Annotated in this window: 101 protein-coding genes, 5 tRNA genes, 3 rRNA genes and 2 pseudogenes (2 of these 111 running past the window's edge); 64 read left to right on the top strand and 47 right to left on the bottom strand. The window is 44.4% G+C overall.

The features are described 5' to 3' along the window. The 5 genes in view from K5L93_RS05355 to K5L93_RS05335 are tightly spaced (at most 57 nt apart) and all read left to right on the top strand, a layout consistent with a single transcriptional unit that may run on beyond the window. Positions 1–382, top strand: partial view of a PilW family protein gene (locus K5L93_RS05355; protein WP_220718794.1) — the final stretch only. It extends 641 nt beyond the left edge of the window; the window shows 382 of its 1,023 coding nt (coding positions 642–1,023); its start codon lies beyond the left edge, outside the window; it ends in the stop codon at positions 380–382. Next, positions 382–843: a hypothetical protein gene (locus tag K5L93_RS05350; RefSeq protein ID WP_220718793.1), complete on the top strand. Its 462-nt coding sequence runs from the start codon at positions 382–384 to the stop codon at positions 841–843. Before K5L93_RS05355 ends, K5L93_RS05350 begins: the two co-directional genes overlap by 1 nt. Before the next feature lie 57 nt (positions 844–900). Continuing rightward, positions 901–4,635 (top strand): pilus assembly protein, encoded by a 3,735-nt coding sequence (locus tag K5L93_RS05345; protein ID WP_220718792.1) that lies wholly within the window; start codon positions 901–903, stop codon positions 4,633–4,635. Further along, on the top strand, positions 4,636–5,067 hold the full coding sequence (locus K5L93_RS05340; RefSeq protein ID WP_220718791.1) for a type IV pilin protein: 432 nt from the start codon (positions 4,636–4,638) through the stop codon (positions 5,065–5,067). Beyond that, the gene (locus K5L93_RS05335; RefSeq protein ID WP_220718790.1) at positions 5,051–5,362 is read left to right on the top strand and encodes a hypothetical protein; all 312 of its coding nucleotides are present in this window, start codon (positions 5,051–5,053) and stop codon (positions 5,360–5,362) included. The genes K5L93_RS05340 and K5L93_RS05335 overlap by 17 nt, the downstream gene beginning before the upstream one ends. A 13-nt stretch (positions 5,363–5,375) precedes the next feature. On the opposite strand, the gene K5L93_RS05330 is transcribed toward K5L93_RS05335, so the two are convergent. Continuing rightward, positions 5,376–5,897: a GspH/FimT family pseudopilin gene (locus K5L93_RS05330; protein ID WP_220718789.1), complete on the bottom strand. Its 522-nt coding sequence runs from the start codon at positions 5,895–5,897 to the stop codon at positions 5,376–5,378. A 335-nt stretch (positions 5,898–6,232) separates the two neighbouring features. Here K5L93_RS05330 and K5L93_RS05325 point away from each other — a divergent pair, with 335 nt between their 5' ends. Then, positions 6,233–6,571 (top strand): P-II family nitrogen regulator, encoded by a 339-nt coding sequence (locus K5L93_RS05325; protein WP_220718788.1) that lies wholly within the window; start codon positions 6,233–6,235, stop codon positions 6,569–6,571. A 61-nt stretch (positions 6,572–6,632) separates the two neighbouring features. Here K5L93_RS05325 and K5L93_RS05320 read toward each other — a convergent pair whose 3' ends face one another. After that, complete coding sequence (locus K5L93_RS05320; protein WP_220718787.1) at positions 6,633–7,370, bottom strand: outer membrane protein assembly factor BamD; 738 nt, start codon at positions 7,368–7,370, stop codon at positions 6,633–6,635. 246 nt (positions 7,371–7,616) lie between these two features. On the opposite strand from K5L93_RS05320, the gene rluD reads away from it, so the two are divergent. The 3 genes from rluD (at position 7,617) to clpB (ending at position 12,004) form a co-directional block, all read left to right on the top strand. After that, positions 7,617–8,585, top strand: coding sequence for a 23S rRNA pseudouridine(1911/1915/1917) synthase RluD (gene rluD / locus K5L93_RS05315; RefSeq protein ID WP_220718786.1), 969 nt, complete (start codon positions 7,617–7,619; stop codon positions 8,583–8,585). Positions 8,586–8,587: 2 nt separating this feature from the next. Beyond that, positions 8,588–9,316, top strand: a complete 729-nt coding sequence (gene pgeF, locus K5L93_RS05310; RefSeq protein WP_220718785.1) for a peptidoglycan editing factor PgeF — start codon at positions 8,588–8,590, stop codon at positions 9,314–9,316. 117 nt (positions 9,317–9,433) lie between these two features. Then, entirely contained in the window at positions 9,434–12,004 is a 2,571-nt protein-coding gene (clpB, locus tag K5L93_RS05305; RefSeq protein ID WP_016401295.1) for an ATP-dependent chaperone ClpB, read from the top strand. An 18-nt stretch (positions 12,005–12,022) separates the two neighbouring features. Here clpB and K5L93_RS05300 read toward each other — a convergent pair whose 3' ends face one another. Then, complete coding sequence (locus tag K5L93_RS05300) at positions 12,023–12,283, bottom strand: hypothetical protein (RefSeq protein ID WP_220718784.1); 261 nt, start codon at positions 12,281–12,283, stop codon at positions 12,023–12,025. A 177-nt stretch (positions 12,284–12,460) separates the two neighbouring features. Here K5L93_RS05300 and pssA point away from each other — a divergent pair, with 177 nt between their 5' ends. The 5 genes from pssA to rrf all read left to right on the top strand — a co-directional run bounded on the left by pssA (position 12,461) and on the right by rrf (position 18,837). Beyond that, positions 12,461–13,303 carry a CDP-diacylglycerol--serine O-phosphatidyltransferase gene (gene pssA, locus K5L93_RS05295; RefSeq protein WP_220718783.1) on the top strand — a complete coding sequence of 281 codons (843 nt, stop codon included), beginning with the start codon at positions 12,461–12,463 and terminating at the stop codon, positions 13,301–13,303. 451 nt (positions 13,304–13,754) lie between these two features. Continuing rightward, positions 13,755–15,299: ribosomal RNA gene (locus tag K5L93_RS05290) — 16S ribosomal RNA — on the top strand. A 105-nt stretch (positions 15,300–15,404) separates the two neighbouring features. After that, positions 15,405–15,480: transfer RNA gene (locus K5L93_RS05285), tRNA-Glu, on the top strand. A gap of 242 nt (positions 15,481–15,722) precedes the next feature. Further along, positions 15,723–18,610, top strand: a 23S ribosomal RNA gene (locus K5L93_RS05280). 111 nt (positions 18,611–18,721) lie between these two features. Then, positions 18,722–18,837 (top strand): 5S ribosomal RNA (gene rrf, locus K5L93_RS05275). The 16S, 23S and 5S rRNA genes sit together here with 1 tRNA gene alongside, the layout of an rRNA operon. Before the next feature lie 232 nt (positions 18,838–19,069). Here rrf and K5L93_RS05270 read toward each other — a convergent pair. After that, positions 19,070–20,041 (bottom strand): aldo/keto reductase, encoded by a 972-nt coding sequence (locus K5L93_RS05270; RefSeq protein WP_220718782.1) that lies wholly within the window; start codon positions 20,039–20,041, stop codon positions 19,070–19,072. 29 nt (positions 20,042–20,070) lie between these two features. Then, positions 20,071–21,048 (bottom strand): aldo/keto reductase, encoded by a 978-nt coding sequence (locus K5L93_RS05265; RefSeq protein WP_220718781.1) that lies wholly within the window; start codon positions 21,046–21,048, stop codon positions 20,071–20,073. A 100-nt stretch (positions 21,049–21,148) separates the two neighbouring features. Between K5L93_RS05265 and K5L93_RS05260 the strand changes: the two genes are divergently transcribed. From K5L93_RS05260 to K5L93_RS05250, 3 genes are all read left to right on the top strand, one after another. Then, on the top strand, positions 21,149–22,027 hold the full coding sequence (locus tag K5L93_RS05260; protein WP_220718780.1) for a LysR family transcriptional regulator: 879 nt from the start codon (positions 21,149–21,151) through the stop codon (positions 22,025–22,027). A gap of 59 nt (positions 22,028–22,086) precedes the next feature. Beyond that, positions 22,087–22,653 carry a DUF1415 domain-containing protein gene (locus K5L93_RS05255; RefSeq protein ID WP_220718779.1) on the top strand — a complete coding sequence of 189 codons (567 nt, stop codon included), beginning with the start codon at positions 22,087–22,089 and terminating at the stop codon, positions 22,651–22,653. 84 nt (positions 22,654–22,737) lie between these two features. Further along, positions 22,738–23,580: an HDOD domain-containing protein gene (locus tag K5L93_RS05250; RefSeq protein WP_220718778.1), complete on the top strand. Its 843-nt coding sequence runs from the start codon at positions 22,738–22,740 to the stop codon at positions 23,578–23,580. A 67-nt stretch (positions 23,581–23,647) separates the two neighbouring features. Here the strand turns inward: K5L93_RS05250 and K5L93_RS05245 are convergent, their stop codons facing one another. Continuing rightward, on the bottom strand, positions 23,648–25,801 hold the full coding sequence (locus tag K5L93_RS05245) for a TonB-dependent hemoglobin/transferrin/lactoferrin family receptor (RefSeq protein ID WP_220718777.1): 2,154 nt from the start codon (positions 25,799–25,801) through the stop codon (positions 23,648–23,650). Between the two features lie 335 nt (positions 25,802–26,136). Here K5L93_RS05245 and K5L93_RS05240 point away from each other — a divergent pair, with 335 nt between their 5' ends. Beyond that, a complete protein-coding gene (locus tag K5L93_RS05240; RefSeq protein WP_220718776.1) occupies positions 26,137–26,595 on the top strand; it encodes a hypothetical protein in 459 nt (152 codons plus the stop codon). 54 nt (positions 26,596–26,649) lie between these two features. On the opposite strand, the gene K5L93_RS05235 is transcribed toward K5L93_RS05240, so the two are convergent. The 7 genes from K5L93_RS05235 to K5L93_RS05210 all read right to left on the bottom strand — a co-directional run bounded on the left by K5L93_RS05235 (position 26,650) and on the right by K5L93_RS05210 (position 30,733). After that, a complete protein-coding gene (locus tag K5L93_RS05235; protein WP_220718775.1) occupies positions 26,650–27,672 on the bottom strand; it encodes an SMP-30/gluconolactonase/LRE family protein in 1,023 nt (340 codons plus the stop codon). 223 nt (positions 27,673–27,895) lie between these two features. Further along, entirely contained in the window at positions 27,896–28,609 is a 714-nt protein-coding gene (locus tag K5L93_RS05230; protein WP_220718774.1) for an Npun_F0296 family exosortase-dependent surface protein, read from the bottom strand. A 196-nt stretch (positions 28,610–28,805) separates the two neighbouring features. Then, on the bottom strand, positions 28,806–29,282 hold the full coding sequence (locus tag K5L93_RS05225) for a DUF4442 domain-containing protein (RefSeq protein WP_040307680.1): 477 nt from the start codon (positions 29,280–29,282) through the stop codon (positions 28,806–28,808). Positions 29,283–29,357: 75 nt separating this feature from the next. Next, the gene (locus K5L93_RS05220) at positions 29,358–29,609 is read right to left on the bottom strand and encodes a hypothetical protein (protein ID WP_220718773.1); all 252 of its coding nucleotides are present in this window, start codon (positions 29,607–29,609) and stop codon (positions 29,358–29,360) included. Then, complete coding sequence (locus tag K5L93_RS05215) at positions 29,507–30,409, bottom strand: BamA/TamA family outer membrane protein (RefSeq protein ID WP_220718772.1); 903 nt, start codon at positions 30,407–30,409, stop codon at positions 29,507–29,509. The genes K5L93_RS05220 and K5L93_RS05215 overlap by 103 nt, the downstream gene beginning before the upstream one ends. After that, positions 30,388–30,510, bottom strand: a complete 123-nt coding sequence (locus K5L93_RS20160; protein ID WP_281422541.1) for a hypothetical protein — start codon at positions 30,508–30,510, stop codon at positions 30,388–30,390. Before K5L93_RS20160 ends, K5L93_RS05215 begins: the two co-directional genes overlap by 22 nt. A 147-nt stretch (positions 30,511–30,657) precedes the next feature. After that, a tRNA-Phe gene (locus K5L93_RS05210) sits at positions 30,658–30,733 on the bottom strand. 430 nt (positions 30,734–31,163) lie between these two features. Here K5L93_RS05210 and K5L93_RS05205 point away from each other — a divergent pair. Next, positions 31,164–31,637: an Lrp/AsnC family transcriptional regulator gene (locus tag K5L93_RS05205; RefSeq protein ID WP_016403897.1), complete on the top strand. Its 474-nt coding sequence runs from the start codon at positions 31,164–31,166 to the stop codon at positions 31,635–31,637. Positions 31,638–31,662: 25 nt separating this feature from the next. Here the strand turns inward: K5L93_RS05205 and K5L93_RS05200 are convergent, their stop codons facing one another. Further along, positions 31,663–32,379 (bottom strand): DUF3581 family protein, encoded by a 717-nt coding sequence (locus K5L93_RS05200; protein ID WP_220718771.1) that lies wholly within the window; start codon positions 32,377–32,379, stop codon positions 31,663–31,665. 334 nt (positions 32,380–32,713) lie between these two features. On the opposite strand from K5L93_RS05200, the gene K5L93_RS05195 reads away from it, so the two are divergent. After that, positions 32,714–33,208, top strand: coding sequence for a hypothetical protein (locus tag K5L93_RS05195; RefSeq protein ID WP_220718770.1), 495 nt, complete (start codon positions 32,714–32,716; stop codon positions 33,206–33,208). Here K5L93_RS05195 and K5L93_RS05190 read toward each other — a convergent pair. Next, entirely contained in the window at positions 33,189–34,226 is a 1,038-nt protein-coding gene (locus K5L93_RS05190) for a gluconeogenesis factor YvcK family protein (protein WP_220718769.1), read from the bottom strand. The genes K5L93_RS05195 and K5L93_RS05190 overlap by 20 nt on opposite strands. A 288-nt stretch (positions 34,227–34,514) precedes the next feature. Here K5L93_RS05190 and K5L93_RS05185 point away from each other — a divergent pair, with 288 nt between their 5' ends. The 9 genes and pseudogenes from K5L93_RS05185 (at position 34,515) to K5L93_RS05140 (ending at position 41,891) form a co-directional block, all read left to right on the top strand. Continuing rightward, positions 34,515–35,330 (top strand): UDP-2,3-diacylglucosamine diphosphatase, encoded by an 816-nt coding sequence (locus K5L93_RS05185; protein ID WP_220718768.1) that lies wholly within the window; start codon positions 34,515–34,517, stop codon positions 35,328–35,330. Between the two features lie 124 nt (positions 35,331–35,454). Continuing rightward, positions 35,455–35,530, top strand: a tRNA-Thr gene (locus tag K5L93_RS05180). Between the two features lie 122 nt (positions 35,531–35,652). Beyond that, positions 35,653–36,096, top strand: coding sequence for a tellurite resistance TerB family protein (locus K5L93_RS05175; RefSeq protein ID WP_220718767.1), 444 nt, complete (start codon positions 35,653–35,655; stop codon positions 36,094–36,096). 213 nt (positions 36,097–36,309) lie between these two features. Further along, positions 36,310–36,385 (top strand) — tRNA-Trp (locus K5L93_RS05170). Positions 36,386–36,546: 161 nt separating this feature from the next. Beyond that, a pseudogene (locus K5L93_RS05165) lies at positions 36,547–36,830 on the top strand (Arm DNA-binding domain-containing protein). A gap of 435 nt (positions 36,831–37,265) precedes the next feature. Next, the gene (locus K5L93_RS05155; protein ID WP_220718764.1) at positions 37,266–37,412 is read left to right on the top strand and encodes a hypothetical protein; all 147 of its coding nucleotides are present in this window, start codon (positions 37,266–37,268) and stop codon (positions 37,410–37,412) included. Between the two features lie 402 nt (positions 37,413–37,814). Beyond that, positions 37,815–39,188, top strand: coding sequence for a glutamate decarboxylase (gene gad, locus K5L93_RS05150; protein WP_220718763.1), 1,374 nt, complete (start codon positions 37,815–37,817; stop codon positions 39,186–39,188). A 73-nt stretch (positions 39,189–39,261) separates the two neighbouring features. Further along, complete coding sequence (locus tag K5L93_RS05145) at positions 39,262–41,130, top strand: aspartate:alanine exchanger family transporter (RefSeq protein ID WP_220718762.1); 1,869 nt, start codon at positions 39,262–39,264, stop codon at positions 41,128–41,130. Positions 41,131–41,240: 110 nt separating this feature from the next. Then, a complete protein-coding gene (locus K5L93_RS05140; RefSeq protein WP_220718761.1) occupies positions 41,241–41,891 on the top strand; it encodes a hypothetical protein in 651 nt (216 codons plus the stop codon). Positions 41,892–42,189: 298 nt separating this feature from the next. On the opposite strand, the gene K5L93_RS05135 is transcribed toward K5L93_RS05140, so the two are convergent. From K5L93_RS05135 to K5L93_RS05125, 3 genes are read right to left on the bottom strand one after another with little or no spacing between them, the layout of a single operon-like run. Next, on the bottom strand, positions 42,190–43,215 hold the full coding sequence (locus K5L93_RS05135) for an FUSC family protein (RefSeq protein ID WP_220718760.1): 1,026 nt from the start codon (positions 43,213–43,215) through the stop codon (positions 42,190–42,192). Beyond that, entirely contained in the window at positions 43,215–44,090 is an 876-nt protein-coding gene (locus K5L93_RS05130) for an HlyD family secretion protein (protein WP_220718759.1), read from the bottom strand. The genes K5L93_RS05135 and K5L93_RS05130 overlap by 1 nt, the downstream gene beginning before the upstream one ends. Before the next feature lie 17 nt (positions 44,091–44,107). Next, complete coding sequence (locus K5L93_RS05125) at positions 44,108–44,326, bottom strand: DUF1656 domain-containing protein (protein ID WP_220718758.1); 219 nt, start codon at positions 44,324–44,326, stop codon at positions 44,108–44,110. Between the two features lie 1,049 nt (positions 44,327–45,375). Here K5L93_RS05125 and K5L93_RS05120 point away from each other — a divergent pair. Then, positions 45,376–46,827 (top strand): FAD-dependent oxidoreductase, encoded by a 1,452-nt coding sequence (locus tag K5L93_RS05120; RefSeq protein WP_220718757.1) that lies wholly within the window; start codon positions 45,376–45,378, stop codon positions 46,825–46,827. Positions 46,828–46,886: 59 nt separating this feature from the next. Next, positions 46,887–47,234, top strand: a complete 348-nt coding sequence (locus K5L93_RS05115) for a RidA family protein (protein WP_220718756.1) — start codon at positions 46,887–46,889, stop codon at positions 47,232–47,234. 124 nt (positions 47,235–47,358) lie between these two features. On the opposite strand, the gene K5L93_RS05110 is transcribed toward K5L93_RS05115, so the two are convergent. After that, complete coding sequence (locus tag K5L93_RS05110) at positions 47,359–47,526, bottom strand: hypothetical protein (protein WP_016403909.1); 168 nt, start codon at positions 47,524–47,526, stop codon at positions 47,359–47,361. Between the two features lie 456 nt (positions 47,527–47,982). Between K5L93_RS05110 and K5L93_RS05105 the strand changes: the two genes are divergently transcribed. From K5L93_RS05105 to K5L93_RS05090, 4 genes are all read left to right on the top strand, one after another. Beyond that, a complete protein-coding gene (locus K5L93_RS05105) occupies positions 47,983–49,224 on the top strand; it encodes an imelysin family protein (protein ID WP_220718755.1) in 1,242 nt (413 codons plus the stop codon). A 76-nt stretch (positions 49,225–49,300) separates the two neighbouring features. Further along, positions 49,301–50,704, top strand: coding sequence for a di-heme oxidoreductase family protein (locus tag K5L93_RS05100; RefSeq protein ID WP_220718754.1), 1,404 nt, complete (start codon positions 49,301–49,303; stop codon positions 50,702–50,704). Between the two features lie 9 nt (positions 50,705–50,713). Further along, entirely contained in the window at positions 50,714–51,691 is a 978-nt protein-coding gene (locus tag K5L93_RS05095) for an imelysin family protein (protein WP_220718753.1), read from the top strand. Further along, positions 51,681–52,787 (top strand): DUF1513 domain-containing protein, encoded by a 1,107-nt coding sequence (locus tag K5L93_RS05090; RefSeq protein ID WP_220718752.1) that lies wholly within the window; start codon positions 51,681–51,683, stop codon positions 52,785–52,787. Before K5L93_RS05095 ends, K5L93_RS05090 begins: the two co-directional genes overlap by 11 nt. A gap of 88 nt (positions 52,788–52,875) precedes the next feature. Here the strand turns inward: K5L93_RS05090 and K5L93_RS05085 are convergent, their stop codons facing one another. The 7 genes from K5L93_RS05085 to K5L93_RS05055 form a co-directional block, all read right to left on the bottom strand. Next, positions 52,876–54,921, bottom strand: a complete 2,046-nt coding sequence (locus tag K5L93_RS05085; protein WP_220718751.1) for a methyl-accepting chemotaxis protein — start codon at positions 54,919–54,921, stop codon at positions 52,876–52,878. 140 nt (positions 54,922–55,061) lie between these two features. Then, entirely contained in the window at positions 55,062–55,970 is a 909-nt protein-coding gene (locus tag K5L93_RS05080; RefSeq protein WP_220718750.1) for a DMT family transporter, read from the bottom strand. A 107-nt stretch (positions 55,971–56,077) separates the two neighbouring features. After that, complete coding sequence (locus K5L93_RS05075; protein WP_220718749.1) at positions 56,078–56,713, bottom strand: GTP cyclohydrolase II; 636 nt, start codon at positions 56,711–56,713, stop codon at positions 56,078–56,080. Between the two features lie 110 nt (positions 56,714–56,823). Next, positions 56,824–57,975 carry a BamA/TamA family outer membrane protein gene (locus K5L93_RS05070; RefSeq protein ID WP_220718748.1) on the bottom strand — a complete coding sequence of 384 codons (1,152 nt, stop codon included), beginning with the start codon at positions 57,973–57,975 and terminating at the stop codon, positions 56,824–56,826. Beyond that, the gene (locus K5L93_RS05065) at positions 57,968–59,269 is read right to left on the bottom strand and encodes a DUF4056 domain-containing protein (RefSeq protein ID WP_220718747.1); all 1,302 of its coding nucleotides are present in this window, start codon (positions 59,267–59,269) and stop codon (positions 57,968–57,970) included. The genes K5L93_RS05070 and K5L93_RS05065 overlap by 8 nt, the downstream gene beginning before the upstream one ends. A 5-nt stretch (positions 59,270–59,274) precedes the next feature. Further along, on the bottom strand, positions 59,275–60,165 hold the full coding sequence (locus K5L93_RS05060; RefSeq protein ID WP_246614992.1) for an alpha/beta fold hydrolase: 891 nt from the start codon (positions 60,163–60,165) through the stop codon (positions 59,275–59,277). 38 nt (positions 60,166–60,203) lie between these two features. Next, entirely contained in the window at positions 60,204–61,133 is a 930-nt protein-coding gene (locus K5L93_RS05055) for a virulence protein (protein WP_246614991.1), read from the bottom strand. A 240-nt stretch (positions 61,134–61,373) separates the two neighbouring features. Between K5L93_RS05055 and K5L93_RS05050 the strand changes: the two genes are divergently transcribed. After that, positions 61,374–62,273 (top strand): helix-turn-helix domain-containing protein, encoded by a 900-nt coding sequence (locus K5L93_RS05050; RefSeq protein ID WP_220718745.1) that lies wholly within the window; start codon positions 61,374–61,376, stop codon positions 62,271–62,273. Positions 62,274–62,281: 8 nt separating this feature from the next. Here the strand turns inward: K5L93_RS05050 and K5L93_RS05045 are convergent, their stop codons facing one another. The 6 genes from K5L93_RS05045 to K5L93_RS05020 all read right to left on the bottom strand — a co-directional run bounded on the left by K5L93_RS05045 (position 62,282) and on the right by K5L93_RS05020 (position 67,031). Next, positions 62,282–63,064 (bottom strand): heme ABC transporter ATP-binding protein, encoded by a 783-nt coding sequence (locus K5L93_RS05045; RefSeq protein WP_220718744.1) that lies wholly within the window; start codon positions 63,062–63,064, stop codon positions 62,282–62,284. Positions 63,065–63,071: 7 nt separating this feature from the next. Next, positions 63,072–64,139 carry a FecCD family ABC transporter permease gene (locus K5L93_RS05040; RefSeq protein WP_220718743.1) on the bottom strand — a complete coding sequence of 356 codons (1,068 nt, stop codon included), beginning with the start codon at positions 64,137–64,139 and terminating at the stop codon, positions 63,072–63,074. A 62-nt stretch (positions 64,140–64,201) separates the two neighbouring features. Continuing rightward, the gene (locus K5L93_RS05035) at positions 64,202–65,056 is read right to left on the bottom strand and encodes a heme/hemin ABC transporter substrate-binding protein (protein WP_220718742.1); all 855 of its coding nucleotides are present in this window, start codon (positions 65,054–65,056) and stop codon (positions 64,202–64,204) included. Continuing rightward, entirely contained in the window at positions 65,049–65,471 is a 423-nt protein-coding gene (locus K5L93_RS05030) for an ExbD/TolR family protein (RefSeq protein WP_220718741.1), read from the bottom strand. The genes K5L93_RS05035 and K5L93_RS05030 overlap by 8 nt, the downstream gene beginning before the upstream one ends. Further along, positions 65,468–66,205 (bottom strand): MotA/TolQ/ExbB proton channel family protein, encoded by a 738-nt coding sequence (locus tag K5L93_RS05025; RefSeq protein ID WP_016402993.1) that lies wholly within the window; start codon positions 66,203–66,205, stop codon positions 65,468–65,470. Before K5L93_RS05025 ends, K5L93_RS05030 begins: the two co-directional genes overlap by 4 nt. Before the next feature lie 4 nt (positions 66,206–66,209). Continuing rightward, entirely contained in the window at positions 66,210–67,031 is an 822-nt protein-coding gene (locus K5L93_RS05020) for an energy transducer TonB (RefSeq protein ID WP_220718740.1), read from the bottom strand. 180 nt (positions 67,032–67,211) lie between these two features. Here K5L93_RS05020 and hutX point away from each other — a divergent pair, with 180 nt between their 5' ends. Together hutX and K5L93_RS05010 are read left to right on the top strand one after the other, a co-directional pair. Next, entirely contained in the window at positions 67,212–67,727 is a 516-nt protein-coding gene (gene hutX, locus K5L93_RS05015) for a heme utilization cystosolic carrier protein HutX (protein ID WP_220718739.1), read from the top strand. Further along, positions 67,727–68,239, top strand: coding sequence for a pyridoxamine 5'-phosphate oxidase family protein (locus K5L93_RS05010; RefSeq protein ID WP_220718738.1), 513 nt, complete (start codon positions 67,727–67,729; stop codon positions 68,237–68,239). Before hutX ends, K5L93_RS05010 begins: the two co-directional genes overlap by 1 nt. A 270-nt stretch (positions 68,240–68,509) precedes the next feature. On the opposite strand, the gene K5L93_RS05005 is transcribed toward K5L93_RS05010, so the two are convergent. Then, positions 68,510–69,547: a DUF5677 domain-containing protein gene (locus tag K5L93_RS05005; protein ID WP_220718737.1), complete on the bottom strand. Its 1,038-nt coding sequence runs from the start codon at positions 69,545–69,547 to the stop codon at positions 68,510–68,512. A gap of 973 nt (positions 69,548–70,520) precedes the next feature. Between K5L93_RS05005 and K5L93_RS05000 the strand changes: the two genes are divergently transcribed. The 3 genes from K5L93_RS05000 (at position 70,521) to K5L93_RS20050 (ending at position 72,111) form a co-directional block, all read left to right on the top strand. After that, complete coding sequence (locus K5L93_RS05000) at positions 70,521–70,838, top strand: heavy metal-binding domain-containing protein (RefSeq protein ID WP_220718736.1); 318 nt, start codon at positions 70,521–70,523, stop codon at positions 70,836–70,838. A gap of 323 nt (positions 70,839–71,161) precedes the next feature. Beyond that, positions 71,162–71,509, top strand: coding sequence for a LysR family transcriptional regulator (locus K5L93_RS20055; RefSeq protein WP_246614990.1), 348 nt, complete (start codon positions 71,162–71,164; stop codon positions 71,507–71,509). Next, positions 71,506–72,111, top strand: a complete 606-nt coding sequence (locus tag K5L93_RS20050) for a substrate binding domain-containing protein (protein ID WP_246614989.1) — start codon at positions 71,506–71,508, stop codon at positions 72,109–72,111. The genes K5L93_RS20055 and K5L93_RS20050 overlap by 4 nt, the downstream gene beginning before the upstream one ends. Before the next feature lie 152 nt (positions 72,112–72,263). Here K5L93_RS20050 and K5L93_RS04990 read toward each other — a convergent pair whose 3' ends face one another. Next, on the bottom strand, positions 72,264–73,895 hold the full coding sequence (locus K5L93_RS04990; RefSeq protein ID WP_220718735.1) for a methyl-accepting chemotaxis protein: 1,632 nt from the start codon (positions 73,893–73,895) through the stop codon (positions 72,264–72,266). Between the two features lie 472 nt (positions 73,896–74,367). After that, a complete protein-coding gene (locus K5L93_RS04985; protein ID WP_220718734.1) occupies positions 74,368–75,402 on the bottom strand; it encodes a DUF2157 domain-containing protein in 1,035 nt (344 codons plus the stop codon). A 155-nt stretch (positions 75,403–75,557) separates the two neighbouring features. Here K5L93_RS04985 and K5L93_RS04980 point away from each other — a divergent pair, with 155 nt between their 5' ends. Both K5L93_RS04980 and K5L93_RS04975 read left to right on the top strand, forming a co-directional pair. Continuing rightward, positions 75,558–76,325: a transporter substrate-binding domain-containing protein gene (locus K5L93_RS04980; RefSeq protein WP_220718733.1), complete on the top strand. Its 768-nt coding sequence runs from the start codon at positions 75,558–75,560 to the stop codon at positions 76,323–76,325. Between the two features lie 118 nt (positions 76,326–76,443). Further along, entirely contained in the window at positions 76,444–77,199 is a 756-nt protein-coding gene (locus tag K5L93_RS04975) for a hypothetical protein (RefSeq protein ID WP_220718732.1), read from the top strand. Here K5L93_RS04975 and K5L93_RS04970 read toward each other — a convergent pair. Continuing rightward, on the bottom strand, positions 77,196–78,125 hold the full coding sequence (locus K5L93_RS04970; RefSeq protein ID WP_220718731.1) for a pyridoxal-phosphate dependent enzyme: 930 nt from the start codon (positions 78,123–78,125) through the stop codon (positions 77,196–77,198). The genes K5L93_RS04975 and K5L93_RS04970 overlap by 4 nt on opposite strands. Positions 78,126–79,180: 1,055 nt before the next feature. Between K5L93_RS04970 and K5L93_RS04965 the strand changes: the two genes are divergently transcribed. The 3 genes from K5L93_RS04965 (at position 79,181) to K5L93_RS04955 (ending at position 83,067) form a co-directional block, all read left to right on the top strand. After that, positions 79,181–79,723, top strand: a complete 543-nt coding sequence (locus K5L93_RS04965) for a hypothetical protein (RefSeq protein ID WP_220718730.1) — start codon at positions 79,181–79,183, stop codon at positions 79,721–79,723. 13 nt (positions 79,724–79,736) lie between these two features. Further along, the gene (locus tag K5L93_RS04960) at positions 79,737–80,207 is read left to right on the top strand and encodes a methyltransferase family protein (RefSeq protein WP_246614988.1); all 471 of its coding nucleotides are present in this window, start codon (positions 79,737–79,739) and stop codon (positions 80,205–80,207) included. 196 nt (positions 80,208–80,403) lie between these two features. Next, on the top strand, positions 80,404–83,067 hold the full coding sequence (locus tag K5L93_RS04955) for a family 14 glycosylhydrolase (RefSeq protein ID WP_220718729.1): 2,664 nt from the start codon (positions 80,404–80,406) through the stop codon (positions 83,065–83,067). A gap of 273 nt (positions 83,068–83,340) precedes the next feature. On the opposite strand, the gene K5L93_RS04950 is transcribed toward K5L93_RS04955, so the two are convergent. Then, a complete protein-coding gene (locus K5L93_RS04950) occupies positions 83,341–83,835 on the bottom strand; it encodes a GNAT family N-acetyltransferase (protein WP_220718728.1) in 495 nt (164 codons plus the stop codon). A gap of 238 nt (positions 83,836–84,073) precedes the next feature. Between K5L93_RS04950 and K5L93_RS04945 the strand changes: the two genes are divergently transcribed. The 3 genes from K5L93_RS04945 to K5L93_RS04935 all read left to right on the top strand — a co-directional run bounded on the left by K5L93_RS04945 (position 84,074) and on the right by K5L93_RS04935 (position 88,403). Continuing rightward, on the top strand, positions 84,074–85,375 hold the full coding sequence (locus K5L93_RS04945) for an anaerobic C4-dicarboxylate transporter (RefSeq protein ID WP_220718727.1): 1,302 nt from the start codon (positions 84,074–84,076) through the stop codon (positions 85,373–85,375). Between the two features lie 425 nt (positions 85,376–85,800). Next, positions 85,801–87,687: a DUF294 nucleotidyltransferase-like domain-containing protein gene (locus tag K5L93_RS04940; RefSeq protein WP_220718726.1), complete on the top strand. Its 1,887-nt coding sequence runs from the start codon at positions 85,801–85,803 to the stop codon at positions 87,685–87,687. Beyond that, a complete protein-coding gene (locus K5L93_RS04935) occupies positions 87,687–88,403 on the top strand; it encodes a 3'-5' exonuclease (protein WP_220718725.1) in 717 nt (238 codons plus the stop codon). The genes K5L93_RS04940 and K5L93_RS04935 overlap by 1 nt, the downstream gene beginning before the upstream one ends. A 55-nt stretch (positions 88,404–88,458) precedes the next feature. On the opposite strand, the gene K5L93_RS04930 is transcribed toward K5L93_RS04935, so the two are convergent. Beyond that, positions 88,459–90,033 carry a BCCT family transporter gene (locus K5L93_RS04930; protein ID WP_220718724.1) on the bottom strand — a complete coding sequence of 525 codons (1,575 nt, stop codon included), beginning with the start codon at positions 90,031–90,033 and terminating at the stop codon, positions 88,459–88,461. A 318-nt stretch (positions 90,034–90,351) separates the two neighbouring features. Between K5L93_RS04930 and K5L93_RS04925 the strand changes: the two genes are divergently transcribed. Further along, positions 90,352–91,116 carry an exodeoxyribonuclease III gene (locus K5L93_RS04925; protein WP_220718723.1) on the top strand — a complete coding sequence of 255 codons (765 nt, stop codon included), beginning with the start codon at positions 90,352–90,354 and terminating at the stop codon, positions 91,114–91,116. A gap of 67 nt (positions 91,117–91,183) precedes the next feature. On the opposite strand, the gene K5L93_RS04920 is transcribed toward K5L93_RS04925, so the two are convergent. Continuing rightward, positions 91,184–91,900, bottom strand: a complete 717-nt coding sequence (locus K5L93_RS04920) for a hypothetical protein (RefSeq protein WP_220718722.1) — start codon at positions 91,898–91,900, stop codon at positions 91,184–91,186. 291 nt (positions 91,901–92,191) lie between these two features. On the opposite strand from K5L93_RS04920, the gene K5L93_RS04915 reads away from it, so the two are divergent. The 3 genes from K5L93_RS04915 (at position 92,192) to K5L93_RS04905 (ending at position 94,449) form a co-directional block, all read left to right on the top strand. Further along, the gene (locus tag K5L93_RS04915; RefSeq protein ID WP_220718721.1) at positions 92,192–93,175 is read left to right on the top strand and encodes a lipase family protein; all 984 of its coding nucleotides are present in this window, start codon (positions 92,192–92,194) and stop codon (positions 93,173–93,175) included. 232 nt (positions 93,176–93,407) lie between these two features. Beyond that, complete coding sequence (locus K5L93_RS04910; protein WP_220718720.1) at positions 93,408–93,797, top strand: CBS domain-containing protein; 390 nt, start codon at positions 93,408–93,410, stop codon at positions 93,795–93,797. Between the two features lie 223 nt (positions 93,798–94,020). Next, the gene (locus tag K5L93_RS04905) at positions 94,021–94,449 is read left to right on the top strand and encodes a hypothetical protein (protein ID WP_220718719.1); all 429 of its coding nucleotides are present in this window, start codon (positions 94,021–94,023) and stop codon (positions 94,447–94,449) included. Here K5L93_RS04905 and K5L93_RS04900 read toward each other — a convergent pair. Further along, positions 94,446–95,452: pseudogene (locus K5L93_RS04900) on the bottom strand (IS1595 family transposase). The gene K5L93_RS04905 and the pseudogene K5L93_RS04900 overlap by 4 nt on opposite strands. 175 nt (positions 95,453–95,627) lie before the next feature. Between K5L93_RS04900 and K5L93_RS04895 the strand changes: the two are divergent. From K5L93_RS04895 to K5L93_RS04885, 3 genes are all read left to right on the top strand, one after another. Beyond that, a complete protein-coding gene (locus K5L93_RS04895) occupies positions 95,628–95,918 on the top strand; it encodes an XRE family transcriptional regulator (protein ID WP_220718718.1) in 291 nt (96 codons plus the stop codon). Next, positions 95,899–99,048, top strand: a complete 3,150-nt coding sequence (locus K5L93_RS04890) for an N-6 DNA methylase (protein ID WP_220718717.1) — start codon at positions 95,899–95,901, stop codon at positions 99,046–99,048. The genes K5L93_RS04895 and K5L93_RS04890 overlap by 20 nt, the downstream gene beginning before the upstream one ends. 166 nt (positions 99,049–99,214) lie before the next feature. Beyond that, positions 99,215–99,463 (top strand): hypothetical protein, encoded by a 249-nt coding sequence (locus K5L93_RS04885; RefSeq protein ID WP_220718716.1) that lies wholly within the window; start codon positions 99,215–99,217, stop codon positions 99,461–99,463. A 57-nt stretch (positions 99,464–99,520) separates the two neighbouring features. Here the strand turns inward: K5L93_RS04885 and K5L93_RS04880 are convergent, their stop codons facing one another. The 3 genes from K5L93_RS04880 to K5L93_RS04870 form a co-directional block, all read right to left on the bottom strand. After that, complete coding sequence (locus K5L93_RS04880) at positions 99,521–100,570, bottom strand: alpha/beta hydrolase family protein (protein ID WP_220718715.1); 1,050 nt, start codon at positions 100,568–100,570, stop codon at positions 99,521–99,523. 232 nt (positions 100,571–100,802) lie between these two features. Further along, the gene (locus K5L93_RS04875) at positions 100,803–101,993 is read right to left on the bottom strand and encodes a class I SAM-dependent methyltransferase (RefSeq protein ID WP_220718714.1); all 1,191 of its coding nucleotides are present in this window, start codon (positions 101,991–101,993) and stop codon (positions 100,803–100,805) included. Positions 101,994–102,068: 75 nt separating this feature from the next. Next, entirely contained in the window at positions 102,069–102,710 is a 642-nt protein-coding gene (locus tag K5L93_RS04870) for a glutathione S-transferase family protein (RefSeq protein WP_220718713.1), read from the bottom strand. 405 nt (positions 102,711–103,115) lie between these two features. Here K5L93_RS04870 and K5L93_RS04865 point away from each other — a divergent pair, with 405 nt between their 5' ends. From K5L93_RS04865 to edd, 4 genes are read left to right on the top strand one after another with little or no spacing between them, the layout of a single operon-like run. Continuing rightward, complete coding sequence (locus K5L93_RS04865) at positions 103,116–104,141, top strand: LacI family DNA-binding transcriptional regulator (protein WP_220718712.1); 1,026 nt, start codon at positions 103,116–103,118, stop codon at positions 104,139–104,141. Positions 104,142–104,145: 4 nt separating this feature from the next. Then, entirely contained in the window at positions 104,146–106,587 is a 2,442-nt protein-coding gene (locus K5L93_RS04860; protein WP_220718711.1) for a GH36-type glycosyl hydrolase domain-containing protein, read from the top strand. Continuing rightward, the gene (locus tag K5L93_RS04855; protein ID WP_220718710.1) at positions 106,584–107,114 is read left to right on the top strand and encodes a gluconokinase; all 531 of its coding nucleotides are present in this window, start codon (positions 106,584–106,586) and stop codon (positions 107,112–107,114) included. The genes K5L93_RS04860 and K5L93_RS04855 overlap by 4 nt, the downstream gene beginning before the upstream one ends. Positions 107,115–107,121: 7 nt before the next feature. Next, complete coding sequence (edd, locus tag K5L93_RS04850) at positions 107,122–108,930, top strand: phosphogluconate dehydratase (RefSeq protein ID WP_220718709.1); 1,809 nt, start codon at positions 107,122–107,124, stop codon at positions 108,928–108,930. Positions 108,931–109,084: 154 nt separating this feature from the next. Here the strand turns inward: edd and K5L93_RS04845 are convergent, their stop codons facing one another. The 3 genes from K5L93_RS04845 to K5L93_RS04835 all read right to left on the bottom strand — a co-directional run bounded on the left by K5L93_RS04845 (position 109,085) and on the right by K5L93_RS04835 (position 111,374). Further along, positions 109,085–109,261, bottom strand: coding sequence for a hypothetical protein (locus K5L93_RS04845; protein WP_220718708.1), 177 nt, complete (start codon positions 109,259–109,261; stop codon positions 109,085–109,087). Between the two features lie 136 nt (positions 109,262–109,397). Then, positions 109,398–110,837: a peptidoglycan DD-metalloendopeptidase family protein gene (locus tag K5L93_RS04840; protein WP_220718707.1), complete on the bottom strand. Its 1,440-nt coding sequence runs from the start codon at positions 110,835–110,837 to the stop codon at positions 109,398–109,400. 87 nt (positions 110,838–110,924) lie between these two features. Then, positions 110,925–111,374: a Fur family transcriptional regulator gene (locus K5L93_RS04835; protein WP_220718706.1), complete on the bottom strand. Its 450-nt coding sequence runs from the start codon at positions 111,372–111,374 to the stop codon at positions 110,925–110,927. A gap of 423 nt (positions 111,375–111,797) precedes the next feature. Between K5L93_RS04835 and K5L93_RS04830 the strand changes: the two genes are divergently transcribed. Continuing rightward, positions 111,798–111,873, top strand: a tRNA-Phe gene (locus K5L93_RS04830). Positions 111,874–111,926: 53 nt separating this feature from the next. On the opposite strand, the gene K5L93_RS04825 is transcribed toward K5L93_RS04830, so the two are convergent. Continuing rightward, entirely contained in the window at positions 111,927–112,505 is a 579-nt protein-coding gene (locus K5L93_RS04825) for a helix-turn-helix domain-containing protein (RefSeq protein ID WP_220718705.1), read from the bottom strand. A 122-nt stretch (positions 112,506–112,627) separates the two neighbouring features. Between K5L93_RS04825 and K5L93_RS04820 the strand changes: the two genes are divergently transcribed. The 3 genes from K5L93_RS04820 to bfr form a co-directional block, all read left to right on the top strand. Then, positions 112,628–113,830 carry a benzoate/H(+) symporter BenE family transporter gene (locus tag K5L93_RS04820; protein ID WP_220718704.1) on the top strand — a complete coding sequence of 401 codons (1,203 nt, stop codon included), beginning with the start codon at positions 112,628–112,630 and terminating at the stop codon, positions 113,828–113,830. Between the two features lie 35 nt (positions 113,831–113,865). Continuing rightward, a complete protein-coding gene (gene mtgA / locus K5L93_RS04815) occupies positions 113,866–114,561 on the top strand; it encodes a monofunctional biosynthetic peptidoglycan transglycosylase (RefSeq protein ID WP_281422540.1) in 696 nt (231 codons plus the stop codon). 452 nt (positions 114,562–115,013) lie between these two features. After that, a protein-coding gene (gene bfr / locus K5L93_RS04810) for a bacterioferritin (protein WP_220718702.1) crosses the window boundary here: on the top strand, positions 115,014–115,343 show its 5' portion. The gene runs 150 nt beyond the window's last position; 330 of the gene's 480 nt are visible here — the first part of the coding sequence; it begins with the start codon at positions 115,014–115,016; its stop codon lies beyond the right edge, outside the window.

Genomic DNA, 115,343 nt, shown 5'->3' with positions numbered 1-115,343 from the left:
GCAGTCTGGCTTGCCAGTGTTGCGTCAGCTATACCTCGATAACGACAACGGTAGTGCGAGCGGTATGCAAATATTAGGTTCAGGCCCTTTGGTGGAGGGTATAGAGCGGATGCGAGTATTGCTGGGAGTGGATACCGATACTACTCAAGATGGCGTGGTGAATGACTTTGTCTCCTCAGACAACGTGACACCTCAACAATGGAGTGAAGGCAGAGTGATTGGCGCTAAAGTATTTTTGTTGGTTCGCTCCTTAACCGAGGATAAAAACTATACTAATAGTAATAGCTATGAATTGGGTGATTTGAGTGTCGCTGCAGCTAACGATCATTATCGACGGGCACTATTTGAGTCCGTCGTGTCACTACGAAACATGGTGTATTGATGCAAAAAACATTTTCGACGATCAGTTCATTGGTTAGCAAACAGCAAGGCGCAGCGTTATTTGTTGCGATGTTGTTTTTGTTGATTTTAAGCTTTTTGGGTGGGGTGTTGTTAAGTAGTGCGAATCAAGGCTTAAAAGTGGTGTCGGCGATGGGAGACCGGGTGGGCGCAGAGCACTTACTTGAAGGTGAAATGAATGAGCTGATTCTTGCGCCTAGTCTGCAGAGTGTTATTGGTGCCATGACTCCAGCGGCATCTATGGCTGTATCAACCATGGTAACCGGGGCTGATGGTACCATGCTTCATACAGTTGATAGTGTCTGCGCGCGCAGTTTTACCGCCAGTAGTAATAACGCTATTACCCAGTGCCGCTATGTAAGGGTAGACGCAACAAAAAATTATGGGAAGGCAAATCGAGCTTCAACGTCAATAGCTGCCGGTATAGAGCAGCCGATGCTATAGCTAAAACGGTAAAGTTGTTTGCAATGTATTGCAGGCAAGACAACAAGGAGAAAGCAGATGAACGGTCGGTTAAAGTCGGGGCTGCTTGCATGGGTGTGTTCAGTAGCTGTAACTCTTCCAGTTTGGGCAGATGATACCGAGCTATTTTTATTTGATTTTAATAGCTTAAGCTCTGCCGACCCTAAGGTTCTGATAATTTTTGATACCTCTGGAAGTATGGCTTGGAATATTACGACTCGCGAAGGCTATAACCGCGATAGTAATGGAGAAGTAAGCTATCAAGATTATCCTATAGCGGTGAGTTCTCAAAATAGCCTCGATAATGACTTTATATACTTTACTGTTAATGGCATCGATGGCTCCTATATTCCTACAGGTGCCAATGATGACCGTCGATTTATTTGGGACATTAATAACTGCGCAGCTTCTTATGAAGCCTTAGCTAAAAACGGCATTTTTACTGGTTACTTTCGCGAGCACAGGGTACAAGGCGGTACTGGCTCTTGGGACGATGTTCGCTTAAATAACGGTGCAAACTACACTGTTTTGGATTGTATGGATGATTTTGAGCTAAACAGTGATGCAAGTGATGGCCGTTTATTAGATGACGAAGGGGAACCACGCTCTTTTACGGTCAAACTGCAGGCTTCAGACGGTAGTTTTGTAGATAAAGAAATTTCCACCATTAATCCTGGTCAATATCGCGAAAGTAATAACTCCTATGTGGATGCTCCGCAGGGCTACCCAATTAATGGCGCGGCAAATAACACTGATGATTTTTATACCTTAAATAAAACCGATGCAGAACAGACTACCAAGGACTCATTTGATGATGGTTATTTAATTACGCTTTATTCTGCAAATTACCTTCGCTGGTACCATCATTCAGATGCAACCACCACTAGACCTCGTATCGAAATTGCTCAGGAGGCGATGGAAAATGCACTTAGTACTATTAATGGAGTTAAGTTTGGATTAATGGTGTTTAATCGCTCTAATGATGGCGGCAGAGTGATTCGTGGTATTCAAGCGTCTGATGATAATCAGGATCTTATTTCAGACATTATTGAGCTCACCGCGGATGGCGGGACACCGCTTGTTGAGACCTTAATGGAGGCAAAACACTATTTAGCCGGTGAAGCGGTTGATTACGGTGAGAAAGGAAACAACAACGAGAAAAACGATAGGGATAAAACAATCGAAACATCTTCTGGCGGCACTAATACCTACCTTTCTCCCTATGAGGTGGGCTGTGATAGTTCGATTAATATTATTTATGTCACCGACGGTACGCCAAGTGTAGATGCCGATGAAAATGAAAACGTTAAAAATTTGCCAATTAATACCGATAATGTTTTTGGCTGTGACAACGCAACTACGGTGAGCGGTTGTACTTGGAAAGATCCAGTTGGGTTTGGAACCGGCAGCGAAACAAGTTACCTGCCAGTGTTATCCAAATGGATGAATACCAATGATATTAATCCGAATATGAGTGGTAGGCAGTACGCAAAGATTACTACCATTGGTTTTGGTGAAGATGTTATTGAAGGTGGTACTGCGATGTTAACCGCCACCGCCGAAAATGCTCAAGGGCGCTTTTATCCTGCCGAAGATGGTGTTTCTTTAGAAGCTGCGTTTCGTCAAGCCTTAATCGGCATCTATGAAGAAAGCTCATCCTTGGTGTCACCTGCTGTAACCAGTAACAATTTTGACCGCACTCGTACTCTAGATAGAGTTTATTATGCCATGTTCAAGCCTTCACTTAATCCACGTTGGCGTGGCAACTTGAAAAAGCTGGAACTGTCTTCTGAAGGCTTTATGGCGGACCAAAATGGTAATCCTGCTATTGGTGCAGATGGCTCTATTATCGATGAAGCCAAGACATTTTGGTCCTCAGTCAAAGATGGTAACAATGTAGAGCTAGGAGGGGTCTCGGAAACTTTACTCAGCAATGATGCTCGAATGGTGTATTTCAATCAAACTGATAGCGGTAGTTTCACCACTTTGACAAACAACAACCTAGTCACAAAGGCTGGTAGCAATGCTAATTTGGCCAATCATCTTGGTGTTGTTGAAGACGATATTGCTGACCATGTAAGTTGGATCCGTGGCACTGATGTAGATAATGATGACGGAGATACTAGTACTACTATTCGCAGTGACTTAATGGGCGATCCACTGCATTCTCGCCCCTTAGTGATTAATTATGGTTTACGCAGTGGCGCAGCGGCTGATAGCACTGACCCCGATGATATGGATATCAGAATTATTGTAGGTACCAATGGTGGTGCTATGCATATGTTTAAAGATACCGGATCAAGTGTTGCTGAAAGCTGGGCATTTTTCCCCTATGAGCTATTAGGTAGGCAGCTTACATTACGCAATAATATAGCAAGTTCGCAACATGTATATGGGGTAGACGGTACCCCTACTGTATTCCTCAAAGACACCGACAATGATGGTAAGTACAGCAGTAGTGGTGACAAAGTATTAGTGTTTACTGGGCTACGCCGTGGTGGTGATGCTTATTATGCGATGGACTTGACCAAGCCTGACTTGCCCAAAATGTTGTGGCGGATTGATAGCTCAAGCACCGGCATGTCTGAGCTTGGTCAAAGCTGGTCGCAGCCGACAGTAGGTTATGTACCAGGCCACAGTAATCCGGTGGTTATATTTGGTGCCGGTTATGATACCAACCAAGATTTAGATATCCCCGGAGACGATGATAGAGGTCGAGGGGTGTTTATTGTTGATGCCATAGATGGCAGCCTAGTATGGAGTATCACCGCTGGAGATGATGACCGCTTAACTCACAGCATTCCTGGTAGAGTCGCCACTTTAGATAGTGATGGCGATGGCAATATTGATCGCCTGTATTTTGGCGATACCGGAGGCCAAGTATGGCGAATTGACTTGTTTTCAGCCACCCAATCGAAGTGGAAAATGACCGCTTTAGCGAGCATTAGTGATAGCTCGGTAGTTACCGATAAGCGTAAGTTCTTTACGGAGCCAGTTATTGTAAGAACCTACCTGAAGAAGCTAACTCGAATAACTACCGGACAAGGGGAGGACCAAATCACCATTACTGACTCTCAGCAGATTCCTTATGATGCCGTGTTAATTGGAACGGGGGATAGAACTAAACCGGTGAGTGACAAAGACCCTAATGGCGTTGATAACCGCTTTTATATGTTCCGCGATTACAATGTCCAGGTTACCGATTTTGGCGCGCTTGGTGAAGATGAGCAACCGGTAGCGATAGCTTCCACTGAGCTTTACAACATTACCAGTGACCCAATTGGTTCTCTAAGTGATGAAACCGCCATTGAAACACAGCTCATTGCGCTGGGAGCTTCCAAAGGTTGGGTATATAACTTGGTTGAGGACGGCGAAAAGTCATTGGGAGCAGCCTTGGTACTAGGTGGTGAGTTGTATTTCACCTCGTTCATTCCAGAAACGACTAACTCGGCAACCTGTACTATCCCTACCATTGGTAAAGGTCGCACTTATGCTGTAGATATGCACATTGGTACCAGTATCAATAACAGTCGCTACTATGACGTAGATAACAAAGTACCCGACGATTTAATTGTCCACTCTGGTGAAAACGAGCAAGGCGAGTCTGTAGTAAGAGTTTTTGGTGGAGATCCTGGAGAAGACCTAGAGTTTGATGATCAAGATGAAAACAATGAGCATACTTGTGAAAATGCTGGCGAGTGTAAGGAAGGCTCAAGAGAAGCCAATATGGATATGAGTCCAAAACAAATTTACTTCTATTTTGATGAGGGCTAAATGAAAGACTCGATGCGCGGTGTCACCTTAATGGAATTAATGATTGCGGTAGCCATTGTTGCCATATTAGCGGCAGTTGCTTACCCTGCTTATACTTCTTTTGTTGCTGAGTCTCGGCGTAGTGAAGCCAAAAAAGAGTTGGCAACACTGGCTGTGCTGCAAGAGCAATACTACGCTGATAATGCCAGTTATGCTGCAAACCTAGCCAGCTTGAGTTTGGCGGCATCTGGTGCCAATAGTTATAACACCGAAAATGGCTATTATGCCATTACGCTGAGTAGCTCTGCTGCGGCCAGTACCTTTACAGCCAAGGCCACTGCGATAGGGACGCAGCTAAGTGCTGATAAAGATTGTAAAGTTTTCTCTATTGATGATGAGGGCAGTAAGTCTGCTGAGGATTCGTCAGGAAATTCAAATGCTGATTGTTGGTGATCTTATGAAACGTTTAGCTATTTTGTTATGTATTGTTTTACCTATGTCTTCAAGTTGGGCGATTACGGTTAAGTGCTACATGGCTGGCTCCACAGGTTATGATCAAGTGGTTATAGCTTCGCCTAAAGATCTAGACTCAATGGCAGAGATCTCAGCGGAAATTAAACAGCGGTATACCAATCACTCCGCTAGTGCACAAAAGTTTGGCAGTATTTCTCTGATTGAATGTGTTGAGTTTAACAGTGAGTTTAGTAGTGATATTGCCAATGTACGATTTGCAGAACTTGAATATTAATTAAGGTGGGTGTTTAGATAGGGCAGCTGCTTTTTTCACTGTCGGTGATGAACCGAATATTGCCGCCCTTTGAGATTACTACACCATCGATGTAGCTATTGTCATTTGAACAAAAATAAATGCTGCCTGAGGCACCAGCAATTAAACCATCACTCTGAAACGAAAAGGAATTTATCGAACCTTTAAAATCTGTGGTGCCTGCTTTGGTAAAGGGCTCTGCCGCCAGCAGAACTTTCTCATCACCATCTAGTTTTCCATTATTATTGTCGTCGGCAAATACTGTTAAACCAGAGTTCACCTCACCGCCACAGTCACTGCCATTTGCTTGTAGAGCGCATACCACCACTCTTTGATTTAGATTGATTGCTTGGCTGCGTGCAAAGCGTATTTCTCGCATCATTCTATTTGTTGAGGCATCAGCAGCCATTGTTTGGAACAAGCTATTCATACTAGGTACGCCTATGCCAAGCAATACAACTGCAATGGCTATGGTGATCATAAGTTCAAGTAACGTGAAACCAGTATGCTTGTTCAATGTGGTCGCTCTTAATCATTAGGTTCTTATTTAAGTGTATACCTTAATTATTCGTCTGCAGCAGGACTGAAGCTTTTTGCTGTAAAGTGTGTGGTAGGTTTAGCAGATAAGCCGAATAAGTTATTTAAATGCGGATTCATTGGTTTTATTAGCAATTTTGTAGTTGATGTTTATGTCGCTACAGCTCAGCTAAGATATTGATTTTGCGTGAGCCAAGTGGTGTTTTTTAGCCAATTCTCGGATTAAGCTAAGTGTATAACGTTGTCACATGCCCGCGCTTGGCTTAAAGTAAGGGCATAAAGACTCAACAAAATGATAAATAAAAGGAAGTACACATGAAGCAAGTTACGGCAATTATCAAGCCATTCAAAATGGATGATGTTCGCGAAGCTTTAGCTGAAATTGGTATTACAGGTATGACAGTGACCGAAGTAAAGGGGTTTGGTCGACAAAAAGGCCACACTGAACTTTACCGTGGCGCTGAGTACAAAGTAGACTTTTTACCCAAAATGAAGCTAGAGCTAGTCGTTCAAAAAGATGACCTAGAGCGTTGTATTGAAGCGATTGTGCAAACTGCGCAAACTGGTAAAATTGGCGACGGCAAAATTTTTGTACGCGACGTTGACCGCGTTATCCGTATTCGTACTGGTGAAGAAAACGAAGATGCGATTTAATTTGTATCCCAATGATCAAAAAAGGCGAGCTTTGCTCGCCTTTTTTGATGCTTAGCGGATATTAATTCACACTAAGTATTAATGCTGCTTGTTCTGCTTTATCGGTAATACCTAAAGCTTTATAGCCGTCTTCCATTACTTTAAGTGCATCGCGTGCAGACGGTGTATCTGAGAAGTTTTCAATCACATAGCGAGCGCGATTTACTGCACCAATATAAGCTTCACGTTTAATGTAGTAACGAGCCACCGATACTTCGTAGCGGGCTAGCAGATCTTTTAAGTGAACCATACGTTGCTTGGCATCGGCTGCATAATCACTGTGCGGATAACGATTAATCAAGGTTTTAAAATCGTTAAAGGCTTGGCGAGAAAAGCTTGGGTCTCGGTCAAAACGATCAATGCCAACAAGGCTTTGGAATAAGTTGTAGTCTGCCGCCATATTGGTAAGCCCGCGCATGTAATAGACGTAATCTAACTCACTGTGGGTTGGGTTATTGCGAATAAAACGATCGGTGCTAGCTAAAGCCATCGCTGTATCACTACGTTTGTAATATACGTAGATAAGGTCAAGCTGTACTTGATTCGAATAGGGACCAAATGGGTAGCGCGTATCTAAGGCTTCTAAGTTCTCTACAGCATCAGTAAAAGCACCATTGTTGATTGCTGTTTGAGCTTCAGCGTAAAGCTCAGACGCTGGCTTATCAGGGATCTTCGGTTTATCTTTTGAATTCGAAGAACAAGCTCCAAGCATTAAGCCGAGCAGTATTACGGATATTGTTTGCTTATAAACGCGCATCATGGACTAAAAATCGTCTTTGTTGTTTCTGTGATAACCAAATAACAATACTCGTCTCAACGTCGAAAAGTATTAGGTTAAACACCTCAAATAATGGGCAAACAGTATCCTCTATGCCACTTAAACCGTCAATCACCGAGTGACATATATAGTGGGAGGTGCATCTAACAAACCATTTTCTTCTATGCTTTAAGCTAGGAATGATTACAATAGCCCGTTTTGGCCTTCCTGTTAGAGGTAAAACCTAAGATGAGTCAACCTTTAGAGTTGCGAGCAATCGTTGATGATGAGCTAGCTGGAGCTCGCCTCGATCAGGCGTTAGCAGCGTTGTTTCCAGATTATTCCCGTTCACGGATCAAAGAATGGATCCTTGGAGAATGTGTTCGTTTAGATGGCGAACTGAAAGTTAAGCCTAGGGAAAAGGTAGTTGGCGGGGAAGAAATTGTATTAAATACCGTGTTGGAAGACGTGGTTGAAGCACAGGCAGAGGATATCGAGCTCGATATCGTTTATGAAGATGACGATATTCTGGTGATTAATAAGCCTATTAACATGGTGGTGCACCCTGGCGCTGGTAATAATAGTGGCACAGTGCTCAATGCTTTATTACATCGCTACCCATCCATTGCTGAAGTGGCTCGCGCCGGTATTGTGCACCGTTTAGATAAAGATACCTCGGGCCTTATGGTAGTAGCTAAAACTGTGCCAGCACAAACTCACCTAGTTGAAGCACTGCAAGCTCGCCATGTAACCCGTGAGTACGAAGCCATTGCCACAGGAGTGATGACCGCGGGTGGGTTGGTTGACGAGCCAATTGGCCGTCATCCTACTAAACGCACTCACATGGCAGTAGTTGCTAGTGGCAAACCTGCTGTAACCCATTACCGCGTTGCGGAGAAGTTTCGTCAACATACGCGTATCCGCTTGCGTTTGGAAACAGGGCGTACTCACCAAATTCGGGTGCACATGGCGCATATTGGACACTCACTTTTAGGTGACCAAACCTACGGACGCTTGCGTTTACCTAAAGGCTCTAGTGAAGAGTTGATTGCTGCCATGCGTGGGTTTCAGCGCCAAGCACTGCATGCGGTAATGCTGCGTTTAGAGCACCCAATTACTGGCGAAATGATGGAGTGGCACGCACCGGTTCCTCAAGACATGCTAGATATTGCCGATGCCTTGCGCGCCGATCATAAACTCAATCCTGATTTAGGCTAAGCATGGCTAAATTGCTGGTTGATTGGCCCTGTCCAAAAAATGTAAAAGCGGTTTACAGTGACCGCTTAGCTGGCGCTAGTTCGGCTCCTTATGATTCCTACAACCTGGGTGATCATGTGGGGGACGACGCCAGCGCAGTACAGTCCAATCGGCAGCATTTCCAACAAGGTATGCCACAGCAAGTTTGTTGGCTAAAGCAAATTCACAGCACTCGTGTGGTAAATGCCAGTGAGTCTAGTAAGCTTTTTGCTGAGGCTGATGCCAGCGTCGCGAAGCAAGCGCATGCGGTATGTGTAGTAATGACCGCAGATTGTTTACCAGTACTTTTTTGCGATAAACAAGGTACTGTAGTGGCGGCGGCACATGCTGGGTGGCGCGGTTTGCTTGATGGCGTGCTAGAAAATACCGTAGCAGCAATGAACATTGCTCCCAGTGAGATCATGGCTTGGTTTGGTCCGGCGATTGGCCCTAATGCCTTTGAAGTAGGTGTAGAGGTTTATCAGCAATTTGTTGCTAAAAACTCACCGTCTGCCAACGCTTTTACGGCTAGTGCAAATAGCGGTAAGTATTACGCCAATATCCATTATTTGGCTAAGCAGCGCCTTAGCGCGCTAGGTTTGAATGATGTTTATGCGGATGCAAGCTGTACTTTTAATAATGCCTCACGTTTCTTTTCTTATAGGCGTGACGGCCAAACCGGACGAATGGCTGCAGCCATCTGGCTTAGCTAAAGCAATTAAAGCTCACAAAACCATCGTATTGATGTTTTTTTAATGCCATTTATCTTGATTTTTTTTACATCTAATCCCACATAATCATTAATAGCTTAATATATGTGGAGGTGTGACATGCGCCTAGATAGATTTACAAGCAAATTTCAATTAGCGATTTCAGACGCTCAATCTTTAGCATTGGGGCGCGACCACCAGTTTATTGAACCGGTGCACTTAATGTCGGCCATGCTAAATCAAGATGCCGCTTCGCTACGGCCATTATTGGTAGAAGCTGGTATTGAAGGTAGCGCCTTACGTTCTCAGCTTTCTCAAGCCCTAGAGCAATTGCCACGTGTTGAAGGTACCGGCGGTGAAGTTCAGCTTTCTAACCAATTAGTGGTGCTGCTTAACCTTTGTGACAAGTTGGCGCAAAAGCGTAAAGATAAATTCATTTCATCAGAAATTTTCTTTTTAGCCGTTACCGAAGATAAAGGTAAGCTTGGCGATATTATGCGTGAGTTAGGCGCAAATAAAGAGAATATAGAAAAAGCCATTACTAAAATTCGAGGTGGTCAAAAAGTTGATGACCCTAATGCCGAAGATCAACGTCAAGCCCTTGAAAAATACACCATAGACCTTACCGAGCGTGCCGAGCAAGGCAAGCTTGACCCGGTGATTGGTCGTGATGATGAAATTCGTCGCACCGTGCAAGTATTGCAGCGTCGCACCAAAAATAACCCAGTATTAATTGGTGAGCCTGGTGTGGGTAAAACCGCGATTGCCGAAGGCTTAGCTCAGCGGATCATTAACCACGAAGTGCCGGAAGGGCTAAAAAACAAACGCGTTTTATCACTTGATATGGGGTCTTTGGTAGCGGGTGCTAAATATCGCGGTGAGTTTGAAGAGCGCTTAAAAGCAGTGCTAAATGAACTTTCTCAAGAAGAAGGTCAAGTGATACTTTTCATCGATGAGTTGCACACTATGGTTGGTGCCGGTAAAGGCGATGGTGCGATGGATGCGGGTAATATGCTTAAACCTGCCTTAGCGCGTGGTGAACTGCATTGTGTAGGCGCAACTACCTTAAACGAGTATCGTCAGTACATTGAAAAAGATGCCGCACTTGAGCGTCGCTTCCAAAAAGTGCTGGTGGAAGAGCCTAACGTTGAAGACACCATAGCGATTTTACGTGGTTTAAAAGAGCGTTATGAATTGCACCACTCGGTTGAAATTACTGACCCTGCGATTGTTGCGGCGGCCAGTTTGTCACATCGCTATATTTCCGATAGGCAGCTACCCGATAAAGCTATCGACCTTATTGACGAAGCGGCTTCAAGTATTCGTCTGCAAATAGATTCTAAGCCTGAAGCCTTAGACAAACTTGAACGCAAAATCATTCAGTTAAAGCTGGAGCGTCAAGCGCTGCAAAAAGAAGCCGATAGCGCCAGCCTTAAACGACTAGCTTTACTGGACGAAGAGTTAGCTGAAAAAGAAAGTAAATTTAAAGAGTTAGACGAGGTTTGGAAGGCCGAAAAAGCCGCTTTATCGGGCACCCAGCATATTAAAGCAGATTTAGAGCAAGCTCGTTTAGACATGGACGTTGCGCGCCGAGCGGGCGATTTAAATCGTATGTCTGAGCTGCAATATGGTCGCATTCCAGAATTGGAGCGCCAGTTGGATTTAGCCTCGCAAGCTGAAATGCAAGATATGAGTTTGTTGCGGAACAAGGTGAGTGATGCAGAAATTGCTGATGTTTTGTCTCGTTGGACTGGCATTCCAGTTAACCGAATGCTGGAGGGCGAACGTGACAAGTTGTTGCGTATGGAGCAGCAACTGCACGATAGAGTGATTGGTCAAGGCGAGGCCGTGGAAGCAGTATCCAATGCTATTCGTCGTAGCAGAGCGGGATTATCTGATCCAAACCGCCCGATTGGTTCGTTCTTGTTTTTAGGGCCAACTGGTGTGGGTAAAACAGAGCTATGTAAAGCGCTCGCCGAATTTATGTTTGATACCGAAGAGTCAATGGTTCGCATCGACATGTCGGAATTTATGGAAAAACACTCCGTTGCTCGTTTAGTGGGAGCGCCTCCCGGTTATGTGGGTTATGAAGAGGGTGGTTATTTAACTGAAGCGGTACGGCGCAGACCTTACTCGGTTATTTTGCTTGATGAAGTAGAAAAGGCTCATCCAGATGTGTTTAACATTTTGCTGCAAGTATTAGACGATGGCCGCTTAACCGATGGGCAGGGGCGAACGGTAGATTTTCGCAATGCAGTCATCATCATGACGTCTAATCTTGGTTCAGACATTATTCAAGAGCGACATGGTGAGATGACTCATCAAGAGATAAAAACTGCCTTGATGGGCGTGCTTGCTCAGCAATTTAGGCCTGAGTTTATTAACCGAATTGACGAGTCAGTGGTATTCCATCCACTAGCGCACGAACAGATCCGAACAATTGCCGGAATACAAGTTCAGCGTTTAGTACCGCGTTTGGAGGAAAAAGGTTACAAGCTGGAGTTTAGCGATGCGGTGTTAGATAAGTTAGGGCAAGCTGGCTTTGATCCTGTCTATGGCGCAAGGCCTTTAAAACGGGCTATTCAGCAACAGTTAGAAAATCCCTTAGCGCAAGCCATTTTGTCGGGACAAATCGAACCAGGGAAAACAATTCGTATCGAGTTGGAAGATGGCCAATTAGCCTTTAAATAAAAGTAAAACGTAAGCAAGCTAATTAGCTTGCTTACGTTGTTGGTTTTGGAGTTGCTTTAGGTTGAGATAGCTTTTTGTTTGGCTGTCGCTAAGCAGCTTAGTAATCTCTTGGTCTTTTTCTTTTAACAACTCACGCATTGCTTTCCACATTTGTTTTCTATCACCTTCAAAACCAAACAGGTCATCCATCAAACGGTTGTATCGTTGTTCAAGTTGAGTAAATTGGTTAATTTGGTGAGAATCTAAACTCAAATGTTTGGTCAATCTTTCTATGTCCATAGTGTTACTACCAATTTGTGCGTTTAGTCGACCTAAAAAATGAACTCCTCCCAATATTTATTTCTTATGTCTAAGATATAGTTCATAGCTGTGCTTTTGTCTTTGAATTGCTATTAACACTTAAGGGCTTATGCTATTTTTAGCTAAAGTTTTAAGGCTGTTTTATAGAGTATTTAAATGACCGAGCAAAAAGTTAGTGAAGGTGCCCGCCAAAAAGGCATCTTCTTACTCCCCAACTTGTTTACCACCGCAGGGCTGTTTTCAGGCTTTTATGCGGTAGTAGCATCAATGAACGACCAATTTGAAGCAGCGGCTATCGCCATCTTTGTTGCAATGATTTTTGATGGAGTAGATGGCCGGGTTGCGAGGTTGACAAATACCGAGAGTGCCTTTGGTGCAGAGTATGACTCGATGGCCGATATGGTTTCTTTTGGTATTGCCCCTGCGCTGGTGGTTTATAATTGGGCGCTGCATGATTTAGGCAAAATAGGTTGGTTGGCTGCATTTGTATATACTGTTGGGGCAGCCTTGCGTTTAGCTCGTTTTAACACTCAAGTAGGTATTGCGGATAAACGTTTCTTTCAAGGTTTAGCCAGTCCTGCCGCTGCCGCGTTAATAGCTGGGATGGTCTGGTTTGCTCAAGACCTACAGTTTTCAGGTAACAGTTTAGAATTTGTTGCCTGCTTTATTACTGTTATCAGTGGTCTGTTAATGGTGAGTAACTTCCGCTATCACAGTTTTAAGGGCATAGACCTAAAAGGCCGCGTGCCATTTTTTGCCGTGTTGCTTATAGTATTGGTGTTTATTGTTATTGCTGTTAAGCCGGCAGTTATCTTATTTACCTTGTTTGCTGCTTACGCTGTATCGGGTCCAATCTATACTGTCCGTACTGTTAAGGAACTCAAGTTCAAGCACGTGGTGGGTGATGAAGAAGACCTAGACTGTCATCGTAATGAGAATCAACATAAAGATGATGGGCAATCAGGTGAATCTATAGCTGAAGAAAAAGCAGAAAAGTAACAAAATAGTAGTTAATGAGAAAAAAGGCGCTTAAATGGCGCCTTTTTGCTTAATAAATATGCTGTTTTGGTTTTATCTTTCAATAATTGGCAAAAAATCAAAATAACTGTTGCTTTACCAAATCGCTTCCCTATAATGCACCTCCACTGACACGGCACGCAGCGCGCTAAAGCGAAGCAAGGCTACGTCAGGGTTAGCAAGGCCTAGGGCTGAGTTAGCCGGCTCTCAAACTTCTTTTTAAAATGTTTTAAAAAGCGGTTGACAGCCACAGAGGAAAGCGTAGAATGCGCACCTCGCCTCACAAGAGGCAACGCTCTTTAACAATTTATCAAGCAATCTGTGTGAGCACTCACAGGGCCTTAAGCGAAAAAATTAAGCTTAAGTGAACTGGAGTCTTGCACTGTAAAACACAGTAATAATTTCAGTTTTTAACTTTGAGCGAAAAAACTTTTGATTGAAGAGTTTGATCATGGCTCAGATTGAACGCTGGCGGCAGGCTTAACACATGCAAGTCGAGCGGTAACAGAGAGTAGCTTGCTACTTTGCTGACGAGCGGCGGACGGGTGAGTAATGCTTGGGAATATGCCTTTACGTGGGGGACAACAGTTGGAAACGACTGCTAATACCGCATAATGTCTTCGGACCAAAGGAGGGGACTCTTCGGAGCCTTTCGCGTAAAGATTAGCCCAAGTGGGATTAGCTAGTTGGTGGGGTAATGGCTCACCAAGGCGACGATCCCTAGCTGGTTTGAGAGGATGATCAGCCACACTGGGACTGAGACACGGCCCAGACTCCTACGGGAGGCAGCAGTGGGGAATATTGCACAATGGGCGAAAGCCTGATGCAGCCATGCCGCGTGTGTGAAGAAGGCCTTCGGGTTGTAAAGCACTTTCAGTCGTGAGGAAGGGGTAGTAATTAATACTTACTATCTTTGACGTTAGCGACAGAAGAAGGACCGGCTAACTCCGTGCCAGCAGCCGCGGTAATACGGAGGGTCCGAGCGTTAATCGGAATTACTGGGCGTAAAGCGTACGCAGGCGGCTTTCTAAGCCAGATGTGAAATCCCCGGGCTCAACCTGGGAATGGCATTTGGAACTGGCAAGCTAGAGTTTTGTAGAGGGTGGTAGAATTTCAGGTGTAGCGGTGAAATGCGTAGAGATCTGAAGGAATACCAGTGGCGAAGGCGGCCACCTGGACAAAAACTGACGCTCATGTACGAAAGCGTGGGGAGCAAACAGGATTAGATACCCTGGTAGTCCACGCCGTAAACGATGTCTACTAGTTGTCTGTGAGTTTAACTCGTGGGTAACGCAGCTAACGCATTAAGTAGACCGCCTGGGGAGTACGGCCGCAAGGTTAAAACTCAAATGAATTGACGGGGGCCCGCACAAGCGGTGGAGCATGTGGTTTAATTCGATGCAACGCGAAGAACCTTACCTGCCCTTGACATACTGAGAATTTACCAGAGATGGTTTAGTGCCTTCGGGAACTCAGATACAGGTGCTGCATGGCTGTCGTCAGCTCGTGTCGTGAGATGTTGGGTTAAGTCCCGCAACGAGCGCAACCCCTATCCTTATTTGCCAGCACGTAATGGTGGGAACTCTAGGGAGACTGCCGGTGATAAACCGGAGGAAGGTGGGGACGACGTCAAGTCATCATGGCCCTTACGGGCAGGGCTACACACGTGCTACAATGGCATGTACAGAGGGATGCGAACTCGCGAGAGCAAGCGGACCCCAAAAAGCATGTCGTAGTCCGGATCGGAGTCTGCAACTCGACTCCGTGAAGTCGGAATCGCTAGTAATCGTAGATCAGAATGCTACGGTGAATACGTTCCCGGGCCTTGTACACACCGCCCGTCACACCATGGGAGTGGGCTGCAAAAGAAGTGGGTAGTTTAACCTTCGGGAGGACGCTCACCACTTTGTGGTTCATGACTGGGGTGAAGTCGTAACAAGGTAGCCCTAGGGGAACCTGGGGCTGGATCACCTCCTTATTATGATGCTTAGGTTTTGTGACGTGTTCACACAGATTGCTTGATGAAAAAGAAAAGAGAGAAGTTCTAGTGTGGTGTAGAACCAACGAGAACAGCTACTGCAGTGTCCCGTTCGTCTAGAGGCCTAGGACACCGCCCTTTCACGGCGGTAACAGGGGTTCAAATCCCCTACGGGATACCATTTTCTCTCACTGGTTTGAGAATACAAAGCTAAGCGTTGATTGATACAGTGCTTAGCTTTGGTTTCTAAGGAACCAATTGCTCTTTAACAATTTGGAAAAGCTGATAAAAAAATATCTCAAGAATATGAGTTTAATAACAAGTGTTCTTGGTATTCAAAAATAAGGTGATCGTACTCGAATGGCAGGATTTATACAGCCTGACCATTCAAGTGATTTAAGCGACAACATTTAGGTGTTGTATGGTTAAGTGACTAAGCGTATACGGTGGATGCCTTGGCAGTCAGAGGCGATGAAGGACGTGTTAATCTGCGATAAGCCATGTTAAGTCGATAAAAGACGTAATAGACATGGATTTCCGAATGGGGAAACCCACTGCATTTTATGCAGTATCGTAACGTGAATACATAGCGTTGCGAGGCGAACCCGGGGAACTGAAACATCTAAGTACCCGGAGGAAAAGAAATCAACCGAGATTCTGGTAGTAGCGGCGAGCGAACCCGGATTAGCCCTTAAGCTTTTAGGTGATTAGTGGAACATTCTGGAAAGGATGGCGATACAGGGTGATAGCCCCGTACATGAAAATCTACTTTAAGTGAAAACGAGTAGGACGGCACACGTGATATGTTGTCTGAATATGGGGGGACCATCCTCCAAGGCTAAATACTCCTGACTGACCGATAGTGAACCAGTACCGTGAGGGAAAGGCGAAAAGAACCCCTGTGAGGGGAGTGAAATAGAACCTGAAACCGTATACGTACAAGCAGTGGGAGCCCCTTCGTGGGGTGACTGCGTACCTTTTGTATAATGGGTCAACGACTTAATTTCAGTAGCAAGGTTAAGCGAATAGCGGAGCCGTAGGGAAACCGAGTGTTAACTGCGCGCATAGTTGCTGGGATTAGACCCGAAACCCGGTGATCTAGCCATGGGCAGGTTGAAGATTGGGTAACACCAATTGGAGGACCGAACCGACTAATGTTGAAAAATTAGCGGATGACTTGTGGCTGGGGGTGAAAGGCCAATCAAACCGGGAGATAGCTGGTTCTCCTCGAAAGCTATTTAGGTAGCGCCTCGAGCGAATACTGATGGGGGTAGAGCACTGTTAAGGCTAGGGGGTCATCCCGACTTACCAACCCTTTGCAAACTCCGAATACCATCAAGTACTACTCGGGAGACACACGGCGGGTGCTAACGTCCGTCGTGGAAAGGGAAACAACCCAGACCGTCAGCTAAGGTCCCAAAGTGTATGTTAAGTGGGAAACGATGTGGGAAGGCTTAGACAGCCAGGATGTTGGCTTAGAAGCAGCCATCATTTAAAGAAAGCGTAATAGCTCACTGGTCGAGTCGGCCTGCGCGGAAGATGTAACGGGGCTAAACATACCACCGAAGCTACGGGAGCATGCTTGCATGCTCGGTAGAGGAGCGTTCTGTAAGCCGTTGAAGGTGTGTCGTAAGGCATGCTGGAGGTATCAGAAGTGCGAATGTTGACATGAGTAACGATAAAGGGGGTGAAAAGCCCCCTCGCCGAAAGACCAAGGTTTCCTGTCCAATGTTAATCAGGGCAGGGTGAGTCGGCCCCTAAGGCGAGACTGAAAAGTGTAGTCGATGGGAAACAGGTTAATATTCCTGTACTTCGTATAATTGCGATGGGAGGACGGAGAAGGCTAGGCCAGCGTGGCGATGGTTGTCCACGTGAAAGGCAGTAGGCGGTAAACTTAGGCAAATCCGGGTTTACAATACGCTGAGAGTTGATGACGAGTGTCTACGGACACGAAGTGGTTGATGCCCTGCTTCCAGGAAAAGTCTCTAAGCTTCAGATTATACGAAACCGTACCCCAAACCGACACAGGTGGTTGGGTAGAGAATACCAAGGCGCTTGAGAGAACTCGGGTGAAGGAACTAGGCAAAATGGTACCGTAACTTCGGGAGAAGGTACGCTGCCGGCGGTGATGGAACTTGCTTCCTAAGCTGCTGGCAGTCGCAGATACCAGTTGGCTGCAACTGTTTATTAAAAACACAGCACTGTGCTAAATCGAAAGATGACGTATACGGTGTGACGCCTGCCCGGTGCCGGAAGGTTAATTGATGTGGTTAGCGCAAGCGAAGCTATTGATCGAAGCCCCGGTAAACGGCGGCCGTAACTATAACGGTCCTAAGGTAGCGAAATTCCTTGTCGGGTAAGTTCCGACCTGCACGAATGGCGTAATGATGGCCAAGCTGTCTCCACCCGAGACTCAGTGAAATTGAAATTGCCGTGAAGATGCGGTGTACCCGCGGCTAGACGGAAAGACCCCGTGAACCTTTACTACAGCTTGACACTGAACATTGACCCTACATGTGTAGGATAGGTGGGAGGCTTTGAAGCGTTGTCGCTAGATGACGTGGAGCCGACCTTGAAATACCACCCTTGTAGTGTTGATGTTCTAACGTTGTCCCGTTATCCGGGATGCGGACAGTGTCTGGTGGGTAGTTTGACTGGGGCGGTCTCCTCCCAAAGAGTAACGGAGGAGCACGAAGGTTGGCTAAGTATGGTCGGACATCATACGGTTAGTGCAATGGCATAAGCCAGCTTAACTGCGAGACAGACACGTCGAGCAGGTACGAAAGTAGGTCATAGTGATCCGGTGGTTCTGTATGGAAGGGCCATCGCTCAACGGATAAAAGGTACTCCGGGGATAACAGGCTGATACCGCCCAAGAGTTCATATCGACGGCGGTGTTTGGCACCTCGATGTCGGCTCATCACATCCTGGGGCTGAAGTCGGTCCCAAGGGTATGGCTGTTCGCCATTTAAAGTGGTACGCGAGCTGGGTTTAGAACGTCGTGAGACAGTTCGGTCCCTATCTGCCGTGGGCGTTTGAGAATTGAGGGGAGCTGCTCCTAGTACGAGAGGACCGGAGTGGACGAACCGCTGGTGTTTGGGTTGTTATGCCAATAGCATTGCCCAGTAGCTACGTTCGGAACTGATAACCGCTGAAAGCATCTAAGCGGGAAGCAGGCCTCGAGATTAATTCTCACTAGGACTTTAAGTCCTCTGAAGGGCCGTTGGAGACTACAACGTTGATAGGCAAGGTGTGTAAGTGCTGTGAGGCATTGAGCTAACTTGTACTAATTACCCGTGAGGCTTAACCATACAACACCTAAAGGGTGTTGCTTATAGATACTTTATTTTAGAAACCATGAATGCTTGTTAGTGCTCATGAGGTATTTCAGCTTTTTCGAATGTTAAAGACAACAGTTTTTGCCTGGTGGCAATAGCGTTGTGGACCCACCTGACTCCATGCCGAACTCAGAAGTGAAACGCAACTGCGCCGATGATAGTGTGGGGCTTCCCCATGTGAAAGTAGGTCACCGCCAGGCTCCTATACTAAGCCCTCGTCTAACGACGAGGGCTTTTTTATTGCCTGCGATTTAGTCTCTCAGGCATATTATCCCCTTCCCCACCTCTCATTTTTATTAAAGAGCGCTTTCATCATTGGTCGCGCTTGATGGTTGTAGTGCTCAAGCCACTTGTAAGCATGAAGTTTGTAAGTTGCTGGAAGGCTAACTCCGAGCTAAGTGATCCAGCTTGATTGAGATGCTTAGCTTCATTTTAATTGAGTAGTTGATTAATTTTTTGCATTTGCGCGTTACTGAGCGGTCCATGTTCGATAGCAGCTGCATTACTTAGCACTTGAGCTGTATTACGAAATCCTGGAATAGGTAATGTGTGCTCACCTAAGCCCCAAATCCAAGCTAGTGCCCCTTGATTAACCGTTCTTCCCTTGCTGGTTAAAATTGATTGAATGTCAGCTAATTTGTTGAGCAGTTCAGACGATGCTTTACCGTTAATGAAGTATTTTAGCCACTCTGGATTGATGCAACGAATATCGTCTTTATCTAGAATGCTTGAATGATGGTACTTGCCTGAGAGCAGCCCCATAGCGAGTGGTCCTCGGTTTATCGCCGTTTTGTTGTGCTTGGCACAGAAGCTTACCAAATCATTGTTTTGGTCTAACACGTTGTTTTGAAATTGAAAAGCAATGCAGTGTTCGGCTGAAGAAAAGGCTTTTGCACGGTCTAAATAGTCGGTACTCCAAGCATACGCGCGTATTTTCCCTGCCTTAACTAAATGCTCTAGAGTGTCTACTATTTGTCCTATATTTTCGGCTGGGTAGTCATTTAGGTGTAACTGGTATAAATCGATATATTCAGTACCTAAGCGTTTTAAGCTATTTTCGCAGTGTCGAATAATTGCATCGTGTTGATCAAAGGTACCGCTGATGGTTTTGCTATTTTCATCAAACTCTAGGCCAAACTTAGTGCCAATAATGGCTTGCTGGCGTTTATTAGCTAGGGCTTTACCCAATACCCGTTCGTTGTGACCTGCACCATAAACTGCAGCTGTATCGAAAAAGTTAATGCCAGCATCAAGTGCAGCGTGAATGGCCGAAATCGAGACCGCATCGTCCACTTTTCCCCAGCCACAAGGTTTGTTGTCTTGGTCGAAGAAAGGCCCACCAATGGCCCAACAACCTAAACCAAGAGGGCTTACTTTCCATTCACCTAACTGTCTTAATTGCATAGCATTATCCTTTTTGGCTATAAAGTTCTTTAGCGGTTACCGCGAACCCACGGACTCACCTCTTGCTGATAAAAATCGGCAAGCTTGGCATGAAGGTCTTTGCTTAAAGAAGTTTGGCCTGAGTATTGGGTATTTTGTTGAATTTGCTCCGGTTTGCTTGCTCCCGTAATTACGCTGGTTATTTGCGGATGGTCAAGTAGCCAACGAATTGCACACTCTGCAATAGCTAAGTTTTCAGGAAGCAGCGCTTTAAGCTGTTCAAGCAAGTTCAAAGCTTTATCTAGCGGCAAACCAGCGAAAGTTTCCCCTACATGAAAGGCTGCGCCATCTCGGTTATAGTGGCGGTGATCAGTTTCGTCAAATTGTCGTTGCGCGGTAACAGCGCCACTTAATAAACCACTGGCATAGGGCAAACGGGCAATTATTCCCACTTGTTGAGCTTGAGCTAAATCGAGTACTTCAGCTACAGCGTCTTGTCTAAATAGGTTAATGATAATTTGTAAGCTGGTTAAAGCCGGGTCTTTTAAACACAACTTGGCTTCTTCCATCGACTCTACACTTGCGCCGTAGTGCTCAATCAAGCCTTGTTGTTTAAAGTCGGCTAACCAAGTGAATATTTCACCATCACTAAGTATCTGGGTGGGAACACAATGCAGTTGAATCAAGGGCATGCTGGTTAAACCTAGCCGCTGTAAACTGGCTTCGATGCTTTGTTTAACTGTTTGTTTAGTGTAGTTATTCGGATACAAATTTGCATCTCGGCCAAGCTTGGTCGCAATGGTTATATCTGAATGCTGCTGGTAAAACTGCCCCAGTAATCGTTCGCTAAGGCCAGCACCATATACATCGGCGGTGTCATAAAAACGCACGCCGCTTTGGTAGGCCTGCTCGAGAATGGTCGTTGACTGTGCTTCGCTTACAGGGCCAAAGTCACCGCCTAATTGCCAGCAGCCTAAACCAATTTCACTTAATACTAAGCCGCTTTTACCTAACACTCTGTTCTGCATTGTTGATCCTGCTTGGTTATGTTTTAAAGCAGTGTAAGCGTTTTATGTTGTTTGATATTTAGCTAGTATTAAAAATAATTGTTCAGAAATTTGGATTAATATGTTCGCTGGGTTAGTCGATTTTGTCACCGTAGTTGAAACCGGCAGTTTTACTGCTGCCGCCGATAAGCTGCATAGCTCTAAAGCTAGCATTAGCCAACGAGTGAGTGATTTAGAACATCGTTTAGGAGTGCAGCTTTTATATCGTTCGACCCGCAAGCTACGTTTGACTGATGCCGGAGAGAGTTACTATCAAAGCTGTCGTCAAGGCCTAGAGTTGCTGGAAGATGGAGCTCTAGCAGCCCAACAGCTACAACATCATTTACAAGGCAAGATAAAAATAAACTCCTTAGGCGGCATTTTTGCAGAGCAATGGCTGGCGCCGGCTTTGCTTACGTTTCGCCAAGAACATCCAAACATCGATATCGAGCTAGATTTGTCGTCACAACGAGAAGACCTATTGAGCTCTCCTTTTGACATTGTATTTCGAATGGGAACTTTGCCCGATTCGAGTTTGCAGGTAAGGGTGTTAAGCCAGTTAAATACGCATGTGGTCGCTAGCCCTGAGTACTTAGCGGCTAATGGCTTGCCCAAGCACCCCGAAGAGTTGCGTCATCATCAGTGTATTTGTGGCACGGTGTCGCAGTGGCCTTTTCAAAAGAATGGGCAAAAGTTGTTGGTGTCGGTGAGTGGCTCGTTTGCCTGTCCTAATGGACACGTACTTAAACAAGCCGCCATGGAGGGTTTTGGTTTTATTCGTACTCACGATATGTACTTGCGTGACGCGCTAGAAGCAGGCCAGTTAAAAACGGTGTTAGAAGATTGGCAGGTAGTAAGCCAGCCGTTATGGATGGTGTTTCCTCCGGCACGTTATCGCTCGAAACGAGTAACTAAGCTAGCTGATTGGCTGGTAGACTATGCCAAAAGGCAAGCCATTTAGCTTTTGTTAGCGATTGGCATCATTAACGCTATGTGCTTTAAAGCATTCAAGGATTAAACATGAGTAATTCCACCCCCAGTAGTGATATAAGCGAAGCTGAATATCAGCAGCACACGATGCGCTGGGTGAAAGATTTTGTGGTTGAATACAATATTTGTCCTTTTGCAAAGCGCGAATTAGAGCGTGGCAGTATTCGCTACCAAGTAGCGATGAGCGACGATATTGAAGAGTTATTGCAGCAATTAGTTGTAGAATGCCAGATCTTAGATAATCAGCCCGACGTTGAAACAACCTTGTTTATCACCCCCAGCTTAGGCTGTTTTGATGACTATTTAGATTGTTTGCATTGGGCGGAGAAGATCATAAGCAAACAAGGCTATGATGGCGTTTACCAGCTAGCTAGTTTTCATCCCGACTACTGTTTTGCTGGAGAAGCAGATACAGCGCCAAGTAACTATACTAATCGTTCGCCTTATCCGGTATTTCACTTAATTCGTGAAGCAACGGTGAGTCGCTTAACTCGACTTCATCCTGATCCTGAAGGGATCCCTGAGCACAACATTGAGCTTACTGAAGAACTGGGGATTTCATCACTAAAACAGATTTTGGCGAGCTGTAAATTGTAGATTAGAGTATATATTTTATCTTATCGCTTTGAAATTACTAAGTTATTTGCTTATGCTTTGCCAGCAAATTTTACAGGAGGTGATATGTCTTTAACGATAACTGCGGCCGAAAAAGCGATTTTGGCGGATTTGTCTATTCCCCCTCGGCCTCAAGTTTTGTTAACGATTACTCAAGAAACAAAAAAAGCCGAGCCCGATGTAGCGGTTATTGCCGAGGCAATAGCTAGCGATGTGGGGATCTCTGGTGCGGTGTTGCAAATTGTTAACTCTGCTGCGTTTCGTCGCTTAAACGAGATTAAATCGATTCACCAAGCGGTGATGACCTTAGGCATTAATCGGGTATTTCCTATTGTTAAAGCGGTTGCCTTAAAAGGGGCAATGCCAGCCTCTAAAGTATTGGATAAATTTTGGTTAGAGGCTAACTTACTGGCTAGTTGCGCAGCGGCTACGGCTGAAGAGCTAGGCTTTGAATCGGCCAAAGATAATGCTTATATGCTGGGTTTGTTTCATCAGGCTGGCGTGCCGGCTTTGCTGCAGTCTTTCCCTGAATATGAAAACTTACTAGCCGAGGCCAATGACATGGGATGGTCTCATCTCGCGGAACGTGAACGCAGTGAATATGGCACAACTCATGCCACTGTGGCTGCACTTATTGCACAGCAATGGAGCCTGCCTAAGGTGATGATAGAAGCCATTTATTATCAACACGATGCAGATGGCTTATTTAGTTCTCAAGAGCTAGGTAAATCATCGCTGCTAATGTTAGCAATACTAAAAATAGCGCGTATTGTTGCTTACCGTAAATTGGGAGTAAGCAGTGAAGAGGAAGCTTGGCAGGAGAGCTACGACGGCTTGTTAGCTTTCTTGAATTTGGAAGATCAGCAGTTAGAAGACACCTTAAGTGCGGTGCTAGAGGCGCAGGCATAAAGAATTGTGTTTTAATTAATTAAAAAAGGCTAGCTGAGTAAGCTAGCCTTTTTACTTTTGGATCGGGTTAGAACGTATACGCTAAGTCGACACCCCAGTTACGGCCTGGCTGGGTGTAACGATCTAAGCCTTGATGGTCAGATGGTTTGCCGTCTAGGTCGGTGTAGCTCCAGTATTTTTGGTCAAGCGCATTAAATAAGCCTGCTCGCAATACGAGGTCGTTCACCGGTTGGTAGTAGGCAGTTAGGTCTAACAATGCATGACCAGGTGCGTGGGCGTTGTTTTCGGTAGACCAGTCGCCTTGTTTCTTGGCTGACACCATGGTTAGGTTAAGTTGGCTACCCCAAAGCTTGTCTTGGTGGTCGTAGCCTAAGCCCCAAACTGCAGTAAGCGGTGCAACAGAATCTAGCGCGCTGCCGTCTTCTTTATTTTTGCCTTGTGCGTAGGCAACGCTTAAGCGGCTGTAGCTACCTTTAGGTGCCCCAAAGGCTTCATCTAACCAGTAGTTACCTTTAAACTCCACACCATAAATTTCAGCTTCACCAATGTTTTCATTGATGGTGATACCCGCTGGATAGCTTGGATCACTGTAATCAGTTACTGATTGAATGAAGTTGGTGTAGTCATTGAAGAAACCCACTAACTCCATGCTAGATGCTGCAGTATTGGTACGTAAACCTAACTCGTAGCTTTGGCTCTCTTCTGGTTGAAGGTTAGGGTTAGACAAGGTGGCATAACCGTGGCCGCTGTTATCAAAGGCGTAGTAAAGTTCTTCAAGGGTAGGGGCTCTAAAACCTTCGCTATATTGAACAAATGTACTAACTTGTTGATTCCATTGATATACCGCGCCTAAGCGTTTGGTTAAAGCATCACTGTTATGCTCTTCAAAGCCGCTGCTGGCATCTGGTGTTGCTTTGTAGTCGTCGTAACGTAAACCAGCGGTAACCACCAAGCGTTCATCCATTAAATACATGTGATCTTGAATAAAGATCCCGCGCTTTTCGGCTTCTGCTTTAGGCACTTCTGGTGCGCCTGGATCTACCGTTCCTGTGTCGTAATAATGGGTGCGGTATTCCAATTCAAAATCACTATTAATAGCCGTTAAACCATAGCCAATTTCGTGGCTGCTGTGGTCAAACTCCAGTAGTTTGTTGAACTGAGCATCAAACTGTAACGAGCTATCTTCACCGTTACGTTCACGATTCCGGCTACCGTATAAGTCGGTAGTATCGTAGTTATTGTGCTCTGATTTACTTTGCTGATGGCTTAGTTGCCAGAACAAATCATCAAATGCGGCATTGTTGGCTAGCCATGTGTGGTTAATGCCTACACGGCTGCGAGTGTCTTTGTCTTCGCCAGTTACATTTGTGTAGGTAAAGCCTGGGAATATGCTATAGCCTTCGTTACTAAGGATGGTTGACTTAGATTCGCGCTGGAATAGCTCAGCCACTAAGCCAAAAGTATGTGCATCATTTAAGGCGTAGTTAGTTTTTAGGAACAGGTTGTGAGAGTCAAAGTCGAGAGGATCGGCTTGCCCGCGGTCTCGGCCATTTATGTCTTCACCTGAAGAATGGGTTTTAGTTTCGCTGCCATCACGGTAGGTGTAAATGGCTAAACCTTCCCATTTTTGATAGCGCTTAGCGAGCTCGACGGTGGCTTTATATGCTTCATTTGAACTACCGTAGCCGGTTTTAAGCGCAACATGGTTGCTGTCGCCTTCAGCTAGTACGTCTTCAGGGTTTTTGGTTCTTAGTAATATTGCGCCGCCTAAGGCGTCACTACCGTAAAGGCTAGAAGCAGGGCCCTTGTTAATTTCAACGGCACTTAGGGTGTCAATTTCATAAGCGTTTGGCCCCTTGTTCATTACATCGCCACCAGGGTTATAGGCAGTGGGTTGCTCGATGCCATCTACCATTAGCTTAATTCGGTTGCCATCTAGGCCACGAATATTAAAGCCACTAGTGCCAAAACGGCCTTGTCCAGTAGGGGTTACGCCGGGTTCGTAACGAACAGCATCATTTAAATCATTAGCCATTTGCTGCTCTAGCTGCTCAGAGCTTACCGAGCTAATGCTAGAAGAGATGTCTTTGACCGATTGCTCGGTACGGGTTGCTGATACCACCACTTCGTCAAACATGGTGCTATTTGTTTCGGCATAAGCGAGAGGGCTAAGGCTAAAAATTACTGCATTAGCAATTAGAGTGCGATTGAATGCTTTCATGGTTTTCAGGCTTGTTCCTTATCCTGTTAAGTTTTAATTAGGCGGTACTATACATAATACGAATGAGAATTAAAATCATTTGCATTTAATTATAGTTTTGTAAGTAGTTAAAATTAGAAGGGCTGAATATGGGAATATCTTGAGTTGGCATTAAAGCTCTAACCACTAATTGATTTTATCTAGAAGAATTTGTGTAGCTAGCCAAGCAGGTTAATGGTGTTTATATAGCTGTTTGATTTGGCAGAATATACTAAGCTTTAAGCACACTACGCCAAGCTTTGATGATTGGTGAAAATAACGCTGTATAGCGACTTAAACCTAAGGATGGAATTGAAGTGTTACAAATAAAGCGTGTTGTATGTTTAACCTTATGCGTGTTGTTAGTTAGTGCATGTAAATCCGTGGGGGTGGGTTCTGGTTTCGAGGAGCGCCCAGTTACCCAGGTTAGTGAGCCCGCCAGCAAGGTTCAGTTTAATGATGCCTTAGTATGGCTAGACAGCGCCCAACAGGGAAAGCGAGGTGTACGTTTTTTAAAAGGAGAGTATCCACTTAGTGCTGAAGATGATGAGTATTGGTACTTTCAAGCTCCGTCGGTAATTGAAATGGCAGTGCTCGAGGGGGGAAATGTTGTTGGTGGTAAAAAGATGCCCGGTGGGTTAATGCTTGCTAAAGAGGAGCTAGCCACGGTACCAGCCGGTGCTTATATTGATAATGAGACTGACAGCAAGATATTGGTGCTAAAAATGGGGCGTGACTTCATGGCCTTAAAAGGTGAAAAGTGGCAAAAGCAGTAAAGTTAAGCGCTTGCTTAAAGAGGCGCTAAGGCCTCATTAAGCAAGCTAGTTTCATTACAACAGCGGCACCGACATTAGGGTGTCGTGAGCAGTAATAAACAGGTATTTTTCATCGGCCGACAGAGTACAGTTAGCGGTTAAACGTCCGGTACGTATTTTGGCAAGTACTTCCCCTTTTGGGGAGAACAACCACACTCCACCTGGCCCTGTGGCAAAGATGTTACCGCTAGAATGAACCGCCATTCCATCTGGTAAACCTTGTTCTCCAGCTACACCAAGTAACGCTTTGGCATCGTGAAATATCCGCTTGTTGCTAATACTACCGTCTGGGTTTACATCATAAGCTAACCAGCGTGGATGTTTGTCATCAGACACCGCCACAATTAAAGTTTTTTGGTCAAGCGTTAAGGCAATGCCATTTGGGAAGTTGACGCTGTTGTCTAGTAACTCAAGCTCGCCATCTTGGCTTAGACGATAAATCCCTTGAAAGTCTAATTCTTTGCGCGAGTCATTCATGCCTGAATTTAGTCCATAAGGAGGATCGGTAAAGTATAAGCTGCCATCGTTGTGGTAAACCGCATCATTTGGGCTGTTTAAGCGCTTGCCTTGGTACTCGCCAGCCAGCGTAACAAATTTACTTTGAGGTTCGTTTAAGGGGGCATCCATGAGTGCTACACGGCGGTCACCTTGTTGAAGTAGCACCAGCTGTCCCTGTGGGTTTAATAACAAACCATTAGAGCCTTGTCCGTAGTCTCCTTCCTGTAGGCCTGTTGCACCAGAGTTTTTTAGATAAAGCTCGGTACCTTTATTAGGTTGATACTTTACGATGGTGTTATTGGGGATGTCGGAAAATAGCAAAAAACCATGTTGTTCAATCCATACTGGCCCTTCTGTCCAGCGATAGCCCTTTCCACGAATACTAATCTTGGCGTCTGCCGCAATAAATTGTTTTGCTTGTGGGTTAATCAACTCGATTGAGCCGGTTGTTTCCGCGGCATCGGCGATGGAGAGTTGATCAGAGGTAGTTGAACAAGCGCTAGCAAGCAAGCTAGCGGCTAAAACAAAGGCAGTTCTCATTTAGTATTCCTTTATATGATGAGCAATAAATACTTCTGGTTAACTAATTTGTTAAATTGGTTTTCCATTTTGTTGCTGTGATTCAAAGAATACAAGTTATTAACCTAAGTGTTTCTGCTTAAGTCTCGTTTTTGCTGCGCTTTTTTACTAAATCTCGCAAGATTACCTTGATAATTGGTTATCCAGTTGGGGAGAGGAATAGGCGTTCAATGATCTTCTAAGCTTAAACTGTTCGCTTTGAGCGTCGCTGGCTCAGTAAAAGCAATACCAGTCCTAAGCTAATTAGCCACCAAGTCTTCGGCTCCGGCACTGTTACAGGTGCTAATGAGCGGCCGGTTAGTGCTTCGCGTTGAATACTAACCGTGTGGTTATCTGTCTCGAAGTTGCGACCAAAAAAGCGGATAGCGGTAATTTTGTCAGCATTGCTTTCGGCGAATAGATTAACGTAACCATAGGGTTCACGTTTGTTGCCTTTAACGCTAGTAGGGCTACCGTAATGGTCAGGTTCTAGCACAGCAGCATCAAGAATTTGGTTGGTTTTAAAGGACAACTGCTCAGATTGGGTGGTAATACTCAGTTGATTGCCATTGTCTCCAGCACTCCACCAAAAGCCAAAGTAGCCTACAGGCTGATCAAAAATGAGCTGAACGGCACTGTTATTTGGAATAAATAAGTATTTACCCTCGCCATGTGCACCACCATAAACGCCAAAATCAGCCACCTTGGCTTGGCCTTTATCTATCGAGTATTCACCAAAGGCATTTTGGTAGCCATTACTGAGTTGGGATGAAGTTAAATTGTCGAAGTTTTCTGTATAGCTAGGTCCACTAATTTGTGAAGTTTGGATGCCAGGAGCCTCGATGGTGTAAATAATGCCAGCATGGCTTGAGAAGCTAATACAAGCAGTGATGACTAAAGCATGCGATATAGATTTCATATAAACCTCGACAACTAAATTTAAGCACTGTTTAGTGCGTAGTTAAGGTGTTATATCCAGTTTCGTGCCAATGTTTATAGTGCCTTTTATTACAAAGGTTTAGTGCCAAAAATTGCTTGCTTCTAGCTTTATGGAGCGAGCTGCACTTAGCTGTTTGCAAATTGCAAAAGCCGGCTGAATACAGCCGACTATTGGTTTATTGGATGGCTTTTAAAGAGAGGGTTAGAGAAAACTTGGCCACTACTTCGTCGCCGCTAATAGAGGGGCAGGTAGCATTAATCGTTACGGCTTGGTTTACTCGCTCACCGCTTTGCATGGTTTGCTCGAGCATTTGGTCAATGAGCTTACCGTCGGTACAACTAAAGATAACGTCTGCTTCCGGGCGCTTTAAAAACTGCCCTTCAACCGCCTTAAACGCTAGCGATACTTTTTTGCCATATTGTTCGGCTTTAGCTATCGCTAAGAAGCCTCCGGCTACGTCTGCGCCAACCGCTAAGGTTCCAAAGTACATACTGTTAAGGTGGTTTTTGGTTCGGCGTTTAAGGGGGATCTTTACAATAACCTTCTGTTCATCCATCTCAAGGATCTTAGGACGGCAGTACCAAATCAAGGGTACTTTGAACATACCAAACAAACTCAACATCAAGTTGGCTTTACGAACACTGGGAAGCATAACTTTTCCTTGTTTAAGAGGTCTTACCAGTAGAGCTTGTTGTTAACAAAAAGTCAACATTTGTTGCTTGGCGGATTAAAAATCTGACCAACCTGCACCTACAATAAAGTGCAGGGTGGTATCTTCTGGGCCTCTGGCAATATCTATCCCGGTGCGCAAATTAAAGCGCCTAGCCATTAAATAACGAAAACCTAGGCCTTTAGCATAGCGGTTAGGCGTGTCACCTAGGTTTTGCTCTGAACTAAATGCTTGCCCAACATCGCCAAATACAACCGCAGACCAGCGTGCATCAAAGTCGTAGCGCAGTTCACCTTGTAAAGTCGCCATGCGCTCGCCTTGGTCACGCAAGCCGGTATGCCGCGCATATCAATAAAGGGCAGGGCATAATAAGGTGTATCGCCATGGGCGCTGGAGGCCGATAAACGCATAGAGCCTTGGAAGCTATTGCCTAGATAACTAAAGCCAGAAAACTCACCAGAGGCGATTGAGTAATCATTGTCACCGCCAAAGTAGTCAGCGTGTTTAGCATAACTAATATTGCCATATATACCTTGGTTAGGGCTAAACGAGTTATCTCGAGTATCGTAGTTAAGCAGCAGGCTTACTCCGCCATCCTTCATGCTTAGCTGAGGCTTTGAGTAATCGGGCAGGTTGCCAATAGAAAACTCACTGTCACTATTTAAAAAGGTGTATTTGGCTCCAGCAAACCACGGGCTATCGCCCAAGCGAAAACGGATTTGTTGCAGTAAGTAACTGCCTTTTAAGTTTACTCTAATGGGAATATCGCCTTTTGCCTCTTCGCTGGGCAGGCGAAAACTATCAATATTGGCATCTACACCCGCAATTGCACCGATGTAGCGAATACTGTCTTGCTTCCAGATTCCCATGTGAAACGCCCCCGCGCCTCGAGTGCCGTTTTCTGTCGCTAGCCCTAATAAACCCGACACACTAGGCGTAAGTTTTAGCGGGGCGTTGGGGTCGTCTGGCTGTTCATTTTGCCGTTCTTCATTTTCATGAAAAAACGCCAATACTAAACCACCGCCGTAACCCACCGCGGGGTCGGTAATAATGATGGGAACCGGCAAAAAACCTACCGCGTTATCTACTAGCCATTGGCTTGCATCCATACGGCCGTCGCTAGGTCCACAAACTGTTCAAAAAAATCAGCTTGGCTATGTCCAGAAGAAAGAATTAGCGGTAAAGCTAGGGCTAAAGAAGAAAGGCGCATATTTCATTCCTTGAAATAGTGGGCACTATAATATCAAACACTTAGTTAGAGTTTAGCCAGTCGCTACTTAAAGCGATAGCTTGTTGCGGTATTTAGTATGGGGAGCTAGAACGAAAAAAGCCTGCATAAATGCAGGCTTTTTAAAGGTGGTGCCCGGAGGCGGAATCGAACCACCGACACGAGGATTTTCAATCCTCTGCTCTACCGACTGAGCTATCCGGGCGACGGGCGCTATTAAACGAATTTTGCCGGTTTAAGTCAACCGAAATCAGTAAAAAAAATGAAATAATTGAGCTTCGATTAAATGGCGCACAATAACTGGCAAAAGAATAAACAAAAAGGTGGCCTAAGCCACCTTTAGATAGTTTGGATACTTAAGTGATGGGTTTCACTGTTCTCTGTACTGGCAAAGGGTAAATGCCGATTAGAGTGGGGCTAGTTAACGTGGTGAGCAAACTATTGGCTAGCAAATGGGTATATTTGTTGCCGTTCCCGAGTATTTTTCACTGTAATAAGTATATTTAATATAAAAGGGTGAGTGTTTGTCTATATTGCGTAATTTTAGATTTTGATAGCAATGATTGTTGTAGTTGGGTTGTATTTAGGGTGAAATAAACCAAAGTTGAAATAATGCTTAAATTTGGAGGTAAGTAATGCGCCTTGATCGCACCGATAGAAAGATTTTAGATTTGATGCAGAACAATGGGCGAATTAGCAATTTAGAGTTAGCAGAGCAAGTTGGCTTATCTCCGTCACCGTGTTCACGGCGGGTAAAAGCCTTGGAGGACGCCGGGCTCATTGCTAAACACGTTACCTTACTTAACGAAAAAAAACTCAACCTAAACCTTACCGCTTATATTCATATCTCTATGGATCGGCATACCCCAGAGCGTTTCGAAAATTTTCAGAAAATTATTAGTGCCTATGAAGAAGTTATGGAGTGTGCGTTGGTAACTGGGACGGATGCAGATTACCAGCTTAAAGTTGTGGTAAGAGATATGGAGCATTATCAAGCGTTTTTGTTGGGTAAACTAACCCGGATAGAGGGGGTTACTGGCGTGCGCTCTAGCTTTGTGCTGCAGCAGGTGTTTAGCCACACAGCCTTGCCTTTATCGCAGATAAAATAAAAGCGCCGATTGGCGCTTTAACTACTTACGCTTGTTGGCGTTTTAAGAAGGCCTGGCGGCATCCTTCATAGTTATCAATTAGCATGTCACTTTCGGCTTTTTCGTACGGAAGCAAACTGCCCAGCACCATGCGTTTTTGGCCTTTGCCTATAACTTGGCCATCTTCGCTGATAGTAAATTTAAGCAAGGCTACGCCGCGTTTTCCATTGGGAATAAACTCACCGCCAACAAACTCTAAATGTGGAGAGCGAGTTGGTAATTGCTCGAAATGCAGGCTCATGTTTTCGTAAATCACTAGTGGGCGCTTACGATTCAGCATTAAGCCTTGTTCTTCAAGCAGAGGGACTAATATGTGCGGAAAGTTACGCCCAGAGAAGCGCACGTAGTCAGAAATAATATCGCCAATAATCTCAGCATCTTTTAGGTTTTCACCGCTGCGTTCTAATTGCAGATATTCTTTACCGTTGTTATCTACGAGTAAGCAGTGTTGTTCTTGTTGTTTAATACTTAGTGGTACGCCATCGGTGACCATGCCGGCAAAGGTAAATTGCATGTCTTGGCTTAAACCAAGCTCGTTCAACATTACTGAGAATAATAAATCACCAGGAACACAGAAACGCGAAGAGTCTGCATCGTGAATGGCATTAAAGTCGTTAGCGACGCCTTTGGCAAAATCACAAGCTTGCTGTCTGCTAAATACAAACTGCTGATCTTCTCGACTAAAATATTGGTTTAAATTCATAACTCACTTTCTTTGCATGATGCGGCGAGCGGCGATTTTAGCAAATATTAATAGATGGGTGGTCATATCAGTATAAAAAAGTTTTTTTTGCTTTTTCTCGTACGAATATTCTAGCTCCAAACTGGTGCTTTTTACTAAGCAACTCTTTTCACTGAACTAATTAATTTTATCCACAATGAGACAGTGTACTAAATTGAGTTATTTGTCAAAAAAAGGCTTTGCAAGCTTTTAAATCTGCCCTACCTTTATATAGTAGAAAAAAATTAGTGGCTAAATAAAGTGCTTTCTATGTTTTGCTGGTTAATCATAGACACATGGAATGAGTGGGTAAGCTATGGCGAAAAAATCACGCTATTTCGGAAGTATTGTTCTAGGTGCAGTAATTGTGCTTGTGAGTGGGGCAACTACTTGGGTAGCCTTGTTTGACAAAGCCGCTCCCTCATACCAATTGAGCTTTAAGTTTCATCGTCCTGATGGAATTACTACAGTAAACGTAGATTGTGAGAATCTACATTATTCTATTCGTCAAACCTATCATGAGCAGCTTAACGCTATCGAAGCGGTGCAGCAGTTGTCGATGTTGGTTTGTTCTGATATTTATGCGCTACTACAACAGGTACCCAAGCAACTGGCTTCTCCGTATTCTGGTGAACGCAGTTCAGAAAAGCTGATTCGTTGGACGCAAGGGGATGAGGTTTGGCAATGGAGTTGGCAGGATAAGTATGATCCTTCACTACGTCCCGTTTTCACGCAGCTTGACAGTTTGATGCGCAGAGTGCCCGACTCAGCTTTAGCGGGTGGTGTGAATATTATCCCTCAGCTCCGTTAACCGCTACTAATGACAGCGCTTGGCTATTTAAGCTGTTAAGGTAAGGTAGTATGGCGTTGGCAAGTTTTTCTGAGTCGTGGCGTACAATATCGCTGTCTTCATCAATTAAATCTGCATAAATTAACTGATAGTTTTTATCTAAAGCTTCTAGGTCGTCTACTTCTACCACTTGCGCACGTTCTAAGTTGTAGCTGGCAATCATTTCGTCATTAGGTATGTGGTTATTAACCACGATGGCGTCTAAAGGGCGACCTAGATAGTGTTCTAAATCAGAAATGAAATGCTCTAGGTTGTAGCCATCTGTTTCACCAAACTTCGTCATAATGTTGCTTACATAGACTAGTTTAGCTTTGCTATTTATTATTGCTTCTTTTACACCTGGAACTAACAGATTAGGAATAATACTGGTAAATAGGTCGCCAGGACCTAATATGATAGCTTCTACGGTATTGATACGTTCGATCACCGGAGGGTAAACCCTAACCTGTTCTGCATGGTGCGGTACCAAAAAAACGTTGGCTATTTTTTCTCGTTGGTCACCACGAGGAAGATCAATAGCGCTCTCTCCAAAAATACGCTCACCGCTAGTAAGTTCTGCAACTAGGGTGGACTTATCAATGGTGACCGGCAAAATTTCGCCTTCAACATCAAGCATTTGTGCTAAGCCTTGGATGCCCTCGGAAAAAGAACCACTGTATTGGGAGAGCATGGTAAGCAGCATGTTACCTGCGCTATGCCCAGACAGGCGTTTACCTTTAGTAAAGCGCTTTAGTAAAAGCTTACGGGCAAGCTCCCGGTAGGGCGACAGGGCCAATACACACTTCAGGATATCGCCTGGTGGCAATATGCCTAGTTCATCACGCAACCTGCCCGTGCTGCCGCCGCTATCGGTCATAGAAACAATAGCGCTAATGGCTAATTGATCGGCATCTCTAAGAGCGGATAACAAAACAAAGTGGCCGCTTCCACCACCAATGGTAGCAATTGATAATGGCTGTTGTGGGGAATTAGGTCTCACTATCTACTCCGAGATGATTGGGCATTCCAACATGGATTTTAGGCTCTTGGGCTTGTGTTCGATTTATGCAAAAAAGTCGAACACAAGCCCGTTAGTATCGAACTTCATGCAGTTGCAAATCTTAGTTGGGACTATACATATTCCCTTAGCCTAATTGAGTTTAGTACACTAAACAAAGCTTCTTTGTTTAGCAACGATACTTCTGTCATGGTCTTGACATCAAAGCGTCACTTTTTAGTCAAATATGCCTTTTAGATTAGCCATAACAGGGATGATGTGGCGTAAGTGATGACAACTAAACAGTTCTATCAAAGCCTATGGCTTTCTGATATCCACCTGGGATGTAAAGATTGTAAGGCCGAAATGCTACTGCAGTTGTTAAAACAAACTAAAGCTAAGCGCATTTTTTTAGTAGGAGACATTGTAGATGTATGGGCCTTAAAGCGGCGTGTATATTGGCCGGAGTCTCATAATCAAGTATTACAGTATTTTATGCGTTTGGCTAAATCAGGTTGCGAGTTGGTATATATTCCGGGCAATCACGACCAACTGTTCAAGGCTTATCACGGCATTGATCTCGCCGATGTGACAATTAGCACACAGTATCGCTATACCAGCATTACTGGCAAACAAATATTAATTATCCATGGTGACCAGTTTGACGAAGAAGTCTGTTTTGGACGCTTTTATGCCAAGTTGGGCGATCACCTATACGACTTTTTGCTATTTCTTAATCGCTCTACCAGCAAAATTCGCCATGCATTGGGTTATCCCTATTGGTCGTTGGCGGGTTATGTCAAATCTAAAATTGCCAAGGCTAGTGAAGCCATTGCTCGTTATCGTCAAGCCGTTGTAAATGAGGCCGTCCGCCAAGGTGTGGATGTGGTGATATGTGGCCACATTCATCATCCAGAGTTGAGTAAGTTGCAGGGTGTTGTATATGCTAACGATGGAGATTGGATTGAAAACTGTACCTTATTGTGTGAAACCATGGATGGTCGGCTGCAATTACGCCGCTGGGATGACCGTTTAAAAACTTCGGTGGAGCTAGAATCGATTAATCTTGCTGAGCCTCAAGTGCTAAGTGCTGAAAAAGTAGCTTAATTGCTCATTAAATTAGCAGTTGTGCGAGGATTGAAAATTTTTTCACTCTGGCCGTTGACAAGCAGCGTGAAAATCCGTTTAATAGCGCTCGCTCGATACAGCGTATCAGCAGTACCAACAGTGTGCCGATTTAGCTCAGTTGGTAGAGCAACTGACTTGTAATCAGTAGGTCGCCAGTTCGACTCCGGCAATCGGCACCATCCTTTTAAAGCCTCGTCTTATGACGGGGCTTTTTCATTTCTAGCGCTTTCGTTTTAGCTATTTGGCATTTTGCTTAGGCTGGTTTATGCTGCTTTTCCAGAAAAAGTATAGAGGAAGGCGCATGCTTAAAGCCCTAAAAGAATTCTTACAGGCTACGGTGGAGGGAGCTGGCAATTCTGAGCTACCCAACGTAGAACTGGCAGCAACTACTTTACTAGTGCAATTAAGCCAGAGTGATAACCAGCAAAGTAACGCCGAGAATGCGGTAATACTTCGAAAAATAAAACGGCTTTTCGATCTGGATGATAACGAAGCAGAACGCTTATTTTTGCAGGCGCAAACACAAGCCAATCAAGCTATCTCAGTGTTTGATTTTACTCGTTACGTAAAAGAGTTAGATTATCAGCTTCGTTACCAATTTACCGAAGCGCTGTGGAAGGTTGCCTATGCAGATGGCGTTATCGACCCACAAGAAGAGGCGCTTATTCGCCAAGTGTCTGATCTAATCTACCTTAGCCATAGTGACTTTTTAAAAGCCAAAATGTCGGCTCAGCCTTCTATTTAACTGCTTAAGCCCGATTTCAGATAATAGCTGTGACATTCATGGAAAGGTAGAGAGGTAGAGAGGACAGTTTTCAAAACTCGCTTATTTGTGTGCGAATTTTCGCCGCTGTAGCGGTTTTTATCGACAATTTGTTGGTTCTTTGTACGCTTAAACAAAACCACACGATAAACCCTTTACCTTTAAACTGGCTTATGTATAATTCGCTTCGGTTGCAGGGGCGTAGTTCCAATGGCAGAACGTCGGATTCCAAATCCGAATGTTGGGAGTTCGAATCTCTCCGCCCCTGCCAATTTCCTTTCTCGTAATATCCCATAACGTCTTTTAGCATTAGAAAATAAAGCAAATTTCAAATCGTTGTCCAAAGACGCCTTATTGCATCCAGTAAAACTTTTTATTTTATGTAAGCCCTGATGTAACCCTATAGTCATACATCTGCGAGGGGTTACTAAAATGCCTCGAAAAGTAGTTCCGTTGTCTGCCACGCAAGTTGCGCAAGCTAAAGCAAAACATAAGGAAAACAATCTTAGCGATGGCGGAGGGTTGTTTTTACGTGTATGGCCAAATGGCGCTAAAGCTTGGTGTCTTAACTACGTGCACCCAATAAAAAAACACGGCCAAAAATATCACTTGGTCAGTATCCAGCTGTGAGTCTTGCAGACGCTCGTAAAAAATCACTTCAACAAAAGGAAATTTTGGCAGATAGCCTTGATCCCATCGCCCAAAGCGTGAGTTGAACCGGCAGCTAAATGCTAATACCTGCAAGTCATTTAGCGCTATTGCCTTGCACCGTTCCCTTGGTGACAGGCCTACCGTTAGAAATAAACCACTGCCTAATTTGGTAGAATTGTTGATCAATAAAAAAGTACTTTTCGTTGTAAAGGTATTGATACAAAGTCGCTATGCTTGTATTTGTTTAAGTATCGTTTCGTTTCATTCAATTGGTGCAAAGATCACTAGTGTTGGTTGCAAGTGATAATTAGTATTCTCAGTTACTATCGTTCATCCAGCATAAATCTCCTTGATATTGTGGAAAGCCGAGGCTTTTCACTGCAACTTAGTAAACCAACGCTGTTACCTTTGAGAGTGTTGCAAGAAGAGGAGAATGCTTTCTAATCGCTACCATATTGTTAGGCCATAGCATTACTCTTAACAATTACTTGGGTGGTGCAATGGGTGAGACCAACCGCAAACCTTGGTGTAACTTACGTTTAAGTGTAAACAGTTTGTTTGCGCTTAACTCATTTTTGTCGATATTTGCAGTGGGTAATTGCAGCCTCGATGCTACGCTGGTATCGCTATCTGCGGGCAATTGTTAGCAGGGAACCGAGAAGTGTAATCGTTACACAAGGTTCAACAAGGTTCAACAAGGTTAAGCAACAAACATAAGCAATACTAGCGAATTAAAGCAGCGTTACCAAGAGTGCAAAAGCGCAAGCATAAGAGCAAGTTGGTTTAAACCTAAGTGGAGCAAAAATGATTGCTGCCGAGTTTACAATTGATTCACATCTAATAAGCGGCATTTAACTATAAAATACACATAAAACATACGGTTAAACACTTTGTTTACATAAAAAATTAACACCATCTAAGCTTGACAAAGTCGGCAACAAGTACAACAGTAATACAGCAATATCTTACTTATCAACAAACCGGTCTGTAGGTTTTTCGCCAGACTCGCTGGTGCTTGCTTACTGTTTTTGACCGACAAGGAGAGTTACATGTCGCACGATAAACACGAGAATTTAAGTCCTTACGAACAGTTTAATATTGAGTTACCTGAAGATTTTCCTGAACAAGGAATGGCGGCTCGAGCCGCTGCTGCTCTAGTGAAAAGTGAATGTTGGACAGACGCTAACCCGATGCTCAATCTGTCTTCATTTGTGACCACGTTTATGGAGCCAGAAGCTGTAGAAATATTTAAAGATGGCTCATTTAGAAATTTTGCTGACCCTGACATGTACCCTCATACCAAAGCCACAGAAGCTAAATGTGTAAAATGGTTACACGGTTTATGGAATGGTCCTTCTGATGTAGAACCTTATGGTGCAGCAACCATTGGTTCTTCTGAAGCGTGTATGCTGGCTGGTCTTGCGCATAAATGGAATTGGCGCCAAGCTCGTGAAAAAGCGGGTAAAGATGCCACTAAACCAAACATGGTAACTGGCGGGAACGTACAAATTGTTTGGAAAAAATTCCTAAAATATTTTGATGTAGAGCCTCGCATTGTTCCGTTAGAACCGGGTCAATACCGCTTAACAGCCGATCAACTAGATGAGTATGTAGATGAAAACACAATTTGTGTTGTGGCTATTGCAGGGCAAACGTTTACCGGTGAGGATGACGATTTTCAAGCTATTCATGATTGGTTAGATGCTTACGAAGAAAAAACAGGCATTTCAATTCCAATGCATATTGATGGGGCCTCTGGAGGTTTTGTTAATCCTTTCCTTTACCCAGATTACAAATGGGATTTCCGCTTACCTCGCGTTCAATCTATCAACGCCTCTGGTCATAAGTTTGGTTTAGTGCCTCCTGGTCTTGGCTGGGTTATTTTCCGCGAGCGTGCGGTGTTTAATGAAGACTTAGTTTTCTACGTTAACTACCTCGGTGGAGAAGCTGCTACAGCTACGCTTAACTTTAGTAAAAGCTCTGCAACCGTTCTGGCTCAGTATTATAACTTCTTGCGCCTTGGTAAAGCCGGTTACACGCGAATAATGAAACAAACCGTAGAAAATGCCGAATACTTGAGAGACCGTTTAATCGCCACGGGCAAGTTTAAGGTAATGAATGAGACTCAACGTATTCCTGTAGTTGCTTTGACTCTTGAAGATTCAATTACTAAATATAATGAGTTTGATATCTCTAACAAGGTTCGTGAACGTGGGTGGATATTATCAGCTTATTCTATGCCCGCTAACGCACAATCTGTAAATAGTTTACGTATTGTGGTTAGACCTCATCTAAATCGAGATTCAGCTGAAATTCTAGCTCGAGACATAGAAATGGCTTGTGAATATTTGGAAGAGCATGGCGGTAATGCAACTCCTCCTGAATTACATGACCCTCATAAAACTTCATCTGGTAAGTGTTAATCACTAATCACTTTTAATATTGAAGAAGAAGTAACTTTGTTGCTTCTTCTTTTGGTCAATCTAGGATGGAATCATGAATAGATTTAGGAAGAATACGGGGTATATTACTAACTTACCCAAACATATGATTAGTTTTTTATTTGGGATGTGTTGTCTTGCAACTCTAGCTGTCGGAAACGCTTTTGGTGCAACTACAGAGCCCGAATCCTATAGTGGTATTGCTTGGGCTTTAAATTATCTTGCGCAAAACCCTTTTGCTTATCTGTTTCTAACATTGGCTATCGGTTATCCAATTGGCCGTATAACCGTTGGGGGGATCTCGTTAGGGGCAACTGCTGGCACCTTGGTAACGGGCATTCTTATAGCCTTAGCGTCTAGTTCGCTTTATGGCATTACTTATAACATTCCTGGCCTAGTAGAAGACATTTTCTTGATGCTCTTTATGTATGCGCTGGGCATGCGTGTAGGGCCACAATTTTTCTCAGGTTTAGCTCGAGGTGGCCTAGACTTTGTGGTTATCGGTTTAATTGTAGTTTTCTCTAATTTCTTAATTGTATTCTTTGGCGTTAAGGTGCTTGATTTAGGGCCGGGATATGCTGCGGGGATCATTTCAGGTAGTTACACGGTGACTGCGGTTATGGGCGTTGCTCAGTCGGCAGTATCTAGCGGTGCATTTAAACTTCCTGATGGGGTGACCACAGACATGGTAGGAGCAAACATGGCAGCAGGTTATGCTATCAGTTATGTATTGTCTTCTATATTTATTATTTTACTTATCAAATACTTACCTAAAATGTTTGGTAAGGATGCTGTGGTTGAAGCCCAAAAAGCCGAACAAGAGTTTAGCGGCGGTGAAGATGGAGGTGCTTTGCCGGGTACTGCGGGCGCGTCCATTCTTGGTTTCACCGATAAGCAAATTCGCTCTTTTTTAGTTGAACAGAAAGAGTTAGAGGGGAAAACCGTAGAGCAACTGTTTAAAATGAATCCGCATGCTGCGATTGTGAAAGTTGTTCGTGGCGATGAGGTTATAGATGCGCAGGAAAATCCAACTCTTCAACTTGGTGATATTGTTGGGGTGATGGGAGACTATGCACTCCTTCTTAGCGGTAAAGATAAAGTTGGTAAAGAGGTATCTGAGCCGCGTGCACGAATGATTGACCTAGAAGTTGCTGACATTCATGTTGGCAAAAGTGAGTTCGCAGGCAAAACATTAGAAGAACTTGGCGCTGAAATTGGTTTTGGGATCCACTTAAAATCAATGTTTAGAGCTGGTGTAGCTATACCGCACATGCCTAAAACCGTAGTAGAAAAGGGTGATGTTTTGCGCTTGGCTGGCCCGGCTTGGTGTGTGGCTCAGGCTGCCAAAGCCTTAAAAGGTGTGCCTATTATTGAAAGTGCCTACACAGAAGTATCATTTATGTCATTTGCGTTGTTTATAGGTTTTGTAATAGGCCACGCCAGTGTTGAAATTGGCGGTATACCATTTGCCTTAGGTACTTCTGCTGGGTGTATGTTAATGGGAATTTTGGTTTCTTGGTTACGTACACGAAACCCTGATTTTGGCGGACCAACTAGTGAAGGCGCTCGCGCATTTCTTAATGATATCGGCTTAAGCCTATTTGTTGCTGTATTGGCTGCTGGAGTTGGACCTAAGATTATGTCCTCATTCCAAGGCACTGTAGTGATATGGATAGCTGTACTCGGCTTAATGGGAGCTTTAATCCCACCTTTCTTAGCTTGGATTTACGGTTATTACTTTAGAAAAATGAATCCTGTTGTGTTGGCCGGTGCTTGTGCTGGTGGCAGAAATAGCACCCCCGCGCTTAATGGTATTCAGGATCTATCGCAAAGTGGTATAGCGGCCGTAGCCTACCCGGTTCCGTATGCTTTAACCTCAGCTGTGGTACTCATCTTGGGGTACATGGCAATGGTATTCTCTTAGTATCCAAGTCTAAAGCTGGACACTAATGTTTCAACTTAAGCCTTAGCTGAATTGATTATTCTTGCTAAGGCTTTTTTAAATGATGAATATTTTGTTTTTGGAGAGCAATAGTGACTGATACTCCCCGTATACGTATCGCTATCAATGTGATGCGTGCTCGCTTAACGGTTGTTGGTTTTAATATTGCTATAGTGTCGTTTCAAATATCTGACTTAGCTAAAATGGCTGGTGGAATGCCAGTACCTGGCCTTGATCATGCAATACATTTTCGTGCTGATATGGCTCTGTTTATGGCATTAGCCTTCTCGTTGTTATCCTTGGTTGCTTTTATAAGCTCTTCAGCAATCGACGAGGCAGGAACCTGTGACCATTGGTCATTCATCGTAGGGGATCTGTTAATGTATCTGGGCTTAGCCAATACGGTAACCGGGTTCTTTTCTCCTCTTAGTCAAGAGTTTTTGCTAGTTGCGAAGCAGTGGCCTGCGCAAGAGTTGCCAATAGCAATGTTTCGAAAATCAATTATGATTCTCGGCTCACTGGCATGGTTTTCGGCGATCTATTTAGGCCCCGCGGTTACTTTAATTCGTTCGCCGTTTCATCAGCGTATTAACGTAATTTTATTGGTGGTTTACGTCTTATTATTAATAATGGTTTTTTGGATAAACTATCAAGTTTACTTATTCGAAGTGATAAATACTGTAGGTATCACTTTTTCTCCTATTAAATTTTTATACGAGTTTATTCAACCCGTTGTGTGGTAACGCTCTATTGTATTGTTTGTAATAAAGCTGTCCTGCCAACATAACTGAGTAATCTAAACAGCGGTTTGCAAACGCAAGCAGCGGCAACGGCATTTGACGCTGCTTAATTAGGAGGCTACCCAAAACTTTAGGTTACAGTGAGTATCAAGGCGACGATGAGAGGGTTTTATTAGTCTTGTAAAACAAGGCGTTGCACATCTATTAGCTATAACTTCTGTCTACGCGTATTGTTAGGTATCTCATTCAATACATCGAGAAACAAGAAAGGCTAGCCTAAAGGCTTATTCGTTACATAGCATCATTGGTTTTCGACGCTATTGCTTGTTATCAACGATTCTATTATTTGTATTACTATTTTCATAACAACTATCAGTACACTTAAGTGCATCAGCATTTGTAGCGAAGAGTTAATATCGTATACTGGGCGAAGGTGTTGAGCATTCATCGTTAGTAGCACCAAAAACTGCCCGCCCATCAAACGCATTACCAGCTGCTCGGGCTTGTGGAATACTCGCCATATAACGAAACAGTTTACAAAGTAAAAAGCTGCTAACTGCCAACCCGATTCCAACATTGGTAAAAGAAAAACGTACTGCAGCAAAATAACTACAGCCCAAAAATACAGTACCACAAGCAGCTTGTTGAACACTGCCGAGTTAAATTCCACTAAGCTAATGCCTAGCGAAGCAGCCAACATAGGAAACATAAAGCTGCCGGGAATAGGCAAATATATCCACAACGCCCAGCATACAGAGGTAAAGCAAAAGAACTTAATTGCGCGCAGCTGACCTTCTTTAACATTTTTGAACGCTTCTTTTTCTTTCGCTATTTTAGCCTTAGTTTTTAAACGAGTAAGGCTAGACTCTGGCCACAATAGACTAAATACAGCTGAAAAACATACTACGCCTAGCAGGTTTTCTTGTAATCTAAGGATGCCTAGTTGAAAACTATATAATTCACTTAGGCCTCCCGCTAAACAGACTATCATGGCAACCATAAAGGCCACTTTATAAGCGTATCCATAAGCTGAATTAGCCGACATGTATGCAGCAAAAGCACCAAGCGTGGTTATAACCAAAAAAAACAATTCTCGTTGTTGGCCAAAGTTAGTGATTAGCACTGCAGCTAACACTGCCCCTACAAGGGTACCTACTAGTCTGTGGCTCGCCTTTTGTTTTGCGTATCCATAGCTTTCTGTGGTTGCCATAATTACTACAACCGCCCCTGCCCAATAAGGTTTATCCCAGCCAAAACTCAAGGCTAAAAATATCGTTAGAGCTAGGCTTAACGCTACCTTAATGGCCAGTTTAGTTGCGTCTGTCATTAGTTAGCGCTCGTCGCTTGCTTGGTTATCATTATTGAGGCAGTGGTGCCCACACGTAATTGAATATTTTCTGGTAAGGAGGTTACCGCTATTTTTACGGGTAATCGTTGAGCTAACCGTATCCATTCGAAATTGGGGTTAACATTGGGTAGCATTTTGGTGCCGGTACTTCCATCGCTTTGCGCTATGCCATAACCAATGCTGGTGATTTTTCCTTCAAATGGGTGGTCTGGATAACTCATTAAAGTAATTGTTGCGGTATCTCCCGTTTGCATTGAGTGAATATCAGTTTCTTTGAAAAATCCTTCCACCCAGAAGCTATCCTCGTCTATTAGGGCCACAACAGGTTGATTTGCCACGACCTGTGCTCCCACGGAGATGTTAAAGTTGGTGATATAACCATCTTTACTTGCATACACTTTGGTAAACGCTAAATTTAACTCTGCATTGTCTAAACCTGCTTCAGCAGCTTCCAAATTAGCTTTAGCAGATTCTACATCGTTATTAAGGTTATTGAGTGTGATAACGGGTACCGAGCCAGGAGTACGTTTTTCCAGTGAACTCATCCTTGTTAATTCATTTTTAGCTCTGGACATTACGGCTTCAGCTTGGGCTAAAGCAGCTTGAGCTTGGTGTTTAGCACTGAGGTATACTCGATCGTCAATTTCAAATAATAGATCTCCAGCATTAACTCTTTGATTATCTGTAACGTGGATAGCTATTACCGGCCCAGTAACCCTAGGGGTTACTTCAATGATATTTGCTCGTACTTGTCCATCACGAGTCCACGGCTGGGTAACGTAGTGTTGATATTTTAAGGTTACTAGCGTGGCTGCAATCACCACTAGCAGTAAAGTTAATAGTTTGGTTTTCATTGTGATGCCTTAAAGCTTTACCCAGGAAAAATGTAAGTACTAATCAATACTGTATAGATAAGTAGTAATGATAACTCGACAATTGTTGGTGCATAGAGATGTCGATGCCATCCCATGCGCATGATGCCGCTCATAGATAAACTTGCAGCCAAATAGCCAAAACCGGTGGCTACCAGTAAAGGGGGGAAGTAAATTTCCCCTATCACTAACTCTTTTGGAACAAAGCCTTCAAACACACTTATCTCCTTGCCCTGCATATTTTTCAGAGTAAAATCATTTTTTAAGAATAAACATCGTTAAATGGTATTCAGCAAGTGTAAACCCTGTTGTTTAAACAGCATATCGTGAAACACAGAAAAAGCCATTAATTGACTTATTACCTTGGAAAAAAACGAACAGTAGGTATTGTCAAAATTGCAACAAAAATATCCAATGCTACCCATGATAATACTGCTTCCTAGCACTAAAATAATAAAGCCTTGAGTGGTGCAAATCAATGTGGAGGCTTTACATTTTCAATCTGCAACTAAATCTTTAAATATTAGCTAACCTTTTAATAAATCAAAGATATACCGATATTATTGTTACCCTGTACCGAGAGGGTATGGCTGTTAGCTAGAAGACTGAAGCTAATTTCTGTTGTTAATGCCTTCTTCGGTCTTGTAACTTAATAAACTTAGACCTTTAGCATAGTCATAAGTTAATCATACCGTTTAAGCACAATATCACATAGGCAAGATGGTGATGCTTAAATGTGTGTTCATTTACTTTACTGTGAGTAGAAATGGCTCTAGCGGAGCAATGCTGCTGTTATACCAATCAGGGTATATTAATGAGGCTAAAAACCTTGGTAATGCATGTTGTTTTTAGCGCCAATTTAGCCTAGTCACTACCAGTGTTAGGGTTCAGAATATTGAGGTTTGAATCGCTTAGCCATCCATTTATTTCGAATTTTGCTTATCGCTAAAGATTAGTTTATTGAGTTAAGTTAGTCAGAAGTTATGCTGGTTTTCTAACGCCAATCTAAGAATTTAGCTTTGCTATTAACCTTGTGCTTAAGAGTTGGCGTTATTATTGTGGTGTATTGACAAGCGATTCGGAGTTGCTTGGGGGCTTACGCCAATCGACTTAAGGCTTCTTTACAATATCGGCTATGTTAGCCTCTTTTCTCGATTAATCTGTAGCTTAGCTTCCTAGTGTTGGTCGAATAGTATTTCATTGTTACTGATCGACAGTTAGAATATTCACGTTATAGTTTTTTTCTTTAGCGGATGAAATTTTAGTGATGCAAATGCACCCAGTGACGGCGACCTCTTCTGTTTCGCCTCAAGTCGCCGTAGTAGGTGGTGGAATTGCCGGCAGCGCAGCAGCCCTCAAGCTGGCTGAGCTTGGCGCCAAGGTTAGCCTGTTTGAAGCTGGACCTAGTTTAGTGAACGGGCCGCCAGCTTGTCATTTACATGCCGGTGGTAACCTGTATCGAGAAATCTCCGATGAGCAATGTTTAAAGCTACTTGAGCAATCTATTCATACCTTACGGGTATTTCCGCATGCTGTTAACCAGCGACCTACGGTTATTAGTGTGCCACTAAATGACCCAGGCGAGCCCGAAGCATTACTCCCCCGTTTACGCAAGGTGCAAGCCCATTACGCTGCACTTATTGAACAAGACCCTGCCAATCAAAAACTAGGCCCAGCTGAAGATTATTATCGCCTTTACAGCCGCGAACAATTAGAAGCACTGGCCGAGCAAGAGTTAGTGGCTCAGCCACAAAGTCCAGACGAATGGATGATACCGGTTGCCAAAAACTTAGATTTATCGGCCTTTAAGTTTCCCTTTGTACAGGTGCAGGAATACGGCTTAAGCCTGTTGCGTATTGCCGCCACGGTTAAGTTAGCCAGTGAGCGCTTGCCCAACTGCCAAGTGTTTACTCACTCTAAAGTGACGCACATAGAGTTACTACCAGGTGCTACACCGCGTTGGCGGGTGGATTACAGTAGCCCGCAAGGTAGCCATAGCATAGAGGTGGATTACCTCATTAACGCTTGTGGATATCGCAGTGGCAGTATTGACGATATGGCCAAGCTAAGCCGTAGCCGAATGGTTGAGTTTAAAGCAGCGTATTTGGCCACTTGGCCAAATCCACAAGGGCGCTGGCCAGAGCTTATTGTTCATGGAGAGCGCGGTACGCCCAATGGTATGGCGCAGCTAACCCCCTATCCAGATGGCTTGTTTCAGCTACATGGTATGACCGACACCGTAACCTTGTTTAAAGGTGGCTTGGTTAGCTCCAGCGAAAGCAGTGCCCAACCAGAGCTAGATGCAAGCTTAAGTCGTAAATTAACCCAAGGTTGGCAAGCTGAAGAAGTAGAACAGCGCACTGCCGAGGCGGTAAAACATATGTCGCGCTACTTACCAAGCTTTAGCAATGCCAAGGTAGCTGGTCGCCCTTTATTTGGCGCCCAGCAAATACCGGGTAGTGACCCAAGTTTACGCGCAGCTAGCGTTTCCTTCGATAAGGCCCACTATGCGCGTACCGAGATTGTAAAGTTCTCTTCGGCCTTAAGTGCTGCCGAGCAAATTATTGAAAACATACGAGAGCTAGGCCTACTTAGCCCTGCCGCTTGCGGTGATCTTAATACCTTACAGAGTACTCAGGGTTTAGCCTATCAACAGGTGTTAACATTAGCGGAACAGTTAGCAGAACAACGTAACTATCCACTGTCTTTGGCGCGTTAAGCGCTATGATTTAATAATGTGAAGGCTAGCGGTGCTAGCCTTTTTTATGAGGAGCAAACATGTCTATTCAACATTTCGAGAGCAAAGCGCGAATGAGTCGCGCAGTGGTACATAACAAAACCGTTTATTTATGTGGCCAAGTGGCTAAAGACACCAGCCAAGGGATAGCCGAACAAACCCGTACCACTATAGAAAAAGTAGAAGAGCTGTTGGCAACGGTTGGCTCCGATAAGTCGAAGTTACTAAGCGTGACTATTTACGTGCGCACCATGGATGATTTTGCCGAAATGAATAAAGTGTGGGACGCTTGGATAGCCGATGTTACTCCGCCAGCACGAGCATGTGTGCAAGCCCATATGGCGCGAGAAGAGATACTGGTTGAGATGTCGGTCACTGCGGCCGTTTAATCAGTGGTAAGTTAGCTTTGAGAACAAGGCTGAGCCTAAAGAAGTGAGCCTGTTACGGGCATAGCTGTCGAAATAATTTTAGTAAGCGAGTTAATCTGGGTACTGATTAACTCGCCAGAATGTCTTAATTTATTCTATCTAGTACCAGCGCAAATTTTTCTGGGATTTGGTTGCGCTCTTTCAAGTTATAGACACTGTTTAACGAACAATTGGCTTTCATCGCAAATACCGAAGGTGGGATGCCTTTTTTGCGTAATGCTTTCCAAAACTGCTTTCCATTAAGCGTGCTCATACTCTTTTTTACCCTCATTTAAGTGTGTGAACTAATACCAAACGTACTAAAAACTGTTCATTCTATCTGGTTAAAATACTCGATAACTGCGTTAGAATTTTTGATTGTAGAATAACTACTTATCGAAAAATCCTGTCTTATTCTCGAGTATTTTCCCTGCGTTATTCCTGAACACTTACTTAGTGTAATTGGTATAAATCATTAGAACGGGAAATGTTGCCAAATAGTTCATAAAGGCTTGGCAACCTTTCCTACTCACCAGATGCTGAATTTCTCATGCGCGGGTATTTAACGAGAATTATATGACAACTTAATTACATCAATATGGTGATTTTGTGCTTTGTTAAATGGCGCTACTTTTTACTAATTTTTACAAAATGACATATTTTTGTTTACTTATTATAAATGATAAAGATAATGAGAATAATTATCATGTGTGTTTTGGAAGGGGTGGCAATGCGCTTATTTAAAGTAGTAGTAGGTTCAACAGTATTGTTGGCAAACGCATCGTTTGCAGATGTAAAACAAGATCAAGTCGTAGAGCATTATGCAGAGTTAGCTCATGCGGTATTTAGTGATTCACACGCTAGTGCTTTACAGCTACAGCAAGCAACGCAGCAGCTTATTGAAGCGCCTTCAGAAAAAAGCTTATTAGCAGCGAAAGACGCTTGGAAAGTGGCTCGCGTGTATTACCAGCAAAGTGAAGTATTTCGTTTTGGTAACCCAATTGTCGACGACTGGGAAGGGCAGCTTAATGCTTGGCCTTTAGATGAAGGCTTAATCGATTACGTTGCCGCCGATTACCAATACGAGCTTGGTAACCCTGGCGCTACGGCAAATATTGTTGCCAACACTAGCCTGCAAGTAGGTGAAGATAAGGTTGATTTAAGAAACATTACCCCAGAATTATTAGCTTCATTAAATGAGTTAGCGGGCTCAGAAGCAAACGTTGCTACTGGCTACCACGCAGTAGAATTTTTATTGTGGGGCCAAGATCTTCATGGCACCAAAGCAGGTGCAGGCGAACGTGCTTACACCGATTTTGCTAAAGGCGATGCCTGTACTAATGGGAACTGTGAGCGCCGCGCTGCATATTTAAGCGCTGTAACTCAGCTATTAGTTGATGACTTGGCTTGGATGAGCAAGCAATGGGCTAAAGGTGGCGAATACCAGCAGCAGCTAGTGGCAGAACCAAGTGAACAAGCGCTACGCCGTATGATGTTTGGCATGGGCAGCTTGTCTTTAGGCGAGCTTGCAGGCGAGCGTATGAAAGTGGCGCTAGAAGCTAACTCTACTGAAGATGAGCACGATTGTTTCAGTGACAATACTCATAACTCTCACTTCTACAATAACCAAGGTATTAGCAATGTTTACTTTGGTAGCTTTGAGCGTTTAGACGGTTCTACCTTAACTGGTCCTAGCTTGGCTGAGTTAGTTGCCCAAAAAGATGCCAGTGTTGCAAAGAACAACAAGAAGATGTTTGAACAAGCTATGGCAGAAACAGCCAAATTGGTGGTGAGTGCCGAGCAACAAGGCGTATTCTTCGACCAACTAATTGCTGCTAGCAATAGCGATGGTCACGCACTAATTAATGGAACCATACTAGCTTTGGTTGAACAAACCCGCGCCATTGAAGCCAGCGCCAAAGTATTAGGCATCGACAACTTAAACCCAGATACTGCCGATCACCAGTTCTAATTAGAGCTTGTTTGTTTAAGGGAGCTTAGGCTCCCTTTTGTGCTTTCTGATGTTCCATTCTATGGAGAGAGTGAGAGTGAAATTTAATTCAACAAAAACAATAATAATTACTGTAGCTGCTGTGTTTTGTTCGGCGGTGTTAGCTAACCCTAAAAAGCCAGGTGGCGATACCACAACGACCCAAATTGATGCCAACGCGTTTTCTATGCCGGCTGCGAACTTAGGTTTTGAAGGTCGGCTTAACTTTAGTACTGGTAACAGTTTCTTCCGTAACCCTTGGGTTGTAGCTCCAGCTACCACTATCGCCCGAGATGGCTTAGGTCCTTTGTTTAATACCAATGGTTGTCAAAACTGCCACATTAAAGATGGTCGAGGCCACCCTGCACCGGTTGGAGCGAGTAATGCTGTATCGATGTTGGTGCGGATTAGTATTCCTGCAGAAACAGAGGAGCAAAAAGCCCTAGAAGCTCAAAACGGCGTAGTGCCAGAGCCTACTTATGGCGGGCAAATTCAAGACCAAGCCATACCCGGTGTTGCCGCAGAAGCGCGGGTTCGCTTTGCCTATACTGATAAGCCTTTTAAGTTTGCCGACGGCAGCAGTATTGTATTACGCCAACCACAGTTGATTGTTGACCAGTTAGGCTATGGCGAGATGCACCCCAATACGATGTTTTCTCCGCGTATTGCTTCACCGATGATAGGCTTAGGTTTACTTGAAAGCATTAGTGCCGAAGACATTCTAGCCAATGCTGATCCTGAGGATAGCAATAACGACGGTATTCGTGGTGTGGCTAACCAAGTGTGGGACTCTCAGCTACAAGCCTTTAATTTGGGCCGCTTTGGTTGGAAGGCAGGACAACCTAGCTTGATGCAGCAAAACGCTGCCGCATTTAACGGCGACATTGGCATTACCAGTTTAATGTTCACTAAAGATCACTGTACTGCTTCGCAACAGGATTGCTTAAACGCGACCTCCGGAGTCGACCCCGATGGTTCGGAAGTCAGTGATAAACTGCTTGGTTTTGTTGAGTTTTATACCCAGCATTTGGCGGTGCCCAAGCGCCGCGTAATGGATGCTGAACAAGTTGCATTAGGTGATAAACTGTTTAGCCAAGTTAACTGTGACAGTTGCCACAAACGCAGTTTTACTACTGCAAAACGTGAACAATTACCGGCATTAAGTGAGCAGCTTATTTACCCGTATACCGATATGCTGTTGCACGATATGGGGCCAGACTTGGCCGATGGTCGTGGCGAGTATTTGGCTAGCGGCCAGCAATGGCGCACCCCTCCACTATGGGGCGTAGGGCTTAGCGAAACGGTAAATGGCCACAGCCAATTATTACATGATGGGCGTGCGCGTAATGTTACCGAAGCGATTGTATGGCATGGCGGTGAAGCCGAAGCCGCAAAACAAGCCTTTGCTAACTTGAATCAGTCGCAGCGCGAAGCGCTAGTGGCTTTTGTGAATTCATTGTAAGGACGAAGTATGAAGAAGCCGTTTTTGCGAGGCCTAACCATGGGCTTGCTGGGAGTATTGGGCTTAAGTTGTGCTAATGCCAGCGCCAATACCTCTCAGCAGCAATGGCTTGAGCAAGAAAAGCAGTCAATTGCTAAGGTTAGCGCGCAGCTACTTGAACAAGCGCGCAGTTACCAGCAGCACATCGAGAGCTACTGTGCCCATCCTAGCCCAGAGGCTCTGTTAACTAGCCAATTGCTATGGAAGCAAAACTATTTGGCCTATTTGCCGTTGCAGTCTAGCGCCCTTGGTCCTTTGGTTGACCTTAAGCTTAATTGGGCGATTAGCTATTGGCCTGATAAAAAAGATACCACTGGGCGTAAGGTAAAGGCGGCTTTATCTAATGCGCCTATGCCCTTAAGCAATACCCACAGTAACCTGCGGGTTCAAGAGTATTTACTGTTTGAGACCTTAAGTGACCAACAACGCTGTTCATTATTGCCGGGTGTGGTGAACCGTTATGTGAGTGCAACTGAGCAAGTGAGTAGTGGCCTACAAAGCGCTAAATTGGAAAAGCTGAAAGTAGAGCAGCTGCGTAGTGATGTGCTAAATAGCTACCGCTTACAAACTAGTACTATGCTGCGAAAGTTTCGCGCGATGTATTCAGCCAAGCACCAACGCTTGCGCCCATACCAAGGCGAGGCATGGCGAGCTAACATTAGCGCTGAGTTATTAGCCGAGCAGTTAAGCCTGTTGCAAACGCGTTACCAGCAGGATTTAGCGCCGTTCGTGGCCAGCAATGACAGTAAGTTAGCAAAACAGGTGAGTGAGCAATTTAGTGCTTTAATACCACTTATGCCAGGCCAAGAGCCCAGTGATGAAAAAGTCGAACTTGCCGTTTGGCAGCAAGCCGAACCTCACTTAGCCAAGCTGGATAGCTTGTTTGCTAAGCAAATTCCACAGGCGCTTTCTATAGAATTAGGCTTTAACAATAACGATGGCGACTAAGTTTACTCGCCGACAGGTGCTATTTCAGCTGCTGGGTTTTGGGGCTTCGGCTAGTTGCTTAAGCTTACCCGCCTTAGCAAAAGGCTTAAGCAATGAGCCCGACCTAAGCCCGCAAAGTTTGCTGATTGCTTGTGCCACGCAAGCAAATAAACACTATGTCGCAGCCATGAATATACAAGGCGAACTGCGTTACCAGTTAGCTTTGCCTGCTCGGGGGCACTATGTTGCATTAGCTAAACCTAAGCAGGCTCTAGCCGCTTGTGTAGCTCGCCGACCGGGCAAATACATTATGTTGTTTTCGCCAGAGTCTGGTGAGGTGATTCAACAGCTTTCACCGCCACAAGGTATGCACTTTTTTGGGCATGCGGTTTTTTCGGAAGATGCCACACAGCTTTATGTTACAGCTGGAATTAGTGCCACTAGCGAAGGCGTCGTGCTGGTCTTCGGTAAACTGGGAACTCAGTGGCAGTTAAGCGAACAATGGCCACTGGGAGGCTTGGGGCCTCATCAATTGCTGGTATTGCCGCAGCAGCGTTTGGTGGTTGCGGTGGGTGGCATTCATACTCGAGGGCGAGAAAAACTTAATCTCGATAGCATGCAGCCAGCTCTATTGTATTTGGATAGCCGAAGCGGAAAACTGCTGCAACGCCGAGAACTCAACAACCCGCAGTTAAGTATTCGCCATCTCAGTTATTCTAAAGCCAGCGATACCCTGTGGTTAGCTTGCCAAGGACAAAACCCTGAGCAAGAAGTTGCGTCGCTCATATACTCCCACAAAGGCAATCAGCAATGCCAAGCGCTGGATGCTGATGCCGATTACTGGGCTTTGTTTAACCAATATATTGGCAGCATAGTAAGCAGCAATGGCAAGCTTATCGCCAGTTCTCCACGCGGTGCTAAGTTGGCTGTATGGTCAGAACAAAGCCGAGAGCTTGAGCAACTCATGCAAATTGACGATGTGTGCGGCTTAGCTGCTAGTCAACATTCGTGGTTCGCCTCAACCGGACAAGGCCAGCTTATTCAGCCAAGCAATAAACTGCAGCGCCAACAAACCGCTTGGCAGTGGGATAACCACTTAAGTGTTTTAGCGCTGTAGACTCCCTAAGATGTGAAAAAGCCAAGCCCATTACTATTTACAGTAAGGCTTGGCTTTTTGTTTCTAGCTCTTAGCTATGAGAACCTTGCTATGAGCTATATTGCACCGCATTGGTATGCGGGTCTAAATAGGGTTTTTGTGTTGTTTTACCATTAAAGCTGCTTTGTAAACCGTGCTCCTCAAAAATCTCTTCCAAAGCTTTGTGTTGTTGGGGGGTGGGCTGTTCAAAGCGGAGGTGTAGCTGGGTTTTACCTGTTTCATCCTTGGTTTCATCAATTATTTGACCAGCGATATCAAACTGCTTGTTACTACCTTTGTGCAGATAAGCCAAGTTAAGCACAATTGCTTGCTTACTGTTTAGCTGCATACTGCCCGGCACCATAAGTTTTACGCCACCCATACTAATATCTTTGGTTAGCCCTTGTGCTTGAAGTCGGCCTTGGCTTAGCGAAAAATGCAGGCCGGTTGGCACGCGCGGGTGATGGCGTTTACAGCCCTCATCCTTGGTTTCGGCTTTGAGTGAGGCCTCGATAGAAAAGCGTTGTAATAGGTCGGTGACATTACTCGACACTTTCGCCAATTGTCCCGCAACCAGTGATGAGGTCTCTGACTTATTGTGGCTTTCTTCGATGATTTTCTGCAGCTCCTCTTGGGTTTCCTTCAAAATATCTAGTTGTTGATTTTGTCTGTCAACTTGCTCATCAATGCTCTGTTGCGCTTGCGCCACCAATTGAATTTTATCGGTAACTTGCAAAATGCCTTGCTCGGTTTGCTTTGAGGTTTCGCGGCTTTGTTCAACCTTTTCTGTTACCTCTCCCATGCTGTTTACTACCTGCTGCACACCTTCGGTAAGTTGGGTAATTAGCTTGGCTATTTCATTAGTTGAGCTCCCCGTCCGGGCTGCAAGGCTACGTACTTCGTCGGCCACTACTGCAAAGCCGCGGCCTTGTTCGCCGGCGCGGGCTGCTTCAATGGCAGCATTTAAGGCCAATAGGTTGGTTTGCTCGGAAATGGCGCGAATAGCATCAACAATGCCATATACCTGTTCAGCAGTGTTGCTTAGGTCTTGAATAAAGCTGCTGGCTTTTACTGTTTCTTCTGAGGTGGTGGTCATCATGGTGATGTTTTCACTGACCAGCTTCGAAGCGTTAGTTGATAGCTGGTTACATTGAGTCACCATGGTGAGGGTTTCTGCAGCTATCTCGCTCAGACGTTCTGTAGATTGTTCGAGGGTTTGTGAGTTTTCATACATGTTACTAAAGCGTTGTTGCTCATTGCGGTTTGCCGAGCTAATTTGACTGGACAATTCCGATACTTGGTTTGACGACAAGCTAATGCTGCTAGCGGCCTGCTGAATCTCATTTAATGCTTCTTGTAGCGATTCACGCATTAACTCAATGTGGTGAGCGAGCATGCCTATTTCGTTTTTGCTGATAATTTCGGTCAGTTCGGACGACGATCTTAAGTCACCACGGCTAATTTTACGGCTAATTGCCACCAGTAAGTTAATCGGTTGAGTGGTATCTCTTATCACCAACCATGCCGCTAATGAGGCTAGCAATACCATGATTACTGCGAGGCCAATACTGTTGTTTACTAGGGTATTTAGCTTAAGCTCGGCATAGTCGGCATAGATGAGCACCGCTTTGTTCATGGCTGCCATGCTTTTGTGGTTAATTTCTAAAAAGGCATTGGCATTGGCACCAGAAGGATCGGCTTCTAGCTTGGCAGCGGCGCTAAGTTGCTGCTTCCATAATTGTTCAACTTGGCGGAGCTGTTCAACAAATGGTTGATAACTAGGCTGTGGTAAGTTGATGGTTTTTTTAAGGCCTAAGTCGGCGTAGGTTTGGCCGCCGTTTATTAAAGCATTCAATGACGCTTCGTAAAGCTTTACGGTTTTATCTGCATTGAGAATTGCCGGGAATTGCTGGTCTTGGAGCTTGCTTCGATAAAGTTCTTCTGCCGAGAACTTCTTAGTTAGCATGCGTTGGCGACCAGCAATATTGACAATTTGTGCGTCATCGTGATTCTGTTGTAAAGAGCTTGTCACAAGGATTACTTCACCCATCATTGCTGCTGCTAGCAGTAAAGGAAGAACAAACAGTTTTTTACGAATCGATATAGATTTGAGCATGAACGCTATCCTTGCAAATTAATAACTTACTCAGTATAGAACAACTTGTAAGTGATAATTAATATTACTATTGGTGTATTTTGCTAATGCTCACATTTGCATCTTACTGAAGTGCAGGGATGCTCAAAAATGTTGTTCTTTCATTCAACTTTAGCGAGCTTTAAGCGCAACTTTTGCCATGGGCTGGCTTTGGTAAATACCAGCAAATTGCCAAGTAACACTATTGCTACGCCGCTTAAGCTTACTAATGTCCATTGATAGCCTTCGAAAACGGTTGATAAACCTAGCGCTACTACCGGAAAAAGCACTGTGGCATAGGCGGCTTTTTGCGGGCCTAATTTCCCGACTAATACCAAATAAAAGCTAAAGCCTAAAACCGAGCCAATTATCGCCAGATATATCAAACTACCTAAGTACAGAGGCTCGGTGCTAAAACCAAACTCTAGGCCACTTAATAAGCTCCAAACTAATAGCAGTGCTGCGCCATAAGCCATGCCATAAGCGTTAACAGAGAGTACCGATAAACCTTGTTTTTGTTGTTTGGCCGAAAGCATGTTACCCAGCGAGAAACAGTAGGTCCCTGCTAGCGCCATTACTAGACCAAGCAACTGTTGGCTGGCGGTTTCGCTATGGCTGATATCGGGGTAAAACAACAGAATAATGCCGCTTATTCCCAATATGCCTCCACTGATTAAACGCATGCTGGGTCTTTGACCGTGAAACAGCCAGCTATTGCCCATATTCATAATGGTTGCGATGGAGAATACGATAGAAATTAGCCCACTTGGGATGTACTGGGCGGCATGGTAAAACAACATAAAGTTACAGCTAAACAAACATAAACCTAGCAATAAGCAGCTGCCATGTTGTTTTAAGCTAAGCTTTTGTAAGCGCTTAGTAATAAGCAGAAACAGCACTAATACCAAGGAGGCAAGGGCAAAGCGGTACATGATAGAGTTGGCAATCGGCACGTCGCCAATTTGATAGGCAATGGCTAACCAAGTGGTGCCCCATATAAACACGGTTGCGAAATAAATAAAGCCTATCATTACAGCCTCCTGCTGGTGTCACTAAAAGCGTAGTGTCTCAGGTGGTCGCTAGGAAGTATTTCAGATTATTGCGCGGCCTTAGTTGTTTTTATAGATTATTGCGCTTTTTAAGAAGGTTGCATGTCTTTGGTAAGCTTTAAGCGGTGTTTGCCGCGGCTGGCTTTGGTTTCTAAGTAGTAATGGTTATCTACTTTTCGATATACACCGGTGCTTTGCAGCTCTTTTACTGCAATACCATTTTGCTCTAAAGCGGCTTGTTTTTTGGGGTTATTGCTAAGTAACTTTAATTCCGACACCCCCATTGCTTTAAGCATTTGTGCAGCTTCACTAAAGTCGCGTAAATCATCATCAAAGCCCAATTGATTGTTCGCCGAATAAGTATCTACGCCTTTAATCTGTAATTCATAAGCATCTAGCTTGTTGTACAAACCAATGCCACGGCCTTCTTGGCGCATATATAAAATGATGCCGCCTTGCTCAGCCATTTTTTCGATAGCTTCGTTTAGTTGTTCGCCACAATCACAGCGAGATGAGCCAAATACGTCGCCGGTTAGGCATTCTGAATGGATCCGCACTAAAGGGGTAGTTTGTTGGTTATCGGCATTTTTAAATACCAAAGCAACGTGCTCTTTGTCGCTGTTTAGGTTGGTAAATGAGAGCATTTCAGCAGGAATATCGCTACGTCGGCCCACCTGAAAGGGGACGCGAGTGCGAATACTACTTAGTTTTTCTGCTGATTTCATTTAAGCGCTCCATTACTACAGCTTATGGCGAGGGCGAAGTGTATAAATTCATTATACCAAATGCAAAGCAATTCCTAATCGTAAATAGTTTGCGGTTATGCCTTTATGGTTTAAAAAGCCTCATCTACATTAAAGTAGAAGCCGCTTTCACCATCACCAAAGCCCATGTCTAAGCGCAAGTTCACTCGGCTTTTTACTTCAAAGCGGTAGCCAAAGCCGGCGTTGGGCAGTATTTCTTGGCTGCTAAATTCACCCAATGTAGGCGCTACCGCGCCAGCCCCTAGCCAAAACACTAAGCCGTGCCGTCTGGGTAAGTCCCAGCGATACTCTACTTGGCTCATCATCATTTGTTTGTCACGATATCGGCCTGTGGTATAGCCACGTAGGGCCGATCCACCACCAAGGGTAGACAGCATGTGCCAAGGCACATCACCATAGCTAAAGCGGCTTTTATATTGCCAAGCAAGCACACTATCTCGCGGGCCTAAACGGTAATACTCGCTGTAATTAAAGCTAAGGGTTTGAAAGCTATCGTTGCTACCAATATGCGGGTGGTACCAGCCAGCATCTAGTTGCAATAATCTTCCTTCATAGGGGTTACGTACCACGTCTCGGGTGTCGTAGTTCGCTTGGAGGGTTAGGCCCACAGCACTAGCGCTGGATTCAAGAATGCTGCTATCTACTTCGCTTTGGGCTGGGTCGATCTCGCTGGCTTTCGCGTAGCTAAAGTCAAAGCCTGCGCCAATAAAGGCTGAGTCAGCCACGCGACCAAGTAGCATTGGGCGTAACGACAGTTGCCGATGATTAAAATTAACCCGGTTATTGTCTTGGTGGTTTTGCTGGTATCCCACTCCGTAGAATACATCGGGAGCGTCGGCGATATCAGCATCAACATAAAGGCGCCACTGGTCTTCTTTGAAAAAGCTGCGATTGTCGATGGTCATGCCGATTGAGCCATTAATCGAAGCAAAGCCGTTAATCACCAAAGAAGAGGTTTGGCTTACTTGGTCGTTTTCATCTATTTGGTACAAACCAATGGCCGATACGCCCACACCTAAGGATAGTTCTGGGTTATAAAATGGCCCCGGCAGTACGCTAAAGTCGATGGCTTTACTGCTATCGTAACCGCCGTCGGCGCCTAGCTTTTCTAGAATGTTATCGATAAAGCTGCCATCGGTTTGGCTTTGCTGCTGTTCGGCTAAATCTGTTGAAGCCAAGGCCCCGCCGCTTACAGCGGCAATAAAGTAAACCAGTTTAATCATTTAAGTGCTTACCAATATGGGCTTGTAGCTCTATTTCGTCTTGTAGTTGGTTGTAGTGAGTTATCGCTAAAAACTTACGATTGCTAAAACCGTTTTGCCAAAGGTGCTTAGGCACATGGCTAAAGTTTGCTTGGTACTTGGGGGCGACTTCTAACCATTGTTGGGCAACGCCGCTCATATCGATGCCATGAACAATCGCGGGCAGCGAAAGTGGCATAGGGCTAGGTGTTTTGGCAAACAGCGGCTCAAGCAATGGCCAGCTAAGATCTTGCTGAGCAAGATGCTCCGGCACTAAGTAAGGATGCTGTTCTTTGCCTAAGCGATAATGGCGTTTTAGTAGCATAAACTTACTGGGTAGCGCTTGATTTGAATCCCACCAATGGCCGTCTATGGCATCAAACAGTGCGTTAGTTTGCTGCTTTGATACTGGCTCTAATTGCGCAATAGATGCGCTTAACCATTGGCTCATGTGCTGGTTATAGAGCTCTCTGGTCATACTTAAGTTATTTACCACCAAGGCCAAACCAATTTTTGCGCCTAACATGTTTGAGTAAAGATCTTCTGGTGAATAGGCCGATACTTCTTCAGACCATGGGCGCCAGCTACGGTAGCCATGCCATTGGGCAATTTCGTGTGCTTCGGCCATTGAATAAGCCATTCTCGCTGCTAATTGCGCGGCTAACTCCCAGCGTTGCTGGTGACTTAAATGCTCAACCTTAAAGGCTTTAATGCGAATTTCTCTGGGGCCAATTTCCGCGGGTAGCTCAATGGTAAATGCTTGGCCTAACTGTGGATAAATGCGCTGAAACAAAGCCACTGTGTTGTCGGCAGTATCGCGAACATGGGCTAAATCGATAAAGCCACCACGTAAGGTATAAAGTTGGCCATTGTTTTCGCCGCTGCGGCGACCTTTAGGCTCGCCACGTTGAAAGCTCCAAGTGCCCGCTTCATAAGCGTGTGGGCCGATTTCATCCAGCGATAAGGTATTGGCATAGCGAAAAAAGGGAACTTGTATGCTGCCTACTTTAACCTTATGGGCATTGCCAAAAGCGCAGCAAGGTCTTACGTCTTCAGGCATTCTGGCGAGGCTAAATTGTTGCGGGGTTTGTTGGCTAAGTAGCTGCAAGTCGGGTTGTTCGCTTAGCGCACTTTGCACCGCCTCAACTGTTGGCTGGTTACGGGTTTGCCAATTATTGCTGGAACAGGCACTTAGCAAGCTAGTCACTGCCAATACACTCAATTTCCCGAGTAGCTGGCGGTTGCTTAGTATTTTGTAGATGTTGGATAAAGTCATAGTTCTCATTCAATAAAAAGCACTATTGCTTGGCTAACAGTGTTGGGGTGTTCGTTGCTAATGTTGTGAGGAGCATTAGGGATTACCATCATTGGTGCATTTAAATAGCGTGCCAGCTGTTCGCCTTGGGTTAATTCAAATACCTGATCGTTTTCTCCCCAAATAATTAGGGTTGGCGGCATTTTTCGTGGCTCAACCTTTGGTGTCAGTTGGTCGCGGTACTCGGGCAAAGTTTCAATGAGTTGGCGTTTCTGAGCCTGCCAAAGAGCAAAGTAGCGCTGATAGATTTGCTGATCTATTGCATGGGGCAGCGGTGGAAAATGACTAAATACGCCCTTTAGCAAGTGGCGCATTTGTTGGCGATTTTCGGGTACAAAAATATCGGCTGGCTGCTCTCGCTCAAAACGCTGACTAAGTTCAAGCAGCTCTTGGTCACTAATAAAGGTGCCTGGGCTAGAGAGTATTACCGCTTTTTTAATGCCTGTTTGCTGGGCCATCATGTCATAGGCAACTAAACCCCCATAGGAGATGCCTACCAAGTTAAATTGCTCTACACGCAATTGCGCTAAGAGTTGATTAACCGCTTCACGTTGGGTGCTAATGTTGGCTGCGCCCTCGCTGTAAGAGTCTCCAAACCAGGCTAAGTCTGGGGCGATTACTCGATAGTGCTGGCTTAGCTCTAGCATCACTGGTAGCCAGGTAGTGGTGGCAGTACCACCAAAACCATGCAGTAATACTAAGGGCTCACCTTGACCACCCACCCAGTAACGCAGCTGGCCACCTTCGGCCAAATTGAATTCACTTTCGGTAAATTGCGCCTTTTGCAGTTGCTTGGCATCTAACTGTTCTTTAACCGCTAGGGCCGAACAGCCACTTAAGCTCAATAGTAAAGCCAAGCCAAGCAGCCTGCGCGAAAAAAAACTCACTATGCGCATTAGAAGCGGTAACCCAGACCAAGCATAAAGCTGCTACGGGTGCCAAAGCCGACTTCGAGCAGTGCGTCTACATTGTCGGTGAGTGACACTTGCCCGCCAATCAACCCATTCCATTTTTCTTCTAGGTGTTGGTCTACCACAAATTTACCGCCACTAGGCAGCGGCGGCGGAAGGTTAATTCCAATATCGTTAAGGTTGCCGCTAAAGGTTTGCTCAACGTTTTGGTACATCGCGCCGCCCCAAACTTGAATATCACGCCCGCCTACTTCCCAGCGGTAACCTGCTCGTGGCGTAACTACAATGGTGCTGATTTCTCCGTCTAAAATATCGAGATCGGTATTGGTGTAGTTAACATCAAGCAGAGCAAACCAGTTGCCTATGCCGCCCACTAAAGTGGTACCAGCACCGTAAGTCACGCCGCTGAAATGTAAGCTAAAGTCAAACGGATCACCCACTGGTGTGCCGGCAAGATTTACTTGCACGTTGGCGACACTGCTGCCTTTGGTTTGGCCTAATACACCATACACATTTAAAAAGGGCAGCACCCAAACATCGCCACGCAAAGTAAGAGTTTCTGAGTCTTGAATAGCTTGGCTACCGCTAACGCCTACTAGTTTGTCGATGGCGCTACCTAGGCCAGAGAAGGCCACGCTATCCACAATTAACGGTTGCGACATGCTCATGTAGTTGATGCTAAAGCCATAAGGTTTGGGTAGTTTATGGCCTAAGTCTATGGCTTCTTGTGCCCAAATAGGGAACATAGCTTGGTATTGCTCGCCGTTATTCTCGGACTGTGGCGAGTTTTCTGCAAAGCTAGATGTAGGGAGTAACAGCGTTAGTGCGCTATAACCCAGCAGAAAGTTAGGTAGTTTCATGTACGAGCTTGTCTCAATTTTGCGTAAAAACAACAAAGCAAAGATCGCCAACATCACTCTACTTGCAGGGTAGAGTGTTTACGTCCTTGTGGTTTGGAGGGTAGCGCATTGGAGAGTATTCTTAATACGCGCTACGTAGCCTGAAGTACTCAGGTTCTATGCTTATAAAAGTTGGTGAGATTTTATTAGAGCATCAACTCTAAGGCAAGTAATTGCTGTAATTCATTAACTTGCTTAGCAGGGAATGTTGGTGATATTTTCTATATTTAATGCGCAGCACCATAAGGAGGTGGTATGAGCAATAAACTATCAGACCATCGCTTTATTCAAGGTAGCCATGTATTTGAACGGCTTAATCAAGCACGGGCGGTGTTGCATAATAGCGTTAGCCTTGGCGAGCAGTTAGGCTTTGCTCGTTGGTCTAATCAAGATGACCGCACCTCTTATCATCGCCCAGAGCATCACACCTTAAGTGTCTATCTTGCTGGTGGTTATCGAACTAAGCGGCTGATTGGCTCTAATTTGGTAAGTGGCGGCGCTCCGGGAAAGCTTTGTTTAATGCCTGCTGGGCATGAATCTCGTTGGCAGGTAGATGGCGATTTGGCCTTTGTGCATTTGTATTTTAGCGATAACGATCTAAGCCAAAGTATTGAACAAATTTGGGATAAAAGCGGTACTGGTTTTGACGTGCAAGATCTTACATTTGCAGACGACCTGGCTGTAAGCAGCCTTATTCAGCAGTGGTTACTTAAGCTTAATTGGCAAGACAATGCCGACCGTTTAGCTTTGGATCAACTTAGCCAATTGCTGCTTGGCCATATAAGCAAACACTACCTAACTAAACAGCTAACTGAACCAAGCTTTAGTGGGGGGCTGGCGCCGTTTCAGCTTGCCCGTTGCCAAGAGTTTATAGAGGCGCATTTAGCCGACAAACTTAGCTTGAATCAGTTGGCCCAGTTGGTGGATTTAAGTGACTATCACTTTGCCCGTATGTTTAAACAAAGCAGCGGGTTAAGCCCTCATCAATACCTAAGCCAGCGACGTATCGAGCGGGCTAAAAGCTTATTGCTTACAGGCGAATTAAGTTTGGCAGAAGTGGCTTATCAAACCGGGTTTTCTTCCCAAGCCCATTTTAGTGCCCGCTTTAAGCAACTAACTGGCAACAGCCCAGCCAGCTTTCGAAATAAAAGCTAGCTGGGTTGCTAAATAACCACTGGAAAGTCTTGTTCTGGGTGGCGCATTATCTCGGCTTGGTAATCAAATACATGCTTAATGTTGGCTTGATTTAGTACTTTTTCTGGCGTTCCGTCACTGCAAATTTCACCGTCTTTTAACAGCAAAATGCGCTGGCAGTAACGAGAGGCAAGGTTTAAGTCGTGCACCACGCTAATGACTGTAGCGCCTTGCTGGCTAAGCTTTTCTGCGTGTTCCATTAGCACTTGCTGGTGGCTTAAGTCCAGGGCGCTGGTGGGTTCATCTAACAATAGAATTTGCTGTTCGATGGGCGTGGTAGCTAGCTGAGCTGTCACTCGTGCGTAATGCACGCGTTGTTTTTCACCGCCAGAAAGCTGCGGGTAGGGGGTATCTTTGTAGTGCCAAATATCCATCAACTCAAGCTGTTGCTTAATAATCTTTTGCTGATCTTGATAACTTAAGCGGCTGTTAATTAAGCCCAAACCAACCACTTCGCTCACGCTAAAGGCAAAACTTAGTTCCGAGCTTTGCGGCAACACGGCTAAATGGCGACTTAACTGGGGTTTATCCCATTCGCTGCGCGGCTTAGCTAAAATGTGGATGTTGCCGGCTTGTTGTTGGCGATCTCCACAAATAAGTTTTAGTAGCGAGCTCTTACCAGCCCCGTTCGCACCTAATAATGCGGTGTGTTGGCCAGCAGCAAAGCTTAATGAAAGTTGCCTAAAAAGTTGCTTATTGCCTAGCGAAAAATCTAAGCCTTGCAGTTGAATACTGTTTGATAAAGACGACATAGAAACCCTAAGCAATTCGCTGGCGCTGTTGTAACAGCAAGAAGATGAAAAACGGTGCGCCAACCAAAGCTGTAACAATGCCTACAGGCAGCTCGGCAGGGCTTATCACTAAGCGAGAAAGCAAATCCGCTAGTAACAATAAGGCTGCGCCCAATAATGCGCTGTAGGGAATTAAGCGTTGATGATTAGGCCCTAGCAGCATGCGAATTAAGTGGGGAACTACCAAGCCCACAAAACCAATTAAACCTGATACCGATACAGCGATACCAACACCTAAAGCAGTAAAGAAAATTAATTGGCTTTTAAGCTTTTGAACTTGAATACCCAAGTGGCCCGCTTCGGCTTCGCCTAACAGCAAAGCATTTAAGGCTTGGGCTTTGCGCATAAATACCACTAGCAAAATAGCTAAAGTGACAAAGGCTAATACTATGTTGCTCCAGGTGGCGCCGGCTAAGGAACCCATTTGCCACAAGCTTAAATCACGTAGCATTTGGTCATTGGCTAAATAGCTTAATAAGCCAATGCCTGCGCCAGATAATGCGCCTACAGCAATGCCGGCTAATAGCATCATTACTACCGACGTACCGTTAGGTGTGGTACCTAAACGATATACCAATACCGTTGTTACAAAGCCGCCAATAAAGGCAAACAGTGGCACCGCTAAAGCGCTAATAAATTCAGGCAGCTGCCAGTTCACCAAGCCCAGCAATACAATCGCAATGGCTGCACCTGCTGCACTACCGCTAGACACCCCAATAATGCCGGGGTCGGCTAAGGGGTTACGAAATAGCCCTTGCATTACCGCGCCACACATTGCCAATATTGCGCCAACCGCAATACATAATAGGGTGCGGGGTAAACGAATGCCGGTAACCACTAATTGATAATGCGCCGGTGCGTCGCTTTCGAAGTTAAAGGGCAGCAAGGCACTTAGGGCATCACTTACCGGAATACTCATTGGCCCTTGGGTGACCGACAACAGCGCGGTGGCTAACAATATCAGCAAAGCCAAGGGCAGTAGCCATCCTGAAAACAATGCATTGGGCTTAGCCGAATGCTGAGAAAATAGAGACATTAATACAACCTAGTAATTACAATGGCGAAGGTTTAAGCCTTCGCCAGCAAGGGGTTAACGATTTACTGCAAGCGTTGGCTTAGGCGCACCGCTTCATCTATGCTTGCCAAGCCTAAGCCACCAATAAGTGCATGTCCATCAATCGCATAAATTGCCTTGGTTTTTCCAGCAGGGGTCGCAGCTAATACCGGAAAACTGCTTAACACACCTTGTACACCACCTAATTTGTCTAAGCTGCGTTGGCTAAACAACAAGAGCTCTGGCTGCATAGAAAGTATCGCTTCATCTGATAGCGGTTTGTAGCTGTTTAAATGTGGTTTGGCGAGGTTTACCGCACCTGCTAGCTCCATAATACTATTGGCAGTTGTATCGCGGCCCGCAGTGAGTAGCTTTTTCGCATCGTGGCTCATAAAAAACAGAGTATTCATTGGCTTGGCCGATTGTGAATATTCGTCTAGCTGCGTTAGCTGTTGTTTTAGCTTTTGATGCAACTCCGTGGCTTTGGCTGGGTGACCTAGCAGTGTAGCTAAGGCATCAATCCGCTGCTCTAGGCTGGCAACCGTAGACTGGCTGTTTAATCGGTGGATCTGAACGCCAGCTTGCTGCAGCTGATTAAGACTGCTATCGGGGCCCATTTCATCACTGCCAATTACTGCGTCGGGCGCAAGAGCTAACAAACCTTCGGCGCTAAGTTGGCGATGGTAGCCCACTACTGGCAGCGAAAGGTTACTGGGTAACTGGCTGGTAGAATCTACCGCAACCATCTGTTGCTCAGCATCTAAGGCAATGATGATTTCAGTGATGTTGGCGCCAGCGCTTACTACGCGTTTTAGTGGTTCAGCTTGCAGCGCTGTGCTGGCAATAAGGCTTAGCCCTAAACAGGCAGAAAACAGCGGGGGGAGATGGCGCTTAATCATTGTTCTTATCCATGAGTATTTGGGTGGTTTTAATATCTAGCTGTTGCAACAGCTCTAACATTTTTAATAGGTGTTCAACGGGCACTTGGCGCTCGCTAGCTAAGCTCACGCTGGGATCGCTTTGCTGTTTAGTTTGTTGTTTTATGGCTTGTTCAAAGTCGGCAAACGTTTGATAACGCTGCTCATCCAAACCCCAAATAGGATTATCCTGAAACAAACTAAGCTGCAGCTCGGCAGGTTCGCTGGCTACGCTGCTTTGCTCTTGGCTGGTGCTGGGTAAATCCATATCCATTTGGTAAACCCGGCTATTGGCAGTGAGCAGCAAAAACACCAATACAATAAAAATAATATCGAGTAGGGCGGTTAAGTCGGGCACCATGCTAAAGCTATTGTGCTGTTGTTCGATGCGGATCATGCTGGCGCGTGCTCTAACTCTTTCGTCTTCGCTTCTGGCTGAAATGCCGCTAAAGTACGAGCGTCATCGGCAAGAGTGTTCACCCCTTCAATCATTAGATTTGCTTGGTTAATAGTGGTTTCTAATTCATGAATAATCCGGTCTTTCCAAAGGCTTAAACCATGAGCAAAAGCCAGTGCTGGCACTGTAACTAATAGGCCTGCAGCTGTGGTATACATGGCCGTGCCTAAACCTTGCGATAACATGGCAGGGTTAACGGCTTGCTCGCTTACTGCTAGCGCATCAAACATTTCAATTAAGCCCAGCACCGTGCCCAGCAAGCCCAACAAAGGGCTAATTAAAGCCAGTATGTGTAAGGCTTTTAAACCTCTAGCCAGTTTTTGTTGCTGCTGGCGCAGCCATACTGCGGCGATTTCTTCACGTAGGTTCTTAGCTTGATCTTTATGTACTAATAACAAGCAAATAGCTTTGCGCGCCAAACTGCGAGATTGCGAAAAACACTGCTTTTGATTTTTGCAGGGGGCTTTTTTACTGGTAAGTAAATGGGTGGCAAGTTTAAGCCAGTTACGTTGGTGAATAGCAATGTGAGTAAAGGCTAAACTGGCTATGCGCTCAATGATGATGGCGCAGGCCAATACCGAGCAAAGTACAATTGGCCAGCGTAAATCGCCCAATTGCTCCGACGTTAAAATGTTGCTTAGCGCACCAAGCTGTTCAGAAGATATTATTTGCATAAACTTAACTCAAATTGAAACGAATAGGGATAAGCGCGCGCGAAGCTTGAGCTTGGCCATCTACAATTAGGCCCTTAAACTGCCAGCGCTTCACTGCCTTTAATGCCGCCTTGTCCAAGCTTTTTACGCCCGAACTACTGTTTATTTCACGTTTGGTTTGTCGACCTGTAGGGTCTAACCAAACCTCTACCATCACTGTGCCTTCTAAACCGCGTTTCTTAGCCACCCGTGGATATACTGGCGCAGTAGGCGGCCTCGCAAAGCGAGGCTGGGTATTAATGCGCGGCAACTTAGACAAACCTTGCTCGGTTTGCGCCTGACTATTTACTTGGCTAGCACTTGCTTGAGCAGTGTTTAGTTCTTCAACAGGCTCGCGCTTAAGATCAGGCTTTGCTGCGGGTTTAAGGGGTTCTGTAGGCGTCTTTTTAACTTGCTCCGGCTGCGGCGGTTTATGCTGGGCAAGTTGATTTTGCTCTCTAGGTTTCTGTTTTTCACTCGGTGTGTCCTTTACTACAGGTTTTACTTCCGCTGTTTTTTGCTCAACTGGGCGAGGTGTAGGCTTGTTTGTTAGCGCTTTTGGGCTTGCCTGTTCTGGTTTTGCCAAGGGCTTAACTGGTGGCGGAGTCTCAGCGGGCAAGGCCTCTTCTGAAGGGGTTTCAGCTTGTTCTGTTGCCACCACCGAGGTATTTATTGCCACAACACTTAAACTCGGCGCTGCCGTTTGGCCGCCACTACTTTGTGTCATCTCTTTGATGTTGGGCTGCATATACATAAAGTAGCCATGTATAGCCGCTGAAATTAGCACGGCCAAACTAAGCTTCCCCATCTTTTACCCTTACACAATTAACTCGACATTGGGCCTAGGATACTGGCAAATAAAAAATAAGTAAATACAAATGATAATGATTTGCATTTGATTTGTTGCTAGGGTAAGGTGGCAAACAGTTAAGCAGTTTGGCCTATTGTCCAAACAAGCTGCTAATAGCAAGCAAGATAGGAGAGTTAAATGGCCTTAACGCCAGCCGAAGTAGTAGAGCAGCACAGCGAATTAAGTGTGGCTCAATTGGCAGAAAAAGCGCAATGCAGCGAAGCAGAAATTGTCCAAGCTCTGCCGGAAGAATGGGCCTGTTGGTTACCTAATGAGCAGCTGCAATGGCTAATGTACGATCTCCCTAGTTGGGGACCAATGACCACCATTATTCAAGTGGCTGGTTCAGTATTTGAAATAAAAGATAACTTTCCTTGTGGTAAACCAGGCCACGGTTATTACAATTTAATGGATAAGCAAAGCCATTTACATGGCCATTTAAAGCTAGACAACATTGCTAGCATTGCCTTAATTAGTAAGCCCTTGCGCGGCACCCAAAGTTACTGTTTTCAGTTCTTTGATGATAATGGCAGCACTATATTTAAGATTTATTTAGGGCGAGATCGCAAACGCGTATTGTTGCCAGAACAAGTAGAACGCTTTGAATTGCTAAAGCAAAACATGGCACTAACGGAACTAGAGAACCAACAGTAATGATTGATAAAAAAGCACGCTTGGCATCGCGCCTAGGCCCCGAAATAGCAGAGTTTGTCGCTAGCAAGCAGAGTATTTTGATTGCCTCGCTGGGGGAAGATGAATTCCCACATAGCTCGTACTCGCCATTTATTTGTTACCAAGGGGCGTTTTACATTTTAATTAGCGATATTTCCAAGCATGCCGGTTACTTGCGCGCTCACAACAAAGCCGCCGTAATGTTAATTGACGACGAAGCCGATGCTAAGCAAATTTATGCCCGTAAACGCTTGAGTTACGACGTTATTGCCAAGCAAGTAGACGACGAACCGCGTGAGCAAGTGATTGATTTACTCGAACAGCGCCACGGCGAAATTGTTGGCAACTTACGCCAACTAGCCGACTTTAGCCTGTTTGCTTTAGAACCGATTAAAGGACGTTATGTAAAAGGATTTGGTCAAGCCTTTGATATTAAAGGCTTAGACGATGTCGATTTTGTGCACTTGAAGGAAGGGCATAAAAAGCGGGCTTAATTGCCCGTGGGTTTTACACCCGTTGGGGCTTAGCTGCCCTTGTACGTAAGTACTCTCTCCACACTCAGCGAAAGCTGAAACCTTGGGTCTTATTAGACTGTAGCTGCACTAGTATTGGTGCAGCTTTTTTTATGCCTTGATGTTTGAGTCACCCAAGCTAGACATATTTAGTATTAACGCCTGCCATAAGGTGTGCCCCGCTGAACTTGCAAAGTACACTGAACTCCATACCAAAACCACCGAGTGTAATGCATCACCTTGATGGCTTTGTTATGAATCATTTTCTTTCGATATACTCAAAAATATTTGCCCAATTCTATCTGCGTAGTTTTTGACAACTTCCATTAAAACAATATGATCAAGTGTTGGTTTTGATTTTAATAGAATACATGTAACCTGCATTAGGCTAAGAGCTGTTGCATGAGCTGGGTCTGTCATTCCAGAGTTACTCTGCCCAACAACTAAAATATCGTCGTTACACTCAGCCAATGCAAGGCGATTTCTCATTCCTTTTGAGCCCGCATGTATGTTTTGACTTGCCCATTTGTAATAAGGACGCATATGGTCAAGACCAACATCTTTTTCAATTGTTGCAAAACCCACTGTTCTTGGATTTCTATCGGGAAAAACGTGCGCAGCCCAACCGTAATGGAACGCAAATGACTTACCATAGCGTTTAATTAAGCGGTCATATTCTTGTTTGCACTCCTCTATGTCCTCAGTCGGCGGAGCTTTAGCTTGGAGCCGATTCTCATACTTTTTATGTTCTTTCATACCATCGTATGAGTCTATTACATCGTGGAAGTAGAACCTTTCTGCACATTCATACCCATGTTTATCTAGAAACATTGCTGTAGCGTTTACTTCATGCAAAGCACGCCATCGTGAATGAGCAGCATCAGGAAAGCCATTCTTAAGTAAGCAAAGTATTTCGTTAGAAATATGACACGCTCTCGCATGGTGACGGACTAGCAAATCAAATAATAAATCGTTGTTTTCGGCAGCTTCTGCCCTATAGGATGAATTAATATTTTCACCTGCTTCAGTACAAGCAACAATATGAGATTCTAATAAATCAAACCCAGCTTTCCAGCGAGAGACATTATTATTAGCAAACTCAGAAAAACCGTGTTGTCGTTCTTGGAGCATTTCTGCTGATGATTTATTAAGAGATTTCTCAAGTATTTCGACAAGCTCTGGAGTAATGTTAGCAATTAGCTCTTCGACATCAATTTCTGAACTCTGATTTGGGTTATCTTCAATTTTTTTATTGAGCATCCCAATGAATTCTTTGTGGAATGTATCCATTACTGCCTCTGATTCATAACAACTTATTAATAGGAAAAATGCCTTGTTTAAACACGGGATTTTTCCTCTTATCATACATTTGTTAAAACACAGACTATCACCTTTCCTAAGCTACATCAGCCACCTAGCTCGAAAAATAACAAAAACATCAGCACAAAAGAATGCAAGCCTTTGTGGAAAGAAGGAATCACAATTTGAATGTATATAACGACAGTGCTTTGTCCACAAAACTAGAAAAATTTAAGGGTACATAAGTTTGTTAAGAGTAATTTTGAGTGTGCCGTAACATGCAATGGGGCAAAACCATTCCTTACATCCGATAGCCAAGACTGTGTTTTTCAATCCCATCATCTTCGCCGAGTAGCGTAAATGAACAAGGGAGCAGAGTTGAAGTCTGTTTGAGCGCAGCGAGTTACTTCAACTCCCTTGTGAATGCGCAACGAAGGGTTTAAGAAGATGCAGGGCGAGTTTTCTTTTTGCTTCGTTTTTCTTTGCTCGTCAAAGAAAAATGACGTCGCCGCAGGCGAAAGCCTTTACTCTATAGCTAACACATAAAGGGGACAAAACATTTCACACACTCGATAGCCAAGATTGTGCTTTTCAATCCCATCATCTTCGCCGAGTAGCGTAAATGAATAAGGGAGCAGAGTTGAAGTCTGTTTGAGCGTAGCGAGTTACTTCAACTCCCTTGTGAATGCGCAACGGAGGATCTAAGAAGATGCAAGGCGAGTTTTCTATTTGCTTAGCTAAGCTTTTACTCTATAGCTTATACATAAAGGGGCAAAAACCAGTTAGGTATCAGAGATCCACTTCTGCGTTACTACTGATGGATACAATTGCATATTACAAGCTCTTTTTAACTGCGAAGTTTTGCCAGCTAATCAAACAGTAACTGGCTTGGCAGTATGGCCGATTTTGCTTTTAAGCTATCATGCCAAAGTACAAACCAAGTCACTCCACCTAAGGAATCAAGATGATCTTTACTACTACCGAATCAATAGCCGGAAAACCTACTCACGAAGTATTAGGTGTGGTGACTGGCAGTGTGGTGCAGTCTAAGCATATTGGGCGCGACATTATGGCGGGCTTTAAAAGCATTGTTGGTGGGGAAATTCGAGGTTACACCGAGATGCTAAGCGAAGCGCGTGATGTGGCGATTCAACGCATGGTTGAGAGCGCCAAAAACAAGGGTGCTGACGCGGTGGTAGGGATCCGTTTTACTACCAGCGCAATTATGGACGGTTCTTCAGAAATTATGGTGTTTGGCACTGCCGTTAAGTTAAGTTTGTAATGAGCTAAGCCTCAGATTGATTTGGGGAACTGTACAGTAAAAAAATATATCCGCTAAGGTGGAGTGATTAGGGAGGAGAGCGCTTAGTGCAGCACTTTTAGTCTATGGCTACTGCGCTATCAGCTCTAAAGATCAATAATCCCTAGTAAGGTGTCCTAAATTGGATAACTTTTAGTTGAAGTCTCGCCAAGAAAACAAAGATGTTTAGTTACATGTTGTTGCTTGGCAATGCTGCTCAGGCATAAGCAAAAAATATTAGTAGAGCTTGCCTTGCTTAGTAAGCGGTTATCTTAAGTGCAGGGTTTTAGAAATAAGGAGAAAGAATGTCGAATACCAAGCAATTGTCTTTGTTTGTTGATGTTGTGCAGCAAGGCTCATTTGCTAAAGCTGCTGCCTTGCACAATATGGATAATTCTTTGCTCTCTAAGCAGATTAAAAAGTTCGAAACTGAACTTGGCGTGCAGCTACTTAATCGTTCTACCCGTTCTTTTTCCTTAACTCCAGCGGGTGAAGAGATTTTCGATAAAGCCTTGCAGTTGTTAGATACCTTGGGCGACATTCAGATTATTGCCGATTCTTACCAACTGGAGCCTAAGGGCACCTTAAGAATTGTCGCGCCAAAAAATTTTTTGGCCAGCAATACTTACAATCGGTGGTCTCGCAGTTTATGAAGCAATACCCACAGGTAAAAATTAGCATGGTATTGGAAGATCGCCGCTCAGACATTATTGCCGACCATTATGATTTAGCATTTCGCATTGGTAAGTTAAATGCGTCTAACTTGATTGCAAAAAAGTTAGCAAACACTCACTTTGCTTTGGTTGCTTCTAAAAGCTTTGTTGAGCAGCACGGTATGCCCGAAACACCAGAGCAATTATTGGCGTTACCCGCAGTTGTGTATAGCAATGGCGAGCGGGTGCTTGATCATATAAAGCTGGGCGAAACCCCGCATGGTGAACCCAACCAAAGCTATCGCATGCAAGGAAATTATAAAGTGAGTGATGTACGAGCCTTGATGGGCGCGGTGTGTGATGGTTTAGGCTACAGCATGATTGACTTGTTTAATCTTGAGGCATCCACCGAAACCTTAGGTTTAGTGCCACTGCTTACCAACTACCAAATTTCAACCATGGATACTGGTATCTATGCGGTGTATCCGCACCGTAAGCAAACGGTGTTAGTGAAAGAGTTTATTGGTGCGGTGCAGCAATATATTGGTACTCCACCATTTTGGCTTGAGCACTTGCCCAACTATCAACAGCTATATAGATAAGCCAAACTATCTCGTCGGAAACACTAAGCTAGATTAGGTATTGGATTGCAGAGTTATGGTCACTTATTTGTCCCAAGTTCAGGTTAAATAGCTACAAAAAAGAGCAAGTATTGCTGCTTACTCTTTGATAGATAACTCCGCAACCTGTTTAACTAAACCGATACTTTAAAGCGGCTAAGTTGTTGGTTCAATTGCTCCGCTTTCTCTATCGCTAATTGCGCAGCAGCTAAAGAGTCGGTGGAGTTTTCCAAGTTAATGCGGGTTTTATCGGCTAGCTCCGTTAGGTTGCGGTCGATATCTTCGGTGACATGGCTTTGCTCTTCGGTAGAGGTGGCGGTTGAGATCGAAACCTCGCTCACCTTAGAAGTAGACTCTAAGATCTGATTAAGCGCTTCTAAGGTTTGTCCGGCTAAATCAACCGTGCCTTCGGCAACTGTGGAGCCTTTATTAATGGCATCTACTGCTTGGGTTACGCCGCTTTGTAGTGCTTCAATCATTTTTTGAATGTCTTCGGTAGATTGTTGAGTTTTACTGGCGAGGCTTCTTACTTCATCGGCTACCACGGCAAATCCGCGTCCTTGCTCGCCAGCGCGCGCTGCTTCAATGGCGGCGTTTAAGGCGAGTAAATTGGTTTGCTCGGCAATCCCGCGAATTACATCTAATACCGATGCTATGCGGTCGGAGTCTTGCGATAAGTTTTCAACTACATTGGCCGCCTCTTGAACGGTGTTAGACAGCAAGCTGATGTGTTCCACCGATTCTTTAGTCACTTTTTGCCCTTGTTCGGTTTGGCTATTTACCGTGTTAATTTCTTCGGCTGCATGATTGGCGTTATTCGCTACTTCTCTTATAGCTGCGGCCATTTGGGTGACTGCTGTGGCAATCATTTCTACCGATTGATTTTGCTCTTTACTTACTTCGGTTGTTTGTTCCGATTTTTGGCTAATCGCAGCTACAGACTGATTGAGCTCTTGAGAGAATTTATTCACATTGCCAATTAAACCTTCGAGTAAATCAACAAATTGGTTAAAGCTAGTGGCTAACTCGCCGATCTCATCATGGTTTTGTACTTCTAGGCGCTGAGTTAAGTCGCCATCACCTTGAGTAATGTCGTTAATACGGGTGGTAATACGGTTAATTGAATCAACTAAAACTTTAGGGCCAAAATAAGCCAATAAAATGGATAAAACTACGGCAATGCTTGCAATAATACCTAACATATTTAATTGACTGCCAACATCAGCAGAGGATTGTTGCTCAATATCATTGGCGAGCTTTTCTGCCGCTTCGGTAGCAATATTGTATAGCTCGCGCAGGCTTTCAAAGCTTTGCACGCTTTGGCCTGAGCTTAGTGCGATTGCCTGCTTTTTATTGCCGTTTTTAAGCAAGGTAAAAACCTCATTGCTGGGCTTTTTCCATTGATTAAACTTTTGCTCAAAACTTTGTAAGCCTTGAGTCGCACCAGGGTAGTCGCTTAACAGTTCTTTAAATTTTTGCATGCGCTGATGGGCTTGTTTAGCATTTTCTTGGTAATCATCGATTAAGCCGGCTAGCGCTGAACTTGGGGCGTCTAGTGCTTCTAACTCGGCTACTCTAGCTTGGTAAAGGTCTCGATCCGCATTTAGCACCGCTGCCAGAGCGGGCAAGATGTTTTCTTCTATGGTGAGTAAACTGTTGTAGGTACTTTTACCAACATTGAAGCCAATCAGCGATACCAAAATTAATAACAAAGCATTCACAGCAAAAATTAGCGAATACTTAAACCTCAAACTCTTAACATTCATCGTGACCGTCCGTAAAATACTTATTGATAATTAACTTATATAAAACAAGGCGCTATAGGCTTACTTATAAGTTTAAATTGTAGGCAAGCAGAATTAATTCTGTGTGAATGTTAATAAAATTTTACATTTTTGAGTGTGGCTTTGGATTTCCTCAAGGTTTTCTGTTTAGTTGATCATACATAATGACTAGGGTCTGTTGATCTTTGCTGATGGTTTATGCAGCAATTTATTAGCCATTTAGGCAAGGCAGTGAGTGTGCAGTTAAGTGGGCTTAATAATCACTTGCTAACGCTGAGAAATGCTGCCCGAAGGGTTCGGATAAGCGAACTTTACTCTTTGTTAAGCACTTTTTGCTTAGCCCACTAGGCTTCTAAGTGCTCGCCGCGATTAAAGCCCGCTTATCTCGAACAAAATTTCAACAGACCCCAGAGAGCTGGAAGGAGGTTTAGCCAAACCACCACACTAACAGCGCTTAGTGCATTTTGTTAGCGAGTAACTCTTGTAAGGCTAAGGGTAAGTAAGCTCGAAGGCGCTGGCTAATCGTATTTTGATGCCGTTGCCAGAGAATACCTAGATAGACCATCGCTAATCCAATCAGCGTTAGTGAAATTGGAAATAGCCAACTGTTTTTAAATACTTGATCGGCAAGGTAGTAAAAATAGTAAAAGCAGCCCATGGCAGCAAAAACCACAAATACGCGGCGGGCCAGAATAACCCCAGCCAGCATCATGGCTAGGTTAGTGAGAAAGTACAAAAATTTTGCCCACTCATTATTGGATTGTTGAAAACTTAAACCACACCAAAATGTGAGTACGCCAAAGAAATATAACCAAAACGCGAAATCGGCGCTGTGGCGACTGCGTAGATCAACCCAAAAAGCCAGCAGAATCATGGCTAAACCAAAATATAATGAAACCAAACTTCGTAACTGAAAATCGGGTCGTTCACCAGCTAACATGGCGGCGATGTCCATGCTCATATACCAAAGGGTAACGGCCAACGGCATTAACATAAATGGATAACGGTAGCGCCAACATAGAATTAAACCAACGACTAGGGTGGCGATTTCCATATATAGCCAATGCCATTGAACATAGCGGTGATAGTCGTGATATTGGCTAGAGCTAGGCCACCAACCCATCGCTTGTTGCAAGCCATATACTGCCAAAGGAGTGAGGCAAATAACAAAAGTGGCGCATAAACCCGCAGGAATAATATGGCCTTGCTGTTTAAAGCGTTGGCAAAGAAGTAGTGCCAACACCGCATACAACAGGCTAATGCTAACGATGCCCCAGCCTCCAAAACCTTCCCAAGCCAAGTTCATAAACAAGGTCATAGCGCCAATGGCGATTAATCCACCAAAGTAATACAACAAATGGCTAAAGCTAAATTGAGCCGTGGTGTTTGATTGCAGCTCTAAAAAGCTGAGCAAGTTTTCTGCTTGTTGCTGGCTGATGATATTAGCTTCAACGGCTTGTTGTAATTTACGCGAGGTAATTTGAGTCATTAGTGAGTCCTATTACGAGATTTCATCAGCTTGCCATTGTTCTTTTAAGAAAACTAAGTCATTTGTCAAAAATATCTACCCTAGGCTAACTTGACATATAAGCTTGGCTGTCGCTTTACTTACTTATTCTAAATGTTAACGGACATGATTCGCCTATGGCGCTTAAGTTTCTGATAGCCTTATTTTTTTTAAGCTTTAGCAGTTGTCTGAGCGCTAAGCACTCAGGCGAGTTCTATCGTTTTTATGCCTTGAACTCTAAACCCGCTGGCTTTGAAGAAGGCGGTGAGCCGAAAGGCTATTACGTCGATATACTTAAGCTTGTTGCTCAGCGCTTAAAGCGAGATGATGCCAAAGTGAATGTGGTTCCTTATCCACGAATTGTTAATGAGCTGCTGCATAACGAACAAGGAGTGGTGATTTCTTGCTTGTTTCCCAATAAAAAGTTTGACCAATCGATTCACCAGCCAATTGCCGTAGCCAGTTTTCAAACAGCGGTGGTCAGCCTAGTGGATAAGCCATTTACCTGGGATAACTTTGAAGGTAAAAGGGTGGCCTCGTTAAGAGGGGCTAGCAAAGTTTATGGGCTAAAGTTGTATGATGCAGCAGAGCAGGGGCGAGTGACCATGCTGTCGGCCTCGACCTACTCGCAGGCGCTTAAGTTGTTAGAGGCTGGGAGAGTAGATGGCTTTGCAGGCAACCTTGGGCTCATTTCGAATCTAGCGCAAGAGATGGATATTGAGCTTGCTCAGCCTGCTTATTTAGCGTCTACGAAGTCATATATCACTATTTCTATCGCCCCGAATACCGACAATGCTGAGCAAATTTTGCAAGACATTGAACTGAGCGTACAACAGCTTCTCGAGAGTGGCGAAATTCAAGATATTGTAGAGAGTTACCTACCTAAAGCGATTCAAGAACGCTAGCACTAAGCCTTATATTCTAGTGCTTGTATTGATTTAAAACCCGCCCCTTACTTTTAGCTTGTGGCATAGCGACTACACTTAAATGACATTTGCAAGATAGTGATTGCGGGGATAGCTTATGACGCGAGTTTGCTTATGGATAACATTAAGCTATTGCAGCTTAAGTTCAGCTTTAGTCGCTGAAGAGTTATGGGTGGGGAAAGTGTGTCCTGTTACCTACCAACAGCAAACACTAGGCGTATTGGTTTTTTCTGAAGCTTGGTATCACAGCAGTCGTCAGCAAGCGTCCTATATTCCGCGAGATAATGCCACTGGGGTGGGGCTAGAAATCCACCTATTTGCTAATCGCTTAGGCGAGTTAGAGTTAGCTAACCAAGCCCAGTGTAACCAATATCGCATGTTACAAATTCGCACCACCAATCGCCGTTTATTAGGCGATGAACGCAGGGCTCAAATTGATGCGCCAGCAAGCTTTGTTGAGCCTTTTTACGATGCTTTTCCCTTAGAACACGGCGCTGGCGTACATCAAACCCCAGCCGATACGCTCGATAAGCCCTGGAATGAACCTCCTACGAGAGCGTCTACCTTAGCCATTTACGACACCCCGTTTGTCTCTGATGCCTTGGGTAAAGAGGGCCAAGATATCATGGTGGAGTTTGAAACCTGCGTGGTGTGCCAAAGAGACCAAAGCTACGACACCATTTTGTCTTGTGGTCGCTGGGGTTATAGCCGCGAATATTTGGACGAAAATACTGGTTGGGCCGAGCCCGAATTTCATGGCACCGAATGCTTAAATAGCCCTAGTCCTCACTATCAAGAAACAGTGAGTTTGTCTGAAGAGTTTCCTTACAGTTATTGGCTAGATTGGCGTTAAGTTAAATCGGGGTATTTTCGTTGGTAACGTGGCAGCATGCTTTGATTACCCAATAAACCACCTTGGTGAATATATAAGCTTGGAGTTTCATCCGTTTGTTCCTCAAGAAAGCGCATTAAACATTGCCAGCCAATTGGGTCGTAGAGAAGCTCAAACTCAAGCTTGGTTTGCTGCTTAAGCGACAGCCAAGTTTGGTAGTGTTCGCGATATAACTTACCAAAGTGATACTTCTTGGCTCGCGGCAGAATAATTGGGTGAGTGGCGGTATTACTATTAAGTTGGGTAAATTGCAGGCTTAGATAGTTTTCATCTCCTACACAGGCGCAGCTATATACTTTAATGCAGGGATTCATTTGGCTAAAGTACTCACTCAAAAATAAGGCCGTGGTGCCGGTGCCTGCTGGCAGCATGATGTTTAAACGGCCAATTTGGTTTTGGTGCTGCCACTGTTCAATCTCTTCCGCTAGTGTGACCACCCCTTCGCGTGCATATTCACAGCGGCCACCTTCAGGGATAAATAATTGTTGCGGCGATAAGCTTGGCTTAACAATGGTTTGCATAAAGCTGTCTAAGTTAGCTTGCTGCTGACGATGTAAACTACTTACCTCAATGATTCGTGCGCCTAGCTCTAGCGCTGCTTGATAGTTGCCACAAGGATTTTGTTTTAGCCAGCTGGGGATATGGTCAACGTAGAACTCGCATTTCCATTGCTTAAGTTGCGCTAACGCAGCTAAAGAATACAGCGAGTTAGCTTGCGCAGATCCACTTCCTACTAGTGTGCTTACGCCCGGTTGCGGGTGATTTAAGAAGTGGTAGAACTTACGTGCTTTGTTGCCAGAAAACTGCGGGTGCAGCAAATCATCTCGCTTTACGTAGATTTTCTTGCGCTGAAAATGTACCAACTGTACCGGAGATGGTTTAAACAACAGGCAACCAAATGTGATGAGTCTGTGGTGATTAGTTTACGTTGACTTGATTCAGTGGCAAAGCAATTTAATGATTGTGAGCCAACAACTTGGGCGACTGCTTATTATTTCATTCAATTGTGAAAATTTGGTGACAAAAAACGATGAGCAAAAAGATCTATCTTAATTTTTTGCGATCCTCTTGAGATCATGGGCGCAGCCCAGCGTTGGCGCGGGAGATTAGATTTATGTGGATGACAAGACTTAGTTAACAAATAAAAATAGAAGCCTTAGTTGATTTTTTACTTGTCAATGAGAGTAACAACTGCCTATATCCGTCAGCACAATATATTTCACTGAAATAAGCAAAATAATCCAAACAGCTTTTCCCACAGAAACAGTGCACAAAGCTGTGGATAAAATTCTCTACCCTGTGAAGTTAGTGGCTTGCAGCGGATCGGCTTTTAGCGTCAATAATGTCACCTAAAATTAGTAAAAAATTCTTTTTTACTGCTTCTTTGTTTCGTGGCGTTGACATTTTTCTGTTAGTTAAAATAAATACAAAAATAGAACGTTTCATGAGCCTTGTTTTAAGAATGTAATAGCTAAAAAACTAAGTCTATATTGACCTGATTCGCAAAGATGTAAGCTAAGCTACTGATAGTGCTGTACTAGTCTAAGTGTGTTTTTTCGTAGGAATGTTCAATAATTGTTACTTTTATGCTGTTAGCGTAAGCAAGCTGATCGATATCACAGCAGCTTGTTTAAGAGACAAGCACTATAAAATGGTCGAAACTCAATAGCATATTGTGTTTTTTCTCAGTTTAAGGCTTTTCGATTTTCTAGATGATTTGGTTGCGTAGAACGATTAAATGTTAATAACTTGCGCTTATGTGAATAAGTTTGGCAATAATCAAGAGTAAAGCGCTAAATTTTGCTTAGCTGTAGGTAATTCATACTAAGGATCTTTGGCTAATTATCTGATCTGTTTTGTTGCTTATGCTAATTGTTATTTGTGCGCCTGAAGATGTCGCTAATATGCGTACTAAGGTAAAGTGAGCCTTTACGGAGGTGCAATGAAACAAGTTGATCAATTACTAGCTCAAGGGCTAAGCAAACAACAAGTCTACGAACATGCAGAGCAGCAGCAGTGGAATCTGCGAAAAGTAACTAAAGCCTTGGCGTCTATTCCCGAGCCTGGCACTTTGCAGCAATATTCCAAGCAGAAAGCTTTTTTGTTGGCAGTATTGCAGTTTATGGTGCTGAGTAAATTGGTGTTTGGTCTAATGGCTGCAGAACAAGTGAGTGCCCAGTTGTTAATGGCCTTATTGATGCCGGCTTTAGTACCTTTGTTAATTATTTTTATGATCTACAAAAATGCTGCCAATGGCTATCTACTGCTGATGGTGTTTTCAGGCTATTCGATCTATCAAAGCTTACCTTACATTTTCCAACTAGAAGGGCTGATTAATGTAGCCTTAAGTGCACTGTTTGCCGGTTTTACTTATTACCTTAAAAAGCGTTTGTTTCCTTTCCAGAATCTATTTCATACTGCAATTACTGGCCGAGGGCACTATATTTATCAACAAGTGGACAAATCTGATAACGCCGATAACTAAATAGAGAGGCTTAGTGCTTAAACGCTTAGAACTGTTGGTTCCTCCTCCTCTTTGGCTATTGTTATGTGTAGCTATAGCTTACGGCTTGGCGCAGTTAAGTGCGCAATGGAGTTGGCTAATACTCCCATCGGGCTTGGTAAAGCTGCAGTGGCCTTTGGTGTTTTTGGCGGCATTTATCGCAGCAGCAAGCCTGATTGGTTTTGCTCGAAAACATACAACTATCAATCCTCATCATCCGGAACGAAGTAAGCATTTAGTTGTGGAAGGGCTATATCGTTATAGCCGCAACCCAATGTATTTAAGTTTGCTGCTACTGTTAACAGCCTGGTGTTTGCATTTGCAGGCGGGTTTAAGCTTTTTAAGCTGCGTAGTGTTTGTACTGCTTATTAATCGTTTACAAATAGAGCCTGAAGAAAAGCTACTTACGCAGCAATTTAATCAACAATACCTGCAATATTGCCGCAAGGTTCGGCGTTGGCTTTAATTTAAGTGCAGGTTTTTTAACTTTACGGAGTGACTTTTACGCCAGATCAATTTGGTTAATTAAGCACTTAGGCTACACTACAGCCAATATGTAATGTGATCTCGATCTCCTTTTGTTCAGCTGAAAAGCTTTGCAGCCTTGCTGTTAAGACGCGGACTAGGGATAACTAGCACAGTTTTTTTAGAGTAAGCTAAACATGGCTAATCCAATTTCAGCACGCAAAGCTTGGGTAAAGGGTTCTTTACCACTGGCTGAGTATGCCGCTTCATGTAATCAAGCTCAGCTTCAGAGCTTATCTCCACAACTTCGTAATTTACGCCAAAATGGTGTAGATGCTTTGGTAGTGCCAGTGCATTGGCGCTACATAGCACCGTTTAGTGCCGAGCAATTAGATCAGGCAGAGTGCTGGGCGTCTCTTAAGCGCTTGTCGGCGCATTTGGTGTCGCATGGCTTTAAGCTGCAATACCAGTTGTTCTTTTCTTCCGATACTCAGCAAGGCACTGAACAACGTCTTCCTGACTGGTTTTGGGGCTCTATGCTGGCAGCATTACCCAAAACTCAAACTGCCGATGCGATTAAGTACGTTAACCAATATGGTCGCGACAATACCCAAAGCCCAAGTTTGTGGGCTGAAGCTGGTTTGGTGGAAATGTTTAGCCACTGGATGGGCTGCTTTGCACAGCACATGGCTGAGTTTGCGCCGCGTTGTGATGCTTTGCTGCTGGGCTTAGGGCCTAATGGTGAGGCATGTATTCCTTGGGGTGAGCGTGATGGTCAACCTATCTATCAAAGCTTTAGCCCAACTGCCTTGGCTGCTTTAGCCGAAGACATGCAACAGCAATATGGCTCGCAACAAGCTTGGTTGAGTTTGTGGGAGTTAAATGGCGATACACCTTGGCAAGAACAATTGGCCGAAACGCTAAGCCGTTGTTACAAGAACAAAACAAGTAATACCTGTTTTAAAGAGTTTAATGCATGGTATGCCAGTAATTGGCAAGCTTATGTAGGTAAAGTGTTGGCTGTCGCTGAGCAGCAGTTTACGGATGCATGGTCACACAGCCAGTTGTGTTTAAACATTCCTATGCCAGAGCTTACCGCAAGCGATCATCCTTGGTTGGGTTGTTTAACCGGGATTAATCCGCAGCCGTGGTTAGACCGCCCCCAATTGCTTGATTACCAAATCGCTCAGTTAGAGTATTGGCATGTGCAAGCTGCCGGTCGTTTGTTGATTGTGGCCAGCGGCGCTGAATCAAGCCATGCAACTCGTGTTAATCAAGCCTTACTTACTGCAATGCGTAAGCTAAAAATACCGGCCTTGGTACAAAACTCTCAGCCACAGGCTTTGGCTAGCCATCCAGGCTGGGATCAGCTTTATCATTCGGTATTACACGGTAGCGGGTTTGAAGGCTGGATCTTTAATGATATGTCTCAGTTAAATGAGCAGGCCATCGTTAAAGGGCGTTTGTCGCAACTTAATAAGTTTAAGTATCAAATTGCCGAAACTAAGCAATTGGGTAAAAAGCAGTTCCGAGTAATGGGGCCTTTGCATCTTAAAGTGGCCAACCAGAAACAACTGCTGGATGAAGAAAACTGGAAACAGTTTGAGGCGCAATTACGCCAGCTTCGTAGTATTGGTGTTACCGCCATTTCTACCGATATTTGGTGGGGCTTGGTGGAAGGAGACAAACCAGGCAAGTTTGATTGGAGTTACTACGACCGCGTAGTAAGCCTGCTTAAACGTTTAGGTTTGCAATGGGTACCTATTTTGTCGTTCCACCAGGCGGGCGGCAATGTGAACGATGACTTTATGCAAGCCATTCCCCTATGGTTGTGGGGCCGTTTACTGGAAAGCAACGATCAACTTAACTCGGTGCAAGATCTGCAATATGTATCGGAAACCGGCGATGCTTCTATGGAGTATGTATCGTTATGGGCCGATGAGTTTGTGATGCCTTATTACCAGCGCTTTATGGAAGCCTTTAAACAGCATTACATTAACCAAGCTGGCTTGATGGATGAAATCAACGTAAGCCTTGGCCCTGCAGGAGAGCTACGTTATCCAAGCTACAACGCCCACGACTGGGGTAATTACCCTAACCGCGGTACCTTGCAGTGTTACAGCCGCTTAGCAAAACAAGACTGGTTACGTTATTTAAAAGAGAAGTACCACAGTATTGCAGCGCTTAATGGCAGTTTTGGTTTTACTTGGGAAAGCTTTGAGCAAGCCGAAATTCCAGATGCAGATTGGTTATTTAGCCACAAGCGCTACATCCATAATGCGTGGGCGCGGGAGTTTTTAACCTGGTATCACAAAGCCTTGGTTGCTCATGGTCGACGCATTTTTGAAAATGCACTGAGTGTGTTTGACGATGATTCATTTGGCCAAGTGCCTATTGGCATTAAAATTCCGGGGATTCACTGGGTTGTAAGCGATCCCGAGTTGCCACGTGCAGCCGAGATTACCGCTGGCTTAATTGCAGTGCATCCAACCTTAAGCTGCAATAACCAGCAAGAGTACTTAGGTTTGCTTAAAGCCTTATTGCCAGAAGGCAAGCAAGCGCGTGCCGCGATTCATTTCACTTGTTTAGAAATGATAAACAAAGACTATGAAGGTTATTCTCGTGCAGCTGATTTAGTGGACTGGATGGCCGATGCAGCAGACGAATGCCAAGTATCGCTGATGGGTGAAAATGCACTTGCCGGTGAGTTATATGGCGAGCAGGGTTGGAAGCAAATGGGGCGTGCGCTAACGCGGGCACCTGGCTACGATGGTTTAACCTTGTTAAGAATGCAAAACTTCTTTGATGATGAGCCAACGCCAATGCGTGAGCTAAGAAAGCTGATTAACCGCATTAGCTAGGGTCTGTTGCTCTTTGGTGTTGAAATTTTGTTCGAGATAAGCGGGCTTTAATCGCGGCGAGCACTTAGAAGCCTAGTGGGCTAAGCAAGAAGTGCTTAACAAAGAGTAAAGTTCGCTTACCCGAACCCTTCGGGCAGCATTTTTTAGCCATTTATTCAGCGTTAGCGAGTAATTATTAAGCCCACTTAACTGCACACTCACTGCCTTGCCTAAATGGCTGCAAAAACCATCAGCAAAGATCAACAGACCCTAATAATTGGTGATTCATATTGATTAAGCGCAGCGACTAAGCTGCGCTTTTTTTATGCCTAGCGTCTGCTCAGCATTGGCGAGTGATTTAGCCAAACTCAAATAATGAGGATGGTGACTATAAACACCAAAAGGCGAGATAGCTCGGTAGCCGTGTTTAGCGTAAAACTGGATGGCTTGAGTGTTTGAGTTACGGGTGGCTAAATTAATTTGTTGATAACCCAGAGTTACAGCGTATTGCTCTAGAGCTTGCAAAATAACCTTACCCAATCCAGCCTGATGCGAGTAAATTCGCTTCATTTCACAAATACCTGGTTGTAGATACCTAAAACCACCGCAGGCGAGGGCTACACCCTTACGTTTAACTAATAGAAATACTGCATCTTCAGCTAAAAACTCATTTTCATTAAAACATTCAACCGCGCTGTTTCCAGTTAATTTCATTAAGGAATCGGCTTGGGCTTTTAGCAGTTGTTTGCTTTGTTCGCTGTTAGGATTTTCATAGCAAATTTCTATCATTGTTTTGTCAAAAATTTAATCAATACATAGACATAATTAGTGCTAGTCTTACTAACAAATGCTGCATATAGGTTAAAAACAAATGATATTTCCCTTACATTTTAAATGGATTTAAATTCTGTTGATTTTGTATTTTTGGGTTTATTTGTCTGGTTTTTGCCGTTAGTTTGATTTAATCATCTATTGTTGGCGTTGGCTTTCACGTAAAGTGCGTCGCAATTAGAGCTTGGGAGGAATTATGATCACGATAGAGTTGCTGGTGGTATTAGCAGCCATATTTTTAGGTGCGCGCTTAGGTGGCATTGGAATTGGTTTTGCGGGTGGTTTAGGGGTATTGGTGCTTACTCTTGGCTTGGGTATGAGCCCCGGCACTATTCCTATTGAAGTGATCCTAATTATTATGTCGGTGATTGCTGCCATTGCTGCAATGCAGGTAGCTGGTGGTTTGCAATATTTGGTGAATATTGCCGAGCGGGTGCTACGAAGTAACCCTAAGCAAGTTACCTTTCTTGCGCCGATTGTTACCTACATTATGACCTTGTTTGCCGGTACTGGGCATACGGCATTTTCTACCCTTCCGGTGATTGCAGAAGTGGCTAAAGAGCAGGGCATTCGCCCATCACGCCCTTTAAGCATTGCGGTTGTTGCCTCGCAAGTCGCCATTACTGCTTCGCCTATTTCGGCAGCGGTGGTACTGATGAGCGGCATGTTAGAAGACAAAGGCGTGGGCTATATTAGCCTGCTACTTATTTGTATTCCTGCCACGTTTTTAGCTTGTATGGTGGGAGCCTTTGTTGCCCAATTTATGGGTAAAGAGCTTAAAGATGACCCAGTCTATCAAGAACGTTTAGCCCATGGTTTAGTGAGTCAGCGAGATAAACAAGGTGAAGCTTTACCGGCCAGTGCTAAGCGCTCAGTGCTTATATTCTTAGTGGCTATTGTAGCGGTAGTGTTTTACGCAACGGCGATTAGTGATGCGGTTGGTTTAATTGAAAACCCAAGCTTGCCACGTAACGAAGCAATCATGGTGTTTATGCTAACTGCGGCCACCGCTATTGCATTGTTTTGTAAAATTGATACTGGCGAAGTGCTTAATGCCGCTACTTTTAAATCGGGCATGAGTGCCTGTATTTGTGTATTAGGTGTAGCGTGGCTGGGCGATACCTTTGTATCAGGTCATTTAGATGAAATTAAAGCTTTGTCGGGTGGTTTGTTAGAAGATCATCCGTGGATGTTGGCGCTTATTCTCTTTTTCGCCAGTATGTTGCTGTATTCACAGGCAGCAACCACGGCAGCCTTAATGCCTTCGGCCTTTATGTTAGGTGTTAGTCCAGAAGCGGCCATTGCTTCGTTTGCAGCGGTAAGTGCGTTGTTTGTGTTGCCTACTTACCCAACCTTATTAGCGGCTGTAGAAATGGATGATACGGGCTCTACCCGTATTGGGAAATGGGTATTTAACCATCCCTTCTTTGTGCCTGGCGTGGCTACAATTACCAGTTCGGTGATACTTGGTTTTATTTTTGCTGAAATCATTTTATAAGCACTTATACCTTTTTTACGTGCTTAATTTACGCTCTTAATAAATACTCGATAGGTTTTAGTTTAGCTATTTGTTGGCGCTGAACCTATCGGCAGTTTTGCTTTGTTTAAGTAAACGATCATAGCTAGTGGTTTGGGGCGTTAATTGCGGAGAATATTCTAAATGGTGGTATTTTTTTAGCTACGATAACACTTTTGGTGTTAGCGAAAGGAGGCTGCTAATCTTAGTTGGCACGCCATGCCACTGAAGCCAAGTTTTCTTTATTACCTGTAACCTAGATCTTTGTTAGTTTGATTGACGGCAATACTAATAGGAAATATTTAGCACCAATGCTAGTTATGCTTAATTTAGTTCACTGCAACAGTTGGATAGATGCCATATACTAGAGAGCAAGCATTCAAATTATCTTCTATATAGAGTCATTAATGGACGTAGAGCTACTCGAAGTTCGTAATTTTATTAGCCAATACCCTCCCTTTGATCAATTACCTGAAGAAGCAATTATAGAAGTCGCAAAAAGTGTAGAGATATCTTATTTCCGCGCAGGCAATATGATTATTGAGTTTGGCGACAAAATTCATGACTTTTTTATGATACGCAGTGGTGTGGTGGAAATTTACCGCCGCACCGGCGAGCTATACAATCGCTTAGATCAGGGCGGCGTTTTTGGACAAATGGGCTTGTTAACCAGCAATAAGGTTCGTTTTCCCGCCAAGGCGATGAAAGACACGCTGTTATATTGTATTCCCGAGAACATATTTGAAGAGTTTTGCGAGCGCTACGAGGTATTTGCCGACTTTGTGGAAGTTGAAAGCACTATCCGTCTGCAACAAGCGGTTGAAGATAACAGTGAAAATGCCAATTCTCTTACTACGTCGAAGGTAAAAACCATATTAAGTGCTGAACCGGTGATGCTGGACACTACCACTTCGATTAAAAATGTTGCCAAAATCATGTCTGAAGAAAATGTGTCAGCAGTCTTGATTCGTGACCCCAACTTGACTGACGAAGGTGGTGAAAGCTTCGTCGGTATAATTACTCAACGCGACCTTTGTGCCAAAGTCATTGCTCAAGGTTTAGATGTAGAGACTCAGGTCGTTGAGGTAATGTCTACCGAGCTTATCTCTTTAGATCACAATGCTTATATTTTCGAAGCTATGTTGCTGATGCTGCGTTATAACGTGCATCACCTGCCTATTTTAAAGAACAAGCAACCGATTGGTTTAATTGAGGTTAGCGATATTATTCGTTATGAGTCACAAAATAGTTTGCTGATTGTGAGCAGTATTTTTCAGCAAAACAGTGTTGATGATTTAGTCCTCCTATCTCATCAACTTAAAGATTGTTTTGTAAGAATGATTAATGAAGATGCCAATTCACACATGGTGGGGCGAGCCATGTCGGAAATTGGCCGTAGTTTTAAGCAGCGCTTATTGGAATTAGCTGAAGAAAAATTGGGACCTCCACCGGTGCCTTATTGCTTTTTGGCTTTGGGATCGATGGCTCGAGATGAACAGCTGATTGTGACCGACCAAGACAACGCGATTATTCTTGATAACCAATATGTGGAAGCGGAACACGGTAAGTATTTTGAAGAGCTTGCTCGCTACGTATGTGATGGTTTAGCCGCTTGCGGGTATACCTATTGCAGTGGCGACATAATGGCGACAAACCCGGAGTACCGTAAAACGCAAAGTCAATGGGAGGAGTGTTTCGCTGATTGGATCGATAATCCTAACCCTCAAGCACTGCTTAACTGCTCTATCTTTTTTGACCTTAACGGTGTGTATGGTAGGCCCAAATGGGCCGAGCAGTTAAATGCCTTTATTCTTCGAAAGGCTAAAAAGAACAACCGTTTTCTGGCTTGTTTAGCTAGAAACGCGTTAAATCGCACACCTCCCTTGGGCTTTTTTAAAGATTTTGTGATGGAAAAAGATGGTCGACATAACAATTCAATTAACCTAAAACGGCGCGGTACAGCGCCGCTGGCCGATCTTATTCGGGTACATGGCTTGGCTATTGGCTCGCAATCTCAGAACTCTTTTGACCGCTTAGAAGACATTATTGAGGCGGGAATTTTACCGCCTTCAAAAGGAAAAGATTTACAACATGCGATGGAGTTTATTTCTTTGGTGCGGATTCGCCACCAAGCCTTGGACATAGAAGCCAACCAAGAGCCTGATAATAATATTGAGCCGGAAAACATGTCTGACTTTGAGAGGCGAAATCTTAAAGATGCCTTTTTGGTGCTAAGCAGTGCGCAAAACTTTCTGAAGTTTCGTTATACCGCTAACAGTATGCAGAACAGCTAATGCCGAACCTTAATCAGCAAGACATTCTCAATTGGAAAGCCTTCTTTAAGATTAAAGCCTTAGAGAGCAAAGATCAGCGTTTGATCAATTTTTATAACGCTAGCACCTATCATGCAGACACCAAGCTTAAGGATATTGAGTTTGTGGCTTTAGATTTTGAAACCACCGGTTTAGATGCAAAGAAGAACAGCATTATTAGTATTGGTTTGGTGCCATTTACGCTGCAACGAATTGCTTGTAGGCAAGCAAAACATTGGTTTGTTACCCCAGAGGATAAACTAAAAGAAGACTCTATTGTTATTCACGGCATTACCCATTCTGATTTAAAGGGCGCGCCCAGTTTGCTGCGGATTTTAGAGCAGCTACTAGATGAGCTGGCCGGTAAAGTAGTGGTAGTACACTATCGCAGAATTGAACGAGATTTTTTGCATCACACGCTACGCAGCTTGATTAATGAAGGCATTATTTTCCCGCTGGTGGATACCATGCAAATTGAAGCCGACATGTTAGCCGCTCAACCTAAAAAGCTAATAGATTGGATAAGAAAACCTAAGCCTACGTCTATTCGACTGGCTAATACCCGTAGCCGTTATAACTTACCTGTTTACCCGCCGCATGATGCACTTACCGACGCCATTGCCACCGCCGAATTGCTGCAAGCGCAGATCCATTATCACTTTAGTGCCGATACCCCTATCAACAAACTGTGGTTGTAAAAAAGCCGAGTAGCGTAGGCTTACTCGGCTTTTAGTTGTTAAGGCTTAGAAAGTTTTAACTGCGTTTTTCGGTACGTAGACCCATTAACAAGCTTACACACATCACCAGCAATATAATGGTGAATGGCAAGGCCGTAGAAATGGCGCCAGCCTGCAATGCTTGAATAGCTTCGGTACCGCCAACCCAAACTAGCGCGGCAGCTATTGCGCCTTCAATGGTCGCCCAGAATACGCGCTGAGGAACCGGAGCATCCACTTTACCGCCCGAAGTAATGCTATCGATAACCAATGAGCCAGAGTCTGAAGAGGTTACAAAGAATACCAATACTAAAACGATCGCCAGTAAAGATAAGATGCTGCCCATTGGCAAGGCATCAAACATTTGGAACATAGCTAAAGGCACTTCGGTTAAGCCGTCGGCGCCTAAGCTTCCAACTTTGTTGACGATTTGATCAATCGCAACGCCACCAAATACCGACATCCAAAGCGTGGTTACTACCGTAGGTACAATTAGCACGGCAATGATAAACTCACGGATAGTACGGCCACGTGAAATACGTGCAATGAACATGCCTACAAATGGTGACCAAGAAATCCACCAAGCCCAGTAGAATACTGTCCAGCCGTGCATCCATGCTGAGTCTTCACGACCTATCGGGTTACTCAGTGGAATAATGTTTTCTATATAGCCCATAACGGTGGTTGGCACGGTGCCCATAGATACCGCAAAGGTGACTAAGGCAACAAATACTACCAAGGCTGCCGCTAGCAACATGTTTACGTTACTAATAAGTTTCACGCCGCCGTCAATACCGCGAACTACCGATACCACAGCCAATAGTGTCACCAAGAAAATGATGCCTATTTGCAGTAGTAAGCCATTATCTATACCAAATACATGGTGGAAACCACTGGCGGCTTGTTGTGCGCCTAAACCTAAAGAGGTTGCTAGACCAAACAGCGTGGCAAGCACCGCAAGAATATCTACAACGTGTCCAGGCCAACCCCAAGTACGATCACCCAAAATAGGGTAAAACACCGAGCGCATAGACAGTGGTAGGCCTTTGTTAAAGGCAAAAAAAGCCAGTGATAGAGACACCACACCGTAAATGGCCCAAGGGTGCAGACCCCAGTGGAACATAGTGGCGCCAAGCGCTAATTTAGCTGCTTCTGGCGTATTGGCAGTAACATTAAGTGGTGTTTCGTACCAGCCTGTAAAGTAAGCAACAGGCTCGGCTACGCCCCAAAACATAAGTCCAATGCCCATGCCAGCGGCAAATAGCATGGCTATCCACGACATCATTGAGTAATCGGTTTTGGCGTTTTCACCGCCTAGGCGTATTTTGCCGAACGGGGATACCACCATGGCTAAGCAGAACAGCACAAATATGTTAGCTGACCACATAAATAGGCCATCAAAGGCACCGATGATTTGCCACTTTATTCCATCTAATGCGGCTTTTGATACGTCTGGGTCAACCAGCAGTACGGCAATTAAGAACACGCCTATTAAAGATGCACTAATGCCAAAAACGGGGTTATGTACATCAAAACCCCATTTTTGAACATTATCTTGTCCGACAGTGTAATCGGTATTATCAATACTATATTTATCTTGATTGGTAGTCATTCATCCTCATTTAGCACAACGCTTATGCGATTTTGTGTGCCTACTTTACCTTAATAAGCGTAAATTTTCAGAAACCAGCTCAAAGTAAGTCCTTCTATGAGCTTATTGTAGGTGCAATTTGATAAATTTTTTATGAAAGCTTTGTTTTGATGAGGCTCTGGCGGTGCTTTGTCTGCTTAGCATTAGAGCAATGGATTTGGCGTTCTTGTTTAAGGGTGTTTTTCCTTAGTTTAAGCCTCTACAATGAGCAACTAATTTGCTTTAGCTTAAACTTGGCTTGGGCTGAATATTACACTTTACTCTCTTAAGGAAGGGCGAATGCGTTTAGTATCGTGGAACGTAAATGGCATTAGAGCAGTGATGAAGAAAGACTTCATGGCTTCGCTAGAATCAATGCAAACCGATGTGCTGTGTTTACAAGAAACCAAAGCACAAGATGATCAAGTGCTTGAAGCCCTAAGTGAGCTAGAGGGATACCACATTTACAGCAACTCGGCGGTTAAAAAAGGTTACTCAGGTACTGCCATTTTAACTAAAGAGAAGCCGCTAAATGTTGAATATGACATGGGTATTGAAGAGCACGACCAAGAGGGGCGGGTAATTGCGGCAGAGTACGCCGAGTTTATTCTGGTCACCGTATACACGCCTAATTCTGGCAGTGAGTTAAAACGTCTTGCTTACCGCCAACAATGGGATGCAGATTTTCTGGCTTACCTAAAAGGCTTAGAACAACGCAAGCCTGTTTTAGTTTGTGGCGATTTAAACGTAGCTCATAAGGATATTGATTTAGCCCGTCCAAAACCTAACTACAACAAAAGTGCTGGCTATATGCAGGAAGAAATTGACGGCATTGATAATTTAACCGCCGCTGGTTTTGTTGATACCTTCCGCTTAAAGAAACAGGATGAGGTTAAATACAGCTGGTGGAGTTACCGAGCTGGCGCACGTGGCCGAAACATTGGCTGGAGAATTGATTACTTCTTGGTGAGTGAAGCCTTTGCTGCTCAAGTGAGTGATGCTGATATTTTGAATGATGTTATGGGCTCAGATCATTGCCCTGTGCAAGTGGATGTTGCGGTTTAATTTTCCCCTGAACTAAATAAAAACGCTACTTATTATAAGCAGCGTTTTTTTGTTGTTACTTGGCGGTTTAGTTTAGCAAGCTTGTTTCTAACTCAGCAAAGTACTCGCGGGCGTCTTTCATGTCACGGTAGCGAGGGTAGCCGTCTTCATCTTCCCAATTGCATGAGCGCTTTACATATTCCAACCACATTAAGGTTTGTTGCTGTTGGTCATTGATATAGCTAAGCACTGGCTGTTCAAGTTGCTTTGGCGCTGGATAGTATTGCTTGAGCAGTTGATGAACAGCTTGTGCTCTGCGTAGCTGTTTAACGGAGTTCAGATTACAGTACTTGAGTGCGTTTGGACCGGGATTAGCTAGCAGCAATTTACCGTCGAGTTCATCGCTAACAACTATACTGCTTAGCTTAACCGTTTCTATATCTAGCATCTTAGTTGAGGCTTGCGCTAACATGGTATAACTAAATGTTTCGGTTTGTACTGTTACTGGGTAGTAATTTAATGAGTGCCCTGGCATCAATAAACTGGCTTCCACCTTACTGCTTGCCTCCAGTAGAAATTCACCTTGCTGATTGGATTGTGTCGCCGCTTCCGGTGAAGCAGGGTGGTAAGCAGTAATACCACTTAAAGGACTAAAGTTAGCGCTCTCTCTTGGGGTAAATAACACTACCGTCCCTTGCACTTGTGGTGTGAGGTAAACGGTTTGAATGGTAGGTACACATGCTAACAATAATGAGCTCAAAGCCATTGTTGCTATAAGGCGAGTTTTGCCAGCAATCATTACCATTACTTGTTTTCCAGAATCTTTTGTCAGCTAGGTCTTATCGGCTGATGGTCACCGCTTAACTTGCATTTGTAACTCAAAACTAGGCGAATGTTACTGTTTTAAACGAAGCCTTCGGGCAGCGTTGGTGGCTTATTTCAACTGCGTTTTCAGCTTCTTATATAGGCTTGTTACACATTAAAGCTTTTGCCTTGTATATAAGCCGCAAATTGCAGCAAAATTCAGCCCGAAAGGTCAACAGCCCCTAGTAAATGCGTTAAGCTAATCGTTCGCTTAACAGTAGCAGTTTTAGCCATGAAGAAGCCAATCCCCGACGCCAAAAACTACGACATTGTTCCGCCTGATATGAATTACCTTTATTTTGAAGGCGCTAATCAATACCCATTTCAGCCCAACAATACCGATTTCTCCGAGGTAAATGCTTGGTGGTTAGCCGAATGTTCACTGCTTGCTTATTGCCACCCAGGCTTTGCTCGTATGGCTTTTAAACTAGCTGGCTTTGAGCAGTTTACTTTTTTTGAAGGCACCGGCACAGAATGCATGGCAGCCGGTAGTCAAGAAGCCTTAATTATTGCCTTTCGCGGCACAGAGCTTAAATCTTTGTCTGCCTTATACGAGTTAAAAACAGACTTAGACAGCATACTGGTAGCTTTTGCAGAGGGTGGAAAAGTACATCAAGGGTTTGCCAAAGCGCTCGATGAAGTATGGAGTGGCGAGCATGGCTTACAGCAGTTTATTGAGCAGCAGATAGTAGACTTCCCAGAACGACCCATTTGGCTTGCTGGCCATAGCTTGGGTGGTGCTTTAGCAAGCTTGTGTTTTGCTAAAGTGCCACAAGCAAGGGGCTTATACATTTATGGTGCTCCCAGAGTCGGTAATCAACAATTTATTGAGCAAATAAATCACCGGCCTATTTGGCGAGTAGAACATGCTAAAGATCCTATCCCAATGTTACCTCCCAATCTACCGGCAATAAGCTTTGGCTTCGCAGATATTGGAGAGCTGGTATACATTCATAGCGATCAAAAAATCGATTATCAACGACCAGAAAAGAGCCCTACCGAGTATAAAGCGCTTATTGTTAATACTTTTAAAGCTCAAGAACAGCGCCGCAAAAACCTAAGTGCTGATCTTGCTGAGATTAACCAACATCTGCTTGAGTCATTCAACGAATGGCGAGATAACCTTAAACAGTGGCAAGCTGACAGCAAAATTAGTTTTACCGATCACATGCCCATCTATTACTGCGTAAAGCTTTGGAATAACTTAGCAGAGTAAAATCGCTTTGGAGTTAATTGTGGGAGAAAATCAGAGAATTTATCTGTTACTGGCTGCTTACCCGCGCAAGTAAGCCACTTAAGCCAAACTTGGTGCTTGGCCGTTTCTGTAATATTGATCTCTAACAAGCTATTAACATTTTTGTGTGTTAGATACTATTTGGCGTACTAATACCAGCTATGATTAAAGTATCCGTAAACGTTGTTGTTAATGATTTGTTAAGGGGGGGGAGATGAGCACACAAATTAGCAGCTTTATGGAAACCAATGTAATCGGTGTTGCACTGGATGATTCGGTTGAAAAAGTATGCCAAGTATTAGACGACAATAAGCTTTGTTGTGTTCCAGTGTTTAGCCCTGATGGTGCGATTTTTGGTGTAATTAGTGCGAGCGATTTAGTGCACTTTAGTACGCTGCGAGCTAATCCAAAGTTGGAACATGCTTGGGAGCTGTGTACCCATCGGGTGATAGAGGTTGCACCTGATATAAGTATCCAGCAAGCCGCAGAAATTATGAGTTATGAAAAAATACACCACCTTATCGTTACCGAAGGTTCGACCTGTGTTGGCATTGTTTCGGCCTCTGACGTATTAAGTGCTTTCTTAAAAAACGAGCTTATCTAATTAGCCTAATGGTGATGGAGTGAATCTCAACCTACTGCACTCCCTGCCTTGGCTTGAGTAAAACGCTGCAATTAGTTTCATACATTTCAAGTTGCTTATAAAAATTTTGACTATTATAGAGTTATTAGTGATTTTTCCGGAATTATGTAGCAACCGCACAAGAATCCCGCCCCTGAATTGAATAAAATACAGTCATATTCTCTATTAATTGAAAGGCGTTAATATGGCTGAATCCCATGTAATCTCTGCACTTGTAAGTAAACACAGTGAGCTTGCAGGACAAATAAAACATTATCAACTGGAAATTGCTCGACTGAGTAAAGACCTGAGCCACGTTGAGGCAACGATCAAGGTGTTTGAACCTGAATACGACGTCAGAACCGTGACACCTAAGCGCACGACAGGCAATGCGAGGTTGTTTAAGCCAAGGGAATGCCAGATCATGGTACTGGATATACTCAGGGTGGCATCAGAGCCGTTAACGACAACGGCTATTGCCGACAAGGTACATGAATTAAAGCGGGTGCCTGAAGAACACCAGAAGCAGTTAAGAAATACGGTGGCGACTACATTGAGACAGGCACTAAAGGCTAACCAGGTTAATCAGTGTGGCAAAGAGGGATTGGCGGCATTGTGGGAGATTGCTGCTTAGCCAGCCAGCCGTTCAGCCAGTTTCCTGTTACCCTGCCAGTACCCACCAAAATCTCGTGAAGTACGGGTTTTGGTGCACTTCTTAAGAATATCGTCAAACATATCACCATTATTCATGCGGCGGTTATCTTCCCGATAGGCGGCTTCATTGGCATAGTTTAACAGATACAGATTACCGAACTTGTGGACCTGTCCGTACTGCATTCTGCGGAAGCGGGAGAAATAGCTTTCAGCGTAGTTGGTGGTGGTGCCATCTTCGTAGGAGTAGGCTTTCTGGTGGTTGATACGCTTAGTGTCGAATTTACCGTGTAGCGGATCATAGGCGCTGTTTTCATCAGTAAAGATGGTGCTTTGCTTATCTATAAAACGACCCGCTAAGTTGACTACATCAGCCTGGTTCTCTTTGTTAATGATAAACGGCAAAGTGCGACCTGTACTTTCTTCTGATTGTCTTTGACGAAACACCAGGACGCAGCGCTTGTCAGGGCGTTGATTCTCAGCCAGTCGGCGATCTACTCGTTCCTCTTTCTTGTTCTCAGGACGAACATGGCCGTTAACATAGGCTCCATCCATTTCTATGTCACCGGATAGTGCAGATTCATCACGATTATTCAGCAATGATTCCCTGATCTTGTGTGCTAGCACAAAAGCGGTTTTGTACTGTACATCCAGATCGCGTGATAGCTGCAAGGCACTAATCCCCTTTACTGCATTGGTATAGATAGCGATTGCTGCCAGGTAAACCGATAAAGGTAATTTGTGAGAAGAGAAGATCGTCCCGCTCGTGACTGAGAAAGTGTGACCGCAATCCTTATCCTTACAGCGCCATTGTTTGCGGGTTTTCAGGTAGTAGTGATGTTCGCCGCCACAATGAGGACAGACAGGCTTACCCTGAGGCCAGCGAGCCTGTTTGAATAACTCGAAGGATTCATCCGGAATATCTTTCTCAGACTGAGGGTGCGTGCAGAGGCTGACAACAGAAAATGTTGTTTTTTGTTTTTCATGCTACCCTCCTCTTTATCAACTTTAATGCACATTAATATATGTGCAACCATAATAGAACATAAATTAATGTGTATCAAGCCAGAATAAACATTATTTAATGTACATTGAAAATAAATCTATGTATAAATGGCAAATCTTTAGCATACACATCGAAAGAGGATTATACTGTATAAAATGACAGTATTTGTCAGTATGGATTATGAAGAGTTCAAACGTCAGTTAGGCAAAGCGGGTATTTCAGGGCGTGAGTTTTCCAGAATTGTGAAACTCAATCCCAACTCACTAACCAATTATTCGAAGACGGGGAAGATCCCCGCACACTGGGCCATTATTGCCGCTCTCATGGGAGAGATGGCAGAGAAAGGCCTGGACTTTAAAACGGTTATCGAAAGCATTGAGCTGGAGCCTAATAAGCCCAGAGGTGCAGCGAAAGATGGTCAGTTTGGTGGAAACAGAAAAGATTAAGGCACAGGAAAAAATGAAACAACACGCAGTCCAGCTAGTTAAGGATGTTATTGAAAAGACTGAAAGCGCTCAAAACGAGTATCAGTTGCAGCACGAAATCGAGTTGTCATTTAAAGAACTTAGCCGAAACCTGAACGGTATCTGGAAACCTTGCCCTATTCAGCGGCGGGTGCCAGATGGTAAAGGTGGTTATAAATGGGTCGATTCTGCTCACGGCGCTGTCATTATTGAGTATGAAGGCCCAAAGTCCTTCAATAAAAAGAATAATGGAAAGTGTAAACACGGCAAAAAACAGGCCGAAGAATACGCCCAACTGTTGCATCGCGATGAAGGTCGCGAGCTGTCAGATTACACCATGGTAGCGTGGGACGGCGAGAGTATAGCATTTGGTCGTCATGATTCATCTGGTGTGCCAGTGTGGGAAACCTTACAGCCTTTTGATGAAAAAGCCGCGACAAGACTCATTCAGGAACTCATTAACAACGGGACTCCACTGGTTTCAGCCATCCTGTTAAAAGAGGTTGTTGGACCTGACTCTAAGTATGGGCAACAACTCATTCCTATGTTTTTTGATGCAATCGTCCAGGCAGATGCAGGTGGCACCTCAAAGGAAAAGCTGCTCTACACCGAATGGAACCGCCTTTTTGGTCAGGTAGTTGGGATTCAGCCTGACGGAATGAGAAACCTGATAGAGCGTCAAAGTTCCCATCATGACGCTGAGTACACAAAAAATATATCGGCATATCTATTTTCACTCAATACTTACATTGCGCTACTGGCTAAAATAGTTGCCGCATGTGCATTACCCGGCTCCACACAAAACATTCTGAATACAACCATTGATGTGCAGGAGCGTATCAATTCAATGGAAACCGGAAAGTTGTTCAAGAATGCGGGCATTTCAAATATGTATGCCGGAGACTTCTTCTCCTGGTATCTGGAGGATGATAACTGGTCCCAATTTGCAAAGGTTATAGACGACTTGTTGGTGGAATTATCAATCGTTGATTTTGAAATCAGTAAGAAGCGACCTGAAAGTACCAGAGATCTGTTTAAGGGGATATATGAAGGATTCGTACCCCGTGAGCTTCGACACGCGCTTGGTGAGTTCTATACACCAGACTGGCTGGCAGAACATGGGCTTGATGTTATTGAATGGGATTTGGAATCTGATCTGCTTGACCCGACCTGTGGCTCAGGCACGTTTTTGCTTGAAGCAATAAGGCGAAGAAGAGTGGCAAAACCGGGAGCGGATGCAGTTGAGTTGTTATCCGGTCTGTACGGCATAGATCTTAATCCTCTTGCCGTATTGAGTGCGAAAGGCTCTATCGTGACGTTTATAGCTCCGTATTTAAACCCAAAAAATCCTGTGACAATTCCCGTATACATGGCTGATGCCATCAACACGGCCAATATTCAGCCTGATTGCTGTTATGAATATAATCTTCTGACTGATAAAGGTGAAAAGCTGTTCAGAGTGCCAGAGAAGCTTATTCTGGATGACCAGTTCTACGCCGTATTTCAGCAGCTTAAACTTTGGATTATGGATGACTTGCCCGCCAGTAAGATATCTGCACATCTTCTCAAATTGGTCGCATCATTAAACCTCAACAAAATAGAAGAAACAGCCCTCAATAATGCGGTTAATACATTGGTTGAGCTGCATAAAGAAGGCTGGGATGGAATATGGTGTTCTATCCTTGCAGAGCGATTCAGGGCGGGTTCGATAAGTCCGGTTAAATACATTTGTGGTAATCCTCCTTGGGTTAAATGGAGCCACTTACCAAGAGCCTATGTCAAAGCCGTTAATGATAAATGCCGAAGCATGGGAGTCTTTAGCTCTGATAAATGGGTTGGTGGCATTGAATCTGATATTTCTACCGTCATCACTTTTGAGGCTATTCGAAAATATCTGAAGGACGGTGGAAGACTTGGATTTTTCATAACCGGCACTGTTTTTTCAAATGAATCCAGTGAAGGCTTCAGACGCTTTAAAATTGATGAAGGCCGTATCAATTGCGCGGTAACTCTGGTGGAAGATTACAACGCCATTAAGCCCTTTGATGGTGTTAGTAACTTTCCGGCGCTACTGGTTGTTGAGCGTGGTGAAAATACCAGGTATCCAATCACTTACAAAAAGTGGTCAGCGAAAGACGCTAAAAACAAAACCATCCGCTCTTTTTCAGATGCATCAGACTTTCGTGAACGGGCAGAAAGTGAAAACTTGTTTGCAAAGCCCGCACCTGGCGGAAAGAACGATTCACGTCCATGGCTAATTGCGACAAAGAAAGAGCACAAAGTGTTTAAATATGTGTTCAATGAAGGAAAAAGCCACTACGTAGCCAGAAAAGGCATTACAACCGACAGACACGCCATATTTTGGGTAGACATCTTGGATAAGCAAGTGACTAATGGAAACGTGACTATCCGAAACAGAGTGCAGGAAGGGCGTACAAAGGGAATACCTGAGATAACCGATGTTGTTGAAGCAGAGCACGTTTTCCCTATGCTCAGAGGAAAGGATGTGACGAAGTTTAGGGCCGTCCCAACACCGTTTCATTCTCTCGTACCGCAACGAGAGATGCATGGAGATCCTGAACTGCCATTCAATTACCCAAATACTTACCAGTTCCTGGAGCAATTTAAAGAACAGTTAAAAGTTCGGTCCAGTTTAAAGCGCTTCCAACAGAACAAACCATATTATTCCCTCTGGAGTACGGGTAACTATACGTTTTCTCCGTATAAAGTGTTGTGGCGGGAAATGAACAACAAAACGTTTTTCGCGGCCTATATTGGTCCTGTCGAGGACGAAATACTAGGGACCAAAGTCGTTGTGCCTGATCACAAACTCTACTTTATTCCGGTGGAAACAGAAAACCATGCTGCGTTTCTGACAGGTTTTCTCAATTCAACCTATGTAGCAAAAGCTGTGATGGCTTACGGCTCACTATTGAGTCTCGGTTCCAGTGTAGCTGAATACCTCAAAATTCCAGAGTTCGACGATATGGATAGTGTTCACCTGGCTATTAGCGATATTGCCCGTATTGCAACAATGTCTGGTGGTGACATTTCGGAAGAAGAACAACAGGAACTTGATGATTTAGTTAACGAGGTGTTGGGAATTAAGTAATATTTGCAATGTAAACCCGGTAAAGCATTGTTTTTACTGGGTTTGTGCATTTGCTACATAATTCCGGATTTTTCTATCACTAATGTTTGTGAATGGTTTAATTTCAAATCTCTTATGGATATTGCGTAGTTTGCAGTGGTAGTTAGTCATTAAGGAAGCGATTTGTATGAAAAAGCTAAGAATAGAAACTTATCAGTTGGATACCGGAAGTCTCTCTGACTCAGTGAATTTACCCATATACATAGCAAAAACCTTCTTTAAATGTTTACCGCCTAAATTAGCTGCATATTTCTCCGAACACGCTGATAGCCTGACAGCACTTAAAACCTCTTTGCTAAGTCGTGATAGTTCTGGGGTGGTCTTGGAAATAGAAGATATTGAAGACAATGAACGCGTTGTGTTTAAGGTGATTTAGTTTAAGGCTGACTTTAAGACCTTGTTTTTAGCTGTTGGGGCGCAGCGATTTATGTGGCTAGTTTTGGACTTGACGCTCCACCCAAGTCGCAATTTGTTCAAGAGAGTTGTCGGCAAACATGCTTTTGCCAAAAAACTCAATCATTAAGATATGCGCGATTCCAGGGCTTTGAGTATTCCAAAACCAGGATTGCAATAGCCCATGACTGGCTCCTGAAAACTGCTTTATGCTTAGCTGCTCCGGGTCGTTATGGGCGAAGGCCTGGCGATAATGGTAAATGCTATCGTTGATATCTACATTAAGATCGTCTTGTCCAAAAGCTAATAGAATAGGAATGTCTATTCGGCTTAACTCTGAACTTGCATCATTCATCCAGTTTTTTGCGATAAAATCGTAACGAGCTTCATCAGTAAACAAGCCCTCATTAAAGTTGGGATCGCTTATGAGCATATCTTGGTGCGCGTTTTGGTAAGCCGCGAAAGACAAGTTTTGTTTTACTGCTTGAGTGAGCAAGGAATCAGCTAGCGTTTTATAGAATTCTGGATTGCTGCCAGTACCATTACTGATGCTTCGGTGGTATTGGCCTTGGCGCAACCAGTTAATCGCGGTGCCTACAAACACAGCGAAATCAACCTGATGCTGTTGATTGCTTATTTTAGGCAATACCCAGCCGGCTTGACTAAAGCCCATTAAACCGATGTGTTGTTGGTCGATAACGGCATTTTGCCTGCGTAGGTAGCTTATTGCATTTCTTACAATCTCTGCTCGCTCTTCCATAGAATGCCCTAACCAATTTCCACTTGAGCCACCAACACCGGGTTTATCCCAACTTAAAGTAGCAATGCCTCGTTTGGCAAATTCGGTCCATAGGGGGTTGTAATAGCCGTAGGCATCATAAGGCATCGCACCGTCGCCGTGTACTAGCACAACAACTGGGTAAGGGCCTGGAAGATCGGTGGGAGTAATTAATGAGCCACTTATATTAAGGTCACCAGAGGGGAAACTAATTTTCTTTTCATTAACTTGAGGTGAATCATCCAAGCAGGAAAACACCACTCCAACGATGAGGAGTAACAAACCATAGCGATAAATCGTTGATCTGCTCATGCTTTAATGTCCCTTGTTAAGCGCTTAGCTGCCTTACATTAAGTTAGTGATTATTATTATGAAACTAATACGCTAAATCTTTTGTATAGAACTGTCGTCTTCTTGTTTAAGCCGTGGCGGGTATGTCAGCGTTTGTAGTGAGATTTGGCTAGTGAGACTTGCTTAGCGAGATACGTTGATAGAATAAAAAGACGCTGCAAAAGCAGCGTCTTTGAGCGTTAAGAGGCTAGAGTTATTTAACTCTACACAAAAATCCTTTTAGATAGTGACCTTCTGGGTAGGGGCCGCCAACAGGGTGATCTTCGGCTTGCTCTAGGGTTTTAAGAAACTGCATGTCTCGCTTGGCATCAATGGCTGCATCGGCCACGATTTTTTGGAACAAGCTCGTTGGCATAAGGCCAGAACAGGAGTAAGTCAGCAATATTCCGCCAGGGCGTAGCATTTGCATGGCTAGCATGTTGATGTCTTTGTAACCTCGGCTAGCGCGATTTAAGCTGGCTTTACTATCAACAAATTTTGGTGGGTCTAGCACTATCATGTCGAATTGCTCATCACAATCGCGGTAGGCGCGCAATTGCTTAAATACGTCGGCGTTTAACTGAGTAATTTTGCTGGCGTCTAAGTTGTTTAATTCAACGTTTTTGGCGGCGATCTCTAAAGCGGCGTCAGAGACATCCACGTTGACCACCTTTTTAGCGCCGCCAGCCAAGGCATAGGTGCCAAAGCCGCCGGTGTAACAAAAACAGTTCAGTATTTTTTTGCCTTTGGCGAGTTGGCCAACCAGTTTGCGGTTATTGCGTTGATCAAGGTAATAACCGGTTTTATGGCCGGTTTCCACGTTAATCAGTAGGCGCAAACCGTTTTCTTTTATTTCCATTGGTTGAGCGGGTAGCTCACCATGAATCAGCCCTTGTTGAGGAGCTAAACCTTCTTTCTTGCGAACATCTACGTCTGAGCGTTCGTAGATAACATCATCTGGGAAGCAGTGTTTTAGCGCTTCAATAAGGTTGGCACGCTGAAACTCTGCACCAGCACTCAGTAGCTGCAATACCAATACATTTGCATAGCGATCAATGGTGATGCCTGGTAGGCCATCGTTTTCACCAGCAACTAAACGATAAGCGTTAGTATCGGCAAATTCACTGAGAATTTGTCTAGCCGCTTGGGCATCTTCTAAGCGCTCAATAAAAAACTGTTTATCAATCTCTTGCTGCTGATCAAAGCTCCAAACTCGAGCACGAATTTGTGACTCTGGCGAGTAGGCAGCAGTAGCCAAGTATTTCCCTTCGGCGCTGTAAACTTCTACGGTTTCGCCAGAAAGTGGCTTGCCCGATACTTTATGAATGCCGTTTGAAAAAATCCAAGGGTGACGACGTAACAACGCTTTGTCGCGCTTGGCCTTAAGGGTAATGATGCCGCTCATGTTCTGCTTCCTAATGATTAATGCCGCGCATTATAAGCGCCATGCTTAGCAAAACCCAAGTATAGTCTGGCTTTATTACTCGTTGGCAGGTTTACTCATGGCTTTGCCATTCATTTCTCTCTCTAGGCCGGTGTTGAGCGCCGAGCGCTGGCTGGTGCGTTTGCGATAGGCCATGAGTTTTGCGGGCAATTGCTGCTGAAACGCCATTGCCCAGTTTAAGGTGTGGCACAGCAGTATATCGGCAACTGTAAATTGCTCGCCCAACAAATAACCTTGTTCTGGCACCCATTGTTCGGCAATGGCTGCCGCTTTGTTAAATTCCCAAGTAGCGGTTTCTAGCATTTCTGGCACGCGTAGCTCTTCAGGTAAAGCAAAACGGTGTTTGCCCATACTCCAAAGTGCTTGTTCTAATTCACAAATGGTAAAGCTTACCCAGCGGTGGTGTAGGGCAGCTTGGTCGCTACCTGGGGTGGGCAAAAATTGCGGGCCGTATTTCTCGGCCAAATAAAGGCAAATAGCGGCAGATTCATTAAAGACTAGCTCGCCATCTTTTAATGCAGGCACTTTTCCGCAGGGGTTAAGGTTTAAGTACTCTTCGCTGCGGTGTTCTCCTGCTTGGAAGTTTATATAGTGATAATTCCATTCAAGTTGTAACTCTTCCAGCATCCACGATACCCTTAACGAGCGGGAGCGCGGCGAGCCATATAAAGTAATCATTCAAACTGTTCCTATTCTGCATTAGCAAGCATTGTATAATACCAATCGTACTAAATAACTGTTCATACTATCTGGTTAAAATGCTCGATAACTTCGTTAGAATTTTTGATTGTAGAATAACTACTTATCGAAAAATTCTGCCTTATTCTCGAGTATTTTTCCTGCGTTATTTCTGAGCACTTACTTAGTGTGATTGGTATAAAGTAGTTGTTTGAACGCGACTACGCGAGCTTTTGTTGTTGGTTATTTGTCAGCGTTTTGATGATCTGCTGTGAAACTAAAGAGCCAATTCAAGCTTGGTTTCATAGTAATTTGGAATCGGTTCCGTTTTGCTTGTTTAAACCTTGAGCATCTAAGCTTTGGCGATCATGCTGGTGTTATGGCGGGTTAGCGATACTGGAAACGATGGCAACGATTAAAGATGTGGCTAAGTTGGCGCAAGTCGGTGTGGGAACCGTATCTCGCTGCTTAGCTGGCAAGGGCGGAGTGTCTGCCAAGGCTGAGCAAAAGGTCAGCGAAGCCATGCAGCAGCTTAACTACCGGCCGAACAGTCTTGCTCGGGCTTTATCTACCCAGCGCTCCAACATTATTGGTGTTTGGTTACCTTCATTGTCCGGCCCTTTTTATCAGCACATATTACAAGCCATAGAGTTTGAGCTGCGCTTGCACGACAAACACCTAATTATTGCCAATGCTGAAGAGGCAAACAGTAATGAAGAATATCTGCAGCACTTAGACTATTTAATTAATCGTGATTGCGATGGGGTGCTGATGGTGTGCCCAGAAATCGCTATTTCAGATCTGCTGATTGCTCAAGCTAATTACCCGCCGCTGGTATTAATTAATCACTCCACCGATTTATTGTCTAAGCAGTCTTTTAGCGTTGATCATTATGCAGGTGGTTGTTTGGCGGCAAACAGCTTGTTGGCGCTAGGCCATAAGAACATTGCTTGTATAAGTGGCCGTTTAAGTGCCCAAGATGCGCAGCAGCGTCAGCAAGGTTTTGTCGATGAACTAGCTCGCCAAGGCCGGTCGATTAACCCGCAATTGTGTATTGAAGGAAGCTTTGATTTTGCCACTAGCCAGTTTGCAGTGCAGCAGCTACTGGATAAGCAACTGCCTTTTGATGCACTGTTTTGTGGTAGCGACAAAGTCGCCTTAGTGGCTTTATCAATCTTGCAGGGGGCTGGCATAAAGGTGCCGCAACAGGTTTCGGTATTGGGCTACGATGATGTCGATTTTGCCGCAGTTGCCTCACCACCTCTTAGTACTATTGCTATTCCTATCAAGCAAATGGCGACTGCCGCTAGTAGGCAGGTACTCAATTTAGCTTACGACTTAACATTAACTATTCCCAGCGTGTCTGAGCCGCGTTTTATTGCGCGAGCGAGCACGCAAATATCTCCTCATCTTAAAAATAAAGAAGACTAAGTTTATGGCGAGGTTTATAGAAGATGGAACACGTTACCACTTAGATGATCCTTGTATTGCGCCAAACAGCGCTGCTTACTTGTGGAACAAAAAAATGATGTTGCACATGAACTGTCGCGGCTTTGCGGTTAGCCAATATATGGATCCCGAACCTCGCAAATATGCTCATGTGCCCAATTTAGCTGCGCAAAGCTTTATGCAGCCCGAGCAGCCTTATTTTAGTCATCACCCTGGGCGTTTTTTCTACTTGCGAGATAATCAAACTGGAGAGATGTTCTCTGCTCCCTACGAGCCAATGAAAGTGGACTTAGACCACTTTGCTTTTGAGCCGGGTTTGGCCGATATTCGCTGGGTGGTTGAAAAGCTTGATATAGAACTAAACATAGGGCTTAGCCTTGCTGTTGATGCAGTGCTAGAGATCTGGCAAGTAACTCTGCAAAACCTTAGCTCGCAGCGTCGAGATATTTCTTTAATACCTTATTTCCCAGTGGGTTATGCCTCGTGGATGAATATGGGGGGGCAATACGATGCAGAGCTTAATGCGATTGTTTGCAGCAGTGTTACTCCCTACCAAAAAGTCACTGATTATTTCAAACATCAGCATTTCAAAGATCTTACCTTTTTGTCTGCTAATCGGCTGCCAGACTTCTATGAAGTTTCACAACAGGCTTTTGAGGGAGAGGGTGGTTTACATAATCCCAGTGCCTTGCAGCAAGGTGGAAACTTAAATAATGGCGAGGCGCATTATGAGTTGCCGGCGGCGATTATGCAGTTTCAATATAATTTACCGGCCAAGGGTAGCGATGTGCTTAATCTTAGTTTTGGGCCGGCGAAAGATAAGGCCGAAATTAAGCGACTCAACCAGCAGTATTTGTACGCCGAGCTAGAGCCACAACGCCAAGCTAGCCAAGCCTATTTTGCTCAGGCCAAAGGTTGTATTGCCATAGAGACGCCCGATCAGCCGTTTAATCACTTTGTTAATCATTGGCTGCCTAGGCAGGTATTTTATCATGGTGATAGTCAGCGTTTAACGACCGATCCTCAAACCCGTAACTACCTGCAAGATGCCATGGGCATGGTTTACCTCAAACCAGAAGCCTGTAAACAGGCGTTGCTAACCGCACTTAAACAGCAAAAGTTCTCTGGTGAGATGCCCGACGGCATTTTATTAAGCGAACAGGCGGAGCTTAAGTACATTAACCAAGTGCCGCATACCGATCATCCGGTTTGGCTTGCCATTGTGTTAAACGCCTATCTTCAAGAAACCAACGACTATAGCTTGCTCCAACTTAGGCTTTGTTGGGCGGATAACCCACTCGAGCAAAGTGTATTTGAGCATGTGAGCAAGGCGATGCAATTTTTGTGTGAGGCCAAAGATGAACGTGGTTTGCCTTATATCGCCCAGGGGGATTGGTGCGACCCAATGAACATGGTGGGCTATCAAGGCAAGGGTGTGTCGGGTTGGTTAGCCGAAGCCATTTCTTATGCCTTGCAGCTGTGGGTGCCAGTGTGTGAGTACCTAGGCGAAGCCGCCTTAGCTCAAGCCTTTAGCCAATATGCGGAACAATTAAACCAGCGCATTAATCACTATTTTTGGGATGGCGCATGGTATGGGCGCGGCATTACCGATGCTGGCAAGTTATTTGGCATAAGCAGCGATAAAGAAGGGCGAATCTTTCTTAATGCCCAGAGCTGGGCCATGTTATGTGGCGCTGCCAGTGATGAGCAAAAAACACAGATGTTGCAGGCCATTGATGAACAGTTAGACACGCCGTTTGGGGTAATGATGAGTGCGCCGGCCTTTACCAAAATGCGCGATGATGTTGGTCGAGTCACTCAAAAGTGGCCGGGCAGTGCCGAAAATGGCTCGGTGTATAACCATGCAGCAGCGTTTTACGCGGCTTCTTTGTATGCCAGCGGAGAAGGGGAACGCGCATTTAATGTATTACGCAAAATGCTGCCAAGCAATGCCCCTGACGAATTGAAAGTGCGTGGGCAATTGCCCATTTATTTACCTAACTATTATCGCGGCGCTTATTACCAATACCCACGCACCGCAGGGCGCTCTAGTAACTTATTTAATACTGGTACTTGCGCTTGGTACTACCAATTAGTGGTTGAGCAGCTATTTGGCCTACGCGGAGTACCACAGGGCTTGCTGCTTCGGCCGCAACTGCCAAGTGATTGGCAAAAAGCCTCGGTGGTTCGAGAATTTAGAGGGGCAACCTTCCATATTCAATACCAACAACTTAGTGGAGGCTGTGCCGAGCCTTTAAGCGCGACACAGCTATGGAGTGCTGACGAAGCTAAGCTCACCATTATTCAGCAGGCCGATGGTAAATTGCTGCTCAGTGGTTTCGTGGCTGGCGAGCGGTATCAGATAAGGGTTATACAGACGCTAGAAGACAAGGCCAGCCAAGCCGTTGCCGAGGGTGCCTTAGTATGAATGCTGATCAGGGCACGGTTTATTGCGTTATGGGGGTTTCCGGCTGTGGCAAATCTAGCATTGGTGAGGCGCTGGCAAACTACCTGCAAGCTGAGTTTATAGACGGTGATACGCTACATCCTCGTGCCAACATAGAAAAGATGTGCAGTGGCCTTGCGCTAAATGATGAGGACCGTAAGCCTTGGCTAGCGAGCATTGTGGCTAAAGCTGATGCTATTAGCCAGCAAGGAAAAACCGCCGTGATTGTTTGTTCTGCCTTAAAGAAATCTTACCGAGATCAATTGCGTCAAGTAGGCAGTAAAGTGGTGTTTATCTACTTAAAAGGTGAACAAACTTTAATTCGGCAAAGGCTAGAGCTGCGCAGTAATCATTTTATGCCACAGCACTTATTAGCTAGCCAATTTTTGACCTTAGAGACCCCTTCTGTTGCTGAAACTGATGTTATTGCGATTGACATTGACGCTAGCCCAGAGCAGGTATTAGCACGTTGTATTAATAGTATTAGTCGCAAGCCCGCGCTTAATTGAGGTTGAAATGAATCCCACTATCAAACAGGTTACCCAAAACATTATTGCCCGCAGCCAAGGCTTGCGCAGGGCTTATGTTCAAAGAATGGAAAAACAAGCAGAGCAGGGGAACGCAAGGGCGCATTTAAGCTGTGGCAACTTAGCCCATGCCATTGCTGCCTGTGGCCAGCAACAAAAAGACCGTTTGCTAGATTTTACCAAAGTAAATCTGGCGATTATTACTGCCTACAACGATATGTTAAGTGCTCACCAGCCCTACGCTCAATACCCTCAGTTGATTCAGCAAACAATGGCTGAACTTGGTCATAGCGCGCAAGTTGCTGGTGGTGTGCCTGCGATGTGTGATGGCGTTACCCAAGGCCAAGAGGGCATGGATTTATCGTTGTATTCACGTGACCTTATTGCCCAAAGCACTGCCATTGGTTTGAGCCATCAAGGGTTCGATGCCTGCGTCTTATTAGGGGTTTGCGACAAAATTGCACCAGGGCAGTTAATGGGTGCTTTGTCTTTTGGTCATTTGCCAACTGCCTTTATGCCCAGCGGCCCAATGCCAAGTGGCATTAGCAATGATGAAAAGGTGGCGGTTCGCCAACAGCATGCAGCCGGAGAAGTGGATAAAGCGGCGCTACAGCAGATGGAAAACAAAGCCTACCATGCGCCCGGCACCTGCACTTTCTACGGTACTGCCAATACTAATCAACTGGTATTTGAAACCATGGGCTTAATGCTACCGGGTAGCGCCTTTGTTAATGTGAATACCGCGCTTAGAGATAGGCTTAATCAACATTTGCTTAGTCACATGGTGGGCATTACTCGCGGAGGCTCAGCTTATCGCCCGCTGTATCAAGTTATCGATGAGAGTGCCATTGTGAATGGTTTAGTGGCTTTGTTGGCTTCTGGAGGCAGCACTAATCACACCTTACACATGATAGCGATTGCCCGTTGCGCTGGCATTATCATTAATTGGGATGATTTTGCGCAGCTTGCCGAAGTAGTGCCGCAACTTTCTAGCATGTACCCTAATGGCCCAGCAGATATTAATGCCTTTGAGCAAGCGGGTGGAGTGCCTTGTTTGCTGCGTTTGTTAGCGCAACGAGACTTGCTACATATCGATGCCACTACTCTCTATGGAAAGCTAAGTGATTACTTGCAGTCACCTGTTTTGGTAGGCGAAGAGTTAGTATGGCGGCCAGCACAGGCCAGCAACAATAATGATGTGATTGCAGCAGACGGCAAACAGTTTAATCGCAGTGGCGGCTTGCAGGTATTAAGCGGTAACTTGGGGCGGGCAGTAATAAAAACCAGTGCAGTTAAGGATGAGCATCAAGTTATTTGTGCGCCAGCCAAAGTATTTGATTGTCAGCATAAAGTGGTAGAAGCGTATCAACAAGGTAAGCTTGACCAAGACCTTGTAGTGGTGGTGCGTTACAACGGGCCTGCAGCCAATGGGATGCCAGAACTACATAAATTGATGCCAGTATTGGGCAACTTGCAAAAACAAGGTTTTAAGATGGCACTGCTTACCGATGGTCGCTTATCGGGCGCATCAGGCAAAATTCCTGCCGCGCTGCACTTAAGTCCGGAAACTGCCAAAGGTGGCTTACTAGCGAAACTACAAGATGGTGACATTATTCATTTGGATGCCATTAACGGCGACCTAAGTTGCCAAGTGAGTGAGCAAGAGTGGCAACAGCGCACTGCTGTCGCAGACAGCAAAGGCAAGCAAAATGAAGGTTGTGGTAGGGAGTTGTTTAGTTCGTTTAGGCGATTAGTTGGCAGTGCTGAGAATGGTGCCATGATTCTATTTGAGGACTAGCGGAGCAGTAGCAATGGCACCATTAACTGGGCGATAAATGGCTAACAGATTCAGAAATAATAACTTACCGGGTAAACTTACATTTTGGAAATGTGTTAATAAGAAATGTTGGGCGCAAGGTAGCAAGACAAAAGCTAGAATGTGTAGTCTTGTTTCAACTGTTACCGTTGCTACTTGGAAAAATTGGTTTAGCGTTATTGGGCCCTGGAAAAGTACCCTGTAAGGAAAACAGTGAAGAATTGAGCGCTACACCTTTGTGTAACTGGCTGGCAATAGAGATTGAGAGCAATACAGGAACAAGCAGCAACAACACCAATGTAAGTCGGTTCATAAAATACCCCTAACAAGCTGTACATGTTATTAGACCGCGAATAGCCTCTTTTGATTGCCAGCAATCTGTAATAAAACGTAAAGAAAAGTAAAACGGACCAATAAAGGTCCGTTTTTAAAGGGGAAAGCGAAGCGGTTTAGCCTGCCGCAATCAAATCATTCATATTGATAACCAGCTGGTCGAACTCGGCTCGCTCCTGCTTATCAATGGCAGAGGCGAGGGGGATTTTAGCGGTCATTGGATTAACCGCTCGGCCGTTAATATGGAACTCGTAATGCAGGTGAGGCCCCGTTGAGCGGCCGGTATTGCCTGAGTCTGCTATCACTTGGCCACGCGTTACTCGTTGCCCTTTGCGAACTTTAAATTTATTTAAATGTAGATAACGTGAGCGATATTTACCGCCGTGTTGAATCACGATGTATTTACCCGCATAAGGGTGATTCTCAACTCTAGTCACTACACCATCGCCAGCGGCTAGAACAGGAGTGCCAATAGCTACGCCGAAGTCGGCGCCATTATGTGGCGAGATTCGTCGGGTAATTGGGTGCTTACGACGTGGGTTAAAACCAGAGGTGACCCGATGAGCCCCTTTAAGCGGTACTCGCATAAAGGCGCGCGCTAGGCTTTCGCCATCTTTGTCATAATAGTTACCATTGCTAAACAAATACGCACTGTATTCGTTACCTCGGTTAAAAATACGCACCGCACTAATTTCACTTTGACCAGTGAGTTCGTCATCGATGTATTGGCGATTACGTACAACTTGGAATACATCGCCCGCTCTAAAGTCACGAGAAAAACGCAGTTTGTCTTTAAACATTTGCGCTACTTGCTCTACTTCATTTGGGCTTAAGCCAGCTTTTCGGGCTGATACATAAAAGCTACCTTCGATGGTGCCTGCTATGGCTTGTTTCTGCCATTGTCCTTCAATACTAATGGTTTCGTATTCGAAGCTGCTTGCATCAACACGCTTAAATATGATTTTTTGCGCCGGATTAAAGGCAAGTTGTAAGGCCAATAATTGTTGTTGGTCGTGGTCGATGGTAAATGTGAGCTCATGACCTGGGCTTAAAGTATCTAAAGCTAGTACCGAAATATCAGCTTCTAGTACTTGATACATAGTGGTTTGGTCGATGTTAAAGCGGGTGAAAATTTTACCTAAAGTATCGCCTTTCTCAATAGTGTATTGATAGCTGTGCTCGCCTCCAACCTCAGCTTGTTCAGGCTCTGTTTTTGCAGCAGTGAGTGTTGGCTCGTTGGTGTTTTGCTTCGCCACAACTGGCGATTTAGCAGCATGTCTAAACTGCTCAGCACTGGGCTCATCTTGGGTATTCTGTTTTACTATATCGATGGCTTCATTGGAGCGACTAGCCAGACTAAAAGTGAGGCCATCGGACTCTGACTTAAAGTCGTTTTGTGGCAGTTCGATGAGCTGGCGGCTGTTGGTACTTACTTGTTTGGAGCTAGGCCAAATACTGGCAATGCCCACGAGTACACCGCAGGCAATAATCAGCTGCCAATGTTTGCTGGGAAGCCTGCTAGGGCGACCAAACAAACGAGTTTTACTGTTAAACATACAATCTTTTACCTAATGAACGCTGTCTTAACGCAGCTGTTATTGTATTAATACTAGTGAGCGACTTTTGCTGGTTCGTGGTGCTATTCACGACACTTGCCCTTGTTGGCAACCAGAGCAAAGCCCTTGGAATTCGTAACTTTGCGAATGCAATCTAAAGCCTTGCTGTCCGGCAAACTGGTCCAATTCAATTTTTAATGATTCAGACAAGCTTATTTGAGTAACAGATTTACAGTCGGTGCAAATAAGCAAGGGCTGCGGAGTAAATGGAGCATGTTGGTGGCCAATGATGTAACGGCTACTTGATTCAATATGTTGAATGAAGTGGTGTTGTAGCAAAAACTCTAAAGCCCGATATACCGTTGGTGGTTTGGTATTTTGTTGCTGTTGTTGCAGCTTAGCTAAAATATCGTAAGCGCTAAGTGCTTGTTGATGTTGATGAAGAATAGCCAACACTGCTGCACGATTTGGCGTGAACTTAAGCTTATTTTGGCTACAGTAGTCACTGACACGTTGTATATAATTGGCTGTAGACATGCTTTACCGAAATAGATCTTAGCTGATGAGCGAAATACACCCACAAAATTTGAGCGTTACATTATAACAATCACTACTTATAGGCAAGCCTTGCAAGGTCAGGTATCGACATTGCCATGGTTTTTTATGTCTTATTTAAGTGATTGTAAATAAAGCGCTAAATTCTGTCGTTGATTGGCGACAGCTTGAAATGTACTGCTTTAAGTGATTATGCCATCTGCTATTGCTGTTTAGTTCACTGAGTGAAGATATGTAAATACCGAGTAATTTAATGTGATTGATTAGCGCTGAAGCTGCTGTAGATAAAGGTTCCATTAAAAGTGCTGATTTATTATTTAGTTTGCTCGCTTTGTAAGCACTCGAACCTTATTTGCGAAAAAGCGGTTGACTTGTTTCGGCTAAAAACGTTTAATAGCCGCCGTTGCCCGGATAGCTCAGTCGGTAGAGCAGAGGATTGAAAATCCTCGTGTCGGTGGTTCGATTCCGCCTCCGGGCACCATCTTTAAAAAGCCTGCTAAATTTAGCAGGCTTTTTTCGTTTCAAGCCTTGGATTTAGTTCTGCTGAGATTTATTGCGAGAATAGTGAATTAAGCAATGAAACACCGCCGCTTGCTTGTTTAAGTTTCTGTAGCCGTGAGGTTTATCGCCAGCAAAGCGCAACGCTTGTCCTTGGCTGAGTTTATTCCATTGTCCATTTGCCAAAACTTCCATCTCCCCACTGGTCACAATGACATGTTCACTCACTCCTGCTTCGTGGGGCTCAGATACTCGCTGATAGTTCTCTAACAAGGTGAGTTCGTACATCTCAAAGCCATACTTTTCATCGTAGGGGAATAAAATGGCTACGAGCATGTCATCGCTGGCGGGTTGTTGGCGAAGTTGATCTGCGCTGCGAATTTCTGGCTGAGCTTGTTCTGCAAGTTCTGGCTCTAAAAAGGTTGATAAGGAAGTATTAAAACCTCCTGCTATTTTCCACAGTGTGGCAATAGTTGGGCTAGATTCACCGCGTTCTATTTGTCCTAACATGGCTTTACTCACACCGGTTTGTTTGGCTGCGGTGTCTAAACTCCACTGTTTGTCTTTACGCTGCTGTTTCAAAGCTGCCGCGAGATATTGATTTAAGGCCAGCAAAATAACCTACTTGTTGAAAAATTAGTCTTGTACGTTATAGCGCACAAATGCTAGGCTTGTCTAGTTTGTGCGTTATAGCGCACGGTGTGGATGGGAGTTTACAGTTAAGCCAAGGAGTAGCTATGCGTGACTGGTTTGTTTTATCTCGAGTGTCGGCTGGTTTTATCGCAGTATTAGTGGGCTATACCAGCTCAGCGGCTATTGTGTTTCAAGCTGCTGCTTCGGCAGGAGCAAGCGAACAGCAAATTGGTTCGTGGTTGTGGGCTTTAGGTATTGGGATGGGGGCGACGAGTATCGGCTTTTCTTGGTATCACAAAAAGCCGATTCTTACTGCTTGGTCTACGCCTGGCGCAGCACTGCTAGTGACTAGCTTATCAGGGCTCTCGGTTAATCAAGCGATTGGTGCGTTTTTGTTTAGCTCGCTATTAATAACTTTAGTGGGTTTAAGTGGTTTGATGGATAAGCTGATCCGTTGGATCCCTCAATCAGTGGCCTCCGCGATGTTAGCTGGTGTGTTATTGCAATTTAGTTTGCAGTTGTTTCAATCACTAGAGAGCCAATTGATATTGGTATCCAGTATGCTGACCTGCTACCTAATCGGCAAATTGTATGCCCCACGCTACGTTATGCTGATTACTTTACTGGTAGGCATTACAGCAGCTTTCTACTTGGGTTTGCTGGAGTTATCGTCGGTGACTTTAGAGCTAGCTATGCCGGTGTGGATTAGTCCATCGTTATCATGGCAGGCTTTGCTAGGTGTAGGTTTGCCTTTGTTTGTGGTTACCATGGCCTCACAAAATATGCCTGGTATTGCTGCCTTGCATGGCAACGGATACCGGCCTGCAATTTCTCCACTGATATCTTGGACAGGTGTCGCCGGGTTGCTGCTAGCGCCATTTGGAGGTTTTGCTTTTAACTTGGCGGCCATTACTGCTGCAATTTGCATGGGCAAAGAGGCCGATGAAGATCCCACAAAACGCTATTATGCCTCGATTTGGGCCGGAGTGTTTTATCTATTGCTGGGCTTGCTGGGAGCAACGGTAGTAAGTATGTTTGCCGCTTTTCCTCAAGAGTTAGTGGTAGCGATTGCTGGTTTGGCGTTGATTAGTACTATCGCCAACAGTTTATCCACTGCTTTAGCCTGCACAAAAGGGAGAGAGGCGGCCGCGATTACTTTCTTGGTAACGGCTTCATCAGTGAACGTGTTTGGCATTGCCAGTGCGTTTTGGGGTTTAAGTATAGGTTTGATCGTGCACTGCCTGTTTTCTCAAGATGGATTGAGCGAGGAAAAGAAAGACACGGATGCTGCTGGAAATAAGGTCTAGCTTATTTTAAGGTTTAAGAACCGTGAGTTACTTTGATGGTCAGCTTGATTAAACGTTTCTGGATCTTGTTATTTAAGAGTGTGCTAGTGTTTACCCTATTAGCAGAGATACTAGTGTTAGGCTTGCGCTGGTTCGACCCTCCAACCTGGTCTTGGCGCATTCATCGAGCATGGTTTCCACCGGCCTCATACCCAGAAGAGATTAAATATCAGTGGCAACCATTATCACAAATCCACCAATCAATGCCCTTGGCGGTAGTTGCCGCTGAGGATCAGCGGTTTTTGTCGCACTATGGCGTAGATTTTCTAGCTATCTGGAAAGCTTTTAAAAGTAATCAAGAAGGTGGACGAGTAAGAGGCGGTAGTACGATTACTCAACAAACTGCTAAGAATCTGTGGTTGTGGCCTAGTCAAAGTTATTGGCGAAAGGCTGTAGAAGCTGGCTTTGCAGCTTTGCTAGAGTTAAATCTACCTAAATCCAGAATCATCGAAATTTACCTAAATATTGCTGAGTTTGGCCCTGGTATTTTTGGAGTAGAAGCCGCTAGCCTGTATTACTTTAATACACCTTCAAGCCAGCTTAGCGTTGATCAGGCGGCGAGCTTGGCAGCTTTGCTGCCAAGTCCTTATAGATACAAGCTAAGGCCTAAAAGTACATTTATGACCAATAGAATCGCATGGATTAGTCAACAAATGCAGCAAATAGGGCCGTTAGATTTAACAAGCGAGTAAATATAATGGTGACTAAAGAGCTGCTTGAAATAGGCTAATAACAAACTGTGATGATAGCTTTAGGCAAAGCAGAATGACAAAAACAGAGATTGCAATAAGGCTAGCTTTTGAGAGAGTTTTTAAGAATCCAAAGAACATAATGACCTCACTTGAGTTTAGCCATCCCTGGGTTTTCGATTCAAAGTAATTATACGGTAAATTCAGTAAATGCTTAATTTTTAAATTTGTTTTGGATCAATATTCGCCGCTGTTTTTTTGAACAATATTTAAGGAGTGTGACCGAGCAATCGATCTTAAACTCGATAAAAATGTTTCTAATTACTCATAATAAAAATGATAATGGTTTTCATTTGTTTTAATGTAAGTTAATGAAATGTAAATATAATATGCAGTGCGCTAAGTTTGGGTGTATACTTTTTTGACACCAAAAATTGGCAGCTTGGAGCGCAGTAATGAAAGCCGAACCCAAAATAATTGCTTTGTTAAATAAGGTCTTAGTCTCAGAACTTACTTCGATTAACCAGTATTTTTTGCATGCCAGAATGTATAAAAACTGGGGTTTTGATGCGCTGAATGAGCGTAATTATAAAAAATCGATTAAGGATATGAAGCAAGCCGACAAATTAATGGAGCGTATTTTATTCCTAGAGGGTTTGCCTCATGCACACATGTTGGGTGTGTTGCGTATTGGTGAAGCTACCGAGGAAATGCTGCAATGTGATATGGACTTCCAGCTCGAACAGTTACCAATTATTAAAGAGGCTATTGCAGACTGTGAACAG

The organism is Agarivorans litoreus (assembly GCF_019649015.1).
GTDB lineage: Bacteria > Pseudomonadota > Gammaproteobacteria > Enterobacterales > Celerinatantimonadaceae > Agarivorans > Agarivorans litoreus.
This window is presented reverse-complemented; position numbering and strand designations above follow the sequence as displayed.

What these genes read in the sequence shown, in the direction of transcription:
- K5L93_RS05350 (WP_220718793.1), top strand. Translation starts at nt 382, where the DNA reads ATGCAAAAAACATTTTCGACGATCAGTTCATTGGTTAGCAAACAGCAA.
- K5L93_RS05345 (WP_220718792.1), top strand. Translation starts at nt 901, where the DNA reads ATGAACGGTCGGTTAAAGTCGGGGCTGCTTGCATGGGTGTGTTCAGTA.
- K5L93_RS05340 (WP_220718791.1), top strand. Translation starts at nt 4,636, where the DNA reads ATGAAAGACTCGATGCGCGGTGTCACCTTAATGGAATTAATGATTGCG.
- K5L93_RS05335 (WP_220718790.1), top strand. Translation starts at nt 5,051, where the DNA reads ATGCTGATTGTTGGTGATCTTATGAAACGTTTAGCTATTTTGTTATGT.
- K5L93_RS05325 (WP_220718788.1), top strand. Translation starts at nt 6,233, where the DNA reads ATGAAGCAAGTTACGGCAATTATCAAGCCATTCAAAATGGATGATGTT.
- K5L93_RS05320 (WP_220718787.1), bottom strand. Translation starts at nt 7,370, where the DNA reads ATGATGCGCGTTTATAAGCAAACAATATCCGTAATACTGCTCGGCTTA.
- rluD (WP_220718786.1), top strand. Translation starts at nt 7,617, where the DNA reads ATGAGTCAACCTTTAGAGTTGCGAGCAATCGTTGATGATGAGCTAGCT.
- pgeF (WP_220718785.1), top strand. Translation starts at nt 8,588, where the DNA reads ATGGCTAAATTGCTGGTTGATTGGCCCTGTCCAAAAAATGTAAAAGCG.
- clpB (WP_016401295.1), top strand. Translation starts at nt 9,434, where the DNA reads ATGCGCCTAGATAGATTTACAAGCAAATTTCAATTAGCGATTTCAGAC.
- K5L93_RS05300 (WP_220718784.1), bottom strand. Translation starts at nt 12,283, where the DNA reads ATGGACATAGAAAGATTGACCAAACATTTGAGTTTAGATTCTCACCAA.
- pssA (WP_220718783.1), top strand. Translation starts at nt 12,461, where the DNA reads ATGACCGAGCAAAAAGTTAGTGAAGGTGCCCGCCAAAAAGGCATCTTC.
- K5L93_RS05270 (WP_220718782.1), bottom strand. Translation starts at nt 20,041, where the DNA reads ATGCAATTAAGACAGTTAGGTGAATGGAAAGTAAGCCCTCTTGGTTTA.
- K5L93_RS05265 (WP_220718781.1), bottom strand. Translation starts at nt 21,048, where the DNA reads ATGCAGAACAGAGTGTTAGGTAAAAGCGGCTTAGTATTAAGTGAAATT.
- K5L93_RS05260 (WP_220718780.1), top strand. Translation starts at nt 21,149, where the DNA reads ATGTTCGCTGGGTTAGTCGATTTTGTCACCGTAGTTGAAACCGGCAGT.
- K5L93_RS05255 (WP_220718779.1), top strand. Translation starts at nt 22,087, where the DNA reads ATGAGTAATTCCACCCCCAGTAGTGATATAAGCGAAGCTGAATATCAG.
- K5L93_RS05250 (WP_220718778.1), top strand. Translation starts at nt 22,738, where the DNA reads ATGTCTTTAACGATAACTGCGGCCGAAAAAGCGATTTTGGCGGATTTG.
- K5L93_RS05245 (WP_220718777.1), bottom strand. Translation starts at nt 25,801, where the DNA reads ATGAAAGCATTCAATCGCACTCTAATTGCTAATGCAGTAATTTTTAGC.
- K5L93_RS05235 (WP_220718775.1), bottom strand. Translation starts at nt 27,672, where the DNA reads ATGAGAACTGCCTTTGTTTTAGCCGCTAGCTTGCTTGCTAGCGCTTGT.
- K5L93_RS05230 (WP_220718774.1), bottom strand. Translation starts at nt 28,609, where the DNA reads ATGAAATCTATATCGCATGCTTTAGTCATCACTGCTTGTATTAGCTTC.
- K5L93_RS05225 (WP_040307680.1), bottom strand. Translation starts at nt 29,282, where the DNA reads ATGCTTCCCAGTGTTCGTAAAGCCAACTTGATGTTGAGTTTGTTTGGT.
- K5L93_RS05220 (WP_220718773.1), bottom strand. Translation starts at nt 29,609, where the DNA reads ATGGCGACTTTACAAGGTGAACTGCGCTACGACTTTGATGCACGCTGG.
- K5L93_RS05215 (WP_220718772.1), bottom strand. Translation starts at nt 30,409, where the DNA reads ATGGATGCAAGCCAATGGCTAGTAGATAACGCGGTAGGTTTTTTGCCG.
- K5L93_RS20160 (WP_281422541.1), bottom strand. Translation starts at nt 30,510, where the DNA reads ATGCGCCTTTCTTCTTTAGCCCTAGCTTTACCGCTAATTCTTTCTTCT.
- K5L93_RS05205 (WP_016403897.1), top strand. Translation starts at nt 31,164, where the DNA reads ATGCGCCTTGATCGCACCGATAGAAAGATTTTAGATTTGATGCAGAAC.
- K5L93_RS05200 (WP_220718771.1), bottom strand. Translation starts at nt 32,379, where the DNA reads ATGAATTTAAACCAATATTTTAGTCGAGAAGATCAGCAGTTTGTATTT.
- K5L93_RS05195 (WP_220718770.1), top strand. Translation starts at nt 32,714, where the DNA reads ATGGCGAAAAAATCACGCTATTTCGGAAGTATTGTTCTAGGTGCAGTA.
- K5L93_RS05185 (WP_220718768.1), top strand. Translation starts at nt 34,515, where the DNA reads ATGACAACTAAACAGTTCTATCAAAGCCTATGGCTTTCTGATATCCAC.
- K5L93_RS05175 (WP_220718767.1), top strand. Translation starts at nt 35,653, where the DNA reads ATGCTTAAAGCCCTAAAAGAATTCTTACAGGCTACGGTGGAGGGAGCT.
- K5L93_RS05155 (WP_220718764.1), top strand. Translation starts at nt 37,266, where the DNA reads ATGGGTGAGACCAACCGCAAACCTTGGTGTAACTTACGTTTAAGTGTA.
- gad (WP_220718763.1), top strand. Translation starts at nt 37,815, where the DNA reads ATGTCGCACGATAAACACGAGAATTTAAGTCCTTACGAACAGTTTAAT.
- K5L93_RS05145 (WP_220718762.1), top strand. Translation starts at nt 39,262, where the DNA reads ATGAATAGATTTAGGAAGAATACGGGGTATATTACTAACTTACCCAAA.
- K5L93_RS05135 (WP_220718760.1), bottom strand. Translation starts at nt 43,215, where the DNA reads ATGACAGACGCAACTAAACTGGCCATTAAGGTAGCGTTAAGCCTAGCT.
- K5L93_RS05130 (WP_220718759.1), bottom strand. Translation starts at nt 44,090, where the DNA reads ATGAAAACCAAACTATTAACTTTACTGCTAGTGGTGATTGCAGCCACG.
- K5L93_RS05120 (WP_220718757.1), top strand. Translation starts at nt 45,376, where the DNA reads ATGCAAATGCACCCAGTGACGGCGACCTCTTCTGTTTCGCCTCAAGTC.
- K5L93_RS05115 (WP_220718756.1), top strand. Translation starts at nt 46,887, where the DNA reads ATGTCTATTCAACATTTCGAGAGCAAAGCGCGAATGAGTCGCGCAGTG.
- K5L93_RS05110 (WP_016403909.1), bottom strand. Translation starts at nt 47,526, where the DNA reads ATGAGCACGCTTAATGGAAAGCAGTTTTGGAAAGCATTACGCAAAAAA.
- K5L93_RS05105 (WP_220718755.1), top strand. Translation starts at nt 47,983, where the DNA reads ATGCGCTTATTTAAAGTAGTAGTAGGTTCAACAGTATTGTTGGCAAAC.
- K5L93_RS05095 (WP_220718753.1), top strand. Translation starts at nt 50,714, where the DNA reads ATGAAGAAGCCGTTTTTGCGAGGCCTAACCATGGGCTTGCTGGGAGTA.
- K5L93_RS05090 (WP_220718752.1), top strand. Translation starts at nt 51,681, where the DNA reads ATGGCGACTAAGTTTACTCGCCGACAGGTGCTATTTCAGCTGCTGGGT.
- K5L93_RS05085 (WP_220718751.1), bottom strand. Translation starts at nt 54,921, where the DNA reads ATGCTCAAATCTATATCGATTCGTAAAAAACTGTTTGTTCTTCCTTTA.
- K5L93_RS05080 (WP_220718750.1), bottom strand. Translation starts at nt 55,970, where the DNA reads ATGATAGGCTTTATTTATTTCGCAACCGTGTTTATATGGGGCACCACT.
- K5L93_RS05075 (WP_220718749.1), bottom strand. Translation starts at nt 56,713, where the DNA reads ATGAAATCAGCAGAAAAACTAAGTAGTATTCGCACTCGCGTCCCCTTT.
- K5L93_RS05070 (WP_220718748.1), bottom strand. Translation starts at nt 57,975, where the DNA reads ATGATTAAACTGGTTTACTTTATTGCCGCTGTAAGCGGCGGGGCCTTG.
- K5L93_RS05065 (WP_220718747.1), bottom strand. Translation starts at nt 59,269, where the DNA reads ATGACTTTATCCAACATCTACAAAATACTAAGCAACCGCCAGCTACTC.
- K5L93_RS05055 (WP_246614991.1), bottom strand. Translation starts at nt 61,133, where the DNA reads ATGTTGGCGATCTTTGCTTTGTTGTTTTTACGCAAAATTGAGACAAGC.
- K5L93_RS05050 (WP_220718745.1), top strand. Translation starts at nt 61,374, where the DNA reads ATGAGCAATAAACTATCAGACCATCGCTTTATTCAAGGTAGCCATGTA.
- K5L93_RS05045 (WP_220718744.1), bottom strand. Translation starts at nt 63,064, where the DNA reads ATGTCGTCTTTATCAAACAGTATTCAACTGCAAGGCTTAGATTTTTCG.
- K5L93_RS05040 (WP_220718743.1), bottom strand. Translation starts at nt 64,139, where the DNA reads ATGTCTCTATTTTCTCAGCATTCGGCTAAGCCCAATGCATTGTTTTCA.
- K5L93_RS05035 (WP_220718742.1), bottom strand. Translation starts at nt 65,056, where the DNA reads ATGATTAAGCGCCATCTCCCCCCGCTGTTTTCTGCCTGTTTAGGGCTA.
- K5L93_RS05030 (WP_220718741.1), bottom strand. Translation starts at nt 65,471, where the DNA reads ATGATCCGCATCGAACAACAGCACAATAGCTTTAGCATGGTGCCCGAC.
- K5L93_RS05025 (WP_016402993.1), bottom strand. Translation starts at nt 66,205, where the DNA reads ATGCAAATAATATCTTCTGAACAGCTTGGTGCGCTAAGCAACATTTTA.
- K5L93_RS05020 (WP_220718740.1), bottom strand. Translation starts at nt 67,031, where the DNA reads ATGGGGAAGCTTAGTTTGGCCGTGCTAATTTCAGCGGCTATACATGGC.
- hutX (WP_220718739.1), top strand. Translation starts at nt 67,212, where the DNA reads ATGGCCTTAACGCCAGCCGAAGTAGTAGAGCAGCACAGCGAATTAAGT.
- K5L93_RS05010 (WP_220718738.1), top strand. Translation starts at nt 67,727, where the DNA reads ATGATTGATAAAAAAGCACGCTTGGCATCGCGCCTAGGCCCCGAAATA.
- K5L93_RS05005 (WP_220718737.1), bottom strand. Translation starts at nt 69,547, where the DNA reads ATGGATACATTCCACAAAGAATTCATTGGGATGCTCAATAAAAAAATT.
- K5L93_RS05000 (WP_220718736.1), top strand. Translation starts at nt 70,521, where the DNA reads ATGATCTTTACTACTACCGAATCAATAGCCGGAAAACCTACTCACGAA.
- K5L93_RS20055 (WP_246614990.1), top strand. Translation starts at nt 71,162, where the DNA reads ATGTCGAATACCAAGCAATTGTCTTTGTTTGTTGATGTTGTGCAGCAA.
- K5L93_RS20050 (WP_246614989.1), top strand. Translation starts at nt 71,506, where the DNA reads ATGAAGCAATACCCACAGGTAAAAATTAGCATGGTATTGGAAGATCGC.
- K5L93_RS04990 (WP_220718735.1), bottom strand. Translation starts at nt 73,895, where the DNA reads ATGAATGTTAAGAGTTTGAGGTTTAAGTATTCGCTAATTTTTGCTGTG.
- K5L93_RS04985 (WP_220718734.1), bottom strand. Translation starts at nt 75,402, where the DNA reads ATGACTCAAATTACCTCGCGTAAATTACAACAAGCCGTTGAAGCTAAT.
- K5L93_RS04980 (WP_220718733.1), top strand. Translation starts at nt 75,558, where the DNA reads ATGGCGCTTAAGTTTCTGATAGCCTTATTTTTTTTAAGCTTTAGCAGT.
- K5L93_RS04975 (WP_220718732.1), top strand. Translation starts at nt 76,444, where the DNA reads ATGACGCGAGTTTGCTTATGGATAACATTAAGCTATTGCAGCTTAAGT.
- K5L93_RS04965 (WP_220718730.1), top strand. Translation starts at nt 79,181, where the DNA reads ATGAAACAAGTTGATCAATTACTAGCTCAAGGGCTAAGCAAACAACAA.
- K5L93_RS04955 (WP_220718729.1), top strand. Translation starts at nt 80,404, where the DNA reads ATGGCTAATCCAATTTCAGCACGCAAAGCTTGGGTAAAGGGTTCTTTA.
- K5L93_RS04950 (WP_220718728.1), bottom strand. Translation starts at nt 83,835, where the DNA reads ATGATAGAAATTTGCTATGAAAATCCTAACAGCGAACAAAGCAAACAA.
- K5L93_RS04945 (WP_220718727.1), top strand. Translation starts at nt 84,074, where the DNA reads ATGATCACGATAGAGTTGCTGGTGGTATTAGCAGCCATATTTTTAGGT.
- K5L93_RS04940 (WP_220718726.1), top strand. Translation starts at nt 85,801, where the DNA reads ATGGACGTAGAGCTACTCGAAGTTCGTAATTTTATTAGCCAATACCCT.
- K5L93_RS04935 (WP_220718725.1), top strand. Translation starts at nt 87,687, where the DNA reads ATGCCGAACCTTAATCAGCAAGACATTCTCAATTGGAAAGCCTTCTTT.
- K5L93_RS04930 (WP_220718724.1), bottom strand. Translation starts at nt 90,033, where the DNA reads ATGACTACCAATCAAGATAAATATAGTATTGATAATACCGATTACACT.
- K5L93_RS04925 (WP_220718723.1), top strand. Translation starts at nt 90,352, where the DNA reads ATGCGTTTAGTATCGTGGAACGTAAATGGCATTAGAGCAGTGATGAAG.
- K5L93_RS04920 (WP_220718722.1), bottom strand. Translation starts at nt 91,900, where the DNA reads ATGGTAATGATTGCTGGCAAAACTCGCCTTATAGCAACAATGGCTTTG.
- K5L93_RS04915 (WP_220718721.1), top strand. Translation starts at nt 92,192, where the DNA reads ATGAAGAAGCCAATCCCCGACGCCAAAAACTACGACATTGTTCCGCCT.
- K5L93_RS04910 (WP_220718720.1), top strand. Translation starts at nt 93,408, where the DNA reads ATGAGCACACAAATTAGCAGCTTTATGGAAACCAATGTAATCGGTGTT.
- K5L93_RS04905 (WP_220718719.1), top strand. Translation starts at nt 94,021, where the DNA reads ATGGCTGAATCCCATGTAATCTCTGCACTTGTAAGTAAACACAGTGAG.
- K5L93_RS04895 (WP_220718718.1), top strand. Translation starts at nt 95,628, where the DNA reads ATGACAGTATTTGTCAGTATGGATTATGAAGAGTTCAAACGTCAGTTA.
- K5L93_RS04885 (WP_220718716.1), top strand. Translation starts at nt 99,215, where the DNA reads ATGAAAAAGCTAAGAATAGAAACTTATCAGTTGGATACCGGAAGTCTC.
- K5L93_RS04880 (WP_220718715.1), bottom strand. Translation starts at nt 100,570, where the DNA reads ATGAGCAGATCAACGATTTATCGCTATGGTTTGTTACTCCTCATCGTT.
- K5L93_RS04875 (WP_220718714.1), bottom strand. Translation starts at nt 101,993, where the DNA reads ATGAGCGGCATCATTACCCTTAAGGCCAAGCGCGACAAAGCGTTGTTA.
- K5L93_RS04870 (WP_220718713.1), bottom strand. Translation starts at nt 102,710, where the DNA reads ATGATTACTTTATATGGCTCGCCGCGCTCCCGCTCGTTAAGGGTATCG.
- K5L93_RS04865 (WP_220718712.1), top strand. Translation starts at nt 103,116, where the DNA reads ATGGCAACGATTAAAGATGTGGCTAAGTTGGCGCAAGTCGGTGTGGGA.
- K5L93_RS04860 (WP_220718711.1), top strand. Translation starts at nt 104,146, where the DNA reads ATGGCGAGGTTTATAGAAGATGGAACACGTTACCACTTAGATGATCCT.
- K5L93_RS04855 (WP_220718710.1), top strand. Translation starts at nt 106,584, where the DNA reads ATGAATGCTGATCAGGGCACGGTTTATTGCGTTATGGGGGTTTCCGGC.
- edd (WP_220718709.1), top strand. Translation starts at nt 107,122, where the DNA reads ATGAATCCCACTATCAAACAGGTTACCCAAAACATTATTGCCCGCAGC.
- K5L93_RS04845 (WP_220718708.1), bottom strand. Translation starts at nt 109,261, where the DNA reads ATGAACCGACTTACATTGGTGTTGTTGCTGCTTGTTCCTGTATTGCTC.
- K5L93_RS04840 (WP_220718707.1), bottom strand. Translation starts at nt 110,837, where the DNA reads ATGTTTAACAGTAAAACTCGTTTGTTTGGTCGCCCTAGCAGGCTTCCC.
- K5L93_RS04835 (WP_220718706.1), bottom strand. Translation starts at nt 111,374, where the DNA reads ATGTCTACAGCCAATTATATACAACGTGTCAGTGACTACTGTAGCCAA.
- K5L93_RS04820 (WP_220718704.1), top strand. Translation starts at nt 112,628, where the DNA reads ATGCGTGACTGGTTTGTTTTATCTCGAGTGTCGGCTGGTTTTATCGCA.
- mtgA (WP_281422540.1), top strand. Translation starts at nt 113,866, where the DNA reads ATGGTCAGCTTGATTAAACGTTTCTGGATCTTGTTATTTAAGAGTGTG.